The 89,435-nt window shown below is 71.9% G+C and carries 72 protein-coding genes; 47 read left to right on the top strand and 25 right to left on the bottom strand.

The window, feature by feature from the left end; all coding sequences use genetic code 11:
- The first annotated feature begins 154 nt into the window (after positions 1 to 154).
- Positions 155 to 3,181 (top strand): bifunctional [glutamine synthetase] adenylyltransferase/[glutamine synthetase]-adenylyl-L-tyrosine phosphorylase, encoded by a 3,027-nt coding sequence (locus tag ACWCYO_RS13375; RefSeq protein ID WP_449784304.1) that lies wholly within the window; start codon positions 155 to 157, stop codon positions 3,179 to 3,181.
- A gap of 95 nt (positions 3,182 to 3,276) precedes the next feature.
- Here the strand turns inward: ACWCYO_RS13375 and ACWCYO_RS13370 are convergent, their stop codons facing one another.
- The gene (locus tag ACWCYO_RS13370; RefSeq protein WP_270147274.1) at positions 3,277 to 4,242 is read right to left on the bottom strand and encodes a phosphatase PAP2 family protein; all 966 of its coding nucleotides are present in this window, start codon (positions 4,240 to 4,242) and stop codon (positions 3,277 to 3,279) included.
- A gap of 317 nt (positions 4,243 to 4,559) precedes the next feature.
- Here ACWCYO_RS13370 and pulA point away from each other — a divergent pair, with 317 nt between their 5' ends.
- The 3 genes from pulA (at position 4,560) to ACWCYO_RS13355 (ending at position 15,037) form a co-directional block, all read left to right on the top strand.
- Positions 4,560 to 10,127 (top strand): pullulanase-type alpha-1,6-glucosidase, encoded by a 5,568-nt coding sequence (pulA, locus tag ACWCYO_RS13365; RefSeq protein WP_449784303.1) that lies wholly within the window; start codon positions 4,560 to 4,562, stop codon positions 10,125 to 10,127.
- A 572-nt stretch (positions 10,128 to 10,699) separates the two neighbouring features.
- Entirely contained in the window at positions 10,700 to 13,030 is a 2,331-nt protein-coding gene (locus tag ACWCYO_RS13360) for a M4 family metallopeptidase (RefSeq protein ID WP_449784302.1), read from the top strand.
- Between the two features lie 270 nt (positions 13,031 to 13,300).
- Positions 13,301 to 15,037 carry a carbohydrate-binding module family 20 domain-containing protein gene (locus tag ACWCYO_RS13355; protein WP_449784301.1) on the top strand — a complete coding sequence of 579 codons (1,737 nt, stop codon included), beginning with the start codon at positions 13,301 to 13,303 and terminating at the stop codon, positions 15,035 to 15,037.
- 115 nt (positions 15,038 to 15,152) lie between these two features.
- Here ACWCYO_RS13355 and ACWCYO_RS13350 read toward each other — a convergent pair whose 3' ends face one another.
- Positions 15,153 to 15,905 (bottom strand): SDR family oxidoreductase, encoded by a 753-nt coding sequence (locus ACWCYO_RS13350; RefSeq protein WP_449784300.1) that lies wholly within the window; start codon positions 15,903 to 15,905, stop codon positions 15,153 to 15,155.
- 432 nt (positions 15,906 to 16,337) lie between these two features.
- On the opposite strand from ACWCYO_RS13350, the gene ACWCYO_RS13345 reads away from it, so the two are divergent.
- Positions 16,338 to 17,399, top strand: coding sequence for an alpha/beta hydrolase (locus tag ACWCYO_RS13345; RefSeq protein ID WP_270147281.1), 1,062 nt, complete (start codon positions 16,338 to 16,340; stop codon positions 17,397 to 17,399).
- 206 nt (positions 17,400 to 17,605) lie between these two features.
- Positions 17,606 to 18,400: a hemerythrin domain-containing protein gene (locus tag ACWCYO_RS13340; protein WP_270147283.1), complete on the top strand. Its 795-nt coding sequence runs from the start codon at positions 17,606 to 17,608 to the stop codon at positions 18,398 to 18,400.
- Between the two features lie 124 nt (positions 18,401 to 18,524).
- On the opposite strand, the gene ACWCYO_RS13335 is transcribed toward ACWCYO_RS13340, so the two are convergent.
- Complete coding sequence (locus ACWCYO_RS13335) at positions 18,525 to 19,166, bottom strand: DUF6891 domain-containing protein (RefSeq protein WP_270147286.1); 642 nt, start codon at positions 19,164 to 19,166, stop codon at positions 18,525 to 18,527.
- A 69-nt stretch (positions 19,167 to 19,235) separates the two neighbouring features.
- Here ACWCYO_RS13335 and ACWCYO_RS13330 point away from each other — a divergent pair, with 69 nt between their 5' ends.
- Positions 19,236 to 20,198, top strand: coding sequence for a DUF1152 domain-containing protein (locus ACWCYO_RS13330; protein WP_270147288.1), 963 nt, complete (start codon positions 19,236 to 19,238; stop codon positions 20,196 to 20,198).
- A gap of 42 nt (positions 20,199 to 20,240) precedes the next feature.
- On the opposite strand, the gene ACWCYO_RS13325 is transcribed toward ACWCYO_RS13330, so the two are convergent.
- From ACWCYO_RS13325 to ACWCYO_RS13315, 3 genes are all read right to left on the bottom strand, one after another.
- Positions 20,241 to 20,786 carry a DUF1707 and FHA domain-containing protein gene (locus ACWCYO_RS13325; RefSeq protein WP_270147289.1) on the bottom strand — a complete coding sequence of 182 codons (546 nt, stop codon included), beginning with the start codon at positions 20,784 to 20,786 and terminating at the stop codon, positions 20,241 to 20,243.
- A gap of 137 nt (positions 20,787 to 20,923) precedes the next feature.
- Entirely contained in the window at positions 20,924 to 21,472 is a 549-nt protein-coding gene (locus ACWCYO_RS13320) for a DUF1697 domain-containing protein (protein WP_449784299.1), read from the bottom strand.
- Positions 21,473 to 21,611: 139 nt separating this feature from the next.
- The gene (locus tag ACWCYO_RS13315) at positions 21,612 to 21,968 is read right to left on the bottom strand and encodes an arsenate reductase family protein (protein ID WP_270147293.1); all 357 of its coding nucleotides are present in this window, start codon (positions 21,966 to 21,968) and stop codon (positions 21,612 to 21,614) included.
- Positions 21,969 to 22,076: 108 nt separating this feature from the next.
- Here ACWCYO_RS13315 and ACWCYO_RS13310 point away from each other — a divergent pair, with 108 nt between their 5' ends.
- Both ACWCYO_RS13310 and ACWCYO_RS13305 read left to right on the top strand, forming a co-directional pair.
- A complete protein-coding gene (locus ACWCYO_RS13310; RefSeq protein ID WP_270147295.1) occupies positions 22,077 to 23,294 on the top strand; it encodes a cytochrome P450 in 1,218 nt (405 codons plus the stop codon).
- A 255-nt stretch (positions 23,295 to 23,549) separates the two neighbouring features.
- The gene (locus tag ACWCYO_RS13305; protein ID WP_270147297.1) at positions 23,550 to 24,140 is read left to right on the top strand and encodes a TetR/AcrR family transcriptional regulator; all 591 of its coding nucleotides are present in this window, start codon (positions 23,550 to 23,552) and stop codon (positions 24,138 to 24,140) included.
- A gap of 55 nt (positions 24,141 to 24,195) precedes the next feature.
- On the opposite strand, the gene ACWCYO_RS13300 is transcribed toward ACWCYO_RS13305, so the two are convergent.
- The gene (locus tag ACWCYO_RS13300; RefSeq protein WP_449784298.1) at positions 24,196 to 24,948 is read right to left on the bottom strand and encodes a LuxR C-terminal-related transcriptional regulator; all 753 of its coding nucleotides are present in this window, start codon (positions 24,946 to 24,948) and stop codon (positions 24,196 to 24,198) included.
- Between the two features lie 282 nt (positions 24,949 to 25,230).
- Here ACWCYO_RS13300 and ACWCYO_RS13295 point away from each other — a divergent pair, with 282 nt between their 5' ends.
- Both ACWCYO_RS13295 and ACWCYO_RS13290 read left to right on the top strand, forming a co-directional pair.
- A complete protein-coding gene (locus tag ACWCYO_RS13295; protein ID WP_270147302.1) occupies positions 25,231 to 26,400 on the top strand; it encodes an acyltransferase family protein in 1,170 nt (389 codons plus the stop codon).
- A 113-nt stretch (positions 26,401 to 26,513) separates the two neighbouring features.
- The gene (locus ACWCYO_RS13290; protein ID WP_270151287.1) at positions 26,514 to 27,329 is read left to right on the top strand and encodes an aldo/keto reductase; all 816 of its coding nucleotides are present in this window, start codon (positions 26,514 to 26,516) and stop codon (positions 27,327 to 27,329) included.
- A gap of 89 nt (positions 27,330 to 27,418) precedes the next feature.
- Here the strand turns inward: ACWCYO_RS13290 and ACWCYO_RS13285 are convergent, their stop codons facing one another.
- Entirely contained in the window at positions 27,419 to 28,861 is a 1,443-nt protein-coding gene (locus tag ACWCYO_RS13285) for a DHA2 family efflux MFS transporter permease subunit (protein WP_449784297.1), read from the bottom strand.
- A 321-nt stretch (positions 28,862 to 29,182) separates the two neighbouring features.
- Between ACWCYO_RS13285 and ACWCYO_RS13280 the strand changes: the two genes are divergently transcribed.
- Positions 29,183 to 30,043: an AfsR/SARP family transcriptional regulator gene (locus tag ACWCYO_RS13280; protein ID WP_270147304.1), complete on the top strand. Its 861-nt coding sequence runs from the start codon at positions 29,183 to 29,185 to the stop codon at positions 30,041 to 30,043.
- 117 nt (positions 30,044 to 30,160) lie between these two features.
- Here ACWCYO_RS13280 and ACWCYO_RS13275 read toward each other — a convergent pair whose 3' ends face one another.
- Together ACWCYO_RS13275 and ACWCYO_RS13270 are read right to left on the bottom strand one after the other, a co-directional pair.
- Entirely contained in the window at positions 30,161 to 31,198 is a 1,038-nt protein-coding gene (locus tag ACWCYO_RS13275; protein ID WP_270147305.1) for an alpha-ketoacid dehydrogenase subunit beta, read from the bottom strand.
- A 35-nt stretch (positions 31,199 to 31,233) separates the two neighbouring features.
- Complete coding sequence (locus ACWCYO_RS13270) at positions 31,234 to 32,178, bottom strand: thiamine pyrophosphate-dependent dehydrogenase E1 component subunit alpha (RefSeq protein ID WP_449784296.1); 945 nt, start codon at positions 32,176 to 32,178, stop codon at positions 31,234 to 31,236.
- 461 nt (positions 32,179 to 32,639) lie between these two features.
- Between ACWCYO_RS13270 and ACWCYO_RS13265 the strand changes: the two genes are divergently transcribed.
- The 3 genes from ACWCYO_RS13265 to ACWCYO_RS13255 are packed head-to-tail and all read left to right on the top strand — an operon-like array spanning position 32,640 to position 35,773.
- Positions 32,640 to 33,818 (top strand): cytochrome P450, encoded by a 1,179-nt coding sequence (locus ACWCYO_RS13265; protein WP_449784295.1) that lies wholly within the window; start codon positions 32,640 to 32,642, stop codon positions 33,816 to 33,818.
- A 13-nt stretch (positions 33,819 to 33,831) separates the two neighbouring features.
- Positions 33,832 to 35,106 carry an activator-dependent family glycosyltransferase gene (locus ACWCYO_RS13260; protein ID WP_270147311.1) on the top strand — a complete coding sequence of 425 codons (1,275 nt, stop codon included), beginning with the start codon at positions 33,832 to 33,834 and terminating at the stop codon, positions 35,104 to 35,106.
- Between the two features lie 7 nt (positions 35,107 to 35,113).
- Positions 35,114 to 35,773, top strand: coding sequence for a dTDP-4-dehydrorhamnose 3,5-epimerase family protein (locus tag ACWCYO_RS13255; RefSeq protein ID WP_449784294.1), 660 nt, complete (start codon positions 35,114 to 35,116; stop codon positions 35,771 to 35,773).
- 70 nt (positions 35,774 to 35,843) lie between these two features.
- Here the strand turns inward: ACWCYO_RS13255 and ACWCYO_RS13250 are convergent, their stop codons facing one another.
- The 5 genes from ACWCYO_RS13250 to ACWCYO_RS13230 all read right to left on the bottom strand — a co-directional run bounded on the left by ACWCYO_RS13250 (position 35,844) and on the right by ACWCYO_RS13230 (position 42,114).
- Positions 35,844 to 37,298, bottom strand: a complete 1,455-nt coding sequence (locus tag ACWCYO_RS13250) for an NDP-hexose 2,3-dehydratase family protein (RefSeq protein WP_449784293.1) — start codon at positions 37,296 to 37,298, stop codon at positions 35,844 to 35,846.
- Between the two features lie 52 nt (positions 37,299 to 37,350).
- Positions 37,351 to 38,550 (bottom strand): FAD-dependent monooxygenase, encoded by a 1,200-nt coding sequence (locus tag ACWCYO_RS13245; protein WP_449784292.1) that lies wholly within the window; start codon positions 38,548 to 38,550, stop codon positions 37,351 to 37,353.
- Between the two features lie 75 nt (positions 38,551 to 38,625).
- Positions 38,626 to 40,599, bottom strand: a complete 1,974-nt coding sequence (locus ACWCYO_RS13240; protein WP_449784291.1) for an anthranilate synthase family protein — start codon at positions 40,597 to 40,599, stop codon at positions 38,626 to 38,628.
- Between the two features lie 3 nt (positions 40,600 to 40,602).
- The gene (locus ACWCYO_RS13235; protein WP_449784290.1) at positions 40,603 to 41,262 is read right to left on the bottom strand and encodes an isochorismatase family protein; all 660 of its coding nucleotides are present in this window, start codon (positions 41,260 to 41,262) and stop codon (positions 40,603 to 40,605) included.
- 66 nt (positions 41,263 to 41,328) lie between these two features.
- Entirely contained in the window at positions 41,329 to 42,114 is a 786-nt protein-coding gene (locus ACWCYO_RS13230; protein ID WP_270147318.1) for a 2,3-dihydro-2,3-dihydroxybenzoate dehydrogenase, read from the bottom strand.
- Positions 42,115 to 42,805: 691 nt separating this feature from the next.
- Here ACWCYO_RS13230 and rfbB point away from each other — a divergent pair.
- The 9 genes from rfbB to ACWCYO_RS13185 all read left to right on the top strand — a co-directional run bounded on the left by rfbB (position 42,806) and on the right by ACWCYO_RS13185 (position 52,687).
- Positions 42,806 to 43,870, top strand: coding sequence for a dTDP-glucose 4,6-dehydratase (gene rfbB, locus ACWCYO_RS13225; protein WP_405000714.1), 1,065 nt, complete (start codon positions 42,806 to 42,808; stop codon positions 43,868 to 43,870).
- A 64-nt stretch (positions 43,871 to 43,934) separates the two neighbouring features.
- Positions 43,935 to 44,804 (top strand): glucose-1-phosphate thymidylyltransferase RfbA, encoded by an 870-nt coding sequence (rfbA, locus tag ACWCYO_RS13220; protein ID WP_270147319.1) that lies wholly within the window; start codon positions 43,935 to 43,937, stop codon positions 44,802 to 44,804.
- A 126-nt stretch (positions 44,805 to 44,930) separates the two neighbouring features.
- Complete coding sequence (locus ACWCYO_RS13215) at positions 44,931 to 46,091, top strand: acyltransferase family protein (protein WP_270147321.1); 1,161 nt, start codon at positions 44,931 to 44,933, stop codon at positions 46,089 to 46,091.
- 64 nt (positions 46,092 to 46,155) lie between these two features.
- Positions 46,156 to 47,280, top strand: coding sequence for a glycosyltransferase (locus ACWCYO_RS13210; protein ID WP_449784289.1), 1,125 nt, complete (start codon positions 46,156 to 46,158; stop codon positions 47,278 to 47,280).
- A 4-nt stretch (positions 47,281 to 47,284) separates the two neighbouring features.
- Entirely contained in the window at positions 47,285 to 47,722 is a 438-nt protein-coding gene (locus tag ACWCYO_RS13205) for a VOC family protein (RefSeq protein WP_270147323.1), read from the top strand.
- A gap of 108 nt (positions 47,723 to 47,830) precedes the next feature.
- Positions 47,831 to 49,528 (top strand): FAD-dependent monooxygenase, encoded by a 1,698-nt coding sequence (locus tag ACWCYO_RS13200; RefSeq protein WP_449784288.1) that lies wholly within the window; start codon positions 47,831 to 47,833, stop codon positions 49,526 to 49,528.
- Between the two features lie 115 nt (positions 49,529 to 49,643).
- Complete coding sequence (locus tag ACWCYO_RS13195; protein WP_270147325.1) at positions 49,644 to 50,411, top strand: SDR family NAD(P)-dependent oxidoreductase; 768 nt, start codon at positions 49,644 to 49,646, stop codon at positions 50,409 to 50,411.
- A gap of 57 nt (positions 50,412 to 50,468) precedes the next feature.
- Positions 50,469 to 51,515: a ketoacyl-ACP synthase III family protein gene (locus ACWCYO_RS13190; RefSeq protein WP_270147326.1), complete on the top strand. Its 1,047-nt coding sequence runs from the start codon at positions 50,469 to 50,471 to the stop codon at positions 51,513 to 51,515.
- A gap of 32 nt (positions 51,516 to 51,547) precedes the next feature.
- Positions 51,548 to 52,687: a ThiF family adenylyltransferase gene (locus ACWCYO_RS13185; protein WP_449784287.1), complete on the top strand. Its 1,140-nt coding sequence runs from the start codon at positions 51,548 to 51,550 to the stop codon at positions 52,685 to 52,687.
- A gap of 201 nt (positions 52,688 to 52,888) precedes the next feature.
- Here ACWCYO_RS13185 and ACWCYO_RS13180 read toward each other — a convergent pair whose 3' ends face one another.
- Together ACWCYO_RS13180 and ACWCYO_RS13175 are read right to left on the bottom strand one after the other, a co-directional pair.
- Positions 52,889 to 54,256 (bottom strand): aminotransferase class V-fold PLP-dependent enzyme, encoded by a 1,368-nt coding sequence (locus ACWCYO_RS13180; protein ID WP_270147328.1) that lies wholly within the window; start codon positions 54,254 to 54,256, stop codon positions 52,889 to 52,891.
- Positions 54,257 to 54,543: 287 nt separating this feature from the next.
- The gene (locus ACWCYO_RS13175) at positions 54,544 to 55,377 is read right to left on the bottom strand and encodes a helix-turn-helix transcriptional regulator (protein WP_270147330.1); all 834 of its coding nucleotides are present in this window, start codon (positions 55,375 to 55,377) and stop codon (positions 54,544 to 54,546) included.
- Between the two features lie 276 nt (positions 55,378 to 55,653).
- On the opposite strand from ACWCYO_RS13175, the gene ACWCYO_RS13170 reads away from it, so the two are divergent.
- The 11 genes from ACWCYO_RS13170 (at position 55,654) to ACWCYO_RS13120 (ending at position 66,865) form a co-directional block, all read left to right on the top strand.
- On the top strand, positions 55,654 to 57,126 hold the full coding sequence (locus ACWCYO_RS13170) for a nitroreductase family protein (protein ID WP_270147331.1): 1,473 nt from the start codon (positions 55,654 to 55,656) through the stop codon (positions 57,124 to 57,126).
- A 3-nt stretch (positions 57,127 to 57,129) separates the two neighbouring features.
- Positions 57,130 to 58,566 carry a class I adenylate-forming enzyme family protein gene (locus ACWCYO_RS13165; RefSeq protein WP_449784286.1) on the top strand — a complete coding sequence of 479 codons (1,437 nt, stop codon included), beginning with the start codon at positions 57,130 to 57,132 and terminating at the stop codon, positions 58,564 to 58,566.
- Positions 58,567 to 58,589: 23 nt separating this feature from the next.
- Positions 58,590 to 58,859, top strand: a complete 270-nt coding sequence (locus ACWCYO_RS13160; RefSeq protein WP_270147333.1) for a hypothetical protein — start codon at positions 58,590 to 58,592, stop codon at positions 58,857 to 58,859.
- Positions 58,852 to 59,601: a dihydrodipicolinate reductase C-terminal domain-containing protein gene (locus tag ACWCYO_RS13155; RefSeq protein ID WP_449784285.1), complete on the top strand. Its 750-nt coding sequence runs from the start codon at positions 58,852 to 58,854 to the stop codon at positions 59,599 to 59,601. The genes ACWCYO_RS13160 and ACWCYO_RS13155 overlap by 8 nt, the downstream gene beginning before the upstream one ends.
- Positions 59,598 to 60,332: a class II aldolase/adducin family protein gene (locus tag ACWCYO_RS13150; protein WP_270147336.1), complete on the top strand. Its 735-nt coding sequence runs from the start codon at positions 59,598 to 59,600 to the stop codon at positions 60,330 to 60,332. The genes ACWCYO_RS13155 and ACWCYO_RS13150 overlap by 4 nt, the downstream gene beginning before the upstream one ends.
- Positions 60,329 to 61,027: a 4'-phosphopantetheinyl transferase family protein gene (locus tag ACWCYO_RS13145; protein ID WP_270147337.1), complete on the top strand. Its 699-nt coding sequence runs from the start codon at positions 60,329 to 60,331 to the stop codon at positions 61,025 to 61,027. The genes ACWCYO_RS13150 and ACWCYO_RS13145 overlap by 4 nt, the downstream gene beginning before the upstream one ends.
- A gap of 14 nt (positions 61,028 to 61,041) precedes the next feature.
- Positions 61,042 to 62,214, top strand: coding sequence for an acyl-CoA dehydrogenase family protein (locus ACWCYO_RS13140; RefSeq protein ID WP_270147338.1), 1,173 nt, complete (start codon positions 61,042 to 61,044; stop codon positions 62,212 to 62,214).
- A 17-nt stretch (positions 62,215 to 62,231) separates the two neighbouring features.
- The gene (locus tag ACWCYO_RS13135; protein ID WP_449784284.1) at positions 62,232 to 63,863 is read left to right on the top strand and encodes a GMC oxidoreductase; all 1,632 of its coding nucleotides are present in this window, start codon (positions 62,232 to 62,234) and stop codon (positions 63,861 to 63,863) included.
- On the top strand, positions 63,860 to 64,846 hold the full coding sequence (locus tag ACWCYO_RS13130) for an aldo/keto reductase (RefSeq protein WP_449784283.1): 987 nt from the start codon (positions 63,860 to 63,862) through the stop codon (positions 64,844 to 64,846). The genes ACWCYO_RS13135 and ACWCYO_RS13130 overlap by 4 nt, the downstream gene beginning before the upstream one ends.
- 62 nt (positions 64,847 to 64,908) lie before the next feature.
- Positions 64,909 to 65,685, top strand: coding sequence for a class I SAM-dependent methyltransferase (locus ACWCYO_RS13125; protein ID WP_270147342.1), 777 nt, complete (start codon positions 64,909 to 64,911; stop codon positions 65,683 to 65,685).
- A gap of 262 nt (positions 65,686 to 65,947) precedes the next feature.
- Positions 65,948 to 66,865: a PEP/pyruvate-binding domain-containing protein gene (locus tag ACWCYO_RS13120; protein ID WP_270147344.1), complete on the top strand. Its 918-nt coding sequence runs from the start codon at positions 65,948 to 65,950 to the stop codon at positions 66,863 to 66,865.
- A 54-nt stretch (positions 66,866 to 66,919) separates the two neighbouring features.
- Here the strand turns inward: ACWCYO_RS13120 and ACWCYO_RS13115 are convergent, their stop codons facing one another.
- The gene (locus ACWCYO_RS13115; RefSeq protein ID WP_270147345.1) at positions 66,920 to 67,423 is read right to left on the bottom strand and encodes an FBP domain-containing protein; all 504 of its coding nucleotides are present in this window, start codon (positions 67,421 to 67,423) and stop codon (positions 66,920 to 66,922) included.
- 233 nt (positions 67,424 to 67,656) lie between these two features.
- Between ACWCYO_RS13115 and fusA the strand changes: the two genes are divergently transcribed.
- The 11 genes from fusA to ACWCYO_RS13060 all read left to right on the top strand — a co-directional run bounded on the left by fusA (position 67,657) and on the right by ACWCYO_RS13060 (position 80,119).
- Complete coding sequence (fusA, locus tag ACWCYO_RS13110) at positions 67,657 to 69,789, top strand: elongation factor G (RefSeq protein ID WP_270147347.1); 2,133 nt, start codon at positions 67,657 to 67,659, stop codon at positions 69,787 to 69,789.
- Positions 69,790 to 69,934: 145 nt separating this feature from the next.
- Positions 69,935 to 70,531, top strand: coding sequence for a TetR/AcrR family transcriptional regulator (locus tag ACWCYO_RS13105; RefSeq protein WP_270147349.1), 597 nt, complete (start codon positions 69,935 to 69,937; stop codon positions 70,529 to 70,531).
- Between the two features lie 718 nt (positions 70,532 to 71,249).
- On the top strand, positions 71,250 to 72,380 hold the full coding sequence (locus ACWCYO_RS13100) for a radical SAM protein (RefSeq protein ID WP_449784282.1): 1,131 nt from the start codon (positions 71,250 to 71,252) through the stop codon (positions 72,378 to 72,380).
- Positions 72,381 to 72,385: 5 nt separating this feature from the next.
- The gene (locus ACWCYO_RS13095; protein ID WP_270147353.1) at positions 72,386 to 72,904 is read left to right on the top strand and encodes a phosphoribosyltransferase; all 519 of its coding nucleotides are present in this window, start codon (positions 72,386 to 72,388) and stop codon (positions 72,902 to 72,904) included.
- 18 nt (positions 72,905 to 72,922) lie between these two features.
- Entirely contained in the window at positions 72,923 to 74,134 is a 1,212-nt protein-coding gene (locus tag ACWCYO_RS13090; RefSeq protein ID WP_449784281.1) for a glycosyltransferase, read from the top strand.
- A gap of 77 nt (positions 74,135 to 74,211) precedes the next feature.
- Positions 74,212 to 75,951: a B12-binding domain-containing radical SAM protein gene (locus ACWCYO_RS13085; protein WP_270147355.1), complete on the top strand. Its 1,740-nt coding sequence runs from the start codon at positions 74,212 to 74,214 to the stop codon at positions 75,949 to 75,951.
- A 77-nt stretch (positions 75,952 to 76,028) separates the two neighbouring features.
- Entirely contained in the window at positions 76,029 to 77,105 is a 1,077-nt protein-coding gene (locus tag ACWCYO_RS13080; protein WP_449784280.1) for a phosphotransferase enzyme family protein, read from the top strand.
- A gap of 57 nt (positions 77,106 to 77,162) precedes the next feature.
- Positions 77,163 to 78,188, top strand: a complete 1,026-nt coding sequence (locus ACWCYO_RS13075) for a UDP-glucuronic acid decarboxylase family protein (protein ID WP_449784279.1) — start codon at positions 77,163 to 77,165, stop codon at positions 78,186 to 78,188.
- Positions 78,189 to 78,268: 80 nt separating this feature from the next.
- Positions 78,269 to 78,658, top strand: a complete 390-nt coding sequence (locus tag ACWCYO_RS13070) for a hypothetical protein (RefSeq protein ID WP_449784278.1) — start codon at positions 78,269 to 78,271, stop codon at positions 78,656 to 78,658.
- A 30-nt stretch (positions 78,659 to 78,688) separates the two neighbouring features.
- The gene (locus tag ACWCYO_RS13065) at positions 78,689 to 79,909 is read left to right on the top strand and encodes a carbamoyltransferase C-terminal domain-containing protein (protein WP_449784277.1); all 1,221 of its coding nucleotides are present in this window, start codon (positions 78,689 to 78,691) and stop codon (positions 79,907 to 79,909) included.
- A gap of 33 nt (positions 79,910 to 79,942) precedes the next feature.
- Positions 79,943 to 80,119 (top strand): group II intron maturase-specific domain-containing protein, encoded by a 177-nt coding sequence (locus ACWCYO_RS13060; RefSeq protein WP_449784276.1) that lies wholly within the window; start codon positions 79,943 to 79,945, stop codon positions 80,117 to 80,119.
- Positions 80,120 to 80,191: 72 nt separating this feature from the next.
- Here ACWCYO_RS13060 and glnA read toward each other — a convergent pair whose 3' ends face one another.
- Positions 80,192 to 81,604 (bottom strand): type I glutamate--ammonia ligase, encoded by a 1,413-nt coding sequence (gene glnA, locus ACWCYO_RS13055; RefSeq protein WP_270147370.1) that lies wholly within the window; start codon positions 81,602 to 81,604, stop codon positions 80,192 to 80,194.
- 307 nt (positions 81,605 to 81,911) lie between these two features.
- Here glnA and ACWCYO_RS13050 point away from each other — a divergent pair, with 307 nt between their 5' ends.
- Positions 81,912 to 82,379, top strand: a complete 468-nt coding sequence (locus ACWCYO_RS13050) for an RDD family protein (RefSeq protein WP_270147371.1) — start codon at positions 81,912 to 81,914, stop codon at positions 82,377 to 82,379.
- Between the two features lie 119 nt (positions 82,380 to 82,498).
- Here the strand turns inward: ACWCYO_RS13050 and ACWCYO_RS13045 are convergent, their stop codons facing one another.
- From ACWCYO_RS13045 to ACWCYO_RS13020, 6 genes are all read right to left on the bottom strand, one after another.
- Positions 82,499 to 83,197, bottom strand: coding sequence for a DUF4191 domain-containing protein (locus ACWCYO_RS13045; protein WP_405000834.1), 699 nt, complete (start codon positions 83,195 to 83,197; stop codon positions 82,499 to 82,501).
- Between the two features lie 100 nt (positions 83,198 to 83,297).
- On the bottom strand, positions 83,298 to 83,495 hold the full coding sequence (locus ACWCYO_RS13040) for a hypothetical protein (protein ID WP_270147374.1): 198 nt from the start codon (positions 83,493 to 83,495) through the stop codon (positions 83,298 to 83,300).
- A gap of 199 nt (positions 83,496 to 83,694) precedes the next feature.
- Complete coding sequence (gene lipA, locus ACWCYO_RS13035; RefSeq protein WP_270147375.1) at positions 83,695 to 84,648, bottom strand: lipoyl synthase; 954 nt, start codon at positions 84,646 to 84,648, stop codon at positions 83,695 to 83,697.
- A 153-nt stretch (positions 84,649 to 84,801) separates the two neighbouring features.
- Positions 84,802 to 85,572 carry a lipoyl(octanoyl) transferase LipB gene (gene lipB / locus ACWCYO_RS13030; RefSeq protein ID WP_405000835.1) on the bottom strand — a complete coding sequence of 257 codons (771 nt, stop codon included), beginning with the start codon at positions 85,570 to 85,572 and terminating at the stop codon, positions 84,802 to 84,804.
- A gap of 159 nt (positions 85,573 to 85,731) precedes the next feature.
- Positions 85,732 to 87,651: a helix-turn-helix domain-containing protein gene (locus ACWCYO_RS13025; protein WP_449784275.1), complete on the bottom strand. Its 1,920-nt coding sequence runs from the start codon at positions 87,649 to 87,651 to the stop codon at positions 85,732 to 85,734.
- A gap of 82 nt (positions 87,652 to 87,733) precedes the next feature.
- Positions 87,734 to 89,095, bottom strand: coding sequence for an MFS transporter (locus ACWCYO_RS13020; RefSeq protein ID WP_270147380.1), 1,362 nt, complete (start codon positions 89,093 to 89,095; stop codon positions 87,734 to 87,736).
- Positions 89,096 to 89,435: the final 340 nt, after the last annotated feature.

Genomic DNA, 89,435 nt, shown 5'->3' with positions numbered 1-89,435 from the left:
CCGCGCCCCCCGCCCGCCGGCCGCCGGGCGGGGGGCGCCCCCCCCGGGCCCCCCCCCCGCGCCCCCGCCGCGGGGCGGCGCCCCGGACCGGCTCCTGGGAAGGTAGGTCCAGGACCGCGTGACCGCGCGGGCCATTGGGCGTGCCGGGAGAGCGATGGCGGTGGACGAACAGCGGGCCGGGAGCAGGGTCAGCCGGCCGGAGATCAGGCTGGTCCGGCGCGGGTTCACCGATCCCGCGAAGGCGGTGCGACTGCTGGACGGCCCCGGCCTGGAAGGCCTGGCCGACGACCCGGTGCTGCTGGACGCGCTCGGCGCCACCGCCGACCCCGACCTCGCGCTGCTGGGCCTGGCCCGGCTGCTGGAGGCCGCCGACGAGGCGGACCGGCACACCCTGCGCGACACCCTCACCACCTCCAAGCCGCTGCGCGACCGGCTGCTCGGCGTGCTCGGCGTCTCCACCGCGCTCGGCGACCACCTCGCCCGGCACCCGCACGACTGGCACGTGCTGGTCACCTTCGAGCTGCGCGACATGCACCCCGGCCCGGAGGACTTCCGCCGCGCCCTCGCCGAAGGCGTCAAGGACGGCGACCTCAGCCCGGCGAACGCCCTGCGGGTCGCCTACCGCCGCTGCCTGCTGGCCATCGCCGCCCGCGACCTCACCGGCACCACCGACCTCGCCCAGACCGCCGCCGAGCTCGCCGACCTGGCCGGCGCCACCCTGCAGACCGCCCTGGACCTCGCCGCCGAGCAGGACCCGGAGGCCGCCGCGGCCTGCCGGCTCGCGGTGATCGGCATGGGCAAGTGCGGCGGCCGCGAACTCAACTACGTCTCGGACGTGGACGTCATCTTCGTCGCCGAGCCGCGCGAGGGCGTGGACGAGCACGAGGCGGTCAAGGCCGCCACCCGGCTGGCCGCCGCGCTCACCCGGCTCTGCTCGGACACCACCGGCGAGGGCACCATCTGGCCGGTGGACGCCAACCTGCGCCCCGAGGGCCGCAACGGCCCGCTGGTGCGCACCCTGGCCAGCCACCTCGCCTACTACCAGCGCTGGGCCAAGACCTGGGAGTTCCAGGCGCTGCTCAAGGCCCGCCCGGTCGCCGGCGACGCCGAGCTCGGCACCGCCTACGTCGAGGCGCTCGCCCCGATGGTCTGGCAGGCCGCAGCCCGGGAGAACTTCGTCACCGACGTGCAGCAGATGCGCCGCCGGGTGATCGACTCCATCCCCGCCCCCGAAGTGGGCCGCCAGCTCAAGCTGGGCCCGGGCGGGCTGCGCGACGTCGAGTTCTCCGTCCAACTGCTCCAGCTGGTGCACGGCCGCACCGACCCGGCGCTGCGCAGCGGCAACACCCTGGAGGCGCTGGCCGCGCTCTCCCGCGGCGGGTACGTCGGCCGGGCGGACGCCGCCTCGCTGGACGCCGCGTACCGCTTCCTGCGCTCGCTGGAGCACCGCATCCAGCTGCACCGGCTGCGCCGCACCCACCTGATGCCCACCGCCGAGGAGGACCAGCGCCGGCTCGCCCGCTCGCTCGCCGCGCTGATCAACGACGACACCCGCGCCGACCCGGTGGCCGCGCTGCAGCGCGAGTGGAAGCGGCACGCGGTGGAGGTCCGGCGGCTGCACGAGAAGCTGTTCTACCGCCCGCTGCTCGACGCCGTCGCCGAACTGCCGCCCGGCGCCGCCGGGTTGACCCCGGACGCGGCCCGGGCCCGGCTGGAGGCACTCGGCTACGCGGACCCGGCCGCGGCGCTGCGGCACATCAGCGCGCTCGCCTCCGGGGTGAGCCGCAAGGCCGCGATCCAGCGCACCCTGCTGCCGGTGCTGCTCGGCTGGTTCGCCGAGTCCGCGGACCCGGACGCCGGGCTGCTCAACTTCCGGCAGGTCTCCGACGCGCTCGGCCGCACCCCCTGGTACCTGCGGCTGCTGCGGGACGAGAGCGCCGCCGCCGAGCAGCTGGCCCGGGTGCTGTCGGCCGGCCGGCTCGCCCCCGACCTGCTGCTGCGCGCCCCCGAGGCGGTGGCCATGCTGGGCGACCCGCAGGGCTTGGCGCCGCGCGGCCGGGCGGCGCTGCAGTCGGAGATCCTGGCGGCCGTCGGCCGGGCCGGGTCCACCGCCGCCGCCGTGGCCGCCGCCCGCTCGGTGCGCCGCCGGGAGCTGTTCCGCACCGCCGCCGCGGACGTGCTCGGCCGGCTCGGGGAGGACCCGGCCGAGGCGCTGGACGCCGCGGGGGAGGCGCTGACCGCGCTCAACGCCGCCACCCTGGAGGGCGCGCTGCGCGCCTGCGTGGCCGGCTGGGAGGCCGAGCACGGGGACCTGCCGACCCGGATCGCGGTGATCGCGATGGGCCGCTTCGGCGGGCACGAGCTGGGCTACGGCTCGGACGCCGACGTGCTCTTCGTCCACGAGCCGCTGCTCGGTTCGCTGGAGCAGGACGCGGCCCGGGCCGCCCAGGCGGTCTGCAACGAACTGCGCACCCTGCTGGCCGCGCCGTCCGTCGAACCGCCGTTGATGGTCGACGCCGACCTGCGGCCGGAGGGGCGCAGCGGCCCGCTGGTGCGCACCCTGACCTCGTACGCGGCGTACTACCGGCGCTGGTCGCACGCCTGGGAGAGTCAGGCGCTGCTGCGGGCCGAGCCGGTGGCCGGGGACGAGGAACTGGGCACCCGGTTCCGGCAGCTGATCGACCCGCTGCGCTACCCGGGCGCCGGCGTGCCGGAGCGGGACCTGGTGGAGATCCGCCGGATCAAGGCGCGGATCGAGGCCGAACGGCTGCCGCGCGGCGCCGACCCGACCACCCACACCAAGATCGGCCGCGGCGGGCTGGCGGACGTGGAGTGGACGGTGCAACTGCTCCAGCTCCAGCACGGGCACGTGGTGCCGGCCCTGCGCACCACCCGGACCAGGGCCGCGCTGGCGGCCGCCGCCGAGGCCGGGCTGGTGGAGCCGGTCGACGCGGAGGTGCTGGAAGCGGCGTGGGTGCTGGCCTCCCGGGTGCGGTCGGCGGTGATGCTGGTGCGCGGACGGCCGGGGGACAGCTTCCCGGGGGAGGCCCGGGAGCTGAGCGGGGTGGCCCGCTACCTCGGGTACGGCGCCGGGCACAGCGGGGAGCTGGTCGACCACTACCGGCGCACCACCCGGCGGGCCCGGGCCGTGGTGGACCGGCTGTTCTACGGGGCCGGCTGATCCCGGGTCGGCTGATCCCGCGGCCGGCTGATGGGGCCGGCTGATCCCGCGGACATGCGAAAGGGGCCCCGGTGGGGGCCCCTTCGTGGGTTCCGTCAGCGCCGGGCGCTGCTGACCGTCGGCTCGCTCCACTGCTCGGGGACGGTGACCGGCTCCTCGGCCGACTCCCGGGCCGGCACCTGCGGCAGCTTGTAGACCCACTCGTGGTAGAGCCAGCGGGCGGTCAGGAAGCCCACCATGAGGCAGATCGCTCCGCCGACGGCGTCCATCCAGAAGTGGTTGGCGGTCGAGATGATGACCGTCAGGGTGGCCAGCGGGTACATCAGCCCGAGCACCCGGACCCAGGCCCGGCGGGCCAGGAAGAAGATCGCCAGACCGCACCACGTCGACCAGCCGATGTGCATCGAGGGCATGGCCGCGTACAGGTTGGAGACGTGCGCGGCGGGCCCCGAGGCGAACGAGCCCCAGGTGTGGTGGGTCTGGACGGTGTCGATGAAGCCGCCATCGGTCATCAGCCGGGGCGGCGCCAGCGGGAAGAAGTAGAAGCCGACCAGGGCGATCCCGGTGGTGACGAACAGCACCGTGCGGGCCGCGACGTAGCGGCCGGGGTGGCTGCGGTAGAGCCAGACCAGCACGCCGATGGTGATGATGAAGTGCAGCGTCGCGTAGTAGTAGTTCATCCCGGTGATGAGCCACCCGACGCTGTCCATGGCGTGGTTGACGGAGCGCTCGACGGCGATGCCGAGGTGGTGCTCCAGGTCCCAGATCCAGCGCGCGTTCCGCTGCGCCACCGCCTCCTGCTCCGGGACGGCGTTGCGCACGATCGAGTAGAGCCAGTAGCTGATGCCGATCAGGGCCAGCTCGAACCAGATCCGCGGTCGGGCCGGTGAGCGGCGCTGGTCGCGCACCCGGGTGCGCAGGACGGCGGTGCGGGACCGGGCGGCACGGGTGGCTCCTTCGGGCTGCCGGGGCACGGTGGCTCCGGCTGCCTCGGAACCGCCACCGCGGGCCGCGTCGGCGCGTCCGGCGTCGCCTCGCTGGATCTCGGTCGGTTCCCCCATGGACGAGAAGTCTGCCAGACCACTCGTAGCCGTCTGCTCATCCTCCGGAAGTGGATTCTTCACCGGCTGTCCCCCTCCAGGGGTAGGGGGCGGATCCCACCGGGGTAGGGGGTGCGGTCGGGTCTGGTGCTTACCGGTGGGGCGGACATACGTCCCATTGTCACGCCGCACGCCGTTGGGTCGTAACCGGGGTGGGCGGATGGGCCACCGGCCTGGATTTTCCCGGCACGAAACGGTTTCTGCATCTTGCTGAAACATATTGCAGGCCGCTAGCTTCCTGGGAAATCGATCGCCCCTTCCCCTAAGGGAGCCCCTCAGTGGCCGATACGCCGCTCCGCCCCCGATCTCGCTGCGGTCCCCGCCGCAGACCCGGCCGCACGGCCGTGCTGCTGGCCGCCGCGCTGACCGCCGCCACCCTCGGCAGCGCCCCCGCGGCCCTCGCCGCCGCCCCGCCGGCCCCGCCCTCCGACGCCGCGCTGGCGGCCACCGCCGGGCGGCACGACCTCACCCGCGAGCAGTTCTACTTCGTCCTGCCCGACCGCTTCGCCAACGGCGACACCGCCAACGACACGGGGGCCAAACTCCCGGATGGCAGTACGGGCGGGCGGCTGGACAACGGCTTCGACCCGAGCGACAAGGGCTTCTACCACGGCGGCGACCTGGCCGGCCTGATCCAGAAGCTCGACTACATCCAGAACCTCGGCACCACCGCGATCTGGATGGCCCCGATCTTCAAGAACAAGCCGGTGCAGGGCAGCGGCGCCGACGCCTCGGCCGGCTACCACGGGTACTGGATCACCGACTTCACCCAGGTCGACCCGCACTTCGGCACCAACGAGCAGCTCAAGGAGCTGATAGCCAAGGCGCACGCGCGCGGCATCAAGGTCTTCTTCGACGTCATCACCAACCACACCGCCGACGTCGTCGACGACGCCGAGCAGCAGCACGGCTACCGCTCGACCGGCGCGTACCCGACGCTCGACGCCGACGGCCGCCCGGTCGACGAGACCGCGATCGCCGACAGCGGCGCCCCCTGGCCGAAGATCACCAAGGACTCCTTCCCCTACACCCCGGTCTTCCGCACCCCGGCCGACGCCAAGGCCAAGAGCCCGTCCTGGCTCAACGACCCGGCGCTGTACCACAACCGGGGCGACTCGACCTTCGTCGGCGAGTCCGCCACCGAGGGCGACTTCAACGGCCTGGACGACCTCGACACCCAGAACCCCCGGGTGGTCAAGGGCTTCGAGCAGGTCTACCAGCAGTGGGTCAAGGACGCCGGGGTGGACGGCTTCCGGATCGACACCGTCAAGCACGTGAACATGGCCTTCTGGCAGCAGTGGGCCCCCGCGCTCAAGGACTTCGCCGCCAAGCAGGGCAACAAGAGGTTCTTCATGTTCGGCGAGGTCTACTCCGGCGACCCGGCCGTCACCTCGCCCTACGTCACCAAGGGCAAGCTCCAGGCCACGCTGGACTTCCCGTTCCAGGGCGCGGCCCGCTCCTACGTCTCCCAGGGCGGCTCGGCGAAAACCCTCGCCGACGTCTACGGCCAGGACTACCGCTACACCAGCGCCGACACCGACGCGTACGAGCTGCCGACCTTCCTCGGCAACCACGACATGGGCCGCTTCGGCTCCTTCCTGCTCGCCGACAACCCGGGCGCCGACGACGCCACCCTGCTGAAGAAGGACCGGCTCGGCACCGAGCTGCAGTTCCTCACCCGCGGCCAGCCCGTCGTCTACTACGGCGACGAGCAGGGCTTCACCGGCGCGGGCGGCGACAAGGACGCCCGGCAGGACATGTTCGCCTCCAGGACGGCCTCCTACAACAGCGACCGGGTGCTCGGCGGCCCCTCCGGACCGGCCGACCGGTACGGGCAGGGCGGCGAGCTCTACCAGGGCATCGCGGGCCTGGCCAAGCTGCGCCGCGACAACCCGGCGCTGGCCGACGGCGCGCAGATCGAGCGCTACGCCGCCGACGGCGCGGGCGTGTACGCCTTCTCCCGGATCGACGCCGGGCAACAGGTCGAGTACCTGGTGGCGGTCAACAACGCCACCGAGGCGAAGACCGTCACCCTGGACACCTACTCGGCGGGGATGGGCTTCGACCGGATCTACCCGTCGTCGGGGGAGCGGATCACCAGCGGCGGCGACCGCAAGGTGACCGTCACCGTGCCGGCGCTGTCCTCCGTCGTCTTCAAGGCGGGGGCCCGGTTGGCGCCCGTCGCCGCCGCGCCCCAGCTCTCGGTGCGCCCGCCCGCGGACGGCTCCACCGGGCTGGTGACGGTCGGCGCCACGGCGGACGGCGGCTTCGACCGGGTGAGCTTCGCCGCCCAGATCGGCACCGGGCCCTGGCAGACGCTGGGCACCGCCGACACCGGCAAGTACGCGGTGACGCAGGACCTGAGTGCGGTCGCCCCCGGCACGGTGGTGCGCTACAAGGCCGTCGTGCAGGACTCCAGCGGCCACCTGCGCTCCGCCACCGCGAGCTTCACCACCGGCACCCCCGCGCCCAAGCCGGTGCCCACCGCCGGCGCCCGCCCGTACGCCGTCGTCCACTACAACCGGCCGGACGGCGACTACGACGGCTGGAACCTCTACGCCTGGGGCGACCTCGCCGACGGCGAGGGCACCCAGTGGCCCGCCGGGCACCCCTTCACCGGGCGGGACGCGTACGGCGCCTTCGCGTACGTGCGGCTCAAGCCCGGGGCCTCGGACGTCGGCTTCATCGTGGAGAAGAACGGCGTCAAGGACGTGGACACCGACCGGCACCTCGACGTCGGCGCCACCGGCGAGGTGTGGCTGAAGCAGGGCGACCCGACCGTCCGCACCGCCAACCCCGGGCCCGCGAACAGCCAGCCCGCCGACACCGCCGTCATCCACTACAACCGGGCCGACGGCAACTACGACGGCTGGGGCCTGCACGACTGGACCGGCGCCGCCAACCCCACCGACTGGGGCAAGCCGCTGATGCCGGTGCGCCGCGACGCCTTCGGCGCCGTCTTCGAGGTGCCGCTCGCCCCCGGGGCGACCAGCCTCAGTTACATCCTGCACAACGGCAACGACAAGGACCTGCCCGCCGACCAGTCGCTGGACTTCGCCGTCAACGGCAAGGAGGTGTGGATCCTCGGCGGCCGCGAGGGCTACCTGCTGCCGCAGAACCCCGCCGCCTCCTCGCAGTTGGATCTCTCCGGCGCCAAGGCCCAGTGGATCGACGCGAAGACCGTCGTCGTCCCGGCGAACTACGGCGCCACCGATGCCGCGCTGGCCGGCGGCACCAGCGCCCAGCTGGTCTACGACCCCGAGGGCGGCATCCGCGCCGACAAGGGCGTGCTGACCAAGCCCGGCCAGTGGATCCGGCTCACCCCCGTCACGGGCGGGCTCACCGACGCCCAGAAGGCCAAGTACCCGCACCTGGCGGGCTACCGGGCCTTCACCGTGGACGCCCGGGACACCGCGCGCGTCCCGGCGGCGCTGCGCAGCCAGCTGCTGTTCACCGAACACCTGCCCAGCGGCGCCGCGTTGGCCGCCACCGGGGTGCAGATCCCGGGCGTGCTGGACGACTTGTACGCCGGCCGTACCGGCAAGGTGGACTTCGGTCCGGCCTACTACGACGGCAAGGTCGCGCTCTCGCTCTGGGCACCGACCGCGCAGCAGGTGTCCGTCCAGGTCTTCGACAGCGCCACCGGGGGGACCCCGAGGACGCTGCCGCTGAAGCTGGACGACGAGACCGGAGTATGGGAACTCGTACGGGACAAGCGGGAGTTGGACGGAAAGTACTACCTGTACCAGGTGAAGGTCTGGGCGCCCTCGGTGCAGCAGCTGGTGGTCAACACCGTCACCGACCCGTACTCGGTGGCGCTGTCCACCGACTCCCGGCGCAGCCTGGTCGCCGACCTGGACGCCAAGGAGCTCAAGCCCGCCGGCTGGGACGACCAGCCCCGCCCGGCGGCCGTCCCGCCCGGGAAGGAGCAGATCCAGGAACTGCACGTCCGGGACTTCTCGGTGGAGGACACCACCGTCCCGGCCGCCGAGCGCGGCACCTACCTGGCGTTCACCGAGTCCGATTCGGCCGGGATGCGGCACCTGCGGGACCTCGCCAAGGCCGGGGTGACCACCGTCCACCTGCTGCCGACCTTCGACATCGCCACCATCCACGAGAACCGGGCGGACCAGAAGCTGCCGCCCTGCGACCTCAAGTCCCTCGCCCCGAACAGCCCCAAGCAGCAGGAGTGCGTGGCGGCCGTCGCCGCCGACGACGCGTACAACTGGGGCTACGACCCGCTGCACTACAACGTGCCCGAGGGCTCCTACGCCGCTGCCACCGACCTTGGGGGCACCTCCCGGCCGGAGGCTGGGGGAGGGACGGCCCGCACCGTGCAGTTCCGGCGGATGGTCCAGGCGATGCACGCCGCCGGGCTGCGGGTGGTGCTGGACGTGGTCTACAACCACACCGCCGCCAGCGGCCAGGCCGAACACTCGGTGCTGGACCGGGTGGTGCCCGGCTACTACCAGCGGCTCGACGCCAACGGCAAGGTGACGACTGACAGTTGCTGCGCCGACACCGCGCCCGAGCACGCCATGATGAACCGGCTGGTGGTCGACTCGGTGTCGCTGTGGGCCCGGGAGTACCAGGTCGACGGCTTCCGCTTCGACCTGATGGGCCTGGACCCGAAGTCCACCATGCTGGACGTGCAGGCCGCGCTGCGGAAGATGACGCCGGACTCCGACGGGGTGGACGGCAGGAACGTCTTCCTCTACGGCGAGGGCTGGAACTTCGGCACCGTCGCGAACAACGCCCGGTTCGAGCAGGCCACCCAGGCCAACATGGCCGGCACCGGCATCGCCACCTTCGACGACCGGCTCCGCGACGCCGCCCGCGGCGGCAACTTCATGCTGAGCTCCGCACCCCAGCAGGGCTTCGCCTCCGGGCTGTACACCGACCCCAACGGCTCGGCGGCGAACGGCGGTCCGCAGGAGCAGAAGGCCCGGCTGCTGCACCAGATGGACCAGCTGAAGGTCGGGCTGACCGGGAACCTGGCCGGCTACTCCTTCACCGACAGCTCGGGGAAGACCGTCACCGGCGCCCAGGTCGACTACAACGGCGCCCCGACCGGGTACGCCGCCAAGCCGGGGGAGGCGGTGGAGTACGTGGACGCCCACGACAACACCGACCTGTTCGACGCGCTCGCGTACAAGCTTCCGACCACCACCGCGCCCGCCGACCGGGCCCGGATGCAGGCGCTCGGACTGTCGCTGACCGCGCTCACCCAGGGCGCTGGCTTCGCCCAGGCCGGCAGTGACCTGCTGCGCTCCAAGTCGCTCGACTCCAACTCCTACGACTCGGGGGACTGGTTCAACGCGATCCACTGGCCCAATCCATTGACGGGGGCCGAGGACGGCAACGGCTGGGGCCGCGGCCTGCCGATGGCCAAGGACAACCAGGAACTCTGGCCGACCGCCGAATCCCTGCTGGCCGACCCGAAGTTGACCGTGGGCGCGGCCGACATCCGGGCGACCACCGCGCAGTTCCAGGACTTCCTGCGGATCAAGCAGTCCTCGCCGCTGTTCTCGCTGCCCACCCTGGCCGACGTCCAGCAGCGGCTGTCGTACCCGCTCTCCGGCACGCCCGGTGAGACGCCCGGGGTGATCACCCTGCACCTGGACGGCACCGGGCTGGCCGGGGCGGAGAAGGGCATCACCGTGGTCTTCAACGCCACGCCCACCGCGCAGACCCAGACCCTGCCGGCCCTGAAGGGGACGAGCCAGGCGCTGCACCCGGTCCAGGCGGGCGGGGTGGACCAGGTGGTGAAGCAGTCCGGCTTCGACGCCGCGACCGGCACCTTCACCGTGCCGGGCCGTACCGTGGCGGTGTTCGTCCAGGGCTGATTCCGTCGGCCTTCGACTCCCGGGCCCCGTACCGCTGTCGCAGCGGTACGGGGCCCGGTTCCGTTCCGGCCGGGGATTGGCCGGAAACCGGTGGTGGCACGGCCGGAAGTGTGACGTGCCGACCCGGCGCGACGCTGTCGGCCACCCGGCGGGGTGGGTGGCGGCCCTGATGGCTGGTCAGTCACCTCCGGTGGTGATCGAACCTTACCGGTGGCATGAAAACCGTGTTCAAGACTTGGTCATGCCGTCACACAACCGACTACCCGTGGTGCATACGGTTTCGGTAATGAATCGGCCAATCAGTGGCATGCATCTGTCATTAGCGGCGCGTTTGCTGCCACGATTCCTCCGGCTGCAGACGAGGGGGCCCCACCTCCCGGTGCAGCTGCTCCGGTTCAGGTGCAGCGCGTCCCGACCTGCAACGAATCCCTGCACGACTTGTGAGCACCGCAACCGCACCCCCGTCGCACCCGCCGGGGGCCCCCACTGCGCCGCAACCCCGCGGCCCAGGTTCGCTCCACCGTGCGCGCCGAGTCGATCCCCTCGGCGGGCCGGTCGGAAAAGGAGTCCGCATGTCACGTCACGCTCACGTCCGGAAGGCGGCAGTCGTCATGGCCGCCACCACCGCGCTGCTGGTCACCGGCATACCGGTGATCGCCCAGGCGGCCCCGGACGCGCCGGCCGCCGTCGCCTCCCAGCAGGTCAGCCGGGCCGCGCTGATCGCCTCGGCGAACCAGCAGGCCGCCTCCCTCGCCCAGGCGCTCGGCCTGGACGGCAAGGAGCAGCTGGTCACCAAGGACGTCGTCCAGGACGTCAACGGCGGTCGCCACCTGCGCTACGAGCGCACCTACGCCGGACTCCCGGTCCTCGGTGGCGACCTGATCGTCCACCAGGACTCCGCCGGCGCCACCAAGAGCGTGACCAAGGCGAGCGAGGCCAACCTCGCGGGCGTGGACACCACCCCCGCCCTGGCCGCGCCGAAGGCGCAGGAGGCCGCGCTCGCCGCCGAGCAGGGCTCCGTCGAGGGCGCGCCCCGGCTGGTCGTCTGGGCCGCCGACGGCACCCCGAAGCTCGCCTGGGAGACCGTGGTCAACGGCCGCGAGTCCGACGGCACCCCGAGCAAGCTGCACGTCGTCACCGACGCCAAGACCGGTGTCGTGCTCAGCAAGGCCGACGGCATCAAGCGCGGCAGCGGCAACGGTGTGTTCGTCGGCCAGGTGCCGCTGACCACCACCCAGAGCGGCTCGACCTACTCGCTGAAGGACGCCACCCGCGGCGGCCAGTACACCACCGACATGAACAACGGCACCTCCGGCAACGGCACGCTGTTCAGCAAGTCGAGCGACACCTGGGGCAACGGCCTGGCCAGCAACCGCGAGTCGGCCGCCGTGGACGCCCAGTACGGCGCCGCCGCCACCTGGGACTTCTACAAGAACACCTTCGGCCGCAGCGGCATCAAGAACGACGGCGTCGGCGCCATGAGCCGGGTCCACTACGACACCGGCTACGTCAACGCGTTCTGGGACGACGGCTGCTTCTGCATGACGTACGGCGACGGCTCAGGCGACACCCACCCACTCACCGAACTCGACGTCTCCGGCCACGAGATGACCCACGGCGTCACCTCCGCCACCGCCAACCTGAACTACTCGGGCGAGTCCGGCGGCCTCAACGAGGCCACCTCCGACATCATGGGCACGATGGTCGAGTTCTACGCCAACCTGCCCAAGGACGTGCCGGACTACCTGATCGGCGAGCTGATCGACATCAACGGCAACGGCACGCCGCTGCGCTACATGGACAAGCCTTCCAAGGACGGCTCCTCGGCCGACTCCTGGTACTCGGGCGTCGGCAACCTGGACGTCCACTACTCGTCCGGTGTCGCCAACCACTTCTTCTACCTGCTGGCCGAGGGCAGCGGGGCCAAGGTGATCAACGGCGTCAGCTACAACAGCCCGACGGTCAACAACATCACCGTCACCGGCATCGGCCGGGACAAGGCGGCGCAGGTCTGGTACAAGGCGCTGACCGCCTACATGACCTCCACCACCGACTACGCCGCCGCCCGCACCGCGACCCTGAACGCGGCCACCGACCTGTACGGCGCCAACAGCGCCGAGTACAACGCGGTGGCCACCGCCTGGGCCGCCGTCAACGTCGGCTCGCTGCCCAACCCGGGCGGGGTCACCGTGACCAACCCGGGCAACCAGTCCACCGCGGTGGGCGGCTCGGTCAACCTGCAGATCAAGGCCTCGGGCGGAACGGCCCCGCTGTCGTACAGCGCGACCGGTCTGCCGGCCGGTCTGGTCATCAACGCCGGCACCGGCGTGATCACCGGCTCCCCGACCGCCGCGGGCACCTCCAACGTGACGGTCACGGTGAAGGACTCGGCCGGCAAGTCCGGCACCACCAGCTTCACCTGGACGGTCACCACCGGTGGTGGCGGTTCCTGCACCCCGGCCCAGCTGCTCGGCAACCCGGGCTTCGAGACGGGCTCGGCGGCGCCGTGGACGGCTTCCAGCGGTGTGATCGACAACAGCTCCTCCGAGCCGGCCCACGGTGGCAGCTGGAAGGCCTACCTGGACGGCTACGGCAGCAGCCACACCGACACGCTGTCCCAGACGGTGGCGATCCCGGCGGGCTGCAAGGCGACGCTGAGCTTCTGGCTGCACATCGACACCGCGGAGTCGGGCTCGACGGCGTACGACAAGCTGACCGTCTCGGTGAACGGCACCACGCTGAAGACCTACTCCAACGTGGACGCCGCGGCCGGCTACCAGCAGCGCACCTTCGACCTCTCGGCCTACGCGGGCCAGACGGTCACCCTGAAGTTCACCGGCGTCGAGGACTCCTCGCTGCAGACGAGCTTCGTGATCGACGACACCTCGATCCAGACCGGCTGAGGTCGCACCGGCTCCTGAGGGACCGGTGAACCAGGACGGGTGAGGGGCCCGGCGGCTACGGCCGCCGGGCCCTTGCCATGCTCCTCGGTGCGGGTGTGGCAGACGCGGGGGTGTGGCGGACACGGATGTTGCCGAAACGTTCAGTCAGGACCCTTGACGGCCCCTTCGGACCGCCCTAGGTTCAGCGCTGCAAGTTTCCGGCAAGTTACAGAAACTTCCTGCAGGCTTCACCCCGGCTGCCCCCACCCCCAGCCACCCCCAGGAGACAACGTGGTCACCACCGCCCCCACCCGCCGGCCTGCCCGCGCGGCCGGCGCGCTCGCCGCCTCGGCGGCGCTCGCGCTCTCGCTCACCGGGAGCCTCGGCGCCCCCGCCGCCCAGGCCACCCCGCCCGCGAACAACGGCAAGGACGTCACCGCCACCCTCTTCGAGTGGCGCTTCGACTCGGTCGCCCAGGCCTGCACCACGACCCTCGGCCCGAAGGGCTACGGCTTCGTCGAGGTCTCGCCGCCGCAGGAGCACATCCAGGGCCCGCAGTGGTGGACCTCGTACCAGCCGGTCAGCTACCAGATCGCCGGGCGGCTCGGCGACCGCGCCTCCTTCAAGAACATGGTCGACACCTGCCACGCGGCCGGGGTCAAGGTGATCGCCGACGCGGTCGTCAACCACATGACGGCCGGCTCCGGGACCGGCACCGGCGGCACGGTGTACACCAAGTACTACTACCCCGGCACCTACCAGGACCAGGACTTCCACACCTGCCGCCAGCCGATCACCGACTACCAGGACCGCACCAACGTCCAGGAGTGTGAACTGGTCAACCTCGCCGACCTGGACACCGGTAGCGCCTCCGTCCAGACCACCATCGCCCACTACCTGGACGACCTCGGCTCGCTCGGCGTCGACGGCTACCGGATCGACGCCGCCAAGCACATCGCCGCCACCGAGCTCGCCGCCATCAAGGCCAAGATGGCCAACCCCAACGCCTACTGGGTGCAGGAGGTCATCTACGGCGCCGGCGAACCCATCCAGCCCTCCGAGTACACCGGCAACGGCGACGTCGACGAGTTCCGGGTCGGCACCGACCTCAAGCGCATCTTCACCAGCGACAAGCTCGCCAGCCTCAGCACCTGGGGCGCCTCCTGGGGCTACCTGCCGAGCAACCAGGCGCGCAGCTTCATCGACAACTGGGACACCGAGCGCAACGGCTCCACCCTCAACTACACCTACGGCAACACCTACACGCTGGCCAACGTCTTCCTGCTGGCCTCGACCTACGGCTCGCCCAACATCTACTCCGGCTACAGCTTCACCAACAAGGACGACGGCCCGCCGAACGGCGGCACCGTCAACGCCTGCTACCAGGACGGCTGGAACTGCACCCACGCCTGGCGGCAGATCGCCAACATGGTCGGCTTCCGCAACGCCGTGGCCGGCACCGGGGTGACGAACTGGTGGTCCAACGGCAACAACGCGATCGCCTTCGGCCGCGGCGACCGGGGCTACGTCGCGATCAACCACGAGAGCGGCGCGATCACCCAGACCTTCCAGACCGGGCTGCCGGCCGGGACGTACTGCGACGTCCAGCACGGCGACCCGCAGCCGGGCGGCGGCTGCACCGGCCCGACGTACCAGGTCGGCGCCAACGGGCAGTTCACCGCGACGGTCGGGGCGGGCGACGCGGTCGCGCTGTACGTCCAGCCCGGCACGACCGTCTCCGGCGCCTCGTTCAACGTCAACGCGACCACCACGTACGGGCAGAACGTCTACGTGGTCGGCGACGTCCCGGCGCTCGGCGGCTGGGACCCGGCCAAGGCGCTGCCGCTGTCCTCGGCCGGCTACCCGGTCTGGTCGCTCGCGCTCTCGCTGCCGGGCGGCACGTCCTTCCAGTACAAGTACGTCATCAAGGACGGGAGCGGGGCGGTGACCTGGGAGTCCGGCGCCAACCGGACGGCCACCGCGCCGGCCTCGGGGAACGTCACGCTGAACGACAGCTGGCGGTCGTAGGTCCTGACGGCTCGGGACCCCCGTCAGCCGTGGGCTGACGGGGGCCCCGTGCGGGTGGCCGCGCTGCGGTACCGGTACTCCCACGACGAGTGAGCCTTCTTCGAGTGAGCCTTCTTCAGCCCCGTCCGATGTACGGCATGGCCGTCGCCATCACGGTGGCGAACTGCACGTTGGCCTGCAGCGGCAGCGCGGCCATGTGCCGGACGGTGCGTGCCACGTCCGCCACGTCCATGGTCGGCTCGGGCGCGATCCGGCCGTCCGCCTGCCGCACCCCCGCGCCCATCGCGGTCGTCATGTCGGTCGCCGCGTTGCCGATGTCGATCTGCCCGCAGGCGATCCGGTACGGGCGCCCGTCCAGCGACAGCGACCTGGTCAGACCGGTGACCGCGTGCTTGGTCGCGGTGTAGGCGATCGAGTGCGGGCGCGGGACGTGCGCGGAGATCGAACCGTTGTTGATGATCCGGCCGCCCTGCGGGTCCTGGGCCTTCATCTGCCGGAAGGCGGCCCGGGCGCAGAGGAAGGCGCCGGTCAGGTTGAGGTCGACCACCGCCCGCCAGTCCTCGACCGCCAGCTCCTCCACCGGGACGGCCGGGCCGAAGGTGCCGGCGTTGTTGAACAGCAGGTCCACCCGGCCGTGGCGCTCGGCGGCGGTCGCGAACAGCGCGTCCACCGCGGCCGGGTCGGTGACGTCCGTCGGTACCACCTCGGCGGGCAGCGTACCCGCGGGGAACGCGTCCGCCGTCCCGCGCAGCTGCTCGGCCCGGCGCCCGGCCAGCACCAGCCGCCAGCCGGCCGCGGCCAGCTCGACCGCGACGGCCCGGCCGACGCCGCTGCCGGCTCCGGTGACGACGGCGACCTGCTCGATCATGGCGCTCTCCTCGGTCTCTCGATCCGGTGGCTCGATACCGGTACGGTCACGCTCTGCCCGGCCGGGCGTCGGGGCGTGCTGAGGAGATCGTTCCGGATGTGCGGGCCGCCGTCACTGGTCAAAGCACCCAAAATCCGGATGGTCGGGCAGGCCGACTGCTGTCGCCCCCGCCGTCCGGCCCCCGCCGACCGACGGGAGCGGTGCAGGGCTTTACCTGATCACGAACAAACATTGGATTTCCGGTGGCCGCCTCGCAACCGGGCGACCCCGGCCCACGTCATAAGATCGCAGGAAGGTGCGCCCCCGCGAGGGACGGCGCACCACCGCTCCGGGGACCGCACAGCGCAGCGCCCCCGGGCCTGTCCGGCCCCACCGGGGGGCCGCCGCCCGGTCAGACGGACCGGGCGCGACATCGGTCGGAGAGTCCTCACCGTGCTTAGGCAGTCGTCCCGTTCCCGTGCCGTCCTGACCGGCGCCGCCGTCCTCACCCTGGCCGCCACGCTCGCGGCCTGCGGGGGGTCCGACGGCGGGAAGGGCAACACCTCCTCGGCCGACGGCACCCCGGCGGCGACCGCCGACACGGGCACCCCGGGCACCGCGGGCACCACGGCCGCGGGCACGCCCGCCGGAGAGCAGCCCACCCCGGCCAACGGGAAGGTGCTGATGCCGACCGGCCCGGCCGCCAACCTCACCAAGGTCCGGGACACCGGCGCCGGTCCGATCATGATGACCAAGGTGACCGGCGCGAAGTCCGGCGTCACCGGCCAGGTCTGGGTCTGGCTGCCGCCCGAGTACAACGACCCCAAGTTCGCCAAGACCGGCTTCCCGGTGCTCACCCTGTACGCGGGCGGCCAGAGCAACGGCTACAACACCTGGACCGACAACCAGCTGCCGATCCAGGAGGAGGACGAGCAGCTGGTGAAGCAGGGCAAGGCCCATCCGTTCATCATGATCATGCCGGTGCAGAACTTCAACAGCGACGAGAAGAACGCGCTGGACTGCTCCGACATCCCGGGCCAGCCGAAGATGGGCACCTGGATGGCCGAGGACATCCCGGCCTGGGTCCGCGCCAACTTCCGCACCCTGCAGGGCCGCGACAGCTGGGGCATCATGGGCGCCTCCACCGGCGGCTTCTGCAGCGCCAAGCTCGCCCTGCAGTACCCGAACGTCTACAAGGCCGCGGTGCCGATCGACGGCTACTTCATCCCGGACTCCGGGCTGTGGAAGGGCCACGACGCCGAGAAGGCGGCCAACAACCCCAACCTGCTGATCACCCAGGGCAAGGCCGACGTGAAGATGTACGTCACCGCGGGCGGCGCCAACGGCTACGAGAAGGAAGTGGTCAAGAGCTGGGTGGCCAAGGCCGTCCCGCCGCTGACCATCCAGTACTACGAGCAGCCCGGCGGCAAGCACCTGACCTCGGACTTCAAGAAGATGATCCCGGACACCCTGCAGTGGCTCACCGCCAACCTGGCGGGCCCGGCCTCGGACTGAGCCGGAAGGCACTTTTCGGTGGGAGGGATCCTCTCCCCGGCGGGCGGGATCCTCACCCGGCGGGGAGGGCCCCTCGCCCGTGCGCAGGCCCGTGACCTGCGCGTCAATCGGACATTGATTCGCTTCTGATCGACTGCGAGCACCTTGGATGGGGCGGTCCTCACCGGCCGCCCCCGTCCGCCTCGCCACGTCGTGAAGAGAGTGCCATGCCGATCCACCTGCTGCCCCAGCCCGCCCCCTCCGTCCCCGCGCAGGCAGGGCCCGGGGTCGACTCCCGGGGCGCGGACGCGTACGGGCCGGTCGCGGACGAGGAGCCGTTCACCGTCCGGTTCGCCGGACTGCGGCTGGTGCACGCCGCACTGCGCCGGGACCTCGCCCGGCTGCCCAACGCGTTGCGGCTGCTCCAGCCCGACGAGGAGGACAAGGGCGAGGCGCTGCTGCGGCACTGGACCTTCATGACCGCCATGCTGACCTGCCACCACGAGCAGCAGGACACCCGGATCTGGCCGATCGTGCGGCGCTTCGCGCCCGAGCTGCGACTGCTGCTCAACTGGCTGGAGGCCGACCACCACAACCTCGACCACTCGTTCACCCGGGTCACCACGCTGGTCCGGATCGCCAGCCGGGACACCGGCAGCGCCTGGCCGGTCGCGTACGCGATGGAGGACCTGGCGGCCCGGCTGGAGACCCACCTGCGGATCGAGGAGCGGCAGCTGCTGCCCCGGATGGAGCGGGTGGTCACCGACACCTCCCGGCTCGGTGGCCTCGGCGAACTGCTCGACCTGCTGCGCTCGGCGGACGGCCCGGGCACGGCGGACGCGCTGGCCTGGCTGCTGGACGGGGTCGAGCCGGCGCTGGTCGAGCGGCTGCTCGCCGAGTGCGACGACGACGTGGCCCGCAACTGGCCGCACTGGCAGGCGACCTACCAGCGCTGCACCGCGCCGCTGTGGGGCCCGGTGGGCGGCGCGGCCGACGGCAGCCTGGAGAGCCTCCTCGACTGAGCGCCGGGCCTTTTCGCGGGGCCATCGATCTACGCGCGTGGCACGTGCCATTGGCATGTGCCGCTCTGAGCCGCACTGCTGAGTCGTGCTGCTGAGCTGTGCCGCTGACCGTGCCGTACCGGCGCTACTCCGGCAGCCGGTTGAGCCACTCCAGCGGATCGACCCGGATCGCCGTCCGGGGCGACCCGTCCCACTCCACCGGAAGGCCGACCGCCTCCAGCGCGGCCACCACGATCCGGCCGACCTCCGCCGTCCGCTGCCCCGCCGCCGACTCCGACTCCTCGCCCGACTCTTCGCCCGAAGCCGCGCTCGGCTCTCCGTCCGCCTCTTCCGCGGTGCGGAACGCGCCGTAGCGCAGCATCAGTCCGCGCCCGGCCGCGGCCGCCTCGGTGTCCTGCTGGTGGAAGAAGACGAAGCCCCGCGAGTCCTGGTCCGCCTCGCCGCCGATCTCCGCGTAACCGCAGCCGGCGCAGCAGGTGAAGTCCATCGCCGCGACGATGCCCTGATCCTCCAACAGGTCGAAGGCGGCCACCAGCCGGTCCACGTCCGTGGTCTCCGGCCAGTCGGCCTGCTCGGCCAGCCGCTCGGCCCACAGCGGAGCGACGATCCGCTCCGCCTCCTCCTGCGTCAGCCCCTGGTCGTCGAGGACCTCGACCAGGGACTCGGCTATCTCGTCCGGCTCCTGGAAGCCGCACCGGATCAACTCGCGTGCCCGCTCCTGGGCTTCGAGCAGCACGTCGGGGGTGAGCGCCGTGTCCTGGGTCATGCCCGGATCCTCTCACCCTGCACTGACGATTCCGGCCCAAAGGCCCCACCGGTGCGCTACCGTCCGCCGGTGACCTCACTGCTGCAACCTCCGCTGATCACCCGGCTGCTGGCCGCCGAGCGCATCCTGGTCGCCGGAGCCGGCGGCGGGTTCGACGTGTACGCCGGACTGCCGATCGCGCTCGCCCTGCGCGCCGCGGGCAAGGAGGTGCACCTGGCCAACCTCTCCTTCACCCACCTGTACGGCCTGCCCGGCGAGGTCTGGCTGGAGCCCGACGTGGCCAGGATCGGGCCGGACACCGCGGCCCCCGAGGGCTACTTCCCCGAACGCACCCTGGCCCGCTGGCTGCGGCTGCACGGGATGCCCGACACCGTGTGGGCCTTCCCGACGGTGGGCGTCCGACTGCTGCGCGAGGCCTACCGCAGACTCGTCGCCCACCTGGGCGTGGACGCGGTCCTGCTGGTGGACGGCGGCACCGACATCCTGATGCGCGGGGACGAGGCCGGGCTCGGCACCCCCGAGGAGGACATGGCCAGCCTGGCCGCCGTGGCGGGCCTCACCGAGGTGCCCGAACGGCTGGTCGCCTGCCTGGGCTTCGGCGTCGACGCCCACCACGGCGTCAACCACGCCCTGGTGCTGGAGAACCTCGCCGCGATCGACCGGGCCGGCGGCTACCTCGGCGCCTTCTCCATCCCGCGCGGCAGCCGGGAGGGCGCGCTCTACCTGGACGCCGTCGAGCACGCCAGGGCCGCCTTCCCACAGCACCCCAGCATCGTCAACGGCTCGGTGGCGGCGGCGCTGCGCGGCGAGTTCGGCGACGTGCGGTTCACCGAGCGGACCAAGGACGGCGAGCTCTTCGTCAATCCACTGATGACGCTCTACTTCGGCGTCACGGTCGAGGCGCTGGCCGCCGAGAACCGCTACCTGGACCGGCTGGAGCAAACGGTGCTGACCCGGCAGATCAGCACCGTGATCGAGGAGTTCCGGGACGAACTGCCCCGGCAGCGCCCGCCCCGGCAGTTCCCGCACTGACCGGGCCGGGGGCCGGACGCCGCGAGCCGGGAGCCCGGCGGGTCAGTGCGGGGCGAGCCGGAACTCCAGGTTGCCGAACCGTACCTGGTCCCCCGGCCGCACCGGCATCCCGCCCGCGATCCGCCGCCCGTTCACATGGGTGCCGTTGGTCGACCCGAGGTCGTACAGCACCCAGCCGCCGTTCTCGTGCCGCAGCTCGGCGTGGTGCCGGGAGACCGAGGCGTCGTGCAGCCGCAGCCCCGAGCCCGGGATCCGTCCTATCGTCAACAGCGCCACCCCGGCCTGCGGCAGGCTCAGACCCGGCAGCCGCTCGCTGCGCCAGGCCCGGTTCAGCCGGTCGCCGAAGGCGGACACCCGGCCGACCGTCCGCAGCACCAACCGCTCGACCGGCCCGCCGGTGGGCAGCCCGGCCACCGCCGCGTCCAACTCGCCGCGGCTGGTGGCCTGCAGGACGATGTCCATCCGACCGAGGAAGGTGTCGTGCGACAGCCGACCGCTGCCCGCGCCGTCCCGGAGCACGCCGAGCGCCTGGTCCCGCTCGGCGTCGGAGGGCCGGACGGCGCCGCTGGGGAGCTCAGGCTGCGTCATGGCCCGATTGTCGGATCGACCGGCTCCGACTGTCCAGATCACGCCGGGTGCAGGCGCGCGGTTCGTACATCACTGAGCCACAGACGCCCGCTCCACCCGCGCGGTTCCCATGGGGTTCCGAAGAGCCGGACGGCCCGTCAGGACTTCCGGGCGGCCGCCAGGATCTTCTCCGTGGTGTGCAGGAACCGGGAGGTCACCGCGCCCCGGTACTGCTTGCCGAACATCTCCTTGGTGACCCACTTGCCGTCCTGGAGGTGGACCACGACGTACGCGGCCCCCGGGTCGGCGCCGAGCACCTCGACGTCGCCCTTCACCGAGCGGTGCGGGAGGGCGAGTTCGGCCGGCAGCGGTTCGGACAGGAAGGCGATCACCAGCCGGACGTCCGGCGTCACCTCGACGCCCCGGAACGGCTCGGCGGCGAGCAGGCCGGCCACCTCGTCGACCGTCCGCAGCAGCACCGGCACCGGGTAGCCGAGCGAGCGCTCCAGGTGCTCCTCGATCCGCGCGGTCAGTGCGGCGCGGTCCGGCTCGTCCGTGCTGAAGAAGACGTTCCCGCTCTGGATGTACGAGCGGACGTTCCCCAGCCCGAGCTCGGCGAAGAGCGCCCGCAGCCGCTCCATCCTCACCGTCCGGCCCCCGACGTTGATGGCCCGCAGGAACGCGATGTACGTGGTCGTGGTGGTCACCCCGCCAGTCTGGCACCGGCCACCGACAAGGCCCGCCCGCACACTGGAGGGGGACGCCCTGTGGGTCCTCAACTGGCACCCGGGCCGGCCGGTGGAGAAGATCCAGCTCCACTGACCGGCCGTACCCGCCCTTCCGGCCTTACGGCAGAACGGACTTGAGCGCCTCGGGGGTCCGGGCCACGACGGCGTGCCCGTCGTCCGCGGTGATGATCGGGCGCTGGATCAGCACGGGGTGCTCGGCCATCGCCGCGATCCAGCGCGCCCGCTCGCCCGCCTCCCGGGGCCACTGCTTCATCCCCAGGTCCTTCGCGACCTGCTCGTCGGTGCGGGTGATGTCCCACGGCTCCAGGCCCAGCCGCTCCAGCACCTGCTCCAGCTCGGCCGCGGTCGGCGTGTCCTCCAGGTAGCGCCGTACGGTGTACTCCACCCCGGCCGCGTCCAGCTCGGTGAGCGCGGTCCGGCACTTGCTGCAGCGCGGGTTGATCCAGATCTCCATGCCCGCCAGCCTATCCGGGCGCCCGGTCGAACCCCCGGTAGCGGGAACTCCGCCGGGTCCGCCGGTGGTTCACGAACCAGGAGCCGGAACGTCGGAGGGGAGCACCGCATGGACGGCGCTGCGATCATCGAGCAACTGATGACCACGGAGGTCAGGACCGACCCGTACCCGCTCTACGCCAGGGCGCACGAGCTCGGCCCGGTGGTCCCGGCGGGGGACGGGATGTTCGTGGTGAGCGGCTACGCGGCGGTCAACAAGGTGCTGCGCACGTCCGCCTTCGGTGTCGCGACCGCCGACATGATGGCCGGCCTCGCCCCGGAGTTCACCGAGCACTCCTCGCTCGCCCTGTTCGGCCGCTCGATCCTCCAGCGCAACGCGCCCGACCAGCCCCGGGTCCGCTCGCTGATCGCCTCGGTGTTCACCGCCCGCCGGGTGGCCGCGCTGCGCCCGGCCGTGGAGGCGGCGGTCGGCCGGCTGCTGGACGGGATGGCCGAGCAGGGGGCCGACGGCTCCCCGGTGGACTTCATGGACGCCTTCGCCTTCCGGCTGCCGGTCGGGGTGATCTGCGAACTGCTCGGCGTCCCCGAGCGGGACCGCTACCGCTTCCGCGGCCTCGCCTCCGACCTGACCGTCGCCCTGGAGATCATCCAGGACCTCGACGACCTGGACGAGGCCGACCGGGCCGCCGACGAGCTCTCCGGGTACTTCGCCGAGCTGGTCGCCGAGCGGCTGGCCCGCCCGCAGGACGACCTGGTCAGCGACCTCGCCCGGATCGCCGCCGCGGACGGCGGGCGGCTCTCCGCGGAGGAGCTGCTGGCCAACCTGGTGCTGCTGCTGGTGGCCGGCTTCGAGACCACCACCAACCTGCTCGGCAACGGGCTGGCCCTGCTGTTCCGCCACCCCGAGGTGGCCGCCGGGTTGCGCAGCGGCGCGGTCACCCCGGCCGGGTTCACCGAGGAGGTGCTGCGCTTCGACTCCCCGGTCCAGGCCACCGCGCGGGTCGCCCTGGAGGACGGCCTGTCGATCGAGGGCCTGCCCGTCCCGGCCGACAGCGGGGTGACCCTGCTGATCGGCGCCGCCAACCACGACCCGGCCCGGTACGACCGCCCCGGGGTGTTCGACCCGACCCGCACCGACAGCCAGCCGCTCAGCTTCGGCGGCGGCCAGCACTTCTGCCTGGGCTCCCAGCTGGCCCGGCTGGAGGGCGAGGTCGCGATGCCCGCGCTGCTCGACCGGTTCCCCCGGCTCGCCCCGGGCGGCGTCCCGACCCGGCGCGACCGCCTGGTGCTGCGCGGCTTCGAGACCCTGCCGGTGACCGTTCGCTGACCCAGGCCGCCCCTGCGCCTCCGGGGCCGCCGTCGGCCCGGCCGCCCCCGGCCCCGGAGGCGGGACGTTGGCCCGTTCACGTGGGGGGCATGGATGGACGGGTGGTCTCCTTCCCGGCCCAGGACGTCCACCGGTACGCCGGCCTGCTCGCCGACGACCTCACCGTCCTCGCCCTCATCGCCGAGAGATTCCGGCCGGGGCAAGCTTAGGTATGCTAGGCGCTTGCTTGATCAGTCAAGGTTTGGGGCAGGGATCATGGGTGCGCATGCTGGGTTGACGGTCGAGCGGATCACTCAGGCCGCAGCCGCTCTCGCGGACGAGGTCGGGATCGAGAAGGTCACGATCTCCGCGCTGGCACGGTCGTTCGGAGTGAAGGACGCCAGCTTCTACTCGCACGTGAAGGGTCTGCGGGAGATTCGGATCCGGGTCGCGATCCTGGCCTCGGAGGAGATGAACGAGTGCATCGGCAGCGCGATCGCCGGCCGCTCCGGGGGTGAGGCGCTGACGGCGTTCGCCGACGCCTACCGGCACTACGCGCTGCGCCACCCGGGCCGGTACGCGGCGACGCAACTGCGCCTGGACCCGTCCGAGTTCGCGGGGACCGAGGTGTTCGCGCGGAGCGTGGAGCTGACCTACGCGGTGATGCGCTACTACGAGCTGGACGAGCCCGACCTGACGGACGCGGCGCGGCTCCTGCGCAGCACCTTCCACGGTTTCATCAGCATCGAGGCCGCGGGCGGGTTCAACCACCCGCGGGGGGTCGAGGGGTCCTGGCACCGGATCGTCTCGAGCCTGCACCAGCTGCTGGAGCAGTGGCCGCGGACCGCGGACACCGAGAAGGCGTGACCGGTCGGCGGGCCGGCCGCGCCCCGACGGCTGCGGCGCCGGGGGGCGAGCCCGGTCACCCGAGGCCGGCCCCCGCACCGGTCGCCGCGGCGCCGATGCCCGACTCGTAGGCGAGGATGACGGCGTCGACGCGGTTGCGCAGGGCGAGCTTGTGGCAGATCCGGTTGAAGTGGGACTTCACCGTCCCCTCGGTGAGGGTGAGGGCGTGTGAGATCTGCTGATTGGTCAGCCCCTGGGCGATGAGGTCGAAGACCTGCCGTTCCCGCGGCGTGAGTTGGGAGATGTCGGCCTGCGGCGGGGTCGGGACGGGCCGGTAGGTGCGACGCAGCGCGGTGAGCAGCTGGTCGACGGTACGGGTGCCGATCACGGCGTTGCCCTGGGCGATTCCCCGTACGGCGCTGAGGAGTTGACCGGGACTCTGGTGCTTCGGCAGGAAGGCGCGCGCGCCGGCGCGGGCCGCATTGAGGGTCCAGCCGTCGGTGAGGCCGTGGTCGGGGACGAGGAGCGCGACGGCGGTGCCGCGCGGGGAGCTGCCGGCGAGGTGGTGGACGGTGTCGAGGACGTCCGGGCCGGGGAGGGCGGCGTCCAGCAGGACGACGTCCGGTCGGTGGCGGTGGGCGAGCCCGAGGAGGGTGTGGCCGTCGGCCGCCTCGCCGAGGACGCGGAACGCGGGGTCCCCGTCGAGGACCGCGCGGATGCCGCGGCGGATCAAGGGATGTTCGTCGCCGAGCAGGAGCGTGCTGGTGCCGGGCGGGGTGAGCCGCTCCCGGGCCGACCGCGCGCACCCGCGCCCGTCCGCGTTCCGCACGCCACTCCTGCTGTCCCGCATGGTGCTCCCGCTCGTCGTGGCCGTGGTCGGACGGGGCCGGTGGGTCGGCTGTCCGGCTGACGGCATGGCATTCCCGGGGCCAGCGTAGGCGCGCGTTCTGGAGCGGTGATGGTGCCGGGCTGAAGTGGCGCGGCCGCTGGTCGGGGCGCTGGTCTACAACCAGGGTTGGAGGCCTCGGTGCCACCTGTGGTTGGCATACAGGGGGTGGCCCGGTTGGGTACGTTCGCCGCGACCTTGAGGATCTCTGTGTGAGGAGACGTTGTGGCCTCGAATGTGTCCCTGCCGCCCGCCGCGTCGCGTTTACCATCGCTGGCCGGCATGCGTTTCATCTGCGCGATCGCCGTCTTCAGTGCGCACGCCTATGTCTCGCTGTCGTTCAACGGTGACTGGACCGGCACCAACACCACGGTCCTGATGATCGTGGGGCGTTCGGCGCTGAGCTTCTTCTTCGTGCTGAGCGGGTTCGTGATGGCCTGGTCGGCGCGCCCGGGTGACACGGCCAGAGCGTTCTGGCGTCGGCGTGCCGCGAGGATCTATCCCACGCACGTGCTCACCTGGGTCGCCGCCGTCGTGCTGATGCTGACCGTGACCGGCGGCACGGTCACCCTGGGGAACGCGGTCTCGAACCTGCTGCTCGTGCACACCTGGCAGGCGTCGTTCATGGCCAACAACAGCCTGAACGTGGTGTCCTGGTCGCTGTCCTGCGAGGCGTTCTTCTACTTCTGCTTCCCGTTGCTGCACCGCTACCTGAAGCGGGTGCCGGCGAAGCAGCTGCTGTGGTGGCTGGGCGGGACCGTGCTGGCGGTGATCGCGGTGCCGCTGGTGACCTCGACCGTGTTCGCGTCGCAGCCGAAGTTCCCGCCCTTCGACGTGACGTACGACCAGTACTGGTTCGTGTACCTCTTCCCGATCACCCGGCTGCTGGAGTTCGTCCTCGGGATCCTGCTGGCCCGGGGCGTGCTGACGGGTCGTTTCCTCAAGGTGCGGTTCAGCCACGCGGTCCTGGCCTTCGCGGTGGCCTATCCGCTGGCTATGCAGGTGCCGTACCTGTACTCGATCACGGCGATGTCGATCGTGCCGGTGCTGATGGCGGTGCTGGCGGGCGCCGGTGCGGACATCCGGGGTTCGCTGTCAGTGGCGCGCAATCCGGTCATGGTGTGGCTGGGGGATGTCACCTTCGCCTTCTACCTGGTGCACTTCATGGTGCTGGAGTACATGTATCGGCTGATCAACGACGGGCATCCGGCCTCGCGGGCCGAGCGGGTCGGTTCGGCGGCCCTGCTGTTCGTCGTGTCGTTCGTGATCGCGGCGGCGGTGCACACGTTCTTCGAGGATCCGCTGTCCCGCCGCTGGGGTTCCCGCCGCCTGCGGGCGGAGCAGGTGTCGCCCGCAGCCCCGCAGCGCGCCGACGGGGAGCCCGTGGCGCGGTGATTTTCCGAGCCGGCGCCGGGCCGGCCGTGTTCCTACCAGATGTGAGGAGTTGACCAGTCGTGAGTGCCGTGAGTGGTCCGTCCGTAAGCGGTCGGGCGGCGTCCGGGCGGTCGGTGCACGGGGTTCCGTCGGTGACGCTGAACAACGGTGTGACGATGCCTCAGATCGGCTTCGGGGTATGGAAGATACCGGACGAGGAGACTCCCGCCGCGGTGGCGACGGCCGTGGAGGCGGGGTACCGGAAGTTCGACACGGCGTCGGAGTACTACAACGAGGCGGGGACGGGCCGGGGGATCGCCGAGTCGGGGCTCGCGCGTGAGGAGGTGTTCGTCACGACGAAGGTCTGGAACGCCGATCACGGGTACGACTCGACGCTGCGCGCGTTCGACAGGTCGCTGGAGCGGCTCGGGCTGGACTTCGTGGACCTGTACCTGATCCACTGGCCGGTGCCGGCCAAGGACCTCTACGTCGACACCTACCGGGCGCTGGAGAGGATCCACGCGGACGGGCGGGCCCGGGCGATCGGGGTGTCGAACTTCCTGCGGGAGCATCTGGACCGGCTCGCCGAGGAGTGCGGCGTGGTTCCGGCCGTCAACCAGATCGAGTTGCACCCCCGGCACCAGCGGGCCGAGGCGCGGGCCCTGCACGCCGAGCGCGGCATCGTCACCGAGGCCTGGTCGCCGCTGGGCAGCGGGCACGGGATCATGGATCACCCGGACATCGCGGCGGTCGCCCGCAAGCACGGCAGGAGCGCGGCGCAGGTGTGCCTGCGCTGGAGCCTGCAGCTGGGCAACGTGGTGGTGCCCAAGTCCGCCCACCCGGAGCGGATCGCGCAGAACATCGAGGTCTTCGACTTCGCCCTCGACGAGGACGACATGGCCGTGCTCGCGGCGGTCGAGGAGGCCAAGCCCTGGGGCACGCCCAAGTGAACCGGTGAGCGAACGCGGACACCCCGCCGGACGTGGTTCCGGCGGGGTGTCCGCACGTGCTGCTCGCGGGGGCGCCACGAGTGGTCGGATCAGGCCCGCTTGGCCGGGCCGGAGGGCAGCAGCGCCGTGGGCAGGGCGGTCAGGACCACGAATCCCAGGGCCGCCCAGAACACGGTGTGGAAGGCCGGGATCACGCTGGCGCCGTCGGCGAGCGAGTGCTGCAGCAGCAGGGCGATGACCGTGGTGCCGATGGCCGCGCCGAGCTGCTGGGAGACGGCGTTGACGGTGGTGGCGGCGGCTACGCTGGTCGGCGGGATCGAGTGGTAGAGGGTCACCATGACGGGCGAGGCGGCCAGCGCCAGGCCGATGCCCTGGACGAACAGCGCGGCGAGCAGCACGACACCGGGGTCGGCGCTGTCGGCCAGGCCGAACGCGGTGAGGCCGATGGCGACCAGCAGCAGGCCGACGAGGACCAGCGCGCGCGGGTTGCTCTTGGTGTCGATGACCTTTCCGACCAGGAGGACGGCGACGGCCGCGCCGACGCCCTGCGCGATCATGATGGTGCCCGCGGCGAGCGGGCTCTTGCCACCGGCCTGCTGGAAGAACATGGGCACCAGGACGACGGCTCCGTAGAGGCCGAAGTTGTTGAGCAACGCGACGGTGGTGGAGGCGGTGAAGTTGCGGTCGCGGAACAGGCTGAAGTCCACGATCGCGGACTCCCGGTTGCGGCGGGCCAGCACACCGTGCACGACCAGGAGCAGGAGCGCCGCCAGCAGCGGGAAGAGGACCTGGGAGTCGCCGAAGGAACGGCCCTCACCCAGCCGGCTGAAGCCGTAGATCCCGGCGGTCAGGCCGGCGCTGATGGTGAGCAGGCCGCTGATGTCCAGCCGCCCCGGCGCCTGTCCCTTGACGTTGGGGATGAGCATCGGGGACAGGATGGTCACGGCCAGGCAGACCGGCACGTTCAGGTAGAAGACCCAGCGCCAGGACAGGTCCTGGACGACGGCGCCGCCGATCACCGGCCCGGCGATGGGGGCGACCAGGATGGGGATCGCGATCAGGGACATCATCCGTCCCATCCGCTGGGGCCCGGCCAGCTGGACGACCAGGATGCGCATCAGGGGGAACAGCATGCCGGCCCCGAGGCCCTGGACCGCCCGGAACACGATGAGGGCGCCCAGCGACCAGGACAGGCCGCACAGGACCGAGCCGGCCAGGAAGAGGGCCAGGGAGGCGGTCCAGCACGCCGTGGCGCCGAATCGCTGGGCCGCCCAGCCGGTGACCGGGATGACCGCGGACATCGCCAGCAGGTAGGCGGTGGAGACCCACTGCACGTCTGCCAGGCTCGCGTTGAAGTGCTCCGTGAACGAGTGCAGCGCCACGCCCACGATCGTGGTGTCCATGAGGGCGACGAACGCGCCGAGGGCGAGCACGAGTGCCGCGCGGATCAGCGGGCCGCCGAGGGCCTGCGGCGGGGCGGGCGCCGCCGGCGGCTCGCTCTCCGTCTTGGTGGTGGTGACCTCTTCAGCCATCAGGGTGCCTTTCGTGTGTCGCGCTGCCTGTGCGATGGGCGTGGGCGGGTGGCCTGTTCGGCTTCGATTCCCGGGCATCGTCGGTGATCTGAGCGGTCGTCAAGCCGCGGACGACCCGCTCCGTCGCCGCCCGGTCGTCTCGCCGACGACAACCTAGCACCTCTTGACCAGCACCTAAGGCATTTAGGCCAGGTCGATTCCGTTCGCCGGGCGTGGGGCGCGATACCCCTGGCGCGGGCGCGGTTCCTATGTATATTAGGCGTGAACCAAGGGCACCGAGGTTGGCAGGCCACGACAATGACTACTGGGGGTGCGTCCCATATGCGGGCCGAGAACGACACGGCGGTGGCGGTGGAATCGTGTGACATCCGGGTGCTGGGGCCGATGAGTGCCCGGCTGGGCGGAACGTCCATCGTTCCCACCGCGAACAAGCCGCGTCAGCTGCTCGCCCTGATGGCCCTGAACGCCGATCGGTTGCTCACGGTGTCGACCCTCATGGACGAGATCTGGTCCGACGCGGACGCGCCCCGCAGCGCGCTGCCGACGCTGCACACCTACATCCTTCAGCTGCGGCGCCTGATGACCAAGGCGCTCGGTCCCGACGCGACCTGCGCGGCCAAGGACATCCTGGTGACCAAGCCCGGCGGGTACCTGCTCAGCGTGTCGCCGGACTCGGTGGACGTGACGGCGTACCAGAAGCTGCTGACCTCCGCGCGTTCGGCGGCCGCCCGCGGGGACGCGGTGGCCGCGGCCCGCGCCTACGACGCCGCGCTGGGGCTGTGGCGCGGACCGGCGCTGGTCGACGTGCAGCCCGGTGCGGTGCTGAGCCCGGAACTGGCCCGGCTCGAGGAGAACCGCCTGGGCGTCGTCGAGGAGCGGATCGACGCCTGGCTGCGGCTCGGATGCCACTCCCAACTCCTGGACGAGCTGGCCTCCTTGACCAGGCGCCATCCGCTCAACGAGAACCTGCACGCGCAGTTCATGACCGCGCTGTACCGCGCCGGTCGGCAGAGCCGGGCGATGGAGACGTTCCAGAGCCTGCGCCACCGGCTGGTGGAGGCGCTGGGCATCGAGCCGTCCCGCCGAGTACGGACGCTGTACCAGGCGATGCTCTCCGCCGATCCCGAACTCGACGTCCTGCCGGCGGACGACCGGACCCGGCTGGCGTTCGCGGCGGCCTGACCGTCGCTCACCCGACGACCCGGCTCGGGGCGGCGCTTCGCCCGGAGCCGGGTCGTCGTCGGTACTCGGAGCCGGCACCCGGGGGCGGTGCCGGCTCCGAGGGATTCGAGGGCCGGCTCAGAACGGCCCCTGGAAGCCGGCCGCGACGTCGACCAGCCCGGGAAGGTCCCCCCGCGCCTCTCCGCAGACCGCCAGACAGGCGTCTGCGATGGCGTCGGCACTGGGGTGGTAGGCCTCCTCGAGAGGCTGGGACACCGGCGCGGGGCTGTCGGGCAGCGTGATCCGGCGCACCGGGGCGAGCAGGGCCTGCGGCACGTTCTCGGCGACCACGGCGGCCACCTCCGCGGCGAAGCCGTACCGGGACCAGCTGGTGTCGGCGACGACGAGCCGGCCGGTCTTGGCCACGGAGGAGCAGATGATGTCGTCGTCCAGCGGCCGCAGGCTGCGCACGTCGACGACCTCGACGCTGATCCCGCGCAATGCGAGCTGCTCGGCGGCGCGTTCGGCCTCGTGGACCATGAGGGAGGCCGCGACCACGGTGACGTCCTGGCCGGGACGGGCGATCCGTCCCACGCCGAAGGGGATCGGGACGGCCTCGGTGGGCACCTCGCCGGTGAGCGAGTACAGATTGCGGTTCTCGATCAGCACCACCGGGGTGTCCCCGGTCAGGGCCTGGACCAGCAGGCCCTTGGCGTCGGCCGGCGAGGCCGGGGTGGCCACGTGCAGGCCCGGGTAGTGCGCGAAGGTGGCGTGCGGGCTCTGCGAGTGGGTGGCGCCCTGGCCCCAGCCACGGCCGACCACGCCGCGGGTGACCACCGGGACACCGCCCTTGTCGCCGCCGTAGGTGTAGCGCCACTTGGCCGCCAGGTTCACCAGCGGATCGAGGGCCAGGAACATGAAGTCGGCACGGATGTGCACCAGCAGCGGGCGGAAGCCGGCCGCGGCCGCCCCGATGGCGAAGCCCGCGGTGGCGTTCTCCGCGTTGGGCATGTCGATCACCCGGCCGGCGCCGAACCTGGCGAACGCCTCCTTGGTGGTCCCGAACGTGCCGTTGACGTCGTCCACGCCTTCGCCGGCGACGAAGATCCGATCGTCCTGCAGCATGCACTGGACGGTGGCCTCGCTGATGGCCTGCCCGTAGGTCAGCTTGCGCATGTGTGGTGTCTCCTTCTCCCGTCGGGTGTCGACGGTCAGCGGGCCAGGGGCAGGTAGGCGCCGTCGAGCAGGCCGTCGACCGAGGGGAACGGCAGTGCCTTGGCCCGGTCCACCGACTGGTGGATCTCCCGCTCGAACCGGGTGCGCCAGTCGGCCACCGCGGCGTCGATGTCCGGCTCCTCGGCGCGCAGCGCTGCCGTGGCGCGCACGATCGGGCACTGGGCCGTCCACTCGTCGATCTCCTCCTTGGACCGGTACCCGTAGTCGTGGTCCCAGTCGGGGCCGACGTGGGCGCGCCAGCGGTAGGTCGACAACTCCAGCAGGAACGGTCCGTGGCCCTCGCGCGCGTGCGCCACCGCCCGCTGCGCCGCGGCGTGGACGGCGAACACGTCGTTGCCGTCGACCAGTTCGGACGGCACTCCGGCCGCCTCGGAGCGGCCGGTGATCGACGTGCCGGCGGGCTGCCTGGCCGACAGCGGCGAGCAGGCCGAGTACAGGTTGTTCTCGCAGACGAACACCACCGGGGTCTTGTGTACGGCCGCGAAGTTGAGCGACTCGGCGAAGACCCCCTCCTCGGTGGCCCCGTCGCCGAAGTACGTCAGGGCGACCCGGGCCTCGTCGTTGCGGGCGAACGCCCAGGCGGTGCCCACGGCCACCGGGATCATCTCCCCGAGGATCGCGGCCGAGCCGGCGAAACCCGCCGCCTGGTCGATCACGTGCATCGAGCCGCCCCGGCCGTGGGCGCAGCCGTCCTGCCGGCCGTAGAGCTCGGCGACCAGCGCGTCCAGATCGCCGCCCTTGGCGAGGTACGGAGCGTGGGAACGGTGACTGGTGTACACCCAGTCCTGCGGAGTCGTGGCCGCGCACACTCCGACCGCGCTGGCCTCCTGGCCGATGGAGAAGTGCACGGGCGTGCGGATCTCCTGCTCGTCGCGGTAGTAGTCGGCCAGCGTCTCCTCCACGACACGAATCCGTACCATGTCGCGAACCAGTCGGGCACGATCAGACACCATGGTTGAAGTCCCAGTCCCTGAGTAGACGAAGTGCGACGGCCGCGGTCCACCACGCCGTCGTTGCGCGTGAGGTCCTCCTGCGCGGTCCGCCCGGCCCGGTCGGCCGTCGTTGCGGGCCGCGCTGCCACAGCGGGATCGCGGCACCCGGCCTCCGGCGGTCCTCGCCGTCCGGGTACCGGTGCCACACGATCGGTCCGTCGCTCGGCCAGTATTGCGGCACTCGATGGAGAGCCGGTTGATTCGTGCTGAGTCGGCCCGAACATCCGGGTGCCGACGGGCCGTTCGGGGGCGGTGGGCCGGCGGCCGCGCGGGGCGGTTCAGCACCGCTCGATCGGTGCTCAGCCGCCCGGGCCGAGGATGTACGGGGAGCGGTGGGCCGAGTCCTGCCGCCGCCCGATTGAGCGCCTGGACCAGGAGGATTTCCGCTCGTGCTGCTCACCGACCCCGGACTGGGGCGCCGAATCCAGCTGCAACAAGGCCTTGTCTGGCTCGCGGCAGCCCAGGGAGACCCCTGCGCGGCTCTGCTGCGCGGGCTCGACACCGATCCGCGCGAGTACTGGCGCCGGCTCACCGAACGGCCGCTCGGCCGCAGCGCCACCGGCGCCTGGGTGACGGCGCGGCACGCCGTGGCGAGCCGGGCGGCCGCCGAGCCGGCCCTGTGCGAACGCCCGCTCCTGGACGGCTTCGGCCCGAGCGCCGCGGACGGCGCGCCGCAGGACCAGGTGCCCGCCGACGGCGGCGACGACCCGGTGTTCGACGTCGAACAGGCCTGGCGCCGCGCGCTGGCGGCCGTCCCCGCCGCCACCGGCGGGGACGGCGGGTGGGACGTGGTGGCCGTCGCGCGTGCCGCCGCCGTCGAGGCGCTGGCCCTGGCCTGGGGCCTGGACGCCGACGGACGGCTGGAGTTGAGCGCGGCGGTCGAGCTGACCGACGGGCTGCTCGACGCCTCGTGCTATCCGCAGAACCTGGCCGACACCCGGCGCATCGCCCACGGCGTGACCGCCCTGCGGGCCCTGCCGGCGGTCGGTGGGTCCGAGGAGCGGCTGCTGCTGGCGGCGGTCGGCGTGCGGATGGCGACCGACCTGGTGGTCAACACCCTGGTGCGGTACCCCGAGGCGACGCCCCGGCAGGATCTGGAGGCCCTGTGGGAGCGGCTGCGCGCCGAGCCGGGAGGGGCGGCGCGGGCGGTGGCGGAGACGCTGCGCTGGGCCGGCCCGGTGCAGCTGCGCACCCTCGTCGCGCAGGCGCCGTGCGAGCTCGCAGGACAGCGGATCGAACCGGGGGAGGAGGTGGTGATCCTGCTCGGAGCCGCCAACCGCGACGCCGAGGCGTTCACCGACCCCGACCGGTACGACCCCGACCGGTTCGCGGCGGCCGCCCCCGACCGGTCCGATCCCGTCGAGGCGGCGCGAGCCGCGCAGGTCGTGCTGCCCGGTGCGCCGAGCACCCGGGTGCTGTCCTTCGCTGCGGCGAGCGCGCGGGAGGGGCTGAGCCGGCTCGCCGTCCTGCGCCCGCGGCCGAACGGGACCGAGGCGCCGGCGCGGCGCGCGGCCGCCCCGGTGTCCCGGTCGCTGCTCGCCTTCGCCGCCCGCACACCCCTGAGCTGAGCCAGGAGAAGACATGAAGATCCTCTTCGTGAGCATGCCTCACCCCACGCACTTCCACCCGATGGTGTCGCTGGCCTGGGCGCTGCGCTCGGCCGGTCACGAGGTCCGGGTGGCCGGTCACCCGGACCTCACGGACACGGCCACCGGCGCCGGGCTGACCATGGTGCCCGCCGGGAAGCCCGGCTGGTACCGCGACGACCCCTACGAGCCCGACCTGTACGGGCAGTTGATGGGCCGAGGCGCCTCCGACTTCCTGCGCACCTTCGACTGGTCCTGGACCGACGAGCGGGCCTGGAGCTGGGAGGGCCTGCTGGGGCAGGAGAAGATCCTGGTCTCCGCGCTGCTCGCCGGCATCAGCAACGACCCGTTCCTCGACGACGTGATGGACTACGCCCGCCACTGGCAGCCCGACCTGGTGATCTGGGAACAGCTCACGATGGGCGGCGCGGTGGTGGCCGAGGCCCTCGGCATCCCGCACGCGCGCTTCCTCTACGGCCTGGACTTCCTCGGCCGCGCCCGGGAGGAGTTCCTGCGGCTGTACCAGCAGCGACACCCCGACCAGCGCGAGGACCCGACCCGCGAGTGGCTGGAGGAGGCGGTGGGCCGCTTCGGCGGGACCTGGAGCGAGCGGCTGCGGGTCGGCGGTTTCACCATCGCCACCACCGTCCCGGGCACCGAGTTGGAGGTCGGCTTCGACACCATCGGCATGCGCTACGTGCCCTACAACGGGCGATGCGTGGTGCCGGAGTGGCTGCGCGAGCCCACCGACCGCCGTCGGGTCTGTCTGACGCTCGGCACGTCCAACGAGATCGAGAACACCGGCACCACGGTGGGCGAGATCTTGCGGGGGTTGGCCGACCTCGACGTGGAGGTGGTCGTCACCCTCGGCGCCGAGGAGGCGGCCAAGATGGGCGAACTGCCGGCGAACGCGCGGCCCGTGGGCTTCGTGCCGCTGCACGACCTGCTGCCCACCTGTCAGGCGATCGTGCACCACGGTGGCTTCGGTTCGCGCCTGACCTCCGCCTACCACGGGGTGCCGCAGCTCATCCTCGGCCACGGCTACGACACCATGCTGGCCGGGCAGCGGCAGGAGAAGCTGGGCGGCGGACTGTGCCTGCCGGCCGACAGCGCCACTCCGCAGGAGATCCGGGACTGCGTGGCCCGCCTGGTGGACGATCCGGCGCTGGCCGCCGGCGCCGCGCTGATCCGGGCCGACCTGCTGGCGCAGCCCTCGCCGGCCGAGGTGGTGCCGATGCTGGAACGCGTCGTTGCCGAGTGGGGCCGGTGAGCGTGGCATGACCGTCGATCGGCACGGGACGGCCGCCACCGCCGAGGCTCCGGGGGCGGCACGTCCGGGCGGAGCCGGTGTCCGTGAGCTGGGCGTCGCGGGCGCCTTCGAGTTCACTCCCACCGTGTTCCCCGACGACCGCGGGCTGTTCGTGGACTCCTTCCGGCTGGCGGCCTTCGAGGAGGCGGTCGGCCACCCGTTCCCGGTCGTCCAGACCAGCCAGAGCCGCTCGCGCCGGGGCGTGGTCCGCGGAGTGCACTACACCGCGACACCGCCCGGCATGGCCAAGTTCGTGCACTGCACCGGCGGGCGGGCGCTGGACTTCGTGGTCGACCTGCGGGTCGGATCGCCGACCTTCGGCAGCTGGGACAGCGTCGTGCTCGGCGGGGAGGAACTGCGGTCGGTCTACGTGCCGGTCGGCGTGGGGCACGCCTTCGTGGCGCTGGAGGACGCCACCACGATGGTCTACCTGATGTCGGGCGGATACGTGCCCGCCAACGAGCTCGCGGTCTCCCCGCTGGATCCGGACCTGGCACTGCCGTACGACCAGGGCGTGGCGCCGGTCCTGTCCGAGCGGGACCGGGCGGCCCCGACCCTGGCGCAGGCCGTCCGCCTGGGACTCCTGCCGGACTACCGCACCAGCCTCGAACTCGACGAGGCGCTCTGAGGAGCCCCGCACCGTGCCCGGGGGCCGGCCCGCGCGCTGCCGCGCGAGCCGGCCCCCGGGCACGGTCCGTTCAGCCGGCCGCGGGTGCGGCGAGCAGGCTCCGCAGACAGGCCAGCAGGCCGCGCGCCTCCACGTTGAGGTAGTAGCTGTGCCGCAGCAGTTCGGTGAGCTGGCGCACCGTCAGCCACCGGTGGTCCGGGTGCTCCGCCGACCAGTCCGGCTCCGCCTCGACGATCAGGTAGCGGTTGCGGGTGTGGTAGAACCGTCCGCCCTCCTCCGAGAGCGTGGTGTCGAAGCGGACCCGCCGCGGGTCGGCGCCGAGCACCTCGTCGAGGAAGCGCGGGCGGGCCTCGGCGGGCAGGTGGGCGTAGTTCTGCGGGGTGCACTGGACGGTGGGGGCCAGTTCGATGACGTCGTTGTGCCCGGCCTCGGCCCTCGCCTGGACCAGGACGTGCAGGACGCCGTCGATCTCCCGGACCAGGAAGGCGATCACGCCGGGTCCGGTCGCGGCGATCAACGGCTGGGTCCACTCGTCCACCTCGCGGCCCCGGGCCCTGACCCGCACGCCCATGACGTCGAAGAACGCACCGGTCCGGTGGCTGATCCGGCCCTCGGCCGACTGCCACTCGTCGACCTGGCGGAGCGGCACCAGTCGGGCCCGCAGGTCCGTGGTGCTGCGGGCCTCGGTGATCCAGTGGGCGATCTCCGCGCCGGTGTGGCGGCCCTCGTCGGGGCCGGCCGCGCAGGACCGCAGCAGCGCGGAGCCGAACGCGTCCCCGGGGGAGCCGACGGTCTCGGTGCCGGGTCCGGCCAGTGGCAGGCAGGCCAGCGCGGCGCGCGAGTCCATGTTCACCAGGTCGTCCACGGCGAGCAGTTCGTGGAGCTGGCCGAGCGTCAGCCAGGTGAAGCCCTCGCGCACCGCGACCGGCTCGCGCACCTCGACGATCATGTTGCGGTTGCGCTTGCGGTAGAACCACGCGCCCTGCTCGGACTGGCGTACGTCCGCCAGCAGGGTGTGCCGCGCCGCGTCGCGGAAGTACTCCACGTACGGGACGTCGCGGCCCCGGTGGGCGCGGGTGAAGTTGCTGCGGGTGGCCTGCACGGTGGGTGACAGCTGGGGCCCGTCGCAGTTGCCGGGTTCGACCTTCGCCTGCATCAGGAAGTGCGGGACGCCGTCGAACTCGCTCATCAGGATGCCCAGGATGCCGGTCTCCGGCTGGTTGATGACGGGCTGGCTCCAGTGCGGCACCGCACTGTCCGGGCGTTCCACCCGCAGGCCTTCGATCGAGAAGAACCGCCCGCTGTCGTGGACGAGGTTCCCGGTCTCCGGGTCGGTGTGCCAGCCGACCAGTTCGTCGAGCGCGATCGGCTCCACCTCGGTGTGCAGGCGCTCGGCGCACGCCGCGAACCACCGGTGGAAGTCCGCCGTGGTCGTCAGCCCGCCGGCCCGGGCCGCTGCGGAGCGCGCCAGGCCTCTCACCCGCTGCTCGTCAACGGTCGTCGCAGCCAAAGGAGTTGTATTCATCCGGTCTCCTGCATCCAGTCATCGGCCAGGTGGGTGGTGGTGAGGCGGCGGCTCACTGTGCTGCGAGGGTGGTGGCACCCCGGGCGTCGTGGGCGTGGAGCCAGTCGACGGCGTCCATCAGGTCGTCCGCGGACATGTCGGCGAGCAACGCGTCGCGGGCCTGCGCCGCGCCGTCCGACGGGTGGTAGACCTCGCGGCCCATCCAGCGCGACACGTCCTGGACCCTGGCGGTGCGCTCCTGCCGCAGCGACGCGAACTCGCGCAGCTGCTCGGCGAGTCGGGCGGACGGACAGTCCCGCAGCAGATCGCCGAGCACCACCGCGTCCTCCAGGGCCATGCAGGCGCCCTGGGCGGCGTACTGGAGCATCGGGTGCGCCGCGTCCCCGAGGACCGCGGTGCGCCCGTCGGTCCAGGTCGTGGTGGCGTCGCGGTCGCACAGCACCCAGGTGCGCCAGTCGCGGCCCAGTTCCAGCAGGCGGCGGCCGGCGGGGTGCAGGCCGGGGAACCGGGCGAGCACCTGTTCCCGCTCCGTGGGCAGGCCGGCCACCGCTTCGCGGGCGCCGTCGTCCTGGGTGATGGCGAGGTTGAGTCGGCTGCCGCCGGCGATCGGATAGTGCACGAAGTGCCAGCCGGGGCCGACCCAGAGGGTGACCGTGTTCGAGCGGAGCTCGGCGGGCACCGCCGCCATGGGCACGACCGCGCGGTGGATCGTGTGGCCCGAGACCCGGGGCGGGCCGTCGCCCACCAGCTGGGCGCGGACGGCCGAGTGGAGGCCGTCCGCGCCGATCAGGGCGTCGGCGGTGCGGTCCGGACCCCGGGCGGTCAGGGCGCGCACCTGGTCCGGCCCGCCCTGGTAGCCGGTGACCTCCACCCCGGCGTGCAGGGTGATGCGTCGGTGCGCCTGGCAGGCGTCCAGGAGCGGCCGGTACAGGTCGCTGCGGTGGACGACGGCGTAGGGCAGGCCGAAGCGTGCCCGGTAGGCGTGGTCCAGCGGCAGGACCGCCAGCGGAGCTCCGGAACGGCCCTCCAGGAGTCGCAGGGCGTCGACGTGGACGGCCGCGGCGCTGACCGGCTCCGCCAGGCCGAGCCGCGCCAGGGCGCGGAAGGCGTTGGGGGCGAGCTGGATGCCGGCGCCGAGTTCGGTGAACTCGCCCTTGCGTTCCAGGACTTCGACGGTGTGGCCGGCCTGGGCGAGGGCGAGGGCGGTCGCCAGTCCGCCGATTCCCCCGCCTGCTACGACGACATGTGGCACGTGAGTCCCCTGTGGTTCGTGCGGAAATGGTGGTGCGTCGGTTTCGGTCGGCGCGTGCGAGATGGATCGGACCGGTCAGCCGACGCCGACGGACCCGGTCAGATGGGTGGATCCGTCGGCCCGGCGCTCCGGTCGGGAGCCGGTCAGGTCGGCGACCAGGTCGGCCAGGACGGTCAGGCCGTCGCGGCTGAGCAGGGATTCGGCGTGGAACTGGAGCGACGCGAAGGCCGGCCCGCGCAGGCCGTGCACCTGGCCGGTACCGGGATCACGGCAGACCGCGACGGGACCGCGGAGCGCGTCGTGGTGCAGCACGTCGTCGGCGGCGTGCAGGGCGAAGGTGTTGTAGAAGCCCACCAGGACCCGGCGGCCGAAGAAGTCGATCTCCTTCTGCACGCCCTGGTTGGGGCGGCTGCGCCGGACGACGGGCACGTCGAGGAGGGTGCCCAGGACCTGGTGGCTGAGGCAGACGGCGAGGAAGGGGGTGCCGTCCGCCAGCAGCCGCGCGATGGTGCCGCGCAGGGTGGCGATGCGGGGGTCGCCGGTGTCGCACGGGTCGCCCGGGCCCGGTCCCATCACCACGAGGTCGTAGCCGTCGGCGGGGTGGTCCTGGTCGAAGCGGCGCACGTCGACCGTCAGCCCGAGGGCCCGCAACTGCTGGGCGATCATGCCGGTGAAGGTGTCCTCGGCATCGACGATCAGGGCCCGCTTGCCCTCCGCCACCCGGGGGTCCGGCGTCCGGGCCGGCCGGAGCGCCGGGTCGAGCCAGAACGCGGCCAGGCGGCTGTTGCGGGCGGTGAGGGCTTGGCGGACGCGCGGGTGGTCGTTGAGGTCGCCGGGCGCGGCGGTCTCGGGGCCGGTCGGCGCGGCGCCGAGGGCACGGAGCATGCCGCGGGCCTTGGCATGGGTCTCGGCGGCCTCGGAGAGCGGGTCGGAGTCGCGCACCAGGGTGGCGCCGACGGCCAGTTCGAGGCGCCCGGCGGTGATGTCGGCGGTGCGCAGCAGGATGGCGGAGTCCAGGGACCGGCCGCCGTTGATGTCACGGCTGATCAGCGCGGCGGCGCCGCTGTAGTAGCCGCGTCCGCGCGGTTCGTGGCTGTGGATGATCCGGCAGGCGTTCTCCAGCGGGCTGCCGATCACGGTGGGGGCGAACATCGTCTCGCGCAGGATCTCCCGCACGTCGTGGGAGCTGTGGCCCTGGATCAGGTACTCGGTGTGTGCGAGGGTGGCCATCTGCTTGAGGTAGGGGCCCACGACCCGTCCGCCGCCCTCGCAGATCCGGGCCATCATCTTGAGTTCCTCGTCCACGACCATGTACAGCTCGCCGGCCTCCTTGGGGTCGGCGAGGAAGTCCAGCACGTCGGTCAGGGTGGGGCCCTGCGGCGGGTGGCGCAGGGTGCCGCTGATCGGGTTCATCACGACGGTCTGGTCGAAGAGACTGACGTGGCGCTCGGGGGTGGCACCGACGAGGGTGCGCGTCCCGGTGTGGACGAGGAAGGTCCAGTAGGCGCCGCGCTCGCCCCGCAGGAGCCGGCGGAACAGGCTCAGCGCGGTGCGGGTGGACCAGTTGTGGATGCGGGCGGTGAAGGCCCGCTTGATCACGAAGTTGGCTCCCGCCCCGGTGCCGATCTCCTCGGTGAGCACCCGCCGGACGATCGAGGCGTACTCGTCGTCGTCGATGTCGAAGCCCGGGTCGGTGAGTTCGGCGGGTTCGTCGGGCAGCAGCTCGAGGGCCCGGTCCAGCGGGCAGGTGTGCTGCTCCGCGACGGTCATGGCGAGCAGTGGGGTGCCGTCGTCGTGGCAGGCGAAGTCCCGTTCGCGTAACTGCCGGTAGGGCAACAGCACCAGGCTCTCGTGGCGCGGTCCGGGTGGGCCCTGGTCGAGCGGCGGCAGCGGGACGTCGGCGATCCGCTGGACCTCGGTGATGTCGCCGGTGAGCAGTTCGACGCGGTGGCCGACCGCGTCGGGGCGGTGCAGCAGTGCGAAGGCGGGCGGGCAGGGGCCGAGGACGCGTTCGAGGAGCCCGGCGAATCCGCTCTGGTCGGGGACCATGGGTCAGACCTGCCCGACGAGTCCGGGCTGCCCGACGTGCTCCAGCAGCCGATCGGTGGTCATGACGACGGCGCAGCGGGCCGCCGCGTACTCCAGCGCCCAGTCGTGCCGTTCGGCGGAGAAGTCCGCGACGGCGTCCGCGACCAGGAACGTCTCGATGTCGTGGGTGAAGGCGTCGACGGCCGTCATCAGGCAGCCCACGTGGGCGTAGACGCCGCAGATGACGAGCTGGTCGCGCCCGGCGGCACGCAGGTGGTCGAGCAGGTCGTTGCCGTGGAAGGCGCTGTAGCGCCACTTGGTGAAGACCGTGCCGTCATCGTCGGGGGCCACGTCGTCGACGATCTGGCGGTCCTCCGGGCTGGTGCGCATGCCCGGGCCCCAGAAGTCCTTGAGCAGCCCGCGTTGCTGGTCGCTCATGCCGCCCGGCTGCGCGGTGTAGGTGACGGGCATGCCCAACTGCCGACATCGTTCGACCAGGCGTCGGCTGTTGTTCAGCAGGCCGGTGACGGGTTCGTGGCCGGCCGTGAAGGGCGCCACGAAGTAGCGCTGCATGTCGTGCACCAGCAGGGCGGCGCGGCGCGGGTCGGGGATCCACGGGGCGGTGTTGGCGGGCAGTGACCGCTCGGTGGGCAGGGGGTAGGGGGCGATGCCAGGGATGGCCATGGGGCGTCCTCCAGGAGGTGGGGCGGCCTGGCGCGGCCGCTGCGGGCGGGGTCGGCCGGGTGATCGCTAGCGGCCGAGCGCGGCACCGCCGTCGACGTACAGGTCGTGCAGGGTGATCTGGCCGGCCCGGTCGGAGAGCAGGAACGCGACGGCGTCGGCGATGTTCTGCGGGGTGGCGAAGCGGCCCAGCGGGATTCCCACGCGGTACTGCTCCGGCACGCCGTTGAGGGAGTCCGTCGGGCCGGACTCGTCGGTCCACAGGGAGCGCAGCATCGCGGTGTCGGTCGAGCCGGGGCACACCACGTTGCAGCGGATGCCGTGCTGCGCCAGCTCTAGGCCGAGGGCCTTGGTGTAGGCGGTGGCCGCGGCCTTGGAGGCCCCGTAGGCGGCCATGCCCATCCGGGGGACTCCGGCGGCGTTGGAGGCGACGGTGACGATCGCGCCGCGGATGCCGTGCCCGACCATGCGGTGCGCGACGGCCCCGGACACGCGGAAGACCCCGCCGGCGTTGACGGCGAAGGTGTGCTCCCAGTCCTCTTCGGTGAGCGACAGCGCCGAGCGGGACCGCAGCACGCCGGCGGTGTTGACCAGCAGCTCGATGGGACCGAGCTGCGTCTCGACGGCGGCGACGGTCTCCTCGACCGAGCTCGTGGAGGTCACGTCCGCGGCGAAGACCGTCACGGACAGACCCTCGGCGGCGACGTCGCGCCGCAGTTCCTCGAGGGCGTCTCCGCCCAGGTCCAAGGCGGCCACCTGGGCACCCGAACGGGCCAGGGTGCGCGCGACGCATCGGCCGATGCCTCCCGCGGCGCCCGTCACCAGCGCGACCTTGCCGGCGTGTTCCCTGTCCATGATCGTCTCCCATCGCGGGGCGGATACGGCTGCTGGTTGGTGGAGCGTGAGCGTCGGGCGGGCGGGGAGCGGACAACCCGACGGATCGGCGCCGGGGTGGGCCGCGGCGCGCGGTCGTGCTGCGGGGACGCTCGTCCAGGTGGTCAGGGCCGCGGGGCGGGAGCCGGTCGGCGGGTTCGCCCGCGGCGAACCCGATCATCCGGACGTGAATGCCGTGACCATGCCATAATTCCCTTGGTGACGGGCCCCGCGCCGAACGCCGGGATGCGTGGTCACCCGCCTGCGGGTGTCGTGCGGGCGGCCCGCCGTCCCCTGCCGTCCCCTGCCGTCCCGGTCGGCCGGGCCGTCGGGGTGGAGCGGCAGGTGGGGGCGGGGTGAGTTCGGGATTCCCGGCCGTGTCGGGCCGGTTGATTGTGTGGAATTCCTGTGGAATAGCTGGTGAATTCGCGTGGGCGCGGACGCCGGCGAAGTCCACAACGATTTGCAACTTATACAGCGTGATGTGCGATGGTCAAGAACTCAGATCGTCCCGATGTGTCCGTTTTATATCATATGGACGAATTGCCGGCGCAGGCTGTCGCGCGGGTCGCTCCGAGGCCCTTCGGCTGGTGGGTTTACAAAGCCCGTCTAGAGGTATTAGGTTCGTGGCGGCACCACATCTGACCTCGCTACTGCCTGATGGGGGTACCGTATGCACGTGGAGTTACCGCCACCGTTAGGGTCCGGCGGGAAAGGGTCAGCAGGATCGCATCGCCGCATCGTCGTCACAGGCGGTGCCGGGTTCATCGGATCCCATTACGTACGGTTATTGCTTTCCGGAGCCGAGCAGCTCTCCGTGACAGTTCTGGACAAGCTCACGTACGCGGGAAATCAAGCCAATTTGGGTGACCTCGCCGCGGATCCGCGGCTGCGGTTCCGGCGGGGTGACATCTGCGACCCGGCCGTGGTGGACGAGGTCCTGCGGGACGCCGACGAGGTCGTGCACTTCGCGGCGGAGTCCCACGTGGACCGCTCCATCGAGGACGGCGGCGCCTTCGTGCGCACCAACGTGCTGGGCACCCAGACACTGCTGGACGCCGCGCTGCGCCACGACGTGAGCCGCTTCGTGCACGTGTCGACCGACGAGGTCTACGGGTCGATCGCGAGCGGGTCGTGGGACGAGTCGAGTCCACTGAGCCCGAACTCGCCCTACGCCGCCTCCAAGGCCTCCTCCGACCTGCTGGTCCTCGCCTACCAGCGCACCCACGGGCTCAACGCCAGCATCACCCGCTGCTCCAACAACTACGGGCCGATGCAGCACCCGGAGAAGGTCATCCCGCTCTTCGTCACCCGCACCATCGACGGCCTGACCGTGCCGCTGTACGGCGACGGGCGCAACGTGCGCGACTGGCTGCACGTGACGGACCACTGCCGGGGCATCGAGCTGGTGCGCACCCGGGGACGGGCCGGCGAGGTCTACAACCTGGGCGGCGGCACCGAACTGACCAACCGCCAGCTCGCCGAGCGGCTGCTGGCCTTCGGCGGTGCCGACTGGTCGCTGGTGCGCGAGGTGGCCGACCGCAAGGGCCACGACCTGCGCTACTCGCTCGACGACCGCAAGGCCCGCGAGGAACTGGGCTACCGGGCGCGCGTGCCGCTCAGCACCGGCCTTCCCGCCACGGTCCGCTGGTACCAGGACAACCCGCAGTGGTGGCGTCCCCTGCTGCCGGAACCGGCGGGTCGTCTCGGCGCCGCCCCGCAGGCCACCCTGCCATGAGCCCGGCGGGACGGACCGCGGCAGACCGCGTCCTTCCGCCCCGAGCTAAGGAACCACTCCTCCCATGCGCGGAATACTGCTGGCCGGCGGCTCCGGCAGCCGGCTGCTGCCGCTGACCCTCATCAACTCCAAGCAGCTGCTGCCGGTCTACGACAAGCCGCTGGTCTACTACCCGCTGTCGGTGCTGATGCTGGCCGGCATGCGGGAGATCCTGATCATCAGCAGCGCGGCCCACCTGGAAGCCTTCCGCTCGCTGCTGGGCGACGGCGGCCATCTGGGCCTGAGCCTGCAGTACGCGGTCCAGGACGAGCCCCGCGGGATCGGCGAAGCCCTCGTGATCGGCCGGGACTTCGCCGGCGACGAGGACGTCTGCCTCATTCTCGGGGACAACATCTTCTACGGGCAGGGCCTGCCCGGCCAGCTGCGCGAGGCGGCCCGGACCCTGGACGGCTGCGCCGTCTTCGGCTATCCCGTCTCCGACCCCGAGCGGTACGGCGTGGCCGTCCTCGGGCGGGGCGGCGAACTGGTCGACATCGTGGAGAAGCCGGCCGACCCGCCCTCCAACATCGCGGTCACCGGCCTCTACATGTACAGCAACGACGCCCTCAGCTACGCCGAGAAGATCACCCCGTCCGCCCGCGGGGAGCTGGAGATCACCGACATCAACCGGCTGCTGGTCGAGCAGGGGCGCGGGCGGATCGTCCAGCTCGGCCGGGGCATCGCCTGGCTCGACGCCGGCACCCACGACAGCCTCCTGGAGGCGAGCCAGTACGTCCAGGTCCTCCAGAAGCGGCAGGGAATGCAAATCGCCTGCCTGGAGGAAACGGCCTACCGGATGGGTTACATCGACCGGAGGCAATTGGGCCGGCTCGCCGAACGGCTCTCGCCCGGCACCATGTACGGCCGGCACGTCCGTTCCCTCCTGAGAGCCTGACCCACCGCCCTTTCCAGAAAATCGGCCCGCCTTTCCACGGAATACCGGACCGGTGTGCGACGCATGTGGACCCGGCGCCTCGAATTCCCGGACCGGCGGCTCGACAATGAAAACGAAGGATTACCCATGCAGGAAGTGGCGGGCGCCTCGGGCAGACGGCGCCTCGATTCCCTCACCGGTGCGCGGTTTCTGGCCGCCGGACTGGTGTTCTTCTGCCATCTGGCGACCAGTGGATTCTTTGTGCCCGGTTCCGCACCGGCCACCGGGCTGATGACGGCCACCAAGACTGCCGGTACGGTCGGGGTCTCATTCTTCTTCGTCCTCAGTGGCTTCGTACTGACCTGGTCGGTCCGACCCGCGGACACCTACGGCGGCGTCCTGCGGCGCCGACTGGTGAAGATCTTCCCCAACCACCTGCTCACCTACGCCCTGGCGATGGTCGTCTACGCGTCGGCCTTCACGCCGCTGGGCACCGCGCTGCTCAACCTGCTGCTGCTCCAGGCCTGGTCCTCGGACCCGATGGTCTTCCTGAGCGTCAACGGGGCGAGCTGGTCGCTCTCCTGCGAGCTGCTCTTCTACGTGCTCTTCCCGTTGCTGCTCCCGTTGCTGCGCCGGATTCCCGCCCGGCGGCTGTGGTGGTGGGCGGGCGGTGTCGCGGCCGCTGTGATGCTGATGCCGCTGGTCGCCGCCCTGCTGCCGGCCGGTCAGACCCTGCCCAGGACCGGGTCCTGGCTGGACGGCGTGTCGATCGAACGGCTGTGGCTCGTCTACATCTTCCCGCCGGTCCGGCTGCTGGAGTTCGCCCTCGGCATCCTGATGGCGCGCATCGTCCAGTCCGGCCGGTGGATCGCGCTGCGTCCCGCCTGGACCGGGCTGCTCGTGGTGGCCGCGTACGTGCTGGGGCTCTACACGCCCATGCTGTTCACGGTGGCCGCGGTGACCGTGGTGCCGCTGGCCCTGTTCGTCGCCTCGCTGGCCCAGGCGGACAGCGCCGACGCCGGCACGCCGCTCGCGACGCCCCTGATGCGCCGGCTGGGGGAGGCCTCGTTCGCCTTCTACCTGATCCACGGGATCGTCCTGGAGTACGCCGGCGAGCTGCTGGTCCGCGAGCACCGCGCGCCGTCGACGGGCCAGGGCGTGGTGGTGTCCCTGCTCACCCTCGCGGTGAGCCTGGCGCTGGCCCTGGCGATCCACCAGTGGTTCGAGACGCCCCTGGTGCGGTGGTTCGGCCGCCCGCGGCCGCGCCCCGTCGTCCCGGCGGAGGCCGGCAGTTCCCTGGGTCGCTGAGCCACGACGGCCGGCACGCCCGTACCGCAATCCCCGTCCCCACCATTCCAGCGAGGCCTCTGTCATGCGCATGCTCTTTGTTACCGGCGGCAGCCCGGCCACGGTGTACGCACTCACCCCCCTGGCGACGGAGGCCCGGAACGCCGGGCACGAGGTACTGGTCGCCTCCAACGCGGAGACGATGGAGGCCGTCACCGGAGCCGGGCTGCCCGGCGTCTGCGTGTCCGACGTGCCGATCCGGCACCACATTTACCACGACCGCGCCGGCACCCCGCTGGTGATGCCCGAGGACCCCGACCTGGCGATCCGGGCCATCGGCCATGCCTTCGGCCGGATGGCCGCCGCCTACCAGGAGCCGCTGCTCGAGCTGGCCCGTTGCTGGCGGCCCGACGTGGTCGTCGGCGGCACCCTGCACTACTCGGCGGCGGTCCTGGCCGCCAGGATCGGCGTGCCGTTCGTGCGGCACTCCTGGGACTCCGGCGAGCCGCTGGTCGTAGACGAGGCCGCCGCGGTGGAGATGCGCCCCGAACTCGACGCGCTCGGCCTGGCGGGCATCCCCGGCACCGCCCTGTGGGTCGACGTGTGCCCGCCCAGCGTGCGCGACCCCGAGGCGCTCCAGGGGACGTCCATGCGGTGGATCCCCTGCAACCTGCAGCCGCCGCTCGAACCGTGGATGTACAGCAAGGGCTCCGCGCCCCGGGTCGGGGTCACCGCGGGCACCAAGACCGCGCCCGGCTACTTCTTCGACTACCTGGTTCAACTGGCGGTCGCGCTCAAGAAGTTGGACGCCGAGATCCTGGTCAGCGCGCCGCCGGCGGTGGCCGGGCAGCTGAGCGAGGCCACCGGCATGCGGGTCGGCTGGCTGCCGTTCGACACCGTCGCCCGCACCTGCGACCTGCTGGTCCACCACGCCGGCGGTGGGACCGCCCTGACCGGCATGGTGTACGGCATCCCCCAGCTGGTGGTCCCCAACATGCCCAAGCTGGTGGCTCCTTCGCAGCGGCTGGCGGCCTACGGCGCGGCGCGGGTGATCCTGCCCGGCGACGACACCCCCGAGGCACTGGCGGACGCGGCGGGCGACCTGCTGGCGAACGACCACTACCGGGAGCGCGCCCGGGACCTGGCCGAGGAGGCCAACGCCATGCCGGCCCCGCAAGAGGTGCTCGGCCTGATCGAGAAGCTGGTGTGACGCCGTGTTCTATCACGTGTGCTTCGTGGTCCCCGACATCGAGGCGGCGATGGCGGACCTCACCCGGACCGTCGGCGCCCAGTGGTCCGGCATCCTGGAGGACTCGCTCGGGCCGTGGGAGTACCGCCTGGCCTTCACCCGCGGCGGGGCGCCCTACACCGAGCTGGTGCAGGGCCCGCCCGGCAGTCCCTGGGACTCCAGCCTGGGTGCCCGCTGCCACCATCTGGGCTTCTGGACCGCCGATGTGACGAAGAGTGCGGCCCGACTGTCCGAGGACGGCTTCACCCCGGAGTTCGACGCCTGCCCGCTGGGGCGTCCCTACAGCTACCACCGGCTGGAGAGCCTGGGCGTGAGCCTCGAGATGATGGACGTCTCCCGGCAGGACCGCTTCCTGGCCGCCTGGGACCCCGGGGCCCCGGCGATGCCGCCCTTCGACGCCTGACCAGCGCCGCCCCGCGCCGTGCCGCCCCGGCCGTGACCGGGGCGGCATCCGCCTGCCGTTGTTGATCCCGCAAGACCCGTGCCGGCCCAGACGAGGAGAGCCGAAGCAATGCCGAGCAGCGACATCGATGCCCCGGACAACGGGACCCCGGCCACCGAGGCCCTGGACACCGACGTGCTGGTGGTCGGGGGCAGTACGGTGGGTCTCTTCACCGCCCTGTTCCTCGCCCGCGCGGGGGTGCGCACCCTCGTCGCCGAGCGGCACCCGGCACCGCTGGCGCACCCGCGGGCCATGGGCATCGGGCCGCGCACCGTGGAACTGCTGCACACGGCCGGCATCGCCGACGCCGTCGACGCCGAGTGCATGGACATGCGGGGCGGTGACCTCCAGATGTTCGCCACCCCCACCCTGGCGGAGGCCGACCTGGAGACCCTGTCCGCACAGGCCCCGCCCCGCACCGACGCGTTCCGCGACGTGACGCCGCGCCACCTGCGCGGCACCTGCCCCCAGGGCCGCCTGGACAAGGTGATCACCGCCGCGGCGCGCGACGCCGGTGCGCGGATCGAGTTCGGTACCGAGATGGTCGCCTTCGCCCAGGACGACGCACGGGTCACCGCGCGCCTGACCGGCCCCGACGGCCTCGTCGAGGTCCGGGCCCGCTACCTGGTGGCCGCGGACGGCGCCCGCAGTGGCGTCCGCGAGAGCCTGGGCATCGGCACCAGCGGGCCGGGTGTCATCGGCGACCCGCTGATCAGCGTGCTCTTCCACGCGGACCTCAGCGAGTTCACCGGCGGCCGGCCGTTCACCGTCTGCGACATCACCACCCCCGAGGCGGCGGGCGGCCTGCTGCCCGTCGACGGCGACCGCGAGTGGATCTACGCCTTCCGCTATCCGCGGGACGCCGGCCTCACCCCGGACGACTTCACCCCGCAGCGGTGCGCCGACCGGATCAGGGCCGCCGTCGGCCGCGACGACCTGCCCCTCGAGGTGGTGAGCATCCTGCCCTGGCAGGTGCGCGGGGCGCTCGCCGACCGGTTCCGGGACGGTCGGGTCTTCCTCGCCGGGGACGCCGCCCACGTCATTCCCCCGGTCGGCGCCTTCGGCATGAACACCGGTGCGGCCGACGCCCACAACCTGGCCTGGAAACTGGCCTGCGTGCTGGGCGGACAGGCCGGAGACGCCCTGCTGGACAGCTACGAGCACGAGCGCCGCCCGGTCGCCGCCACCGCGCTGGAGCAGTCGATGCTGCGCCTGGAGGACCCGTCCCTGCACTGGCAGACCGGCGAGCAGGGCCGCCGGCACCGCGCCTCGGCCGGCGCGCTCAACGCACCGGTGATCCACCTCGGCTACCGCTACGACTCCGGCGCGGTGATCGGCCCGGTCGCGCCGCTGCCCTCCACGGAGGAGGTCGAGCCCGACCTGGACGGCTCGCCCGGCTCCCGGCTGCCGCACCACTGGCTGGCTCCGGGCGGGCGGACGCGCTCCACGCTGGACCTGGTCGACTACCGCTTCACGCTGCTCGCCGGACCGGACGGAGCGGCATGGCTGAAGGCAGCGGCCGAGGTGGCGTCCCGGCTCGACGTCCCGGTCGACGCCCACCTCGTCGAGGCGGCCGTGGAGTCCGTCCCGAGTTGGGCCGCCGCCGTCGGCATCGAGGACGGCGGCGCACTGCTGGTCCGCCCCGACGGCTTCGTCGGCTGGCGGACCCGGGTGCCGGCGGGCGATCCCGAGGCCGAGCTGGCGGACGTCCTGACCGCACTCCTGGACCGCGCGCGAGCACCGCGCGGGAGCGGCCGGCCCGCGTGACGGCCACCCGCCGGTCCCCGACCGGGCCGCACCCCCGCACCGGCCGGGCGCGGTGGTCGCCGCCCGGGCCGTGCTCTTCATCCGTGCCATGTACGACTCTTCGAGGGGGAAAGCCATGAATGGTCCCGCACCGCGGACCGCGCTGGTCACCGGCGCCGGCCGGGGCATCGGACGGGCCATCGCCGAACGCCTGGGCGCTATGGGCGCGACGGTGGCCGTCCACTACGGGCGCGACGACGCCGCCGCCGCCCAGGCCGTGGCGGCGGTGCGCTCCGCCGGCGGCAACGCCTTCCCGGTGCGGGCCGAACTGGGCACCCCGGGCGCCGTCGAGACCCTGGCCGCCGGCGTCGAGGCAGGCCTGCGCGAGCACACCGGCGCGGCCCGGCTGGACGTCCTGGTCAACAACGCGGGCATCGGCTGCCGCGCCGACATCACCACCATCACGCCCGAGGACCTCGACCGGGTGTTCGAGATCAACGTCAAGTCCCCGCTCTTCATCGCGCAGCGGCTCCTGACGCTGATGGGCGAGGGCGGCCGGATCGTCAACGTGTCCTCCGTCGCCCATCAGGTCGCCCACCCGCACGTCCTGGGCTACGCCATGAGCAAGGGCGCGCTGGAGGCGTTCAGCCGCTCGCTCGCCGCGCAGCTGGGACCGTCCGGCATCACCGTCAACACGGTCGCCCCCGGACTGATCGAGACCGACCTGCACCGCGCCCGGCTGCGCGAGCACCCCGAGGAGGCCGCGGAGGCGGCGGCCAGGACGGTCTTCGGCCGGCTCGGCCAGCCGGGCGACGTCGCCGACGTCGTCGCGTTCCTGGCCTCCGAGCAGTCCCGCTGGGTGACCGGCGAATGCCTGAAGGCCACCGGGGGTGCCTACCTGTGACGCCCCACCACTGAACGCCCGGTTCCATCGCCCCCACCGCCGACGGAAGGTTTGGACATGCTCGTCAACGACATCTACCTCGACAGCCTCGGCGTACGGCTGGGTCGCAGGCTCGACCTCGCCGAGGCGGCAGCCGACGGCCGGTACGCCGCGTCCGAGCACATCGCCAACGGCCTGCTGGGAGTGACCGTCTCCGAGGACGACCACGCCCCCGACCTCGCGGTCGCGGCCGTGCGCCAGGCGCTGGAACGCTCCGAGGCCGACCCGGCGGACGTCCGGCTGCTGCTGCACGCCAGCGCGTACTTCCAGGGCCAGGACATGTGGACCCCGTCCTCCTACATCCAGCACCACACCATCGGTGGCGGCGCCCCGGCCGTGGAGGTTGACCAGAAGTCCAACGGGGGGCTGGCCGCCCTCTCGCTCGCCTCGACCTTTCTGGCCGCCTGCGAGGACACCGCCGCCGTCCTGATCACCACCGGCGAGCGGTTCTGCCTCCCCGGCTTCGACCGGTTCCGCACCGAGAGCGGCACGGTGATGGCCGACGGCGGCACCGCCATGCTGCTCACCAGGCGCCCGGGGTTCGCCCGCGTCGTCTCCTGCGTGCTCACCTCGGACTCCTCGCTGGAGGGCATGTACCGCGGGCGGACGCTCAAGGACGCCCCGGCCGCGGGCGACAAGCCGCTCAACATGCGCGGGCGGAAGGCCGACTTCATGCGCCGCCACCTGAGCGACCTGGAGGAGATCTCGCTGCGGGTCGCCGACGGCATCAGCGGGTGCCTCCAGCAGGCACTGGCGGAGGCCAAGTGCGAGGCCGACGACATCCGGCGCTTCGTCATGCCCAACAACGGCCAGACGGTGCGCTGGTGGGGCATGCTCGCCGAGATGGGCGTCGAGCGCGAGCGCACCACCTGGGAGTTCGGCCGCCAGATCAGCCACCTGGGCTCCGGGGACCAGGCCGCCGCCCTCGACCACCTGCTGCGCACCGGTCAACTGGCCGCAGGCGACCGCGTGTTGCTGGCGGGGGCCGGTTACGGCTTCAACTGGGGCGCCGCGGTGCTGGAGATCCTGAACGTGCCCGACTGGGCCGCCGCCGACGCGTCCTGATGCATCGTCATCCTTCCAAGACAGGAGCACACATGCCCTTCCCCCCACTCGCGGAGCCCGCTTCCGACCTGTCCGAGGACGAGGCCCGGCGGCACGCGCACCAGGTGATCCTGGCCGGCCACGGCATGACGGCGCAGCGCCGGCTCGCCGCCGCCCGGGTGCTGGTCATCGGCGCGGACGAGATCGGCGCACCGCTGATCGCCCACCTCGCCGACTGGGGCGTGGGCACCATCGGCATCAGCGACGGTTCCCCGCTCAACCCGTGGGACCGCTACCTGGGCATCGTGGCCGACGAGCCGGCCACCCGCGCCGACGCCTGGGCCCGGGCCCTGACCGCCACCCACCCGGCGGTGCGCACCGTCGTCGAGGGCCGCTTCGACGTGACCACCGCGGCGGACCTGGTCGCCGGCTACGACCTGGTGGTCTGCGCGGGTGAGGACCCGGCCCGCTGTCAACTGGCCGACGATGTCTGCGCGCAGGCCGGCAAGCCCTACGTGTGGGGGTCCATGGACGCCACCGGCGGGCGGGTGGCGGTCTTCTGGGACGTCCACGGCGCCACCCTGCGGGACCTGTTCCCGGAGCCTCCCACCCCCTACTTCCGCGGCATGTCCGGCGCGCTGCGGGCGGTGGGGTCCTGGCTGGCGGTGACCATGGCCACCGAGGCCCTCAAGCTGCTCACCGGCGCCGGCGAGCCGCTGGTGGGCCGGGTGATGAAGTACGACGCGATGGCCGCCACCTGCGTGACCGTGCCGCTGCGCCGCGATCCGCGCACTGACCGGCCGGCCGAACCGACCGCGGCGGAGCCGTTCTTCGGGCTCCTGTCGCCGCAGGCCGCCGTGGCGGCGCGCGAGTCGACCCTGTCGGTGGAGGAGCTGAAGGAGCTGCTCGACGGCGAGGAGCCGATCGCCCTGGTGGACGTGCGCGAGCCCGACGAGTACGCCTTCGTGAGCCTGCCCGGCTCGATGCTCGTCCCCAAGGACGAGTTCCTGAACGGTGACGCGGTCCAGCGGCTGCCCACCGACCGCAGGATCGTGTTCCTGTGCCGGTCCGGGATCCGCTCCGCCGAGGTGCTGGCGGTGGCCAGGCAGGCCGGCCGCCTGGACACCGCGCACCTGGGCGGCGGCATCGTCGCCTGGGCCGAGCGGATCGACCCCTCGCTGCCGACCTACTGACCCCGATACAACTACTCTCCGTAATCGATTTCCTGGTTCGTGGCCGCCCGGAACCCGCCCGGGCGGCCTTCCTTCGGCCTGTCCTCATAGCATTCCCGGCGGAAATCGGCCGACGCATAACCAGTCGCTTTTCCGAAAAGAGATGTGCGCCCGCACTCCCGAATTCCTCGGGTAATGCGGGCGCACATCTCGGCGTTCCCGTCAGCGCACCGGAACGCAGCGGCCGCCCTCGGTCCGGTAGGTCCAGCGGGCGCCGTTGGCGACCAGGTCCGCCACCGCCGCGACGAACCGGTCCAGGTGCTCCACGGGGGTCCCCGCCCCGAAGCTCATCCGCACCGCGTTGGCGGGCCGCTCGCCCGGCCCGGCCGGCTCCGGGGCGGCGCACTCCTGAGGCTGGTCCGGGTCGGCGCCCAGCAGGCGGCGCACCATCGGGTGGGCGCAGAACATGCCGTCGCGCACCCCGATGCCGTGCTCGGCGGACAGCGCCGCCGCCAGGTGGGAGCTGTTCCACCCGTCGACGACAAGGCCGATCACCCCCACCCGGGGGCTGGTCCGGCCCAGCAGGGAGAGCACCCGCACCTCGGGGATGCCGGCCAGCGCGGTCAGCGTCCGCTCCAGCAGCGCCTCCTCGCGGGCCACCAGCGTCTCGAACCCCGCGGCGCTCAGCGCCCGGCAGGCCGCCGCCACCGAGTACGCGCCGATGACGTTGGGCGAGCCGGCCTCGTGCCGCGCGCTGCCCTGCTGCCACTGGACCGACAGGCCCTGCTCGCCGTGCACGACGAGCCGGCTGGCGCCGCCGCCCGCCAGGTAGGGCTCGGCGGCGGCCAGCCAGTCGGGGCGGCCGGCGAGCACGCCGGCGCCGAACGGCGCGTACATCTTGTGGCCGGAGAAGGCGATGTAGTCCGCGCCCAGCTCGGCGAGGTCCACCGGGCGGTGCGGTACCAGCTGCGCGGCGTCCACCACCACGCGCACCCCGGCGGCATGGGCCACCTCGGTGATCTCGGCGATCGGCCACAGCTCGCCGGTCACGTTGGAGGCGCCGGTGACGCACACCAGGCCCGGCCGGTGCGGGTCGCGGCCCGCCAGCGCCTCGGCCACGGTCTCGACCGCCTGCTGGCGCGACGCCGGCGCGGGCAGGACGGTGACCTCGGCGCCGCGCCAGGGCAGCAGCGCCGCGTGGTGCTCGGTCTCGAAGGCGTAGACCTGGGTGCCGGCCGGGAGCACCGAGGCCAGCAGGTTGAGCGAGTCGGTGGTGGAGCGGGTGAAGACGACCTCGTCGTCGGCGCGACAGCCGAGGAACTCGTGCACGGTGACGCGGCTGGCCTCGTACAGGTCGGTCGACAGCTGCGAGAGGTAGCCGGCGCCGCGGTGCACGCTGCCGTAGTACGGCACGTACCCGCACACCTCCTCCCAGACGCTGCGCAGGGCCGGGGCGCTGGCCGCGTAGTCGAGGGCCGCGTAGGGCACGTCGTCGCCGGTGACGAGCGGCACCATGACGTCCGTTCCCAGGACGGGCAGGGGCGGCGCCGTGACGGCGTCGATGGTCGGGGCGTTGCGGGCAACACGCATGGCGGACTCCCGGGGGGAGGGTGGATGGGGGTGGCCGGCGCGCGGGCGGGCGGGTGCGACCGGGTGGGCGCATCCGGCGGTCGCGCCGGCGGGCGGGGCACTGGAGAAAGGGATGCGCGGCGGTCGACGGCACGTCGTGCGCGCAGGGCAGCGGGCCGGTGCGCCGGCCCGGTCGGGGGCCGCGGCAGCCCGTACCGCTCGATTCTGCCAAGCGTGCGCCGCGCGCGGCAGGGGGCAAGTTGGCCGCTGACGGCCAGGGCCCGGCGCGCCGCCCTGGCCGCCGGGTGTCAGGAGTGCGCGGGCAGCGGATCCGGCTCGGGCAGCAGCTGGTGGGTCCGCGCGGCGATGACGCCGGCCTCGAAGCGGCTGCTCACGCCCAGTCGGCGCAGCAGCGCGGACACCGTGCGGCGCAGGGTGCGCGGGGAGACGTGCAGTTCGCGGGCGATCTCCAGGTCCTGGCGGCCCTTGGCCCACAGCCGCAGGATGACCAGCTGCTGCTCGGTCAGGCTCACCGGGGCCCGGGTGCCGACCGGCCGGTCGTCCGGGCACGGCCCGTCGTCCTCCGCCGCGCCGGTGCGCAGGTCGCGCGCGTCGTCCCAGCAGTACTCGAAGATCCGGACGAGGACCTGCAGCAGGGCCGGCTGGCGCACCAGCAGCGTCGAGTCCGGCAGGCACACCAGCGCCATCTCGTCGTCGACGACGACCAGCCGGAACGGCAGCAGCGGCGCCACCCGGATCTGGACCCCGCGCCGGGAGAGCTTCTCCAGGTGGGAGACGGCCGTGGCGTTCTGTAATAGGCCGCTCTGGTGGATGGTGCGCACGTTGACCCGCGACCCGCGCTCCCGCCAGTCGCCGCCCAGGCGGTCGATGACCAGGTGGCGGGCGATGACCGACGGCTGGATCAGGCGGATCTGATCGCGGGCCAGCGCCACCGCGGCGTCGAGCAGCTCATGGGCCCGCGCCGGGTCGTGGACCTCCACCGGGTCGCCGGCGCGGCCAGTCGGGACCGCGGCGCGGTGCACGGCCAGCGCGGACACGTGGGACTCCAGCAGCCGGGCGCAGTCCGCCGCGCTGACCAGCGCCCGCTGCTGCCTTTCCAGTAGCTCCGACAGCGTTCCCACGGCATTCTCCGACATTTCATCCTGCTGCACCGGCACCTCGCGGCCTCCCTGCTGGCATGTCCCCCGGCGGTCATGGCCGCTCCAGGCCACTAAATGGTCTACACGGCCTTGATCGCCTCTGGCAAGATTATTTCACCGGATTAATTGGAAATCCCGTTCCCCGTCTTCGGCAATGCTCACTCTGCGTACGCAATCACCTTGGCGCGTCTCATCCGCCAGTGGCAGCCGCAGGTGCTGACGCCGCTCCGTCTTGGCAGGAAAGGAGAAGCGAAACCGGTGAACGATCAAGACTCTCTGGTGTGCGACCGGGCCGCAGGGCACCCCCTGGGGGGCCTGGCCGACCCGGCCGACGGGCTCGGCGCCGAGCGGGCCGAGCAGACCGCCCAGCGCCTGTGGCGGCGGATGACGCTGGTCGCCGCCCCCGACGGCACGCCGCGCCCGCGGCCGATGGCCGTACCCGCCGAACTGCACGCCGCCCTGGCCCTGTTCGAGGCCTCCGCGCAAGGCTCCGCCACCGGCGGTCACAGCGCCCCCTCGGCCGGCGCGCTGCAGCCCTACGAACTGCGGGTGGTCACCGGCGGTCCGGACGGGCCGCGGGTGTTCTCCGTGGACGTGGCCCGGCGCACCTGCTACCTCACCCACGAAGGCGAGGAGGTGGACAAGGCGCTGTGCGACGGCGGCCTCGCGCTGCCGGGCCCCGACGCCAGCCTGGTGCTGCTCGTGGTGCGGCCCTGGCTGTCCATCCGTAAGTACGACGAACGCGGCTATCTGTACGCCCAGTTGGACACCGCGCACCTGGGCACCCATCTGCTGTGCCTGGCCGCGGCCGGACACCGCCGGGCGCGGTGGCTGACCGGTGCCGCGACCGGCCCGCTGAACACCCTGCTCGGCCTGGGGGACGACTACCTCCTGCCGCACAGCGTGCTGCTGCTGGACGGCCCGGCCGGCCACCGGTCGCCCGAGCCCGGCGCCTGGAGCTGCACCGACCACCGGGACACGCACCGCTCGCCCCGGCGGCCCGAGCACTTCGAGTACCGATGTTGGCAACAGCTGGCCGAATTCCGTCACGAATGGCCGACCGCGTCCTCAGGCACCCCGCCGCTCAGCCTGCTGGACGGCACCGAGGCGGCCGCGGCGCCGCAGCCGGCCCAGCTGGCCCGGTTGGCCCGGCTCGCCGCCGTCCGGCGCTCCGCCAAGGACTTCGGGCCCGGCCCGGTGCCGGCCGACGCGCTTCGGCGGGCGCTGGCCGTCATGAGCACCCCGCTGCCCACCGACCTGCCGCCCGCGGACGGCTTCGGCGCCACGCTGGTCGCCCGCCGGGTGGACGGTCTGGCCCCCGGCGCCTACCGCGTCCTGGGCGCCGGTACCGAGGACGCCGCACCCCGCGGTCGCGTCACGAGCAGTGACGACGACCTGGTGCGGATCTGCATGGGGCAGGAGCACCTGCGTCACACGGCCGCCGCCGTCGTCTTCCACGGCCGCCGGGAGCAGGTCTTCCGGCACGGCATGGCCGGGATCGACCACGCGCTGCTGCGCGCCGGGGCCCTGGCCCACCTGCTCTACCTGGGCGCCACCGACGCCGACGTGGCGATCACCACCATCGGTGGCTTCGACGCCGCGGCCTGGCACCGCCTCGCCGGGCTGACCGATCAGGACGAGGTCCTCTACGTCGCGATGCTCGGGCCGCGCGGCGCCGCCGCCCGAAAGATCGACCGCCTGCAGGGCGCCTACGCCCACGGGGGGCGCTGACCGATGCTCGCCGACATCATGACCAAGGCCCTGCGCGACGGCGGCGGCCGGGCGCAGGTCACGGACCGTCACACCCGCCTCACGCACCGGGAGCTGGACCGGGCCGCCGATGAGCAGGCCACCCAGCTGCGCGCCCTGCTCGGCCCCGGCGAGCGGCACCGGGTCGCCATCCAGTCCGGCAACTCGGTCGCCTACCTGGTCGCCTACCTGGCCGTCCTCAAGGCCGGCAGCGTGCCCTTCCTGATCGACCGGGCCAGCGGCCCGCGCGAGGTGCAGCTCATCTGGCAGGACTGCGGGCTCGACCTGCTGCTCCAGGACGAGGCCGCGGCCGCGCCCGAGGTCGGCACCCCGCGCGGCACGCTGGGGTCGCTGCTGGCGACCGGCCTGCCCGCGCGGGAGGACGCCCCCGCGCTGCACGACCTGACCCAGGTGTGCCGGTTCACCTCCGGCTCCACCGGCCGTCCCAACTGCATCGAGTTCGCCGGCACCGCGGTGCACCGGGCCGCGGCGAACTGGGCCGAGGGCACCGGCCTTTCGGGCGGCGACAGCATCCTGTGCTTCGCCTCCCTCTCCAACGGCCTGGCCTTCAACACCTCACTGCTCTCCGCCTTCCTGGTCGGCGCCGACCTGCACCTGGGCAGCGGACTGCCCACCGGCGGCGCGGTGTCGCGGCTGCTCGCGAGCACCGCCGCCACCCGGCTGGTCGGCTTCCCGGCGCTCTACGAGTCGCTGGTCCGCCGCCCCGCCGACGGCACCGCACCGCCGAACCTGAGGATGGCGGTCTCCTCGGCGGCGCCGCTGCGCCCCGACACCCGGAGCGAGTTCACGGCGCGCACCGGCGTGCCGCTGCAGAACTACTTCGGGGTGGCGGAGGCGGGCCCGCTGACCTTCGCTGCGGACCCGCTGACCGATCCGGGCCTGGGCCAGCCGCTGCCCGGCGTGCGCCTGCGGGCCGGCACCGCGGCCGCGCCCGAGGTGGTGCAGGTGCACAGCCAGTCCATGGGCACCCGCTACCTCAACGCCCCCGGCGTACTGGAGGGCCGCATCGACCAGGACGGCTTCTACCACACCGGCGACACCGGCTACCTCAGCGACGGCAGCCTGGTGCTCACCGGACGCACCAGCCAGAAGATCAACGTCGGCGGGCGCAAGATCGACGCCCTCGAGGTCACCCACGCGCTCCTCGACGTCCCCGGCATCACCGACGCGGTCGTCTTGGAGACCCCCGACCGGCACGGTGGCAGCGCACTGGCTGCCGTGATCACCGCCGAACCCGGCTTCGACCCGGCCGAGGGGCGCCGCCGGCTGTCCGAGCGCATCGCCGCCTACAAGGTCCCCAGTCTCATCCGCGTCGTGCCCCAGATCCCCCGCGGCTCCACCGGCAAACCCGCCATGGCCCAGCTGCGCGGCCTGTTCGACACCACTGGCCAGCCCCAGTGACGACCCGCCAGGAGAACGCAGTCATGCCCGTGTCCCCGAACCAGATCCGTCCGCGCATCGTGCGCATCGTGCTCGGCTCCGCCGAGGGCGATCTGACCGAGCAGGCCCTCGCCGCCGCCAACTGGTCGCTGCCAGCCGTCAGTTACTCCTCCCTCGCCTACATCCGGATGATCGACACCGTGGAGAACGAGCTCGGTGTCTACCTGGACCCGGAGGAGGACAGCGAGCGCTTCGAGACCATCGACAGCATCGTCGACCTGGTCTGTCAGCAGCTGGAGTCCGGCGATGCCTGAGCCGGTCCTGGGGATCGTCGGCACCGGCCGGCTCGCCGCGGCGGTCGGCGGACTCGCCCAGGCCGAGGGGCACTCCGTACGGGTCTACGAGCCCCGCGCCGTGGACACCTGGCGCCAAGGCCCCGCGGCCGACGTCGTCATCGACTGCTCCGCCCCGGCCGTCACCGGCCAGGTCGCCGACCTGTGCGGTGAGCTCGGACTGCCGCTGGTCGAGTGCGTCTCCGCGCTGCCCGACGCCCAGTTGCAGCGACTGCGAGCCCTGGCCGCCGGGGTGCCGGTGGTGCTGGCCGCCAACCTGTCGCTGGGCAACTACCTGCAGACCCGCGCCCTGCGCAGCGTCGCGCAGGTGGTGACGACGATGGCGCGGGCCGGCATCGACGGCGCCGTGCCCGAGGCCGCCGTGCTGGAGCGCCACCCGGCCACCAAGGCCCACCGGCCCAGCACCACGGCCGAGTTGCTGGCCCGGGAGTGGACCCGGCAGACCGGGGCCGACCCCGCCGACGTGGCCTCGCTGCGCCACGGGCCCGCCGTCAGCGACCACACCGTCAGCCTCGGCTGGCCGGAGCAGAGCCTGGTGATCAGCCATCACGTCGCCTCGCTCCGGGCGGCCGCGGCCGGCGCCATCGGGGTCGCGACCTGGGCCGTGGGCCACGCCCCCGGCAGCTACACCGTCCACGAGGTGTTCGACGACATGGTGGCCGCCATGGCGCGCGCCACCGGCCGAGCGGAGGAGAGCCAGTGACGGCGACCACGACCGAACGCCGGGTGCCGACCCGGATGGCCGAGCAGATCTCCCTGGGCGCCCGGATGCTCTCCCTGGACGGACACGACGACTTCAACCAGGGGCAGATCTCCGCGCGGATGCCCGGCTCGGACACCTTCTACATCAAGAACGCCCTGGTCGGGTTCGACGAGGCGAGTCCCGACCAGATCGTGGCGGCCGACACCAATCCGGCGGCCCCCATCGATCCGCTGGCCCCACCGGAACTCCCGCTGCACCAGGCGATCTACCGCGCCCGCCCGGACGTCAACGGCATCGTGCACAGCCACGCCCCGCACACCCTGGTGTTCGGCGCCACCCACCTGACGCTGCGACCCGTCTCGCACGACGGCGCGCACTTCGTCGACGCCCTGGGCCTGTTCACCCTGACCAGCAACACGGTCCTGGACCAGGAGACCGGCGAGGCCATCGCGCACGCGCTCGGCGACGGCAACGGCGTCCTGCTGCGCAACCACGGCTCGGTGGTGATCGGCCGGAGCGTGCGGCACGCGGCCGTGTTCGCCCAGGTCCTCGAGCGCGCCTGCCGGCTGCAACTGCTCGCCGAACAGGCCGGCGTCCCCTACAGCTGGTCGAGCGACAAGGACGTCGCCCTCAAGCGCGACTTCATCTACGCCGACCTGTCGGTGCGCTCGTACTGGGACTACGCCGTGCGCCGGGTCCGGCGCACCTGGCCGGACATCAGCACGTGGTGAGTGGCCACGCCACCCCCGGCATCCTGGTGGCCGTCTGCGACGCCGCCACCGCCGCGGACCGCTACGGGCACCTGCTCAGCGCGGTCGAACGGACCCGTGCGGCGGCCTGCCCGCCGCACCGGGCCCTGGAGTTCACCGCCGGGCGCGGACTGCTGCGGTGGGCTCTGGACCACACCCTCGGGGCGGGGGCCGCCGCCAGCCGGATCGTCCTGACCGACCGCGGCAAGCCCGTGCTGGCGGACCTGCCGGCGACCGGCATTAGCCTGTCCCACAGCGGCGAGACCGTCGCCGTCGCCGTCGCCGTCGGCCGCGCCGTCGGCATCGACGTCCAGGCACCGGTCCCGATCACCGACGGCCTGCTGCGGCGCTGCTGCACACCCGAGCAGCAACGCGAACTGGCCGCCCTGGACCCCGACCGCCGTCCCACCGCCCTGGCCCGGCGCTGGACGATCCTCGAGGCGCACGCCAAGGCCACCGGACGCGGTCTGACCCGTCGGCCGGGCCGGTTCCCCGGGCCGCTGCTGGCCCGGCGCGGGCACGGCCGGGACTTCGCCTGGCGCACGCTGCCCCCGCTGGGCGGCTGCGCCGCGGCCCTCGCCTTCGACGGACCCGCCCACCGGGTCCGCCTGCGCATCGCGCTGCCGGCCGGCACCCCCGGCCCCCGCCGTACCGTCCACGACACCCATCCTCACTGAGAGGCGCCGACCCGATGACCGATCTACCCCTCGTCGCCGACGGGCCCCGGATATCGACCAAGGAGGCGGTGCGCGAGCTACTGGCCCTGGCCGAGGAGCTGGCGGACAAGGAACTCGCCCCCAACGCCGACAAGTTCGAGGCGCAGTCGCACTTCCCGCGGGAGATCCTCGACACCCTCGGCCGGGCCGGGCTGCTCAGCCTGCCCTACCCCGCCGAGTACGGCGGCGGCGGCCTGGGCTACGAGGAGTACCTCACCGTCCTGGAGATCCTCGCCCGGCGCTGGCTCGCCGTCGCCCAGTCGGTCAACATCCACGTCCTGTCCTGCTACCCGGTGGCCGCCTACGGCACCGACCGCCAGCGCGAGCGGTGGCTGCCGGACATGCTGGGCGGCCAGCGGCTCGGCGCCAACTGCATCTCCGAGGCCGAGGCCGGCTCCGACATCTCGGCGCTGGCCTGCACCGCCCGCCTGGACCGCGAGCAGGACACCTACACGCTCCAGGGCACCAAGTCCTGGATCAGCCACGCCGGTCAGGCCGACTTCTACAACATCTTCTGCCGCACCGGGGGCGAGGGCGCGCGCGGACTGTCAGTGCTGCTCACCGCCGCCGACACCCCCGGTCTGGTGGTGCAGGGCCTGGAGAAGAAGATGGGCGCGCGCTCGTCACCCACCGCGGCCATCGCCCTGGACGGCGCGCAGGTGCCGGCCGAGCGCCTGATCGGCCGGCCCGGCAAGGGGTTCCTGATCGCCACCGGTCTGTTCGACCGCGGCCGCCTGGGCATCGCGACCTGCGCCGTGGGGCTGGCCGCGGCCGCCGTGGATTACGCGGTCGCCTACACCAAGACCCGCCGTCAGTTCGGGCGCCCCGTCGCCGACTTCCAGGGGCTGGCCTTCATGCTCGCCGACATGTCCACCCAGGTCGCGGCCGCCCGCGCGCTGGTCCGCGAGGCCGCCCAGGCCCTCGACCGGGGGGCCGCGCCCTCCGCCGTCACCGCCGCGGCCGCCCGCGCCAAGCTGTTCGCCACCGATACCGCGATGCGCGTCACCACCGACGCCGTGCAGGCCCTGGGCGCCTACGGATACGTCCAGGACCACCCGGTCGAACGCTGGATGAGGGAGGCCAAACTGCTCCAGATCATCGAGGGCACCAACCAGATCCAGCGCGTCGTCATCGCCCGTTCGCTGTGACCGAGGGGACCGCAGCCGTGTCCGAACCGCACTTCACCGAGCACGTCGACGTCGTCATCGTCGGCAGCGGCCCCACCGGGGCGGCCTACGCCCGCCTCATCACCGATGCCCGGCCCCGGGCCCGGGTGCTGATGGTCGAGGCCGGCCCCGCCGTCACCGACCCGCCCGGCGCGCACCTGGCCAACCTGACCGACGCGGGCGAGCGCGAACGCGCCGTCATCGCCTCCCAGGGCCCCCACCAGCACCGCTACCCGCTCTCGGCCGCCTCGGCCGTCGCCCAGCACCGGACCCCCGAGGACCGCGCCCGCGCGCTCCTCACCCGGCCCGGGCTGATCCCGGCGGGCTCCGGCGAGCCCGCCGACGACGGCCTGCCGGCGGCCCAACAGGCCTGCAACGTCGGCGGCATGGGATCCCACTGGTTCGGTGCCAGTCCCCGTCCGGACGGCACGGAGCGGATCCCGTTCCTCGACCCCGCCGTCCTGGACGAGGCCCTCGCCGTCGCCGAGCGACTGCTCGACGTCTCGAGCACGCAGTTCCAGGGCTCGGCCTTCGCCGCCCACCTGCAGCAGGTGCTCGGCGCGGACCTGGACGAGGACCGCGCCCCCGGGCGGCGGGTGCAGCCCATGCCCATGGCGGTCCGCAACACCCCGGCGGGCCTCCGGCGCTGCGGCACCGACGTGGTCCTCGGCGACCTGGCCGCCGGCGCGAACCCGCACTTCGAACTGCGCCCCGACACGCTCTGCGAGCGGATCCTCACCGCGGACGGCCGCGCCCTCGGCGTCCGGCTGCGCGACCGGGCCGACGGCACCGCGTACCAGGTACGGGCCGAACACGTCGTGGTGGCGGCCGACCCGCTGCGGACCCCGCAGCTGCTCTTCGCCTCCGGCGTGCGCCCCGGTGCCCTGGGTCGCTACCTCAACGAGCACTCTCAGGTCTCACTGCTGGCCGAGGTCGACCTGCCCGAGGCGGAGGCCGTGGCCGCGGAGTCGACGGGCCCGGCGCCGGTGATGTCGGACTCCACGGTCTCCACCCTCGCGGCCAGCGGGGTGACCTGGATCCCCTGCGACGGCGAGGAGTACCCGTTCCACGGCATGCTCACCCGGATCGACCCGGCCACCCTGGCCCGCCCCGGTACCGGCGAGCCGCCCGCCAAGCCCCTGCTCTCCATCCACCTGTTCACCGCGCAGGAGCCGCGGCGCGACAACCGGCTGGAGTTCAGCGACACCGACCAGGACTGGCTGGGCATGCCGGCGATGACGATCCGTCACACCCTGGGCGAAGCGGACCGCCGCACCCTGCGCCGCGCCCAGGCCGAGGCGCTGCGACTGAGCGCGCTGGTGGGCAGGCCGCTGGCGGGGGAGAGCCCGTGGATCCTGCCCGGCGGCAGCTCCCTGCACTACCAGGGGACCGTGCGGATGGGCGCCGCCGACGACGGCAGCAGCGTCTGCGACCCGGCCTGCCGGGTCTGGGGCCTGGAGAACCTCTACCTGGCGGGCAACGGGGTGATCCCGACGCCCACGGCCTGCAACCCCACGCTCACCAGCGTCGCACTGGCCGTGATCGGCGCGCGCGACCTGGTGCGCCGACTGCCTGACACCACCCAGGCCCTGGCCGTCGTGTCAGGGCCGTCCGAAGGGAAGACCACGTGATCCACACACGGCTCGGCCGCACCGGACTGCGCGTCAGCAGACTGGTCCTCGGCACCGTCAACTTCGGCGGCCGGGTGGAGGAGCCCGAGGCGCACCGGCTGATGGACCACGCCCTCGCCCAGGGCATCAACGTCGTCGACACCGCCAACACCTACGGCTGGCGCGTCTACAAGGGCCACACCGAGGAGGTCATCGGCCGCTGGCTCGCCAAGCAGCCCGCCCGTCGCGACCAGGTGGTGCTCGCCACCAAGGTCGGCGACCCGATGAGCGACGGCCTCAACGACCAGGGCCTGTCCGCCCGCAACATCGTCGCCGGCTGCGAGGCCTCGCTGCGCCGACTGGGCACGGACCACATCGACCTGTACCAGATGCACCACATCGACCGGTCCGTCGGCTGGGACGAGATCTGGCAGGCGATGGACCTGCTCGTCACCCAGGGCAAGGTGCGCTACGTCGGCTCCTCGAACTTCGCCGGCTGGGACATCGCCTCCGCCCAGGAGGCGGCCCGGCGCCGCAACGGCCTGGGACTGGTGTCCGAGCAGTGCGTCTACAACCTGGTCACCCGCCACCCCGAGCTGGAGGTCATCCCCGCAGCCGCCGCCTACGGACTAGGCGTCATGGTCTGGTCGCCGCTCCACGGCGGCCTGCTCAGCGGCGTGTTGCGCAAGATGCGCGACAACGACGCCGTCAAGTCGGCCCAGGGCCGGGCCGCGGAGGCCCTGCTGGAGCACCGGGACACCATCGAGGCCTACGAGAAGCTGTGCGCCGACTTCGGCACCGATCCCGCGCAGGCGGCGCTGGCCTGGACGCTGTCCCGGCCCGGGGTGACCGCCGCGGTGATCGGTCCGCGCACCGAGCAGCACATCGACGGTGCGCTCGCCGCCCTCACCTCACCGCCGCCCGAGGCCCTCCTGTCCCAGCTCGAGCAGCTGTTCCCGCCGGTCGGACGGGGCGGCCCGGCCCCCGACGCATGGCTCTCCTGACCACCACCCCCACGGATCCGCCGGACCGGTCGGCCCGGCACCACTCGAAAGGACAACCTCCCATGACGGCAGAGAAGTTCACCGACCCGCTGATCGTGCCGCACGAGTCAGCCCAGGACCGCGACGCCCGTGAGCGCCTGACCAAGCTGCTCGTCGAGACGCCGATCCCGCCGCAGTACCTGATCGACAACCTCGCCGTCTACATGCGCCGCCACCAGCTGGCCGACCTGCTGTCCATGGACCAGCTGTACCGCATGCTGGGCGACGTTCCGGGCACCATCATGGAGTTCGGCGTCCTCCACGGCCGCCACCTGGCCACCCTGACCGCGCTGCGCAGCATCTACGAGCCCTACAACTCGCTGCGCCGCATCGTCGGCTTCGACACCTTCACCGGATTCCCCGAGGACATCGACTCGGTCGACAAGGTCAGCACCAGCGCCGTGCCCGGCCGCTTCGCCGTGCCCGACGGTGAGGTGCAGCATCTGCGCGAGGTGCTCGCCGCCCACGAGGCCACCGAGCCCTTCGGCCACACCCAGCGCTCCTTCGTCGTCCAGGGCGACGTCCGCGAGACGGTGCCGCAGTACCTGGCCGACAACCCCGAGACGATCATCGCCATGGCCTACTTCGACCTGGACCTGTACCAGCCGACCAAGGAGCTGCTCGAGGCGATCAAGCCGCACCTGACCAAGGGGAGCATCCTGGCCTTCGACGAGCTCGCCCACCCCAAGTGGCCGGGCGAGACCACGGCCCTGCGCGAGGTGCTCGGCCTGGACTTCGCGCCGCTGAAGCAGCTGCCCGGCCGTGAGCCGCCGGTGATCTACATGCAGTGGGGTCAGTGACGGCGAGACGGGTCGCGGCGGCGTCGGCGCCCCCGCCCCGGAAACGCGTCGGGTGCCGCCGGCCACGGCCGGCGGCACCCGACGCGCTGTGCGGTACGGCACGCAACACCGGCGATCGGGTGAGGAGGAGGCACCGGTGATATCGGAACAGACGCGACTGGTTGCGACGGCGGATGCGCGGGGCGGACGCCGGGCGACGGCGCCGGCGGCGCACCGACTGGTCTTCCCCGGGGGCGCTACGCAGGCCGCCGATCCGCTACTGGTGGGGCACAAGTTCGCGCGTCAGGCTTGGCTGCTGGCGGCCGGGTACCGGGTGCCGGAATTCGTGTGCGTGTCGGTCGAGGCCTTCGACACGGTGCAGGCCGAGACCGGCATCAGCGCTCCGGCCGTGCGGGATTCCGGGGAGCTGGCGGCCTGGGCGGCGCGGGCCCGTGCCCAGGTGCGCGGCGCCGGGGTGCCGGACGGCCTGGCCGCGGCGCTGCTGGAGGCATACGACCGCCTGACCGACGACGGTGGCACCGTGGCGGTGCGGTCCTGTGCGGTGCCTGCCCGGGCAGGGGCGCCCGGCGGCGGGGAGGAGGCGGCCCCGGCCCCGGGCGGCGGCTTCCTGGTGGTCGGGCGCGATGAGCTCATCGACCGGGTGTCCCAGTGCTGGGCCTCGGCCTTCACCGCCGAGCGGGTGCTCGACCGCTTCGCCCGCGGCAGTGACCCGGCGGCGACCCGGATGGCGGTGGGGATCCAGCGACTGGTACGGGCCGAGCGGTCCTTCGTGGCCGTCAGTCGCGAGCTCCGCAGCGCCCCGGACATCGCCGACCAGGCTCATCTGGCGGCGGCCTACGGACTGGGCGAGGGCGTGACGCGAGGGCGGGCGGACGTCGACCGCTTCTCGGTGGACGTCGGCACCGGGGTGGTCGAGCTGCGCACGGTGCGCAAGACCCGCCGACTGGTGCCCGCCGACACCGGGGGAACCACCGTCACCGAGGTGCCCGAGGACCTGGCGCACCGTCCGGTGCTCGACGTCCAGACCGCACGGCGGATCGCCCGGCTGGCCCGCGGGCTGGAGGGCCACTTCGGCGGGCCCCAGGAGATCGAGGGCGCCATCACCGCGGACGGCGAGATCCACCTCGTCCAGGCCCGCCCGGCGGTCGTCACCCGGGTCGGGCGGCGCTGGCCCCGCTGAGAGCGGCCGGTACGGCTTCGGCGGGGGGCCGAGGCCGTACCGGCCCCACAGTTCCTAGGCCGTGACGACCTTGGTCAGGAACTTCGACAGGTTCGCCCGGGTGCGGGTGATCTTCTCCTCCGTGGTGAGGTTCTCCTTCATCCGGATCCCCGACGCGTTCGCGCGCTTCTTGTCCCGGACGTACAGCGAGCAGGCGAGGTCGCTGCAGAAGTACTCGCCGGCCGACGCGTACTCGTCGTCGCTGACCCGGCGCGCCTTACGCGCCGTCATCAGGGATACGCCCGAGGCGACATGCGTGGTCAGGCAGATCGAGCACATGGAGCCGTAGTGGGCGCCGGCGGTCCGCTGGGCGAAGCGCAGCGCAACGCCGACGAGCCGTCCGTCGTGCTCGGCGACGATGTAGCTCCGGTTGGGGGCTCCGGGGTCCCGCCAACCCAGGAAGTCCATGTCCTCCCAAGGGAGTTCGGCAAGGTAGCGCGGCAGTGCGATCCGACTCGCCTCCCCCTTGGTGCAGTTGACGAACGATGCGCGGATCTCCGGGTCAGTCAGTGCCTTCATGCTTCCTCACGATAGCGCCCCTGTGTATATTAGGCAAAAGCCAATCCATCTTAGGTATAGGGTCGTGTCCAGCGGATCCCCCGCTCACACCATGGGTGCCCCACGGCATCCGTCGAGCGCCATGTCCGGTGCCGTCCGTTCTGAACTCGGCTGTTTCCGCCGAGCTCTGACGGTAAGTCATCGGGAAAGCCCGGCTCGACCATCCGTCCACTGCGCAGGAAGTACTGATCGTCATGGCTGAGAACTCGCTCGACCTTGCTGCCGTCCGCAACATCGGGATCATGGCGCACATCGACGCGGGCAAGACGACAACCACCGAGCGGATCCTCTTCTACACCGGTGTGTCGTACAAGATCGGCGAGGTCCACGACGGCGCCGCCACGATGGACTGGATGGAGCAGGAGCAGGAGCGAGGGATCACCATCACCTCGGCCGCGACCACCTGCCACTGGGAGTTGGACGGAGTCGACCACACCGTAAACCTGATCGACACCCCCGGGCACGTCGACTTCACCATCGAGGTGGAGCGCAACCTGCGGGTGCTCGACGGCGCGGTCACCGTGTTCGACGGAGTGGCCGGTGTCGAGCCGCAGTCGGAGACGGTGTGGCGGCAGGCCGACCGCTACGGGGTGCCGCGGATCTGCTTCGTGAACAAGCTCGACCGCACCGGCGCCGACTTCCTGCGCTGCGTCGACATGATCTCCGACCGGCTGGGGGCGCACCCCCTGGTGATGCAGCTCCCGATCGGCGCCGAGGCCGACTTCCGGGGCGTGATCGACCTGGTGCGCATGAAGGCGCTGCTCTGGTCCCCGGACGCGGTCAAGGGCGAGATGTACGACGTGCTCGACATCCCGGCCGAGCACGCCGAGGCCGCCGACCTGTGGCGCGGCCGGCTGCTCGAGGCCGTCGCGGAGAACGACGAGCAGATCATGGAGCTGTACCTGGAGGGCACCGAGCCCACCGTGGCACAGCTGGACGCCGCGGTCCGGCGCATCACGATCGCCTCCACCGGGGCGGGCGGCAGCAGCACCGTCACGCCGGTGTTCTGCGGTTCGGCGTTCAAGAACAAGGGCGTCCAGCCACTCCTGGACGCGGTGGCGCGCTACCTGCCCTCGCCCCTGGACATCGGCGCGGTCGAGGGCCACGCGGTCGCCGACCCGGAGGAGGTCGTGCGGCGCAAGCCCAGCGACGACGAGCCGCTCTCCGCCCTGGCGTTCAAGATCATGTCGGACCCGCACCTGGGCAAGCTCACCTTCGTCCGGATCTACTCCGGCCGCCTGGCCTCCGGCAGTTCGGTGCTGAACCCGGTCAAGGGCCGTCGGGAGCGCATCGGCAAGGTCTACCGGATGCACGCCAACAAGCGCACCGAGATCGACGCGGCCGGGGCCGGCGACATCGTGGCCGTCATGGGCCTCAAGCAGACCGTCACCGGCGAGACCCTGTGCGATGAGCAGCAGCCGGTCGTCCTGGAGTCGATGGACTTCCCCAGGCCGGTCATCGAGGTCGCCATCGAGCCCAAGTCGAAGGGCGACCAGGAGAAGCTCAGCGTGGCGATCCAGCGCCTGGCCGAGGAGGACCCCTCTTTCCAGGTCCACGCGGACGAGGAGACCGGGCAGACCGTCATCGGAGGCATGGGGGAGCTGCACCTGGAGGTGCTGGTCGACCGCATGAAGCGGGAGTTCCGGGTCGAGGCCAACGTCGGCAAGCCGCAGGTCGCCTACCGCGAGACCATCCGCAAGGCCGTCGAGCGCGTCGACTACACCCACAAGAAGCAGACCGGCGGGTCCGGCCAGTTCGCCAAGGTCCAGATCGCGATCGAGCCCCTCGAGGACGGCGCGGAGGCCACCTACGAGTTCGTCAACAAGGTGACCGGCGGGCGGGTGCCCAAGGAGTACATCCCCTCCGTCGACGCCGGCTGCCGCGAGGCGATGAAGTTCGGCGTCCTGGCCGGCTACGAGATGACCGGCATCCGCGTCACTCTGCTCGACGGCGGCTACCACGAGGTCGACTCCTCCGAACTCGCCTTCAAGATCGCCGGTTCGCAGGCCTTCAAGGAGGCCGCCCGGATGGCCCACCCCGCGCTCCTGGAGCCGATCATGGCCGTCGAGGTCACCACCCCCGAGGACTACCTGGGCGAGGTCATCGGCGACATCAACTCCCGCCGCGGCCAGATCCAGGCCATGGACGAGCGCGCCGGCGCGCGCCTGGTGCAGGCCCTGGTGCCGCTGTCCGAGATGTTCGGCTACGTCGGCGACCTGCGCGGCAAGACCTCCGGCCGGGCCAGCTACAGCATGCAGTTCCACGGCTACGCCGAGGTCCCGCGCGCCATCGCCGAGGGGATCATCGCCAAGCTCCGGGGCGAGTGAGCCACCGGTGTCGCCCGCGTCCCGCACCATCGCTCCCCGGCGGTGCGGGACGCGGTGCTTCATCGTCGCCCCGCCGAACCGGAAGCCTTCCGTCGTCCCGCCCTGCCGTCCGCGTCGGGCCGGGCATGCTTGAGGAGCGAACGAATTGGGTGCACGCGTCGGCCTGACCACCAGCCGCATCGTCCACGCCGCGGCCGACCTGGCCGACAGTGTCGGCTTCGCGAACGTCACCATCTCGGCGCTCGCGCGCGGCTTCGGAGTCAAGGACGCCAGCCTCTACTCCCACATCGGGGGCCTGCAGGAAGTGCGCACCCGGGTGGCTTCGCTGGCGGCCGAGGAACTGAGCAGCCGCCTCGCCGAGTCCATCGCGGGCCGGTCCTCGCCCGGTGACCGCCTCGCCGCCTTCGCCCACGCCTACCGGGGCTACGCGCTGCGCCACCCCGGCCGCTACGCGGCGACCCAGCTTTCGGCGGACACCCTCCCGCCCGCCGACACCGGCGGGTTCACCCACAGCACCGGACTGACCTACTCGGTGCTGCGCGCCTACGACCTGCGCGAACCGGACCTGACCGACGCGGTCCGGATGATGCGCAGTGCCTTCCACGGCTTCATCGACATCGAGTCCACCGGAGGGTTCGGGCACCCGCACGACATCAACGACTCCTGGTCCAAGATCGTCGTGTCACTGCAGCAGATGCTCGAGCGCTGGCCCCGCGCCCGCCGTCCCGAGCCGGGGGCGTAGCGGCCCGGTCGCGTGCCCGTGGCCCGGGGGGCGGGAAGTCCCCCAGGCCACGGGCTGGAGCACCTCTTCAGAGGCCGTAGTTCTGCTCGAACATGCCTCTGAACTGCGAAAGTAGGGGCCTCTTGGAAGCTCAGGCGTCCCGATCGGACGTGCCCCCAGTGAGCCGGCGCGCAGTCGCTCCACTGGCGCAGAGGTGTGAGCCGAAGGCTTGAGGGGTCGAGCGGTGGGTGCGGGTGCTGCTGGAAGTCGGGTGCGTGGTGCGTCACCGATGTCAGCAGATGTACGCAACCAGAGGTCATCTTCAATAACGCCCCAGGATTGTCGTGGCATATCTCCGGCATCAGGAACAACCAAAGGGGCGACCTTGAGCCGGCCGCGAAAGGGCTCGAAAAGTGGCGAGTGGCCTGCCTTGGGCCAGGTGTGGTTCGGGGGATAGGAGGCTGTCGCAGTGGCTGATGACGAGTTCTCGCTACCGATCATTCAGGGAAATCACGGGAGGCTCGACAGCTGTGATTGGGCGGCGGAAGGGAATGGGCGGACGCAGTTTGGAGGGGAGTCGGCAAGGGGAGCATAGAGCGTGTCGTTGTGGCGATCACTGATGTTCCCCCCGGATGGGCGGAGGGCGGATAAGTAGTGCCCCTGTGGGGGTGGCCGTGCCATCTGGCGCCCGTGCTCGCTGTTCTGCTTTCCTTATTGATCGGATCGTCGAGGGGGAGGCTTGCGCAGTTCACTCGCGAAGAAGTTGTCGATCATTTCGAACGGCCTGCAATTCGATCTCGATATGTTCGCGTCGAGATCGGAGGAGTACTACGAGAACACCTACGGATACTGCGTCACCAACCGAGGCGTGGAGCGGGGCCACCGCTTGCCGCAGGTGCTGCTGCTGGGCGACGAGCTCGTTGTCTCCGTACTCCGCCGGGAGGGTTCGCCGTGGAGTCTGCGTTTCGAGGGTGAGGACCTGTGCCTCTACCACGAGGGACGGTTCAGTCAGGTTGTCGGCCTCCCGGAGGCTCTGCCGTTCTTCGGCAAGGAACTCAGCGACGGCGTGCTCACCGATGACGTCATCTCCGCCTACGGGGCCGTGACTCCGGGGTTCTTCCTCTACCCGGACTGCCACTACTTCGACCGGGGAGCGCAGTGCCGCTTCTGTTCCCTGCGGGCGGCGCGCAGCACGGTGGCCAAACCGCTGGTCAAGGATTTCCCGCGGCAGCGGATCATGGAGGCCACCCGGCACATCCAGAACTCCGGGTGGCGCGTCCCCATGATCACCAACACGACGGGCACCCCGTTGGACGACGAAGGTGTGCGGCGCACGGTCCTGGAGCCGCTCCGGGCGATCCACGACGCCTGCGCCCCCAAGATCAAGATGCACCTGCTGACGCATCCGCCGCAGGATCTGGGGCTGATCGAGGAGTACAAGCGGGCCGGCGTCACCTCCATCGCGTTCAACATCGAGATCTACGACCGGGACCTGTTCGCATCGATCTGCCCCGGCAAGGACCGGCTCTACGGCTACGACAAGTGGTGGGACGCGCTGGACGCCGCGCGGGAGGTCTTCGGCGACTACCAGGTCTACTGCGGCATCATCTGGGGCCTGGAGCCGCTGGCGAGCAGCATGGAAGGGATGGAAGCGATCCTCGATCGACGGATCGGGCTGGCCACCAACGTCTTCCACGCGGATCCCGGGACGGCGATGGCGAGGCGCCCTCAGCCGTCCGTCGCGGACATCACCGCGCTGGCCGAACGGGAAGCGGAGTTGTACCGCAAGTACCCGGACGCCGGGACGATCTACGACGTGAGCATGCGCAACACGATCGACTGGGAAGTCCGCAACGGCTACATGGGGTGATCGCGGTGGCGGAGATCGACATCTACACCTGGGCCGACATCGACGCGCTCTGCGCACGGCTGGCCGCCTCCATCCACGAGCCCTTCGACGTGGTGGTCTGCGTGCTGCGGGGTGGAGCCGTGCCCGGGGTCATCCTGGCCAACGCCCTCGGCATCGACCTCGTGCTGGGGATCAAGGTCGAACAGCGGGGCCAGCTGACCGGGGCGGGGCAGGGTGGCGGGGCCTACCGGGCGGAGAAGGCGGCTGTCGTCGTTCCCCTGAACGGGGTCGACCTGCGCGGTCGGCGCGTGCTCGTGGTGGACGACGTCCTCGATTCCGGGGAGAGCGTCCGGCTGGTGGTCGACACGATCGTGGAGGCGGGTGCCGCGGTCGCCAAGGTGGCCACCCTCCAGGTGAAGGCGTACTCCCCGATGCGCCCGGACTACTACGTCGAGGAACGCACGAACTGGCTCTTCTACCCGTGGATGTCCGGCCGGGAGCTGCAGGAGATGGAAGCCCGGCTGGAGACCGCGCGGTCGCGCTGAAGGGGAGGTTCCACGGCAGTGGCCAGTCCCGACCCGCTCGGCTGGGTTCTCCTGTTCCCCGTCGCAGCTGTCGCCTTCTTCCAGCTCTTCTACTTGCTGAACTCCTTCCGGGTGGCGGTGTGGCAGCGGCCGGCGGGACTGGCCGCCGACGATCCACTCGGATCGCCCCGGGAGCGGGTTTCCGTGGTGATCCCGGTGTTCAACGACGCCTCCACCCTGGGCGGTTGCCTTGAATCCATCGCCGTCAACGACCTCACCTGCTGTGCGAAGGTCGTGGTCGTGCTGGACCGGTGTATCGACGAGTCCGAGGAGGTTGCGCGGTCGTACGTCCAGCGGTTCGCCGGCCTCGGCGTCGAACTGGATGTCCAGCACCTGCCGGAGGGCCGTGCCGGGAAGGTGGCCGGCATCCTGCACGGGGGGTCGGTGATCGACACCGACCTGGCTCTCCTGATGGACTCCGACATCATTCTCGCGCCCACTGCCCTGGCGGAACTGGCGGAATTCCACCGGCGCGAGAAGAGTGATTTCTCGTCGTGCCTGATATTCCCGCAGCAGGAGACGGGAGGATCGCTGGCCTCCCATGTCATCTGCAACAACCGCCTGTACCGGCAGAGTGTTCTGCAGAACGTCAAGAACCTCTTCGGGCTGGCGAACTTCCCCGGCGGGCTGCAGCTGGTGGACTACAAGAAGTATCGCGACGTTCTCGAGCACGGATTCCTGGAGGACCTGACCGCGACCTACCGGGTGATCGGCGAGGGCGGGCGCGTGGCGATCCTGCCGCGCGTGCTGGCGCACGAGGTCGAGCGGCAGACGATCCGGGGGATGTTCCTGCAGCGGACCCGGTGGACGCTGGGCGCGATCCAGCATCTGCCCAGCCAGGTCAGGGCGGCCCGGACGCGGCGGCGCCTCAAGGAGAAGATCGTCGTCAACTCCTACCACGTGATGTGGGAGTTCCAGTACTACGTCATGGTGATGGCCCCGCTGATCGGACTGTGGCAGGCGGCGGCGTGGTGGCCGGTGTACCTGCTGCCGTACCTGCTCTACACGGCGCAGGTACTGCGCTCGGCGTACCTGACTCGGCGCTGTTACCGGCATGCTCCCGGCGGGGTCCTCGCGCATTGTGCCGTATTCCCCAGTGTCATCACGGCGGCGCTGATCGGGGCACTGGCCATGCTGGCCGTCAAACGCAGAATGTATTTCGACACCACCGTCCTCTTTCGCAGGACGTGAGTTTCCGGCAGGAGAATCCCGTCGCTCCACCCCGTCAAAGGCGTTCCCCAATCTCGCGGAAGCATGAGGTGATCAGCGTGCGTGTCGTCCTGGTACTTCCCGGTAGCGGCTATCGGAATTCCTCTCCCACCTCGCTCGCCGGCGGCGAGCACCTCGGCCTCGGAACGATCGCCGCGTACCTGCGCCAGTTCGGGCACGAGGTGCGCATCCTCAACTTCCAGGTCGAGGACTCGATGTTCGGATCCCCCTGCACGGCCGAACACGTCACCGAGCGGGTCCTGGAAGACGATCCCGACGTCGTCGGCATCTCCGTCACGGGCCTGACCATCAGCCAAGCCCTGACGGTGACAGCCGAGATCAAGCGCCGCAAGCCCGCGCTGCACGTCTGCTGGGGAAGCCATCAGGCGGCCAGTTGCGCGGAGGACATCCTGCGCAACGAGCCGTACGTCGACAGCATCGTGGCGGGCGATGGCGAGATCCCCATGCTGAAACTGGTGGACGCGCTGGAGCGGGGCGAGCCGCTCTCGACGGTCCCCGGGCTGTGGCACCGGGAGGTCGAACAGTCAGAGGGCACGCTGCCACTGCTGCAGATCAAGCTCACGTCCAAACCGCCCGAGCCCGCGATCGACCTCCTGCCGTTCCCGGCCCGCGACACCCTGCGCGAACTGATCGAACGTGGCATCCCGGTCACCGACGCGCGGATCTACACCAGCCGGGGCTGTCCGTTCCGCTGCACCTTCTGCGTGTATCCGGCGCTGGGATACCTGCGACGCTGGCGCGACCGGTCCGCGGAGAAGATCGTCGAGGAGATCCGGGACCTGCGGGACGAGTTCGGGATCACCCACTTCTGGTTCAGCGACGACAACTTCACCCTGCCGTCGCCGCGCAGCCGTTTCAGGGCGCTCGACCTGGCCGAAGCGCTCATCCAGGCGGATCTGGGCATCACCTACCGCGTCCTGATGCGCGCCGACTCCGTCGACGGACAGGAACAGCTCATGGCGGCCCTCGCGGACAGCGGTCTCACCTGCGCCTACATGGGGCTGGAGTCCGGTTCCCCGAGGCGGCTCGCCTACCTCGACAAGCACACCGACCCGGATGTCTACCGCAGGGCCGTTCGGCTGGTGCGCAAGTACCGGATCGGCCTGCAGGTCGGCTTCATCATGTTCGACCCGTTCACCTCGTGGGAGGACCTGGCGATCGACGCCGACTTCCTGCGCGACATCGAAGAGGCCTATCTCTACTCCAACCTCTCCCAGGTCCTGTACGCCTATCCCGGGACGCCCATCGCCACCGAACTGGTGGAAAAGGGACTGCTGCCCAAGGACTTCAACTACAAGTCCGGCTACCGGGAGTACGCCTACGAGCAGCCGAGGATCGGGCAGCTGGCAGACGTACTCCACAAGGCCGGCGACAAGAAGTGGACCGACGTGGACGACTTCTACCGGAGGCTGCGCATGATCGACGTGCCGGCCCTCCTCCGCAGCGGGCCCGCGGACCTCGCGCACGAGGTCGACGCCGCGGTCGAGTCGACGATCAAGGACCAGAGCCGGGCGGGTCACGAGTTCTTCATGGCGGCGCTGAAGGCGGGCCGGGCTGGGGACCTGGCCGCGGTGGGCGACCTGGTCGACGGCCACTACCACGCGAGCACCCACCGGGTACGGGAGCTGACATCGGCCCTCGCCGCGTTCCCGAAGGAAGTCGTGGGCCGCTTCTCGGCCTTCACCTACGTCTCCGCGGGCTCCGGTCCGGTGACTGCTGCGACGTCCGGGGCGCGGCCGGCCGAGGGCAGCGGACTCGGAGTGTCCGGCGACTGCTGAGAGGCCGTCCCCGGTAGGACGGACACGGCCGGCAGTGTGGACGGACATCCACGCCATGAGCAAGGGAGCGAGGGCACGTGGCATCCGTGACGGGCGAACCCGCGGTGGCGGACTGGAAGCGGCTGGTAGCCGCCGGCCTCGAGGCGATCCACCGCGAGCTTCCCGCCGAGTTGCGCGTGTCGGCGCTTCACCCGGTGCAGACCGCCTCGTGGAACGCCGTCCTGCGAGCCGAGGCGGACGAACGCTCCTACTGCGTCAAGGTGATGAACGAGGCCACCACCCCGGTCGAATGGACGCTGGAGGAGTTGGACGTCACCGGCCGGGTGCTGGCCGATCTGCGGGCGCGGGGCTTCAGCCGGCTGTTGCCCGCGCTCCCGCTTGGCGAGGACGGCCGATACGCGCTCCGCTGCGCGGGCTACGCCGTCGTCGTGTTCCCCTGGTGCGACGATTTCGACCACCCGGTTCCACCGCATTCACGCGCGGTCTTCGCGTCCAGCGGCGCGGCCGTCCTGCACGAGCTGCACAGCAAGGGGCGGGCCGCACTCGCCACCGCGCGCGGCATCCGCAGCGGCGTGCTCCGCAGGCACGGACCGGACCAGTGGGCCGAGAACGCCGCGTGGCTGTGGGAGCAGTCCGCCAAGGCTCTGCGTGAGCACATCGGTGCCCCGCCGGAGGCGGCCGGGATGCTCCGCCGGGCCCGGGAACAGGCGGCGGAACTCGCCGTCCACTCACCGGAGTTCTTCCTCCCCACGCTCGCCCGGGAGGATACGACCGTCGTGCACGGTGATTTCCGGCCGGAGAACGTGCTGGTGATCGGCGACACCGTCCACGTGGTCCACGACTTCGACTTCCTCCGGGTGGGCAGGGCGGAAGAAGACGTGGCCTACGCGGCGCTCTACTACAGCGGTCGGCCGTGGTTCCACGGCCGCCGCGACTGGCAGCAGTTCGCCCGCTTCCTCACCTCCTACCAACAGGCCGCCCGGCAAGCGGGACGTCCCGGCCTGCGGCGGTCGCCGCTGGAGGCGAGCCTGTACTGGACCGTGGTACGCGAACTGTCGATGTCGTTCCAGACACCGACCGGAGTAGCCGGGCAGTTCGAGCTACTGGAAGACCTGCGGGCGAACGTTTCCGACGTACTCGACGCGTGTCTGTGACGGCCACGGCACGGGGCCGTCCGGTCAGGACGCGACACCACCTCTGGAGGAATGGACATGTCCCCTGACGCGCGTGCATTCCGGCGCATCGTGGTCACCGGCGGTGCCGGATTTCTCGGCTCCCATCTCTGCGACCGGCTGATGACCGAACAGGCCGAGGCCGTCGTGTGCGTGGACAACCTCCTCACCGGCAGCTCCGACAATCTCACGCCCCTGCTGGCCGATCCGCGGTTCACCCTGCTCCGCCGCGACGTCAGCGAGCCCATACACGTCCCCGGAAAGGTGGACCTGGTCCTGCACTTCGCCTCGCCGGCATCGCCGGCCGACTACCTGCGGCTGCCCATCCACACGCTCAAGGCCGGCTCACTCGGGACCCTGCACGCCCTCGAACTCGCCGAGCGGAAAGGCGCACGGTTCGTCCTCGCCTCCACGTCCGAGATCTACGGCGAACCCCTCGTGCACCCGCAGCCGGAGACCTACCGAGGCAACGTCGACGCCGTGGGCCCGCGCTCGGTCTACGACGAGGCCAAGCGCTTTGCCGAGGCCCTGACCACGGCGTACCGCACCAGCAGTGGGGTCGACACCGGCATCGTGCGCATCTTCAACACCTACGGTCCCCGCATGCGTCCGTACGACGGACGCGCGGTCCCCACCTTCGTCCGCCAGGCCCTGACCGGAGAACAGATCACCGTGACCGGGGACGGAAGCCAGACACGCTCCCTGTGCTACGTCGACGACATGGTGGACGGCATCCTCGCCTTCGCGGCGAGCGGCCATCCCGGTCCCGTCAACCTCGGCACCACCGAGGAGACGAGCATGTTGGAGCTGGCCCGCCTCATCCGCGACATGACCGGCTGCCGGGCCGCGATCAGGTTCATCGACCGTCCCGTGGACGATCCCACCGTACGGCGCCCCGACACCACACTCGCCCGGCAGAGCCTGCACTGGAGCCCCGAAACCTCCCTGCGGCAGGGCCTCAAGGCGACCATCGCCTGGTTCGCGGCGCAGTTGGACACGGCCCTCCCGCAGGCATCGGAACAGGCCGCGATCCTGCCGGCGGGGGCTCGTTCGCCCGGTTGCTGACGGTCCCGCCGGACACCGGCGGCCAGGACGACTTCGGGCTCACGCAGGATCGTGATGGACGACGAGGAGGGGGATCGGACGTGAGCGACACCCCGATAGCGGTGGGGCTGAACCTCGGTCACGACGGCGGGTGCGCCGTCGTCGTGGGGGACAGGGTGGTGGCCATCGCCGAGGAGCGGCTGAATCGCACCCGCTACTCCGCGGGCTGGCACGCCGCGCTGGCCTACTGCCTCCAGGCCGCCGAGGTCGCGCTCGCCGACGTGGGTGTGGTGGTGTTCTCCTGCCTCGGACCCCGGCTCCCGGAGGGCTTCAGCGGGGGACTGGACCTGTACGGCCTGCCCCCGGCCAGGATCACAACGGTCGACCACCACCTGTCCCACGCGTACGGCGCGTTCTGCCTCTCCGGCACCGACGAGGCCCTGGTCGTGGTCGCGGACGGTGCGGGCAACGACCACCGGACCGAGAGCTAGTTCCTCGCCGACCGCACCGCGATCACCAGAGTGGGCGGAAACCGCGAGGGCCGGGCGCGGGCGGGTGGGATCGGCGCGACGTACGAGGCGGTGACCAACTGGCTGGGCTTCGACGAGCAGGAGTGCGGCAAGACCATGGCACTCGCCTCCTACGGTGACCCCAAGGCTGTCGGGGTACCGCTGTTCGACCTGTCCGGGACCCAGGTCGAGGGCCGGCTGACGGGGACCCATGAAGGGGGCCTGGCCCGGTTCGCCGCCGGTGCCGGGGTGGACCTCGGCCCCCTCCACACGTGGGACTCCCCACGGGCGAGGGATCTCGCGGCCTGGGTCCAGACCCGGACGGAGGACGTGCTGGCCGAGGTCATCGCCCGCCTGATGGCCGAGCACCAGCGCGCCACGGTCTGCTTCGCGGGCGGGGTCGCGATGAACTGCGTGGCCAACGAGGTGGTCCGGCGCCGCACCGGCGCCCGGATGTTCGTGCCGCCGCCGGCCTCGGACCGCGGCCAGGCACTCGGCAACGCGCTCCACGGCATCCACCTCCTCACCGGCATGGTGCCGAGCACGCCGCTGGCCGGCCGGGACTCCTTCGGCCGCGCCTACCCGCCCGAGGAGATCGAGCTCGCACTGCGGCGGCACCCGCTCTCGGGGCCGCCCCAGCGGCATCCGCACCACCGCTTCGACTGGCGGAGGGAATCCGACCCCGCCGCCCTGGCGGCCGAGCTGCTCGCGGACGGCCGACTGATCGGGTGGTTCGACGGCGGCAGTGAACTGGGCGCCCGGGCGCTCGGCTCGCGCAGCATCCTCGCCGACCCCCGCCACCAGGCGACCCGCGAGGTGCTCAATACCCGCATCAAACACCGCGAGTTCTTCCGGCCCTTCGCCCCCGCCGTCCTGGCCGAGCACGCCCCAGCCTGGTTCGACCTCGACAGCGACAGCCCCTACATGCTCTTCGCGCCCCGGGTCCGCGAAGAACGCCGGCACCGACTCGGGGCGGTCACCCACGTCGACGGCACCGCCCGGGTGCAAACCGTCGACGCTGCCGCTCACCCGGCATTCCACCGGCTCATCAGTCGGTTCGGCGAGCTGACAGGGGTGCCAGCAGTGCTGAACACCTCCTTCAACGACCGCGAACCGATCGTGGAGAGCCCGGCGCACGCTCTGGCCACGTTCTGCCACACCGACCTGGACGCCCTGGTCTTCAGCGACGGGTTCGTGGTGTCGAAGAGCGACGACCGGCTGTCGAAGCCCTGATCGGCAGGATCCCGGGCGGGGGCGGCTGGCCGAATGCGGGGGCTGCTGCTGCATCCCGAGAACACCCGCCTGGGCGGCGACGAGGCTGCCAAGCTCATCCGCGCGCAGATCCGCCGCTGGCGGCTGCACCTGCGCAGTGGGCGGACCCTGGAGCAGCTCGCCCGGGAGATCAACCCGGTCGTGCGGGGCTGGATCAACTACGCCGTATGAATCGAGAGGTTCGCGTACGGATCTGAGAGAGCCGGAGGGCGAAACCCCTCCGGCTACTCGCTAGAGGCCCTTCTAGAGGTCGTAGTACAGCTCGAACTCGTGCGGGTGGGGGCGGAGGGCGATCGGGGCGATCTCGTTGGTGCGCTTGAAGTCGATCCAGGTCTCGATCAGGTCCGGGGTGAAGACGTTGCCGGCGAGGAGGTACTCGTGGTCGGCCTCGAGGGCCTCCAGGACGGCGGGGAGGGAGGAGGGCACCTGGGGGACGTTGGCGTGCTCCTCGGGGGCGAGCTCGTAGAGGTCCTTGTCGACGGGCTCGAGCGGCTCGATCTTGTTGCGGATGCCGTCGAGGCCGGCCATCAGCATGGCGGAGAAGGCCAGGTACGGGTTGGAGGACGGGTCCGGGGCGCGGAACTCGATGCGCTTGGCCTTGGCGTTGGAGCCGGTGATCGGGATGCGGATCGCGGCCGAGCGGTTGCGCTGGGAGTAGACCAGGTTGACGGGTGCCTCGAAGCCGGGGACGAGGCGGTGGTAGGAGTTCACCGAGGGGTTGGTGAAGGCCAGCAGCGAGGGGGCGTGCCGGAGCAGGCCGCCGATGTAGTAGCGGGCGGTGTCGGAGAGGCCGGCGTAGCCCTGCTCGTCGTAGAAGAGCGGGGAGCCCTCGCTCCACAGCGACTGGTGGACGTGCATGCCGGAGCCGTTGTCGCCGAAGATCGGCTTGGGCATGAAGGTGGCCGTCTTGCCGTTCCGCCAGGCGACGTTCTTGATGATGTACTTGAACAGCATCAGGTCGTCGGCGGCGTGCAGCAGGGTGTTGAACCTGTAGTTGATCTCGGCCTGGCCGGCGGTGCCGACCTCGTGGTGCTGGCGCTCGACCTCCAGGCCGGACTTGGCCAGCTCCAGGGACATCTCGGCGCGCAGGTCGGCGAAGTGGTCGACCGGCGGGGTGGGGAAGTAGCCGCCCTTGTACTTGACCTTGTAGCCGCGCACGTCGCCCTCGGCGGCGCCGGTGTTCCAGGCGCCGGCCTCCGAGTCGATGTGGTAGAAGGACGCGTTGGCGCTGGTCTCGAAGCGCACCGAGTCGAAGACGTAGAACTCGGCCTCGGGACCGAAGAAGGCGGTGTCGGCGATGCCGGAGGAGGCGAGGTAGGCCTCGGCCTTCTTGGCGACGTTGCGCGGGTCGCGGCTGTAGGCCTCGCCGGTGACCGGGTCCTGGATGAAGAAGTTGATGTTGAGGTGCTTCTCGGCCCGGAAGGGGTCGAGGCGGGCGGTGGCGAGGTCCGGGACCAGGGCCATGTCGGACTCGTGGATGGCCTGGAAGCCGCGGATCGACGAACCGTCGAACATCAGGGTCTCGGACGGGTCGAAGGTCGCCGCAGGTACGGAGAAGTGCTGCATGACGCCCGGCAGATCGCAGAAGCGGACGTCGACGAACTTCACGTCGTTGTCCTGAATGAACTGCTTCACTTCGGCGGCGTTGTTGAACATCCATCCTCCTCGGCGTGCGAATTGGGCTCACCCTAGGAATGGGTCGTTTCCGGTCGGTGACCCGCTCGTTTCCTAGATGTTAACCACGACCGCCGAACGGGCGGCAAAGTCGTACGGGACGGGGCAAATCACCCCGCCCACCTGGGGGTCGTCCGGAAACTGGTCTGGACCACTTGGTAAGCCCGGTGAGCGGGATTCACCCGGTCGTGGACCGCGGCCGAGCGGTGGTCGGGCGGGCCCCGGTCCGCGCCCCGCCGAGAGGGGAGCCGGTGCCGGTGCACGGCGTGAGCCCGGTTAGTGTGGATTCGTGGACACCAGAGAAGCGTTGGGATCGTGGATCGACGGCCCCAAGGCGGCCGCCGAGAAGATGGGCGCCGACTTCGGCTACCGCGGCGAACGCCTCGGGCTGCCCGAGGAGGGCCCCGGCTCGCTCGCCGGCCCCGGTCGACGGATCGGCGCCCTGTTCGTGGACGGCTGGCTGGTCTCGCTGGTCTCCTTCGGCCTGCTCGCCAAGGGCGACCCGGCCGAGGCCAACCTGTGGACCCTGCCGCTCTTCTTCCTGGTCGCGGTCGTCCTGCTCGCCACCGCCGGGACGACCGTCGGCAAGCGGCTGTTCGGCCTCCGGGTGGTCCGCCTGGACGGGCGCCGCGCGACCATCCCGCAGATCCTGCTGCGCACCCTGCTGCTCTGCCTGGTGGTGCCGCCGCTGGTCTGGGACCGCGACACCCGCGGGCTGCACGACAAGGCGGTCGGCACCGTCGAGGTCCGGATCTGAGGTCCGGGTCCAGCGGTCCGAAGCCAGCACGACCCGGCACCCGCCGCACGCACCACATGGAACGGCCCCGCCCCGGAAGCTTCCGGGGCGGGGCCGTCGTCGTCACGGGAGGGGGAGGGTCAGCGGACCTGGCCGCCCTTGGGCATCCGGGCACCCTTGGGCATCGGGCCCTTCGGGATCGGCGCCTTGGAGAGCAGGTCGCCCAGCGCGCGCAGGCGGTCGTTGGTCTCGGTGACCTGGGCGGCGGTGATGGCGCGGGGCAGGCGCATCAGGTGGATCTGCAGCTTCTTCAGCGGGACCTCGCCCTCGCCGTTGCCCACCACGATGTCGTGCACCGGCACGTCGCCGACCACACGGGCCATCTTCTTCTTCTCGGAGGCCAGCAGCTGGCGCACCCGGTTCGGGTTGCCCTCGCCGATCAGCGCGATGCCGGCCCGGCCCACGGCGCGGTAGACCGCGTCCTGGTTGCGGGTGACCGCTACCGGGGTGGAGCTGGAGCTCCAACCGCGCCGGATGTTGTTCAGCACCGCGGCCACGGCGCCCGGCTGCCCCTCCATCTGCCCGAACGCGGCGCGCTCGGCCCGGCGCCCGAAGACGATCGCCATGGCCAGGACGGCCACGATGAAGCCCAGGATGCCCAGGTAGATGGGGTGGTCGATCGCGAAGCCGATGGCGAGGAACACGCCGAAGGTCAGCAGGCCGACGCCGGCGATGATCAGGCCGATCTTGGTGTCGACCTTCTTGGTCATGGTGTACGCCAGGCGGATCTGCTTCAGTCGCCCGGGGTTCTCGGATGTTTCCCTCGCCATAACGCTCATGGTACGTGGCACGGGTACGGGATATCCAAGCCCGGGTACCCGTTCGCCCGAACCGTGACCCGTGCGCCGGTCCACCGTCGCGCACAGCGACGTCAGGGCCTCACTGCCGTACGGAACGTGTCCCCGCCGTACCCGCGGCGACGCCCGGCAGGGCGTCGTGCCGGCGGTCCGCCGCGTACCGGCGGTTCTCGCACACCGCCGCCCAGGCGTTGCGCCGAGCGTGTCGCTGGCCGGGGGCCAGCAGGACGCTCTCGGCGAACCGCAGCGCCGCCCCCACCGACCGGATCCGCATCCGCATGCCGAACAGCTCCTCTCGTGGCTGAGAAGAATCGAACGCCTACCCGGCGTCCATCGTCCCCACCCCGTGTTACCAGCCCGTGACCAGGCAGTCAAAGCGTGGTGAAACCCGGAAGGGCGGAGCCGCAGCTCCGCCCTTCCAATGGCCTACGTGGCGCAGACCGACCCGGTGGTCGGATCAGATCCGTCAGACCGGGTGATCAGACCGCGGCCTGCTCGCGCCGCTCCAGCGCCTGCCGGTACAGCCGGCCGGCCCGGTACGACGAACGCACCAGCGGCCCCGACATGACACCCGCGAAGCCCAGCTCCTCGGCCTCCTCCTGGAGCTCGACGAACTCCTGCGGCTTCACCCAGCGCTCCACCGGGTGGTGGCGCAGCGAGGGGCGCAGGTACTGGGTGATGGTGATCAGCTCGCAGCCGGCCCCGACCAGGTCGGCCAGCGCCTGGCTGACCTCCTCACGGGTCTCGCCCATGCCCAGGATCAGGTTGGACTTGGTGACCAGCCCGGCCGCGCGGGCCTGGGTGATGACGTCCAGCGAGCGCTCGTAGCGGAAGGCCGGGCGGATCCGCTTGAAGATGCGCGGGACCGTCTCGACGTTGTGCGCGAGCACCTCGGGGCGGGAGGAGAAGACCTCGGCCAGCTGCTCGGGCACCGCGTTGAAGTCGGGGATGAGCAGCTCGACGCCGGTGCGGCCGCCGGCGCGCTCGGCGGTCATCGCGTGCACCTGGCGCACGGTCTCGGCGTACAGCCAGGCGCCGCCGTCCTCCAGGTCGTCGCGGGCGACGCCGGTGATGGTGGCGTAGTTGAGGTCCATGGTGACGATGGACTCGGCGACCCGGCGCGGCTCGTCGCGGTCGAACTCGGCGGGCTTGCCGGTGTCGATCTGGCAGAAGTCGCAGCGGCGGGTGCACTGGTCACCGCCGATGAGGAAGGTGGCCTCGCGGTCCTCCCAGCACTCGAAGATGTTGGGGCAGCCGGCCTCCTGGCAGACCGTGTGCAGCCCCTCCTTCTTCACCAGCGACTGGAGGGCGTTGTACTCCGGGCCCATCTTCGCGCGGGTCTTGATCCACTCGGGCTTCCGCTCGATGGGGGTCTCGCTGTTGCGGACCTCCAGGCGGAGCAGCTTCCTGCCGTCGGGCGCGACAGCGGACACGTGCGACTCCTAGAACTAGACGGGGTACCCCCAGGGTACGCCTGTGGTTGTACGGCCTTCGCCGGGCCTGCCGCCCTGCAATCGCAGGGCAACACGGCTACCGGCCAGTAGATTCCCAGTGGCTCCCGCCCTCCGGGCGGCTCACGGGCGGATTCAGCGGCTGAGCGCCGGCTCCGGCAGCTCGGCGAACACGTCCTTCAGGTGCCGCTCGACCGCCGGCAGCGCCTCGCCCACCGGGAAGTCGCGTCCCAGCTCTCCGGCCAGCGAGGCGACGCCCGCGTCCCGGATGCCGCACGGCACGATCTTGTCGAAGTACGTCATGTCCGGGTCGCAGTTGAGCGCGAAGCCGTGCATGGTGACCCCGCGGGCCACCCGCACGCCGATCGCCGCGAGCTTGCGGTCGCCGCCGCGCTGCCCGGCGTTGGACGGCGCGTACTCGGGTCCGGCCAGGCGCGGGTCGATGCCCAGCGGCAGGCCCATCCGCAGGGTCAGCTTGCCGATGTCCACCACCTCGGCCGGGTCCACCACGGCGTCCGGGATGTTCTCGCCGAGCACCCAGACCCCGCTGCGGCCCTCGACCCGGGTGGTCCCGATGCCGAAGTCGGCGGCGGCGCGGATCAGCGCCTCCTCCAGCCGGCGGACGTACGCGATCACGTCGATCGGGTCGGGCAGCTTGATGATCGGGTAGCCGACCAGCTGGCCGGGGCCGTGCCAGGTGATCTCGCCACCCCGGTTGACCTCGACCACGGGGGTGCCGTCGAGCGGCAGGTCCGCGGGGTTGGTGCGCTTGCCCATGGTGTAGACGGGCGGGTGCTCCAGCAGCAGCACGGTGTCGGGGATCTCGTCCGCGACCCGCAGCGCGTGCAGGCGCTGCTGCTCCTCCCACGCCTCCTCGTACGGGACGACGTGCTCGCCGATGCCCATCCGAACGAAACGTACGTTCTCGCTCACCGCTGCCGCTCCTTGCCAGGCGTTCGAGACCGGCCTCGCGTTCGAGACCAACCTCGCCACTGTACGCCCACGCCCGTACCACCCGTTCGGCCGTACCGTTCAGCCGTCCCCGCGCCCGTTCGGCCGTACCGTTCAGCCGTCCTCGCCGCCGGCGAGCAGCTGCAGCCGCAGCGCCAACTGCAGCTCCAGCGACCGCTCCGGCTGGTTCCAGTCCCGCCCGAGCAGCGCCTCGACCCGGTCCAGCCGCTGCACCACCGTGTTCACGTGGACGTGCAGCTCGTCCTTGGCCCGGGTGAGACTGCCGCCGCAGTCGAAGTAGGCGCGCAGGGTGCGCACCAGCTCGGTGCCGCGCCGGGCGTCGTAGGCGAGCAGCGGTCCGAGCGCGGCGCCGACGAAGCCGTCCACGTCGTGACCGTCGCCGAGCAGCACCCCGAGGAAGCCGAGCGCGCGGGCCGAGGCGCCCTCCCCGGAGCGGCCGAGCACCCGCAGGGCGCGCACGCAGCGCAGGCCCTCGCCGTACGAGGCGGCCAGCGCGGCCGGGCCGACGGCGGGGCGGCCGGCGCCGACGGTGACCGGGAAGCCCGCCAGCCGGGCCAGCCGCTCGGCCGCCCGCCCGGCGGTCTGCTCCGGGTCGTCGGCGTCGTCCGGCGCGACGGGCACCAGCAGCACGACCGCCTCGCCGTGCTCGGCGCTGACGCCGCGGGAGCCGAACAGGTACCGCCGGGCCGCGCCCGCCAGCCGTCCCCGGTCGTCGCCGGCGCGGTCGGCGGGCTCGGCGACCAGCACCAGGTGCGGCCGGGCGAGGTCGACCCCGAGCCGGCGGCCGCGCGCGGTGAGCCCGGCCGGGTCGCGCTCGGGGGCGGTGAGCAGGTCGGTGAGCAGTTCGCCGCGGACCCGGTTCTCGGTCTCCGCCACCGAGCGGCGCAGCAGCAGGAGCAGCGCGGTGACCACACCGGCCCGCTCGAACAACCGCCGGTCGGCGTCGTCGAGGTCGGGCCGACCGCGCAGCACCAGGGTGCCGAGCACGTCGTGCCCGGCCAGCACCGCGCACACCCACAGCTCGCCGTGCCGTACGGAGCGGCCCTCGGCCCGGGAGGCGGCCACCGCCCCGGCCAGTTCGGCTGCGGGGGCCGGCCGCCCGGCCAGCGGCTCGCCCTCGGCGTCCATGACGGCTATCTCCCCGCCCAGCAGGTGGGCGACGGCGCCGGCCACGTCCGGCACCTCGGCGCCGCGCAGCACCAGGTCGGTGAGCCGGTCGTGCGCCTGCTCGGCGCGTTGGACGGCGGCGGAGTGGGCCCGCACCAGCTCGTTGGCGGCGTTCAGCTCGGCGAGCGCGGCCCGGGTGTCGGCCAGCGACTTGGCGGTGTCCAGGGCGATCGCGGCGTGCGCGGCCAGGGTGCAGAGCAGCGCGACCTCGTCGGGGGAGAAGGCGCGCGGGGAGCGGTCGGCGGCGAACAGGACGCCGATGACCTCCCCACCGAGCAGCAGCGGCACCCCGATGATCGCCACCAGGCCCTCGTCCAGCACCCCCGCGTCGATCGTGCCGGTGTGGTGGAAGCGCTCGTCGGTGCGGTAGTCGGGGGTCGCGTACGGGCGGGCGGTCTGGGCGACCAGCCCTCCCAGGCCGTCGCCGAGGCTGAGCCGCAGGGTCTGGAAGAGGACGGAGACCGAGCCGTCGGTGACCCGCATGTAGGTGTCGCCGGCGGCCCGGTCCGGCAGGGTCAGGTAGGCGGTGTCGGTGCCGAGCAGCATCCGGGCCCGGCGGACGATCGCCTGCAGCACGGTGTCCAGGTCCCGGGAGGCGGCGAGGTCTCCGGCGGTGTCGAACAGTGCCGTCAACTCGGCTTCGCGGCGCCGGTGTTGACGCAGGGTACGGTGCACCCGCAGGGCCTGCCAGGTGGCGTCGTCGATCTCGGCGAGGACGTCGGCCGACGCCCCGCGGCGGCGGGCGTCGGCCAGCACCTCGGCGAAGTCCTCGGTGGCGGCGCCGGAGGCGAGCAGGTCGAGCAACCGCCGCAGCGCGGGCGCGGGGCTCTCGTCGGGGTGGTTCACGGTGCGTGGTCCATGGTGCTGGCCGCCAATCGGCGTCGGTTTCCGACGGGTGCGAGAACTCGCGATGCTATCGGCTCGAACCTCAGGCCACGGCGGGCTTTCCGACCGTGGTGTCCTCCACGGACTGCTCCTCGACCTCGGTGAGGTCCTGCCCCCTGGTCTCCCGCCCGCACAGCACCGCCAGCACGGTGAGCGCGGCCGCGATCGCCACGTACACCGAGATGGGGGTCGCGCTGCCGTAGTCCTTGAGCAGCGCGGTGGCGATCAGCGGGGCGGGTGCCCCGGCGGCCACCGAGGCGAACTGGGCGCCGATCGAGGCTCCCGAGTACCGCATCCGGGTCGCGAACAGCTCGGAGAAGAAGGCCGCCTGCGGCGCGTACATCGCACTGTGGAACACCAGGCCGACGGTCACGGCGACCACCAACTGCCCGAAGGACCTGGTGTCCACCATCCCGAAGAACACGAACGCCCAGACCCCGACCCCGGCCGCGCCCACCAGGTACACCGGCTTGCGCCCGACCCGGTCGGACAGCGCCCCGAACAGGGGGATCAGCGCGAACTGGATCGCCGAGGCGATCAGTACGGCGTTCAGCGCGCTCTGCTTGCCGAAGTGGGCGTGGTTGACGGCGTACGTCAGCACAAAGGTGGTCATCACGTAGTACGAGATGTTCTCCGCCATCCGCGCGCCCATGGCCACCAGCACCTCCCGCCAGTGATGCCTCAACACCCCGACCAGCGGCGCCTGTTCGGCCTCGGGCCGGTTCGCCCGGTTCGCCATCGCCTGCCGGAACAGTGGCGACTCCTCCACCGCCAGCCGGATCCACAGCCCGACCCCGACCAGCACCGCCGACAGCAGGAACGGCACCCGCCATCCCCACGCCAGGAACGCGCTCTCCGACTGCACCGTCGTCATCAGCGACAACACCCCCGCCGCCAGCAGGTTCCCGGCCGGCGCCCCACCCTGCGGCCACGAGGCCCAGAACCCCCGCCGCCGCCGGTCCCCGTGCTCCGACACCAGCAGCACCGCCCCGCCCCACTCCCCGCCGAGCGCGAACCCCTGCACCAGCCGCAGTGCCGTCAGCAGCACCGGCGCCGCCACCCCGACCGAGTCGTACGTCGGCAGCAACCCGATCGCCGTGGTCGACCCGCCCATCAACAGCAGGCTCACCACCAGCAGTTTCTTCCGCCCGACCCGGTCCCCGAAGTGCCCGAACACCAGCGCCCCGACCGGCCGCGCCGCGAAACCGATCGCGTAGGTCAGGAACGACAACAGCGTCCCCGTCAGCGGATCGGTGTTCGGGAAGAACAGCTTCCCGAACACCAGTGCCGCAGCTGTTCCGTATACGAAATAGTCGTACCACTCAATGGTCGTACCGATCAGGCTCGCAGCCACCACCCGTGGGAGTGAGCTGCTCACCGCCGAACCGCGTGCAGAGTCCTTCATGGCCACCACTTCCAGGTCAGAGGGGACGACGTCGCCACAAGGTAGGAACCCCACGCCCTGCGGCCTATGTGACCGACCCACACAGTCCCCACCCCCGACACAGCTCCCCACCCCATAACCACCCCAGCTCTTCACCACCCCCACCCCCTCCCGCCCAGCGCCGTCGGATCCTCGCTCTCGTGCGTGGGAAGTCGGCCCGGCCGACTTCCCGCGCACGAGAAGGCGTTCACCTGCGAACGGGTCCGGGCCTGCGCTCCCCCCCCCGCGCCCGGCCCCAATCGCGCGTTGGTTACCCGCGTTTACACGGGCGGTTTGGGGCCCCCGCACCGCCCGCGACGGG

It is taken from the genome of Kitasatospora sp. NPDC001683 (assembly GCF_053596495.1).
The sequence above is the reverse complement of the archived record's forward strand: the minus strand, read 5'-3'. Positions and strand labels throughout refer to the sequence as shown.

Excerpts from the sequence above, each read along its gene's own strand:
- ACWCYO_RS13375 (WP_449784304.1), top strand. The coding sequence starts at position 155 with ATGGCGGTGGACGAACAGCGGGCCGGGAGCAGGGTCAGCCGGCCGGAG.
- ACWCYO_RS13370 (WP_270147274.1), bottom strand. The coding sequence starts at position 4,242 with ATGGGGGAACCGACCGAGATCCAGCGAGGCGACGCCGGACGCGCCGAC.
- ACWCYO_RS13360 (WP_449784302.1), top strand. The coding sequence starts at position 10,700 with ATGTCACGTCACGCTCACGTCCGGAAGGCGGCAGTCGTCATGGCCGCC.
- ACWCYO_RS13350 (WP_449784300.1), bottom strand. The coding sequence starts at position 15,905 with ATGATCGAGCAGGTCGCCGTCGTCACCGGAGCCGGCAGCGGCGTCGGC.
- ACWCYO_RS13340 (WP_270147283.1), top strand. The coding sequence starts at position 17,606 with ATGCCGATCCACCTGCTGCCCCAGCCCGCCCCCTCCGTCCCCGCGCAG.
- ACWCYO_RS13335 (WP_270147286.1), bottom strand. The coding sequence starts at position 19,166 with ATGACCCAGGACACGGCGCTCACCCCCGACGTGCTGCTCGAAGCCCAG.
- ACWCYO_RS13325 (WP_270147289.1), bottom strand. The coding sequence starts at position 20,786 with ATGACGCAGCCTGAGCTCCCCAGCGGCGCCGTCCGGCCCTCCGACGCC.
- ACWCYO_RS13315 (WP_270147293.1), bottom strand. The coding sequence starts at position 21,968 with ATGGAGATCTGGATCAACCCGCGCTGCAGCAAGTGCCGGACCGCGCTC.
- ACWCYO_RS13310 (WP_270147295.1), top strand. The coding sequence starts at position 22,077 with ATGGACGGCGCTGCGATCATCGAGCAACTGATGACCACGGAGGTCAGG.
- ACWCYO_RS13305 (WP_270147297.1), top strand. The coding sequence starts at position 23,550 with ATGGGTGCGCATGCTGGGTTGACGGTCGAGCGGATCACTCAGGCCGCA.
- ACWCYO_RS13285 (WP_449784297.1), bottom strand. The coding sequence starts at position 28,861 with ATGGCTGAAGAGGTCACCACCACCAAGACGGAGAGCGAGCCGCCGGCG.
- ACWCYO_RS13280 (WP_270147304.1), top strand. The coding sequence starts at position 29,183 with ATGCGGGCCGAGAACGACACGGCGGTGGCGGTGGAATCGTGTGACATC.
- ACWCYO_RS13275 (WP_270147305.1), bottom strand. The coding sequence starts at position 31,198 with ATGCGCAAGCTGACCTACGGGCAGGCCATCAGCGAGGCCACCGTCCAG.
- ACWCYO_RS13270 (WP_449784296.1), bottom strand. The coding sequence starts at position 32,178 with ATGGTACGGATTCGTGTCGTGGAGGAGACGCTGGCCGACTACTACCGC.
- ACWCYO_RS13260 (WP_270147311.1), top strand. The coding sequence starts at position 33,832 with ATGAAGATCCTCTTCGTGAGCATGCCTCACCCCACGCACTTCCACCCG.
- ACWCYO_RS13255 (WP_449784294.1), top strand. The coding sequence starts at position 35,114 with ATGACCGTCGATCGGCACGGGACGGCCGCCACCGCCGAGGCTCCGGGG.
- ACWCYO_RS13250 (WP_449784293.1), bottom strand. The coding sequence starts at position 37,298 with ATGAATACAACTCCTTTGGCTGCGACGACCGTTGACGAGCAGCGGGTG.
- ACWCYO_RS13240 (WP_449784291.1), bottom strand. The coding sequence starts at position 40,599 with ATGGTCCCCGACCAGAGCGGATTCGCCGGGCTCCTCGAACGCGTCCTC.
- ACWCYO_RS13235 (WP_449784290.1), bottom strand. The coding sequence starts at position 41,262 with ATGGCCATCCCTGGCATCGCCCCCTACCCCCTGCCCACCGAGCGGTCA.
- ACWCYO_RS13230 (WP_270147318.1), bottom strand. The coding sequence starts at position 42,114 with ATGGACAGGGAACACGCCGGCAAGGTCGCGCTGGTGACGGGCGCCGCG.
- rfbB (WP_405000714.1), top strand. The coding sequence starts at position 42,806 with ATGCACGTGGAGTTACCGCCACCGTTAGGGTCCGGCGGGAAAGGGTCA.
- rfbA (WP_270147319.1), top strand. The coding sequence starts at position 43,935 with ATGCGCGGAATACTGCTGGCCGGCGGCTCCGGCAGCCGGCTGCTGCCG.
- ACWCYO_RS13215 (WP_270147321.1), top strand. The coding sequence starts at position 44,931 with ATGCAGGAAGTGGCGGGCGCCTCGGGCAGACGGCGCCTCGATTCCCTC.
- ACWCYO_RS13210 (WP_449784289.1), top strand. The coding sequence starts at position 46,156 with ATGCGCATGCTCTTTGTTACCGGCGGCAGCCCGGCCACGGTGTACGCA.
- ACWCYO_RS13200 (WP_449784288.1), top strand. The coding sequence starts at position 47,831 with ATGCCGAGCAGCGACATCGATGCCCCGGACAACGGGACCCCGGCCACC.
- ACWCYO_RS13195 (WP_270147325.1), top strand. The coding sequence starts at position 49,644 with ATGAATGGTCCCGCACCGCGGACCGCGCTGGTCACCGGCGCCGGCCGG.
- ACWCYO_RS13190 (WP_270147326.1), top strand. The coding sequence starts at position 50,469 with ATGCTCGTCAACGACATCTACCTCGACAGCCTCGGCGTACGGCTGGGT.
- ACWCYO_RS13185 (WP_449784287.1), top strand. The coding sequence starts at position 51,548 with ATGCCCTTCCCCCCACTCGCGGAGCCCGCTTCCGACCTGTCCGAGGAC.
- ACWCYO_RS13180 (WP_270147328.1), bottom strand. The coding sequence starts at position 54,256 with ATGCGTGTTGCCCGCAACGCCCCGACCATCGACGCCGTCACGGCGCCG.
- ACWCYO_RS13165 (WP_449784286.1), top strand. The coding sequence starts at position 57,130 with ATGCTCGCCGACATCATGACCAAGGCCCTGCGCGACGGCGGCGGCCGG.
- ACWCYO_RS13160 (WP_270147333.1), top strand. The coding sequence starts at position 58,590 with ATGCCCGTGTCCCCGAACCAGATCCGTCCGCGCATCGTGCGCATCGTG.
- ACWCYO_RS13155 (WP_449784285.1), top strand. The coding sequence starts at position 58,852 with ATGCCTGAGCCGGTCCTGGGGATCGTCGGCACCGGCCGGCTCGCCGCG.
- ACWCYO_RS13140 (WP_270147338.1), top strand. The coding sequence starts at position 61,042 with ATGACCGATCTACCCCTCGTCGCCGACGGGCCCCGGATATCGACCAAG.
- ACWCYO_RS13125 (WP_270147342.1), top strand. The coding sequence starts at position 64,909 with ATGACGGCAGAGAAGTTCACCGACCCGCTGATCGTGCCGCACGAGTCA.
- ACWCYO_RS13115 (WP_270147345.1), bottom strand. The coding sequence starts at position 67,423 with ATGAAGGCACTGACTGACCCGGAGATCCGCGCATCGTTCGTCAACTGC.
- fusA (WP_270147347.1), top strand. The coding sequence starts at position 67,657 with ATGGCTGAGAACTCGCTCGACCTTGCTGCCGTCCGCAACATCGGGATC.
- ACWCYO_RS13075 (WP_449784279.1), top strand. The coding sequence starts at position 77,163 with ATGTCCCCTGACGCGCGTGCATTCCGGCGCATCGTGGTCACCGGCGGT.
- ACWCYO_RS13060 (WP_449784276.1), top strand. The coding sequence starts at position 79,943 with ATGCGGGGGCTGCTGCTGCATCCCGAGAACACCCGCCTGGGCGGCGAC.
- glnA (WP_270147370.1), bottom strand. The coding sequence starts at position 81,604 with ATGTTCAACAACGCCGCCGAAGTGAAGCAGTTCATTCAGGACAACGAC.
- ACWCYO_RS13045 (WP_405000834.1), bottom strand. The coding sequence starts at position 83,197 with ATGAGCGTTATGGCGAGGGAAACATCCGAGAACCCCGGGCGACTGAAG.
- ACWCYO_RS13040 (WP_270147374.1), bottom strand. The coding sequence starts at position 83,495 with ATGCGGATGCGGATCCGGTCGGTGGGGGCGGCGCTGCGGTTCGCCGAG.
- lipB (WP_405000835.1), bottom strand. The coding sequence starts at position 85,572 with ATGGGCATCGGCGAGCACGTCGTCCCGTACGAGGAGGCGTGGGAGGAG.
- ACWCYO_RS13020 (WP_270147380.1), bottom strand. The coding sequence starts at position 89,095 with ATGAAGGACTCTGCACGCGGTTCGGCGGTGAGCAGCTCACTCCCACGG.